At 65.8% G+C, this 115,343-nt stretch carries 85 protein-coding genes and 1 tRNA gene (2 of these 86 cut by a window edge); 27 read left to right on the forward strand and 59 right to left on the reverse strand.

Translation table 11 applies throughout. The features are described 5' to 3' along the window. The 4 genes from CHEID_RS06600 to CHEID_RS06615 form a co-directional block, all read left to right on the forward strand. Positions 1 to 2,393, forward strand: partial view of an Eco57I restriction-modification methylase domain-containing protein gene (locus CHEID_RS06600; protein ID WP_112769694.1) — the 3' portion only. It extends 2,188 nt beyond the left edge of the window; the window shows 2,393 of its 4,581 coding nt (coding positions 2,189-4,581); its start codon lies beyond the left edge, outside the window; the stop codon is at positions 2,391 to 2,393. A gap of 1 nt (position 2,394) precedes the next feature. After that, positions 2,395 to 8,946 (forward strand): DEAD/DEAH box helicase, encoded by a 6,552-nt coding sequence (locus tag CHEID_RS06605; protein WP_112769693.1) that lies wholly within the window; start codon positions 2,395 to 2,397, stop codon positions 8,944 to 8,946. Positions 8,947 to 8,995: 49 nt separating this feature from the next. Further along, positions 8,996 to 11,413 carry a 3'-5' exonuclease gene (locus tag CHEID_RS06610; protein WP_112769692.1) on the forward strand — a complete coding sequence of 806 codons (2,418 nt, stop codon included), beginning with the start codon at positions 8,996 to 8,998 and terminating at the stop codon, positions 11,411 to 11,413. 237 nt (positions 11,414 to 11,650) lie between these two features. Next, positions 11,651 to 12,514, forward strand: coding sequence for a hypothetical protein (locus CHEID_RS06615; RefSeq protein ID WP_146743861.1), 864 nt, complete (start codon positions 11,651 to 11,653; stop codon positions 12,512 to 12,514). Between the two features lie 1,886 nt (positions 12,515 to 14,400). On the opposite strand, the gene CHEID_RS06620 is transcribed toward CHEID_RS06615, so the two are convergent. From CHEID_RS06620 to CHEID_RS06630, 3 genes are all read right to left on the reverse strand, one after another. Beyond that, a complete protein-coding gene (locus CHEID_RS06620; protein ID WP_273661019.1) occupies positions 14,401 to 15,525 on the reverse strand; it encodes a hypothetical protein in 1,125 nt (374 codons plus the stop codon). Continuing rightward, on the reverse strand, positions 15,522 to 16,676 hold the full coding sequence (gene mnmA, locus CHEID_RS06625) for a tRNA 2-thiouridine(34) synthase MnmA (protein WP_112770362.1): 1,155 nt from the start codon (positions 16,674 to 16,676) through the stop codon (positions 15,522 to 15,524). The genes CHEID_RS06620 and mnmA overlap by 4 nt, the downstream gene beginning before the upstream one ends. Positions 16,677 to 16,742: 66 nt before the next feature. Next, positions 16,743 to 17,975: a cysteine desulfurase family protein gene (locus CHEID_RS06630; RefSeq protein WP_273661020.1), complete on the reverse strand. Its 1,233-nt coding sequence runs from the start codon at positions 17,973 to 17,975 to the stop codon at positions 16,743 to 16,745. Positions 17,976 to 18,173: 198 nt separating this feature from the next. On the opposite strand from CHEID_RS06630, the gene CHEID_RS06635 reads away from it, so the two are divergent. After that, complete coding sequence (locus tag CHEID_RS06635; RefSeq protein ID WP_112769200.1) at positions 18,174 to 19,307, forward strand: ATP-binding protein; 1,134 nt, start codon at positions 18,174 to 18,176, stop codon at positions 19,305 to 19,307. 113 nt (positions 19,308 to 19,420) lie between these two features. Here the strand turns inward: CHEID_RS06635 and CHEID_RS06640 are convergent, their stop codons facing one another. The 5 genes from CHEID_RS06640 to CHEID_RS06660 all read right to left on the reverse strand — a co-directional run bounded on the left by CHEID_RS06640 (position 19,421) and on the right by CHEID_RS06660 (position 24,414). Beyond that, positions 19,421 to 20,374, reverse strand: coding sequence for an electron transfer flavoprotein subunit alpha/FixB family protein (locus tag CHEID_RS06640; RefSeq protein WP_112769201.1), 954 nt, complete (start codon positions 20,372 to 20,374; stop codon positions 19,421 to 19,423). Between the two features lie 55 nt (positions 20,375 to 20,429). Continuing rightward, positions 20,430 to 21,218: an electron transfer flavoprotein subunit beta/FixA family protein gene (locus tag CHEID_RS06645; protein ID WP_112769202.1), complete on the reverse strand. Its 789-nt coding sequence runs from the start codon at positions 21,216 to 21,218 to the stop codon at positions 20,430 to 20,432. Positions 21,219 to 21,297: 79 nt separating this feature from the next. Beyond that, complete coding sequence (locus tag CHEID_RS06650; protein WP_238599281.1) at positions 21,298 to 22,521, reverse strand: THUMP-like domain-containing protein; 1,224 nt, start codon at positions 22,519 to 22,521, stop codon at positions 21,298 to 21,300. 59 nt (positions 22,522 to 22,580) lie between these two features. Beyond that, positions 22,581 to 23,501 (reverse strand): NUDIX hydrolase, encoded by a 921-nt coding sequence (locus CHEID_RS06655; protein ID WP_112769219.1) that lies wholly within the window; start codon positions 23,499 to 23,501, stop codon positions 22,581 to 22,583. 115 nt (positions 23,502 to 23,616) lie between these two features. Beyond that, positions 23,617 to 24,414, reverse strand: a complete 798-nt coding sequence (locus CHEID_RS06660; RefSeq protein WP_273661506.1) for an ABC transporter ATP-binding protein — start codon at positions 24,412 to 24,414, stop codon at positions 23,617 to 23,619. Positions 24,415 to 24,735: 321 nt separating this feature from the next. Here CHEID_RS06660 and CHEID_RS06665 point away from each other — a divergent pair, with 321 nt between their 5' ends. Continuing rightward, entirely contained in the window at positions 24,736 to 26,805 is a 2,070-nt protein-coding gene (locus tag CHEID_RS06665) for an alpha-1,4-glucan--maltose-1-phosphate maltosyltransferase (protein WP_112769204.1), read from the forward strand. 56 nt (positions 26,806 to 26,861) lie between these two features. Further along, positions 26,862 to 29,054 carry a 1,4-alpha-glucan branching protein GlgB gene (gene glgB, locus CHEID_RS06670; protein ID WP_238599282.1) on the forward strand — a complete coding sequence of 731 codons (2,193 nt, stop codon included), beginning with the start codon at positions 26,862 to 26,864 and terminating at the stop codon, positions 29,052 to 29,054. A gap of 73 nt (positions 29,055 to 29,127) precedes the next feature. On the opposite strand, the gene CHEID_RS06675 is transcribed toward glgB, so the two are convergent. The 17 genes from CHEID_RS06675 to rho all read right to left on the reverse strand — a co-directional run bounded on the left by CHEID_RS06675 (position 29,128) and on the right by rho (position 45,704). Beyond that, positions 29,128 to 30,126 (reverse strand): tetratricopeptide repeat protein, encoded by a 999-nt coding sequence (locus tag CHEID_RS06675; RefSeq protein WP_112769221.1) that lies wholly within the window; start codon positions 30,124 to 30,126, stop codon positions 29,128 to 29,130. 119 nt (positions 30,127 to 30,245) lie between these two features. Then, the gene (gene nucS / locus CHEID_RS06680) at positions 30,246 to 30,950 is read right to left on the reverse strand and encodes an endonuclease NucS (RefSeq protein ID WP_112769205.1); all 705 of its coding nucleotides are present in this window, start codon (positions 30,948 to 30,950) and stop codon (positions 30,246 to 30,248) included. A gap of 13 nt (positions 30,951 to 30,963) precedes the next feature. Continuing rightward, positions 30,964 to 31,380: a DUF2550 domain-containing protein gene (locus CHEID_RS06685; RefSeq protein ID WP_112769206.1), complete on the reverse strand. Its 417-nt coding sequence runs from the start codon at positions 31,378 to 31,380 to the stop codon at positions 30,964 to 30,966. A 147-nt stretch (positions 31,381 to 31,527) separates the two neighbouring features. Continuing rightward, a complete protein-coding gene (locus tag CHEID_RS06690; protein ID WP_112769207.1) occupies positions 31,528 to 31,899 on the reverse strand; it encodes a F0F1 ATP synthase subunit epsilon in 372 nt (123 codons plus the stop codon). Between the two features lie 14 nt (positions 31,900 to 31,913). Continuing rightward, entirely contained in the window at positions 31,914 to 33,362 is a 1,449-nt protein-coding gene (gene atpD / locus CHEID_RS06695) for a F0F1 ATP synthase subunit beta (RefSeq protein ID WP_112769208.1), read from the reverse strand. Positions 33,363 to 33,364: 2 nt separating this feature from the next. Beyond that, positions 33,365 to 34,345 (reverse strand): F0F1 ATP synthase subunit gamma, encoded by a 981-nt coding sequence (locus CHEID_RS06700; protein WP_112769209.1) that lies wholly within the window; start codon positions 34,343 to 34,345, stop codon positions 33,365 to 33,367. 64 nt (positions 34,346 to 34,409) lie between these two features. Next, positions 34,410 to 36,050 carry a F0F1 ATP synthase subunit alpha gene (gene atpA / locus CHEID_RS06705; RefSeq protein ID WP_112769210.1) on the reverse strand — a complete coding sequence of 547 codons (1,641 nt, stop codon included), beginning with the start codon at positions 36,048 to 36,050 and terminating at the stop codon, positions 34,410 to 34,412. Positions 36,051 to 36,110: 60 nt separating this feature from the next. Continuing rightward, complete coding sequence (locus CHEID_RS06710) at positions 36,111 to 36,929, reverse strand: F0F1 ATP synthase subunit delta (RefSeq protein ID WP_112769222.1); 819 nt, start codon at positions 36,927 to 36,929, stop codon at positions 36,111 to 36,113. Positions 36,930 to 36,934: 5 nt separating this feature from the next. Next, complete coding sequence (locus tag CHEID_RS06715) at positions 36,935 to 37,501, reverse strand: F0F1 ATP synthase subunit B (RefSeq protein WP_112769211.1); 567 nt, start codon at positions 37,499 to 37,501, stop codon at positions 36,935 to 36,937. A gap of 118 nt (positions 37,502 to 37,619) precedes the next feature. Next, positions 37,620 to 37,862 carry an ATP synthase F0 subunit C gene (locus CHEID_RS06720; protein ID WP_112769212.1) on the reverse strand — a complete coding sequence of 81 codons (243 nt, stop codon included), beginning with the start codon at positions 37,860 to 37,862 and terminating at the stop codon, positions 37,620 to 37,622. A 108-nt stretch (positions 37,863 to 37,970) separates the two neighbouring features. After that, positions 37,971 to 38,771 (reverse strand): F0F1 ATP synthase subunit A, encoded by an 801-nt coding sequence (gene atpB / locus CHEID_RS06725; protein ID WP_112769213.1) that lies wholly within the window; start codon positions 38,769 to 38,771, stop codon positions 37,971 to 37,973. A gap of 283 nt (positions 38,772 to 39,054) precedes the next feature. After that, on the reverse strand, positions 39,055 to 39,570 hold the full coding sequence (locus CHEID_RS06730; RefSeq protein ID WP_273661023.1) for a Cg1360 family ATP-synthase-associated protein: 516 nt from the start codon (positions 39,568 to 39,570) through the stop codon (positions 39,055 to 39,057). A gap of 109 nt (positions 39,571 to 39,679) precedes the next feature. Continuing rightward, positions 39,680 to 40,855, reverse strand: coding sequence for an MraY family glycosyltransferase (locus CHEID_RS06735; RefSeq protein ID WP_112769214.1), 1,176 nt, complete (start codon positions 40,853 to 40,855; stop codon positions 39,680 to 39,682). Between the two features lie 66 nt (positions 40,856 to 40,921). Next, positions 40,922 to 41,581 carry an L-threonylcarbamoyladenylate synthase gene (locus CHEID_RS06740; protein WP_112769215.1) on the reverse strand — a complete coding sequence of 220 codons (660 nt, stop codon included), beginning with the start codon at positions 41,579 to 41,581 and terminating at the stop codon, positions 40,922 to 40,924. A 78-nt stretch (positions 41,582 to 41,659) separates the two neighbouring features. Further along, positions 41,660 to 42,676: a N5-glutamine methyltransferase family protein gene (locus tag CHEID_RS06745; RefSeq protein WP_112769216.1), complete on the reverse strand. Its 1,017-nt coding sequence runs from the start codon at positions 42,674 to 42,676 to the stop codon at positions 41,660 to 41,662. A gap of 15 nt (positions 42,677 to 42,691) precedes the next feature. After that, positions 42,692 to 43,768 (reverse strand): peptide chain release factor 1, encoded by a 1,077-nt coding sequence (gene prfA, locus CHEID_RS06750; RefSeq protein ID WP_112769217.1) that lies wholly within the window; start codon positions 43,766 to 43,768, stop codon positions 42,692 to 42,694. Positions 43,769 to 43,811: 43 nt separating this feature from the next. Next, a complete protein-coding gene (rho, locus tag CHEID_RS06755; RefSeq protein WP_181645895.1) occupies positions 43,812 to 45,704 on the reverse strand; it encodes a transcription termination factor Rho in 1,893 nt (630 codons plus the stop codon). Positions 45,705 to 46,217: 513 nt separating this feature from the next. Between rho and CHEID_RS06760 the strand changes: the two genes are divergently transcribed. Next, positions 46,218 to 47,984, forward strand: a complete 1,767-nt coding sequence (locus tag CHEID_RS06760) for a long-chain fatty-acid--CoA ligase (protein WP_273661024.1) — start codon at positions 46,218 to 46,220, stop codon at positions 47,982 to 47,984. Here the strand turns inward: CHEID_RS06760 and thrB are convergent. The 5 genes from thrB to argS form a co-directional block, all read right to left on the reverse strand. Beyond that, positions 47,965 to 48,894, reverse strand: coding sequence for a homoserine kinase (thrB, locus tag CHEID_RS06765; RefSeq protein WP_112770257.1), 930 nt, complete (start codon positions 48,892 to 48,894; stop codon positions 47,965 to 47,967). The genes CHEID_RS06760 and thrB overlap by 20 nt on opposite strands. 77 nt (positions 48,895 to 48,971) lie before the next feature. Beyond that, positions 48,972 to 50,003 (reverse strand): threonine synthase, encoded by a 1,032-nt coding sequence (thrC, locus tag CHEID_RS06770; RefSeq protein ID WP_238597074.1) that lies wholly within the window; start codon positions 50,001 to 50,003, stop codon positions 48,972 to 48,974. Between the two features lie 239 nt (positions 50,004 to 50,242). Continuing rightward, positions 50,243 to 51,628: a homoserine dehydrogenase gene (locus tag CHEID_RS06775; RefSeq protein WP_112770258.1), complete on the reverse strand. Its 1,386-nt coding sequence runs from the start codon at positions 51,626 to 51,628 to the stop codon at positions 50,243 to 50,245. 235 nt (positions 51,629 to 51,863) lie between these two features. Next, positions 51,864 to 53,264 carry a diaminopimelate decarboxylase gene (lysA, locus tag CHEID_RS06780; protein WP_112770259.1) on the reverse strand — a complete coding sequence of 467 codons (1,401 nt, stop codon included), beginning with the start codon at positions 53,262 to 53,264 and terminating at the stop codon, positions 51,864 to 51,866. A gap of 62 nt (positions 53,265 to 53,326) precedes the next feature. Further along, entirely contained in the window at positions 53,327 to 54,991 is a 1,665-nt protein-coding gene (argS, locus tag CHEID_RS06785) for an arginine--tRNA ligase (protein WP_112768662.1), read from the reverse strand. Between the two features lie 130 nt (positions 54,992 to 55,121). Here argS and CHEID_RS06790 point away from each other — a divergent pair. Then, positions 55,122 to 55,194 (forward strand) — tRNA-Arg (locus tag CHEID_RS06790). A gap of 56 nt (positions 55,195 to 55,250) precedes the next feature. Here CHEID_RS06790 and CHEID_RS06795 read toward each other — a convergent pair. From CHEID_RS06795 to CHEID_RS06810, 4 genes are all read right to left on the reverse strand, one after another. Further along, complete coding sequence (locus tag CHEID_RS06795; RefSeq protein ID WP_112768663.1) at positions 55,251 to 58,031, reverse strand: AAA family ATPase; 2,781 nt, start codon at positions 58,029 to 58,031, stop codon at positions 55,251 to 55,253. A gap of 6 nt (positions 58,032 to 58,037) precedes the next feature. Beyond that, complete coding sequence (locus tag CHEID_RS06800) at positions 58,038 to 59,261, reverse strand: metallophosphoesterase family protein (RefSeq protein WP_273661026.1); 1,224 nt, start codon at positions 59,259 to 59,261, stop codon at positions 58,038 to 58,040. Between the two features lie 82 nt (positions 59,262 to 59,343). Next, a complete protein-coding gene (locus CHEID_RS06805) occupies positions 59,344 to 60,213 on the reverse strand; it encodes an SWIM zinc finger family protein (protein ID WP_112768665.1) in 870 nt (289 codons plus the stop codon). 92 nt (positions 60,214 to 60,305) lie between these two features. Next, complete coding sequence (locus CHEID_RS06810; RefSeq protein WP_273661027.1) at positions 60,306 to 63,677, reverse strand: DEAD/DEAH box helicase; 3,372 nt, start codon at positions 63,675 to 63,677, stop codon at positions 60,306 to 60,308. Positions 63,678 to 63,924: 247 nt separating this feature from the next. On the opposite strand from CHEID_RS06810, the gene putP reads away from it, so the two are divergent. The 3 genes from putP (at position 63,925) to CHEID_RS06825 (ending at position 66,835) form a co-directional block, all read left to right on the forward strand. After that, positions 63,925 to 65,535, forward strand: coding sequence for a sodium/proline symporter PutP (gene putP, locus CHEID_RS06815; RefSeq protein WP_112768667.1), 1,611 nt, complete (start codon positions 63,925 to 63,927; stop codon positions 65,533 to 65,535). A 249-nt stretch (positions 65,536 to 65,784) separates the two neighbouring features. Continuing rightward, positions 65,785 to 66,324, forward strand: a complete 540-nt coding sequence (locus CHEID_RS06820; RefSeq protein WP_181645844.1) for an HNH endonuclease family protein — start codon at positions 65,785 to 65,787, stop codon at positions 66,322 to 66,324. A gap of 28 nt (positions 66,325 to 66,352) precedes the next feature. Beyond that, a complete protein-coding gene (locus CHEID_RS06825) occupies positions 66,353 to 66,835 on the forward strand; it encodes a hypothetical protein (protein ID WP_112768669.1) in 483 nt (160 codons plus the stop codon). Positions 66,836 to 66,975: 140 nt separating this feature from the next. Here CHEID_RS06825 and CHEID_RS06830 read toward each other — a convergent pair whose 3' ends face one another. Further along, on the reverse strand, positions 66,976 to 69,306 hold the full coding sequence (locus tag CHEID_RS06830) for a DEAD/DEAH box helicase (protein ID WP_112768670.1): 2,331 nt from the start codon (positions 69,304 to 69,306) through the stop codon (positions 66,976 to 66,978). A 147-nt stretch (positions 69,307 to 69,453) separates the two neighbouring features. Here CHEID_RS06830 and CHEID_RS06835 point away from each other — a divergent pair, with 147 nt between their 5' ends. After that, entirely contained in the window at positions 69,454 to 70,887 is a 1,434-nt protein-coding gene (locus CHEID_RS06835) for an amino acid permease (RefSeq protein WP_112768671.1), read from the forward strand. Here the strand turns inward: CHEID_RS06835 and CHEID_RS06840 are convergent. Further along, positions 70,884 to 72,263, reverse strand: coding sequence for an FAD-dependent oxidoreductase (locus CHEID_RS06840; RefSeq protein ID WP_112768672.1), 1,380 nt, complete (start codon positions 72,261 to 72,263; stop codon positions 70,884 to 70,886). The genes CHEID_RS06835 and CHEID_RS06840 overlap by 4 nt on opposite strands. A 249-nt stretch (positions 72,264 to 72,512) precedes the next feature. Between CHEID_RS06840 and CHEID_RS06845 the strand changes: the two genes are divergently transcribed. Beyond that, positions 72,513 to 73,115, forward strand: a complete 603-nt coding sequence (locus tag CHEID_RS06845; RefSeq protein WP_146743811.1) for a hypothetical protein — start codon at positions 72,513 to 72,515, stop codon at positions 73,113 to 73,115. 19 nt (positions 73,116 to 73,134) lie between these two features. On the opposite strand, the gene CHEID_RS06850 is transcribed toward CHEID_RS06845, so the two are convergent. Further along, positions 73,135 to 74,241, reverse strand: a complete 1,107-nt coding sequence (locus CHEID_RS06850) for a hypothetical protein (protein WP_181645845.1) — start codon at positions 74,239 to 74,241, stop codon at positions 73,135 to 73,137. A 115-nt stretch (positions 74,242 to 74,356) separates the two neighbouring features. Then, positions 74,357 to 75,889 carry a carboxylesterase/lipase family protein gene (locus CHEID_RS06855; protein ID WP_112768674.1) on the reverse strand — a complete coding sequence of 511 codons (1,533 nt, stop codon included), beginning with the start codon at positions 75,887 to 75,889 and terminating at the stop codon, positions 74,357 to 74,359. Between the two features lie 293 nt (positions 75,890 to 76,182). Here CHEID_RS06855 and CHEID_RS06860 point away from each other — a divergent pair, with 293 nt between their 5' ends. From CHEID_RS06860 to CHEID_RS06870, 3 genes are all read left to right on the forward strand, one after another. Next, on the forward strand, positions 76,183 to 76,977 hold the full coding sequence (locus CHEID_RS06860) for a hypothetical protein (RefSeq protein WP_112768675.1): 795 nt from the start codon (positions 76,183 to 76,185) through the stop codon (positions 76,975 to 76,977). Beyond that, on the forward strand, positions 76,978 to 80,478 hold the full coding sequence (locus CHEID_RS06865) for an ABC transporter ATP-binding protein (protein WP_273661028.1): 3,501 nt from the start codon (positions 76,978 to 76,980) through the stop codon (positions 80,476 to 80,478). 122 nt (positions 80,479 to 80,600) lie between these two features. Continuing rightward, positions 80,601 to 84,521 carry a multifunctional oxoglutarate decarboxylase/oxoglutarate dehydrogenase thiamine pyrophosphate-binding subunit/dihydrolipoyllysine-residue succinyltransferase subunit gene (locus CHEID_RS06870; protein WP_273661029.1) on the forward strand — a complete coding sequence of 1,307 codons (3,921 nt, stop codon included), beginning with the start codon at positions 80,601 to 80,603 and terminating at the stop codon, positions 84,519 to 84,521. Positions 84,522 to 84,662: 141 nt separating this feature from the next. On the opposite strand, the gene CHEID_RS06875 is transcribed toward CHEID_RS06870, so the two are convergent. Continuing rightward, positions 84,663 to 85,274 (reverse strand): hypothetical protein, encoded by a 612-nt coding sequence (locus tag CHEID_RS06875; protein ID WP_146743812.1) that lies wholly within the window; start codon positions 85,272 to 85,274, stop codon positions 84,663 to 84,665. Continuing rightward, positions 85,271 to 85,477, reverse strand: coding sequence for a hypothetical protein (locus tag CHEID_RS06880; RefSeq protein ID WP_238596940.1), 207 nt, complete (start codon positions 85,475 to 85,477; stop codon positions 85,271 to 85,273). Before CHEID_RS06880 ends, CHEID_RS06875 begins: the two co-directional genes overlap by 4 nt. Before the next feature lie 261 nt (positions 85,478 to 85,738). Between CHEID_RS06880 and CHEID_RS06885 the strand changes: the two genes are divergently transcribed. The 3 genes from CHEID_RS06885 to CHEID_RS06895 all read left to right on the forward strand — a co-directional run bounded on the left by CHEID_RS06885 (position 85,739) and on the right by CHEID_RS06895 (position 88,860). Next, positions 85,739 to 87,007, forward strand: a complete 1,269-nt coding sequence (locus CHEID_RS06885; RefSeq protein ID WP_112768680.1) for a magnesium transporter MgtE N-terminal domain-containing protein — start codon at positions 85,739 to 85,741, stop codon at positions 87,005 to 87,007. 12 nt (positions 87,008 to 87,019) lie between these two features. Beyond that, entirely contained in the window at positions 87,020 to 87,571 is a 552-nt protein-coding gene (locus tag CHEID_RS06890) for a DUF1003 domain-containing protein (RefSeq protein WP_112768681.1), read from the forward strand. A 158-nt stretch (positions 87,572 to 87,729) separates the two neighbouring features. Continuing rightward, positions 87,730 to 88,860, forward strand: a complete 1,131-nt coding sequence (locus tag CHEID_RS06895) for an Mrp/NBP35 family ATP-binding protein (RefSeq protein WP_112768682.1) — start codon at positions 87,730 to 87,732, stop codon at positions 88,858 to 88,860. Between the two features lie 55 nt (positions 88,861 to 88,915). Here the strand turns inward: CHEID_RS06895 and CHEID_RS06900 are convergent, their stop codons facing one another. The 3 genes from CHEID_RS06900 to sigE all read right to left on the reverse strand — a co-directional run bounded on the left by CHEID_RS06900 (position 88,916) and on the right by sigE (position 90,857). Beyond that, positions 88,916 to 89,599: a twin-arginine translocase TatA/TatE family subunit gene (locus CHEID_RS06900; RefSeq protein ID WP_181645846.1), complete on the reverse strand. Its 684-nt coding sequence runs from the start codon at positions 89,597 to 89,599 to the stop codon at positions 88,916 to 88,918. 71 nt (positions 89,600 to 89,670) lie between these two features. After that, positions 89,671 to 90,081: a zf-HC2 domain-containing protein gene (locus CHEID_RS06905; protein ID WP_238599219.1), complete on the reverse strand. Its 411-nt coding sequence runs from the start codon at positions 90,079 to 90,081 to the stop codon at positions 89,671 to 89,673. Positions 90,082 to 90,224: 143 nt separating this feature from the next. Then, positions 90,225 to 90,857, reverse strand: coding sequence for an RNA polymerase sigma factor SigE (sigE, locus tag CHEID_RS06910; RefSeq protein ID WP_112768695.1), 633 nt, complete (start codon positions 90,855 to 90,857; stop codon positions 90,225 to 90,227). Between the two features lie 199 nt (positions 90,858 to 91,056). Here sigE and CHEID_RS06915 point away from each other — a divergent pair, with 199 nt between their 5' ends. Next, complete coding sequence (locus CHEID_RS06915; protein WP_238599220.1) at positions 91,057 to 91,893, forward strand: O-methyltransferase; 837 nt, start codon at positions 91,057 to 91,059, stop codon at positions 91,891 to 91,893. Positions 91,894 to 91,917: 24 nt separating this feature from the next. On the opposite strand, the gene glgC is transcribed toward CHEID_RS06915, so the two are convergent. Beyond that, on the reverse strand, positions 91,918 to 93,135 hold the full coding sequence (gene glgC / locus CHEID_RS06920; protein ID WP_112768684.1) for a glucose-1-phosphate adenylyltransferase: 1,218 nt from the start codon (positions 93,133 to 93,135) through the stop codon (positions 91,918 to 91,920). Between the two features lie 146 nt (positions 93,136 to 93,281). Here glgC and glgA point away from each other — a divergent pair, with 146 nt between their 5' ends. Then, positions 93,282 to 94,466, forward strand: a complete 1,185-nt coding sequence (glgA, locus tag CHEID_RS06925) for a glycogen synthase (RefSeq protein WP_273661031.1) — start codon at positions 93,282 to 93,284, stop codon at positions 94,464 to 94,466. Between the two features lie 77 nt (positions 94,467 to 94,543). After that, entirely contained in the window at positions 94,544 to 96,061 is a 1,518-nt protein-coding gene (locus CHEID_RS06930; protein ID WP_112768686.1) for a glycoside hydrolase family 32 protein, read from the forward strand. A 14-nt stretch (positions 96,062 to 96,075) separates the two neighbouring features. On the opposite strand, the gene CHEID_RS06935 is transcribed toward CHEID_RS06930, so the two are convergent. The 5 genes from CHEID_RS06935 to dapE form a co-directional block, all read right to left on the reverse strand. Beyond that, on the reverse strand, positions 96,076 to 96,948 hold the full coding sequence (locus CHEID_RS06935; RefSeq protein WP_112768697.1) for a methyltransferase domain-containing protein: 873 nt from the start codon (positions 96,946 to 96,948) through the stop codon (positions 96,076 to 96,078). 39 nt (positions 96,949 to 96,987) lie between these two features. Then, a complete protein-coding gene (locus CHEID_RS06940) occupies positions 96,988 to 98,466 on the reverse strand; it encodes a leucyl aminopeptidase family protein (RefSeq protein ID WP_112768687.1) in 1,479 nt (492 codons plus the stop codon). 5 nt (positions 98,467 to 98,471) lie between these two features. Further along, a complete protein-coding gene (locus CHEID_RS06945) occupies positions 98,472 to 98,825 on the reverse strand; it encodes a DivIVA domain-containing protein (RefSeq protein WP_112768688.1) in 354 nt (117 codons plus the stop codon). Between the two features lie 23 nt (positions 98,826 to 98,848). Next, positions 98,849 to 99,664: an LOG family protein gene (locus CHEID_RS06950; protein ID WP_112768698.1), complete on the reverse strand. Its 816-nt coding sequence runs from the start codon at positions 99,662 to 99,664 to the stop codon at positions 98,849 to 98,851. Positions 99,665 to 99,839: 175 nt separating this feature from the next. Next, positions 99,840 to 101,051, reverse strand: a complete 1,212-nt coding sequence (gene dapE / locus CHEID_RS06955) for a succinyl-diaminopimelate desuccinylase (RefSeq protein ID WP_112768689.1) — start codon at positions 101,049 to 101,051, stop codon at positions 99,840 to 99,842. A 105-nt stretch (positions 101,052 to 101,156) separates the two neighbouring features. Between dapE and CHEID_RS06960 the strand changes: the two genes are divergently transcribed. Together CHEID_RS06960 and dapD are read left to right on the forward strand one after the other, a co-directional pair. After that, on the forward strand, positions 101,157 to 102,677 hold the full coding sequence (locus tag CHEID_RS06960; protein WP_112768690.1) for an amino acid permease: 1,521 nt from the start codon (positions 101,157 to 101,159) through the stop codon (positions 102,675 to 102,677). Between the two features lie 73 nt (positions 102,678 to 102,750). Beyond that, a complete protein-coding gene (gene dapD / locus CHEID_RS06965; RefSeq protein ID WP_112768691.1) occupies positions 102,751 to 103,743 on the forward strand; it encodes a 2,3,4,5-tetrahydropyridine-2,6-dicarboxylate N-succinyltransferase in 993 nt (330 codons plus the stop codon). On the opposite strand, the gene dapC is transcribed toward dapD, so the two are convergent. The 6 genes from dapC to typA all read right to left on the reverse strand — a co-directional run bounded on the left by dapC (position 103,740) and on the right by typA (position 110,965). Next, positions 103,740 to 104,867 carry a succinyldiaminopimelate transaminase gene (gene dapC / locus CHEID_RS06970; protein WP_112768692.1) on the reverse strand — a complete coding sequence of 376 codons (1,128 nt, stop codon included), beginning with the start codon at positions 104,865 to 104,867 and terminating at the stop codon, positions 103,740 to 103,742. The genes dapD and dapC overlap by 4 nt on opposite strands. A 20-nt stretch (positions 104,868 to 104,887) precedes the next feature. Next, positions 104,888 to 105,208, reverse strand: a complete 321-nt coding sequence (gene fdxA / locus CHEID_RS06975; RefSeq protein WP_112768693.1) for a ferredoxin — start codon at positions 105,206 to 105,208, stop codon at positions 104,888 to 104,890. A gap of 133 nt (positions 105,209 to 105,341) precedes the next feature. Then, a complete protein-coding gene (locus tag CHEID_RS06980; protein WP_238599221.1) occupies positions 105,342 to 105,905 on the reverse strand; it encodes a hypothetical protein in 564 nt (187 codons plus the stop codon). Beyond that, positions 105,902 to 107,071 (reverse strand): N-acetyl-1-D-myo-inositol-2-amino-2-deoxy-alpha-D-glucopyranoside deacetylase, encoded by a 1,170-nt coding sequence (mshB, locus tag CHEID_RS06985; RefSeq protein WP_273661032.1) that lies wholly within the window; start codon positions 107,069 to 107,071, stop codon positions 105,902 to 105,904. The genes CHEID_RS06980 and mshB overlap by 4 nt, the downstream gene beginning before the upstream one ends. Further along, a complete protein-coding gene (locus CHEID_RS06990; protein WP_112769276.1) occupies positions 107,068 to 109,038 on the reverse strand; it encodes an ABC transporter family substrate-binding protein in 1,971 nt (656 codons plus the stop codon). Before CHEID_RS06990 ends, mshB begins: the two co-directional genes overlap by 4 nt. A 16-nt stretch (positions 109,039 to 109,054) precedes the next feature. Beyond that, on the reverse strand, positions 109,055 to 110,965 hold the full coding sequence (gene typA, locus CHEID_RS06995) for a translational GTPase TypA (RefSeq protein WP_112769275.1): 1,911 nt from the start codon (positions 110,963 to 110,965) through the stop codon (positions 109,055 to 109,057). A 201-nt stretch (positions 110,966 to 111,166) separates the two neighbouring features. Here typA and CHEID_RS07000 point away from each other — a divergent pair, with 201 nt between their 5' ends. Both CHEID_RS07000 and CHEID_RS07005 read left to right on the forward strand, forming a co-directional pair. Further along, complete coding sequence (locus CHEID_RS07000) at positions 111,167 to 111,763, forward strand: DUF402 domain-containing protein (protein WP_181645898.1); 597 nt, start codon at positions 111,167 to 111,169, stop codon at positions 111,761 to 111,763. 155 nt (positions 111,764 to 111,918) lie between these two features. Beyond that, a complete protein-coding gene (locus tag CHEID_RS07005; protein ID WP_146743845.1) occupies positions 111,919 to 112,161 on the forward strand; it encodes a cupredoxin domain-containing protein in 243 nt (80 codons plus the stop codon). Between the two features lie 626 nt (positions 112,162 to 112,787). Here the strand turns inward: CHEID_RS07005 and CHEID_RS07010 are convergent. The 4 genes in view from CHEID_RS07010 to CHEID_RS07025 are tightly spaced (at most 8 nt apart) and all read right to left on the reverse strand, a layout consistent with a single transcriptional unit that may run on beyond the window. After that, positions 112,788 to 113,240 carry a hypothetical protein gene (locus CHEID_RS07010; RefSeq protein WP_112769272.1) on the reverse strand — a complete coding sequence of 151 codons (453 nt, stop codon included), beginning with the start codon at positions 113,238 to 113,240 and terminating at the stop codon, positions 112,788 to 112,790. After that, positions 113,212 to 113,742, reverse strand: coding sequence for a hypothetical protein (locus tag CHEID_RS07015; protein WP_112769271.1), 531 nt, complete (start codon positions 113,740 to 113,742; stop codon positions 113,212 to 113,214). The genes CHEID_RS07010 and CHEID_RS07015 overlap by 29 nt, the downstream gene beginning before the upstream one ends. Beyond that, positions 113,742 to 114,107 carry a hypothetical protein gene (locus CHEID_RS07020; protein ID WP_112769270.1) on the reverse strand — a complete coding sequence of 122 codons (366 nt, stop codon included), beginning with the start codon at positions 114,105 to 114,107 and terminating at the stop codon, positions 113,742 to 113,744. Before CHEID_RS07020 ends, CHEID_RS07015 begins: the two co-directional genes overlap by 1 nt. An 8-nt stretch (positions 114,108 to 114,115) precedes the next feature. Further along, on the reverse strand, positions 114,116 to 115,343 hold the 3' portion of the coding sequence (locus CHEID_RS07025; RefSeq protein ID WP_112769269.1) for a GH25 family lysozyme. Its footprint extends 320 nt past the window's final position; only the last 1,228 of its 1,548 coding nucleotides appear in the window; the start codon falls outside the window, past its right edge — the gene reads right to left on this strand; its stop codon occupies positions 114,116 to 114,118.

The following is a 115,343-nucleotide window of genomic DNA, read 5'->3' on the forward strand; positions in this document are numbered from 1 at the left end:
ACGTGAAGGCCATGAAGGACTGGCGTAGATCCATCCAGCAACGGTTCGGCCCTAAACAGGCAACCGCGCTGGAAGCACTCTCCCAACGCGTGGAGGTGCTATGGCGGTTTGCGCTGGTGCGCCAGCAGATAGCGGAACGGCAGATCCGCCGCGGGGTGCAAGTATGGGGCCAGCCACCGGCAAGGGAGAAAGGCGCGGTTGCTCGCAAGGACATTGAAGAAGCGCTGTTCGTGGACCTCAACGGCTCTTACCAGCGCCTTCGGTTGGTCATGAATGCTTGGAACGCCCTGTGGTTCTGGCCGCTGAGCGAGGTTGCGTCGCTACCCAGCCAGGAGGAGTGGCTCGCAATGCTTGAGCATGCCCTAGGGAAAGCCAACGAGACCTTCACATCCGGCACGCGGCAGGCGGAGGGCTTTGGCTTCGGCATGGAATGGGAGGACCTGGACTACATCGAAAGCATCGAGTTCGAGGCCTCCGGTGCCTTGAAGCACAACGAGCTCCTCCAGGCCCACCCGTGGCTGCGCATTGCGGAGCGGGTGAGCGAGGAGCAGGCTTTCTTCCACTGGGACCTGGACTTCGCCCCAGTGATGGCGAAGGGCGGGTTCGACTTTCAGGTGGGAAACCCCCCATGGGTGCGGCCGCGAACGGACGTCGACGCGCTGCTGTCCGAACACGATCCTTGGTTCAAGCTTGCCCACAAGCCGACGCAGGCTGCCAAAAAAGCGCGTCGCTCGGCGCTGTCTGCACACCCCGCTGTGCTCGAGACGCTCTCGCGCGGGCTGGGCGAGACGGGCGTAACGGCCGAAGTTTTGGGCGATGCCACCAGGTACCCCCACCTTGTCGGCCAGCAGCCGGACCTCTACCGGGCCTTCATGGAACGGACGTGGATGAACGCGAGCGATAGCGGTGTGATCTCACTGATCCACCCGGAGTCGCACTTCACGGAGAAAAAAGCAGCGCCTCTTCGCGCGGGTACATACCGACGCCTTCGGCGGCATTGGCAGTTTGTGAACGAGCTATCTCTGTTCGATGTAGATCACCACGTTGCATACGGCGTCCATGTCTACTCGACAGCACGGGAAGAACCTGCTTTCCTCTCCGCAGCTTCTCTTTACCACCCACGAGTAGCTTTAGACTCTCTGCATCATGACGGGACTGGAACCCCTCCAGGCTTCAAGGACGACAATTACAACTGGGACCTGCGCCCGCACCGTGACCGCATTGCCACGGTCGACCGGGAAACGCTGGAAGTATGGAAGTCGATCCTGGAGAGCCCGGACACCCCCCTGCTGCAGACCCGAACTGTGTACACCGTGAACACCGAGGCGGCCGCCGTCTTGGAGAAACTCGCTGCGGCACCACGGATCAGAACTCTGGGGCTCCGGTTTTCCAATGGATGGCACGAATCGGGCGATAAGAAAAAGGGGTACTTCGACACCTCATGGCAGCACCCACAGTCCTGGTCGGACGTCATTCTGCAGGGGCCCCACCTGGGTGTATCCACGCCGATGATCAAGCAGCCGAACCCCACGATGAGGCACAACCAGGACTGGTCTGAGATTGATCTCGAAGGCATCCCGGAGGACTTCATCCCCGCCACGGCCTACCTGCCTAACCGAGGAAAAGACGATTACGACACCGCCTACGGCTACTGGGAGACAGCGGAGGGGCGAACCCCGGTTGCCAATCACTTCCGCGTTGCGTGGCGAAATATGGCGGCCACAACCGGATTTCGTACCGTCTACCCGGCGATAATCGCTCCCGGAACAAAGCATGTCCATACTGTGACGTCCGCTGGCCCGCTGAATTCGCTCCCGGCAGTAGCGGCTGCTTCGGTTGCTAGTGCTAGCCTTGCCGATTTTTTCTTTCGCTCTACGGGAATGGGCCACATTAGTGCGCCAGAGTTCACCAACCTTCCCCTCGGCACCGAGAACGCCCTCTGGCCCACCGCGGCCCGCAATTACCTCCGCCTCAACTGCCTCACCCGCGCCTACGCGCCCCTGTGGGAGCAGATCACCGGGGAACAGTGGACCCCCGAGACCCCGCTGCGCAACGCCCGGGAGCGCTGGCACGCCCAGAACGAGATAGACGCGATCGTGGCCCTCTCCCTCGGCGTGACCGCCGACGAGCTGTGCATGATCTACCGCACCCAATTCCCCGTCATGCGCCGCTACGACCAAGAAGACCTTTACGATGCCAATGGGCGAAAGGTGCCCAAGGCAATCGCTCGGGACCACACGAAGCTCGCCCCCGGCGAGGAACTCTCCGACCAGCAGCGCACCTGGACCCACCCCCAATCCGGCGTCACCTACACCTTCCACTACCCCTTCCAGCCACTGGACCGCGAAGCCGACCTGCGCGCAGCCTACGCGAGGTTCGCCAAGGAACTCTGAGATGTCCAACCTCATCCCCACCCATGCCAGCCAGCACGTCCTCAACGGCCTCAGCGAATACCTCGCGACCAGCTTCTCCCTGGCTGAACAATCCACTGCGAATAGCCTCAAGGCATTCCTCACGGACCCGGACACGGGCATGTTCCACGGCCCCTACGTGCGCACGCGCCTGCCCTACGAACCTGCCACCAACTGGGAAGGCTCCCTGCCCTGGCTGCCGGATAACTTCATCCCCTATAGGCACCAGGCAGAAGCGTTCCGGCGATTGGCGTCCCAAATAAACGGCCAACCCCGCACCCCACAGCCCACCCTTGTGGTCACCGGAACCGGATCGGGCAAAACGGAATCCTTCCTCTACCCCATCCTCAACCACTGCCTCAGCACCCCCGGCAACGGCATCAAGGCCCTCATCCTGTACCCCATGAACGCGCTGGCCAACGACCAAGCCGCGCGCCTGGCCGACCTCATCACAACCGACCCGCGTCTAAAGAACATCCGCGCGGGCCTGTACACCGGGGAGGCCACCAAAACACCGCGCCGCACCGTCACCGGGGACGGATTGATCACGGACCGGGAGACCATCCGCAAAGCCCCACCGGAAATCCTGCTGACGAACTACAAGATGCTGGACCAGTTGCTGCTGCGCGGCGCAGACCAGCCGCTGTGGGAAGCATCCGCAACCACACTGCAATACGTGGCTCTCGACGAATTCCACACCTACGACGGGGCCCAGGGCACCGATGTTGCTCTGTTGTTGCGGCGGATGGGGATGAAGCTGAAATCCCTGCAGCCGGCGGGTTTTCTTAACGACGCCGAGTCGGCGCGCCCCCTGGGCCGCATCACCCCCGTGGCCACCTCCGCCACGCTCGGCGATAACACCGGGGAGCCCGCGGAGATGCTTCGCTTCGCGCACACCATCTTCGGCGAGGAGCTATCGGCCGACGCTGTGGTGCGAGAGACCACGTTGAGCTACCCGCGGTGGCAAGAGATGATCACGGAATTCGTCGGCGGGGGTGCGGGCGCGGCGCCGACGAGGTCGGGTGTGCCGAGCGTGAGTGAGATCCAGGAGATCAACCGGAATATCGCTCGGCTGGCGGGTGATCGCGTGGGTGAATGGGCGGGTGAGTCGGCGGGTGACCGGGTGGGTGAGCAGACGGACTTTGCCGAGATCGTGCACCGGGAGTTCTGCGAGAGCGTCTTCAGGTGCGCTCACGACCTGAATTCGGCGGTGTTGGCGGCCGCCCACAGCGAGCTTTTCAGACGGATCTTGGAGCACACCACCCGACCGGTCGCGCTAATGGAACGGGCGGGTGATAGCACCCCGGACGTGGTCGGCGAAGCGGAAGAGGATGCGCTTACCCGGAACGTCTTCCCCACGGAGGATCTACGGCAGGTGGGCGACGGCGCCGGGGAATTCCTGGCCCACGCCCTGACCGAGCTGGCCTACCTGCGCGCCGAGTTCGGCAAACGCCACGGGTGGCACGGGAAGAAATTTCCCGGGGTGGAAACGCACCTGTGGGTCCGGGAGGTCTCCCGCATCGACCGCCGCGTGGAGCTGGATGCGACCGGTCCAGAGATGTTCCGCTGGTCCGACGATGGCGCCACCAGCGGCACCTGGCTGCCCGCCTGCTTCTGCCGCAACTGCGGGCGATCCGGGTGGATGGCCGCGGCCCAACCGGCCGACGAGTTTTTGGAGACCACCCCGCGCAAGATCCGCCGACTGGGGGTGAACCGGCCGACCTGCCGGCGCCCGCTCATCGATGCCAGCAGTGAAGCCAAGACTCAACACGCGCGCGGCAACGACGAGGGCACCGCCCTCCAATGGCTGAACCTGCCCAACGCCACGCTGAGCCCCACCACGCCCTCCGAAGGTGAGCTGGATACCGGCGGGATCGTCCCCGTCCTCACCTACGCGGGTGAGGACGCAGAAGCCCTCGCGGAGAAGGACGTTTGCCCCTCCTGCGGCGAGCCGGACGCCATCCGCTACCTCGGTTCCTCCGTAGCCACGCTGCTGTCGGTGGCCGTGTCCAACCTGTTTGGTATGGATGACCTGGCCAGTGACGAAAAGAAGTCCCTCGTCTTCGTCGATTCGGTTCAGGACGCCGCCCACCGGGCAGGCTTCATGCAGTCCCGCGCAAGGACCTTTGCTTTCCGTACCCGCACGGCCGCGGTGGTGACCGACCGCGGCGCTGGCACGGTAAGCCTGGCCGAGCTGCCGCAACTGCTGATCGACAGTGCCGATCGCAGCGCCGATAGGGACCGGGCCCGCTTCGAGCTGCTGCCGCCGTGGGTGACCGAAAACCCCGCATTCCGCCCCTTCTGGGACCCCACGGCCACCCCGCGGGCCAGGGCAGCATCGCAGCAGATGCTGCACGCCGTGCTGGCGCTGGACGTCGCCCTGGAGTTCGGCGATCGGGCGGACCTGGCCCGCTCCCTGGTGTCCACCGGGACGCTGTCGGTGGGCGTGGACGTGCCCACGGAAACGTTGCGGCGCGTGACGAGCCGAAGCGACATGCTGCCGCTGGGCGATTCCGAGCGGCTGGTCGCATGGGCCCGCGGCATTGTGGAATACATGCGCTTGACCGGCGGCGTGTACACCCCGTTACTCAAGGGGTACATCGAACATGACGGAAATACCTTCCTACTAAACCGTCGAGAATCCGGCCAACGGGGTATTCCGACTTTCCCGCTGGGCGGGGCGCCGCGATTCCCCCGCCAGGGGAAACCCCTATCCCGGGCAGGTCGGGAGGAGTCGACACTGCCGATTGCGTCGTCCCGGGGGTGGTTTGCCAGGTGGACGGCGAAACAACTGGGCATTTCCGTATCGGAGGCGGCACGGTGCTGCGGCGACCTGTTCGATCAGCTCGCTGAGGAAGGCGTTGTTCGGGCGCACAGCACCGCCAGCAATGCCACGATGTACTCCTTGGACCCCGCCACCATCCTGGTCGGGCCGGAGGCGGACCACCACATTCTGGAATGCTCCGTGTGCCACCGGAGATTCGGGGTGAATGCCGGCGGGCGGGAGATTTTGGCGGGAACGCCCTGCCACTCGATTGGGTGCGAGGGCAGTTTTCAGCCGGTGAAGAATGCGGACAACTATTACCGGCAGTTGTATAGCTCCCGCGATGTGCGCACCGTGATCAGCCGGGAGCACACCAGTTTGCTGCCCACCAAGGATCGACTGCGGGTGGAGGAGCAATTTAAGGCCAGCGGAGGGGATCAGGCGCCGGACGGCCCGAACGTTCTGGTGGCCACGCCCACCCTGGAGATGGGTATTGATATCGGCGACCTGTCCACGGTGATGCTGGCGAGCTTGCCAAATTCCGTCGCGTCCTATGTGCAGCGGGTGGGCCGGGCTGGGCGGCTTTCCGGTAACTCGCTGGTCATTGCCGTGATCCGCGGGCGCGGAAAGGCGCTGGCCCGCCTGGAGCGGCCGCTGGAGACGATTGCCGGAACGGTGCAGCCACCGGCGGCGTTTCTCTCCGCGCGGGAGATTCTGCAGCGGCAGTTCATCGCCTATCTGTTAGACACCATGGACCTGGAAGCCGCAGGTGTTCGCGGGCATAAGGCCACCAGCGTGTTCGACGGGTCGGGCGAGACCAGCGTGATTGATGCGCTGGTCGGCCGCATTAAAAACGGGATCGAGCGGCAGCTTGCGGAGTTTATTTCCTCCCTGGCGCTTCCCGCCGGAGCGCCGGTGATTGGGGAATTGCGCGAATGGGCGGACACAGAGCTCACGGCAGTACTGGAGCAGAAGCGGCAGGAATGGCTGGGTGGGCGCGCCCTGCTGCGGCAACGGCGCCAAGCCCTGTTGGAGGCCCGGGAAGAGCTGGTGCAACGGGAACGAACTGGCAGTGGTGATGATGAAACGATGGAGCGGCTACGGGCCACGAAATCGGCGCTAAAGTTCGTCCGCACGCAACTGGACGAGCAATACGATAACGAGCCGTGGATCTCGGCCCTGGAACGCTGCGGCCTGTTACCCAACTTCACCCTGCTGGACGATGCGGTGGAATTTCACGTGTCGGTTTCCCGATCTGGCACGGACGGTGAAGTGGAAACAACCACTCGCGAATACAGCCGCGGCATAGCGTCCGGGTTATTCGAGATGGCGCCGGGGGCGACCTTTTACGTGCAGGGAATTGCCGCGCGGGTGGATTCCGTGGAATTGGGCCCGAACAACGCAAACATTCAGCAGTGGCGCTTGTGCCCCCGGTGCTCCTACTCCCAGATCGAGCAGGTGGATAGCCAGGTTCGTAGTTGCCCGCGGTGCAACGATGCGGGTTTTGCCGATACCAGCCAGGTGCTCAATGTTGTGGAAATGTCCAAGGTTTATGCGTCAGTGGATTATGCCCGCTCTGCGATTACGGACGCCACCGACGACCGCGCGTCCCAACGCTTCGAGCGCACGGTGTCCATGATCGTCCCGCCCGGAGGGTATGGGCGGGGTTGGTACCTGGAGAACACCGGCTTTGGCGTGCAGTATTTGCCGAAAGTGGAGCTGCGGTGGCTCAATTTGGGCCGGCCCGTCGGCGGTGGGCGGCACACCCTGTGCGGTGAGGAGATCGAGGCCCCGCAGTTCCGCATGTGTCGGCAATGTGGTCACCTGGATTCGCGGGCCGGGAAAAACGACTGGCGGGACCATAAGCCCTGGTGCCCGAAGCGGCGGCGCGGCGAGGAGGAGGACGCGATTCTGCTGGCCCTGGGGCGCAGGATGAGCACCCAGGGCGTGTTGATGCACCTGCCCCCGGAGATCGCGGCGGCGGACAACAATGCCATGCCGAGCCTCATCGCGGCTTTGCGAATGGGGTTCAAGCTGGCGCTCGGCGGCAACCCGAACCACCTGGACGTCACCAGCGTGTTTGATAGCAGCGCGAAGGGGGTGAGCCAGAAGCTCCTGTTGCACGATTCGATTCCTGGCGGGACCGGATATCTGGAGCAATTCCAATCCCCGTTAGACATCCGGGTGCTGCTGATGAAGGTCTACGAGCAATTGGTGAACTGCGGCTGCCGGAACGACCAGCGGGCGGCCTGCCCCGATTGCCTGCTGCCGTACACCTACGAGGGCGAAGCCGACAAGACTTCCCGGGAGACAGCCCTGGGTGCGCTGACCAAGATCCTGCTGGACGAACCGCACCCGGAGGGCGGAGCTGCGGTGGATGTCGGCGACAGCGCGGACCTCGGCTTGTGGACGAACAAGATCACCGAGGAGGAGCCGGAGGCCAGCGCCCGTTCCAAGCTGGAGAGCCGCTTTTTGGAACAGCTCCGTGCGGACCTCAAGCATTGGGAGGCCACGGTGGTGGAAAAGACCGTGGGCAACAATGCTCGTTGGACCATCACTTTCCCTAAGTCCAAGATCCAGTGGGTGATGGAGGAGCAAAAAGACTTCGGTTTTACCCGGCCGGATTTTTACTTCTCCACAAGCGGCGCCGCCGTGGACGACATTGCGCTCTACCTCGACGGCGCGGAGTTCCACGCCAGCGCGACGCACTACTCCGTGGCGGAGGACATGACCAAGCGCCGACGGTTGGCCCGGCGTAGCATCCTGCCGTGGTCCATGACCATGCATGATCTGGATCTGCGTTACAACGCGGCACAGGGCATCTTCGCCGACACGCCGCCGTGGTTCGTCTCGGGGATCCGGGCGCACCTCAACACCGTTCTTTCGCTGCAGGATGATGTGCATAGCCTGCTGCTCCAGGATCCAATGACGCAGTTGCTGGAAATCCTGCGGGAACCGCTGAAGCCGTGGAAGAACCTGGGAGCCGCTGCCGTGGCTCACGCCCAGATCTCCACCGACTTGAACGCACGCGCCACGCAGCAGCCCCGTCCTGGCGGCGAGCCCCGTTTCCGCACCGGTACGCTATCGCCCCGGATCGACTTCATCAACAGGGGCCAGCACTCCCACCTCTCACTCATCGTCGTTGATCGGGAGCCTGACCAAGCGGAGTGGAACCGTTTCCTCACCCTCGGCAACCTGGTCTTTCTTGCGGACTTGGACTCGGATATCGATGTCCTGGATATCCCGGAACCGCAGTTGGTCGGGGCGGCCGCGGGCCAAGCGGCTACGGACAACACAGCCGCGGATGAGGCGGCCTCCAGCTCGGCGACGCGACCGACACCGGCTGCGGGTTCACCGACACCTGCTTTCGATGCACAGGTGCCCGAAGCACCGGACGCGAACAAGCCCGTCTTGTCTCCGGCCTGGCATTCTGCGGTCGAGGAGTGGGGAGAGGACGAGGGCGAGGGCTATGAAGCTCTGGTCTACTTGGCGCAGCACGGCGTGTCCGCACCGACCGATATAGGCGAGGAAATGCTGGGCAATCTGACCGTCGCCCGGTGGATTCGCGAGACGGACACCGGAACCACCCGGGTCGCGCTCGTGGAGGAGCTTTTCGCACTCAGCGGAGCCGAACATAACAAAACCAAGCACGATGAAACCGAGCACGACGGGGCCGAACGCGACCAAGGCTGGGTGCTCGTGGAGGCATCCGCAGTGCTGGGCCAATCGGGCAACGGGGTGCCGGAGGAATTCACCCGCTTGATGGACTGAACAGTTACCCGTGAGCGCCAGAAAACACTCGTGAAGGAGGACTAACGCAATGCCCGCATCTTTATCACTCGACAAGGATTTTGAGTTCCCCGAGGCCGTTCAAAAGCAAACTTTGGAGTTCATCCGCAAGCTGAAGGAAAACCCGGATAACTCTTCCCTGAAGATCAAGCCGCTGAACAATATGAAAGACAGGCGTGTGCGCACGGGCCGCGTCAACGATCAATTTCGGGCGGTGATGCTGGAGCTGGACGGCACCCGCGAGAAGCACTTCATGCTGTTCAAGGTGCTCAACCACGACGAGGCCATCCGGTGCGCACAAAACCTCAAGGTCCGAACGAACCCGACTAACGGCGTCATCGAAGTCACGGACACGCCGTCCGGCGGTGGCCAGGGGCTATCCCCCCAGGCTGTGGAGGCGGAGATCAAGAGCCGCCTGGAGCGGGCGGTGGCGGAAGCCCGCGCCGAAATGCTCGCTGAGCAGCAGCAGCGTGAAGCCGAAATGCAGGAGCACTTCGCAGAGCAGCTTTCCCAGCGGGCCGCGACCAGTGAGCAGCCCGCAAACGCGCACCAGCCCACCCCGGGCGACGCGACCACTCCGAGCCCCACGCCCACCACCAAGGCCCCCTCTCCTCCACCACGCGACATCTTCAACCGACCCGGGATTACGCCGGAAACCCTTTCCGACGAGTTGGGCCTGTCCCCCATCGCCATCGCCGCCATTCAACGCGCCGAGGACGTCGACAAGCTCCTCGCGATTTTGGCCCCGAATCCGTCGTGGGAATCGGACGCAGTCCAGGGCCTTATTGCTGGCTATTCCATCCCAGAGGTCATTGAGGATCTCGGCCTTAAGCGGCCGGAGTTCCCCGTTGACGATAGTGATGCCGACGCGATGATCAATGGCGTCCGAAAATCGACCACATGGGTGGAACCCACCGAGCTGGACCTGAAGAACATCCTGGAGAAAGGCAGCTTCGCCGATTGGCGCACATTCCTGCACCCCGCCCAGGCCAAGGCCGCGACGCTGGACCACAAGGGCTCCTCGCGCATCACCGGCGGGGCGGGAACAGGAAAAACGGTAGTCCTGCTGCACCGAGCAAAACACCTACTGGACAGCTCCGACGGCAAAGCCCGCATCCTCTTGACCACATTCACCAGGGACCTTGCCAATCAGCTAAAAAGCCAGATGAACGTGCTCGATCCGCAATTCCAGGAGGCCAGCGTTCCCGGTGCCCCCGGATTGCTGATCTTGGGGATCGATGCCCACGTCGCCCAATTCCTGCGCAAATGCCAGCCCTTCGAGCTTGAGGACGCCTACAACAAAGCGTTTGGTATCAGCGCTCAGCAACCACCCACGCCCCTATTCGACAGGGATGCGGACGAATTGTGGACTGAGGCTGCAGAACTGCGCGGAGAGGGGCTCGCCGATGAGAAGAAGCAACCGGCGTTCCTCAATGACGAGTTCAACGAAATCATCTTGACGAACTCCATCACCACGTTGCAGGGCTATCTCCGGGTGAGTCGATCTGGGCGGCGCACCACATTGAGCCGCAACGAACGCAAGATCGTGTGGGCCATCACCCAATCCTTTATCCACCAGTGCGCAACGGACAATCGCTTTACATTCCCCGCTATCGCGGTGCTTGCAGCGCAGGTGCTGGAGACGCGGAGGGCGCCGCACCTCGATCACATCCTCGTAGACGAGGCGCAGGACTTCCATGCGGGGCATTGGCGATTCATCCGCGCGTCAGTGGCACCTGGCCCCAATGACATTTGCCTGGCGGAGGATTCCCACCAGCGGATTTACGGCAAGCGGTTGGTGCTGTCCCGGTATGGGATTGAAACGCGCGGGCGGGCCACAACTCGATTGCGCCTGAATTACCGGACGACGGCACAGACGCTTTCCTATGCCTCGGCGATCCTGGAGGGCGAGAAGTGGGTGGATTCCACGGGGGAGGAAGACACCCTTGAGGGCTACCGCTCTGTGCGCCGGGGGCCCGACCCCGAGGTGCTGCAGGTCAATGATTCCGAAGAGGAGATCGCGCTCATTGCGGAGAAGGTGCGGGGTTGGCTGGAAGGCAACTCGCCATCGACGCACATTGGCGTGCTGGCGCGGAATAAGTACCGGGTTAAGGAGCTGACAGACCGGCTTTCGGAGGAGGGGATCAAGGTGCAGACGCGGCGGGTGGGCGCCAGTGTGTTTGACGATCCCGTGTCTGTGATGACGATGCACAACGCGAAGGGGATGGAGTTTTCGCACGTCATCCTGGCAAATGTGACGAAGAAGTCCATGCCGCAAACCTTCAAACTCGCGCATTACCCGGAGGCCGAGCGCGAGGACGCGCTGCAGCGGGAGCGGGCGTTGCTGTACGTGGCAGCTTCGCGTGCGCGCGACGAGCTGGTGATTACGGCGCCCGGGGAGCTTTCGCCGCTGCTGCCGACGAAGGTGGGCGACAAGGGCGGGCGATAAGGGGTAGCTGGCTCGGGTTGGACGGACCCGTGGGGTGAGCGGTGGCGAAAGTGTGTTCGGGATGGGCCCCGGTGTCCCGGCGGTTGCCTAGGGTGAAGCTCGCAACGACAGCCCTCACCGGAAGGTCAGCCCATGGTTTCATCCCATTCCTTTGTGAGCCTCGGAGATACCATTCCAGATTTTGATTCTCCGTCCGGAGCACAACAGGTGCGTGATTTCGTCTCCCACCTGTGCGTAATGAACACACAGAGCTTCTACAACGCGGCCATGGTGCTAGCCCAGGACCCGGAAGCAACCGCCGCACTCCCGCAGGGCGGGTGGAGGCGCCTGGGTTTCGAGCTCCTGCCCGGGGCTCGTCGGCTGGCGGTGATGTGTCGTTGTGGCCCAGCCGGCATCGTCTACGACGTCCGCCATACCCGCCCACGCGATGGGGAAGGCGGGGCACCCTGCTTGGACGACTTGCAGCAGTCCCGCTTCGATCTGGAACCCGGAAGAGCGGTCGAGAAGGTCGAACGTATGCTTCCCCGCCTGGGCGTTGTGGACGAAGACCACTCCCTTCTGTCACTCGGAGAGACCACGGCGGCAGTGAGTTCTCCGGAGGGCTTAGCCGTCCGCTGCTTTAAGCCAATTTACCCGCCCGAGGACTCGAAGGATGCGCCAATCGTCTACGCGTTCGCCAGTGATCCCATGTCTGCAGTACCTATGGGGCGTACCCCGGACGAATGTTATCTCGGCGACACGCTGTTCTCCATTGCACTGCTCATGTCGGTTTTTCGGGTTCCATGGTTGCAGTACGTCCGCGTCGACATCGGGGGATCTCCCCAGACATGGCGCGAGGAAACGCTGCGCCGAAGCTGCGAGCAGCTCGATCCCCATAAAAGTGCAGCCGCGTATTCCTTGGAGGCATCCCTCGCGGTGTTTATCCTCTCCGCCAGGTTTGGTTGGTCCCTTAAAGCGCCGCTCGCGCGTCGCTTCATGGCCGACGATTCATTCCCGGTGCCGAAATACACGGACTTTCGGAGGACCCTTGTCGCTTGCCATTTCCTGGAAAAGCAGCTCGCACATCCCATCAGCTTGTTCACGGACCTGGAACGGTTTTGAGCCGACTGCGGGTTCTTCCCTGCTCGCTGGCAGGGATCGCTCCCGACCGACGGGGTTGTGCCGCTGCCTGGCTTCGGCCCGCGAGCCGGCCCGAAGGGCCGCCGGAACTGCGCAAACGGCGCATAACCGCGTAACACACAACTCAACACACTCCTAACACACTCCAGTTGTGTGTTAGGAGTGTGTTTCCCGGTCGCTGCTCCCACGAGTCTCCAGATTCGAGCACCGTCTTTTGCACTAGCCCCACTAAAGAACCGTATTTGATAAATGAAGCCGGGAAGAAAATAAATGTTGTGAGTATTCCCTCAACACGGGAGGCCTCAGGCGGTACTGGTGAGAGCATGACGAAGCCGCAAAACGTTCGAGCGATGGCGATACATCCTCACGAGACCACTATTTTCGAAGATGGCTCAGAGCTAGCCTGGGATGGGACAAATCTGTATTGGGGTAGTCTCAGGACCTAAGGGCCAATTCAGGCGGTGACTCTCGCGAGCACACTGGCGGAGCCGAGTGAAGAGGACCGGCAGAAGAGCTCGCATGATACCGAACGCGATATGCAAAACAGATACCATCATCAATGAAAGATAAGCACACAGGTTGGTACCTGTGTGCTCCAGTGTATGGTTTACTGTGCGTGTTCTTTCCGGTACTGAACCCCTGCCCTGGCGAAGAAGACTACTGAGCAGAGTACGGAGATGACAGACACGGGGTTGAGAAAAGCATATTGACGACTTGTGGCCCCTAGCAGCAGGTAGAATACAACCATCACAAAAGCTGTGAAAAGCAGTCCCACTGCTATGAGAAGCAGTTTTTTAGTTGCAGCAGGATGCGGCTGCGCCTCTGAGTGCCCCACCAACATCACCTCCAAATGTTCCTACAGTTCCACCGGCTACCGTGCCTGCGATCGGCAAGGTTACCGTTCCCTCACCAGCACCCGCGAGGCCAGCTGCCGTTGCCCCGCCAACACCGGGGCATTGGTCATAATGCCCATTCGTACGAGGTCCCTTCCGAGGAGTGTGGGGAGAGTCTTAACTGAAGCACAAGGGATCAGTGCCATATATCCTAAAGCAATTGATACTTCTTTGCATTATGGAGAACGGCTTCTTCATGAATCGTTCATCTTTTGTTAACCGCACCCCCCCACCTACATTAGAACCCGATCATCCCCGATGACCCCCTGTGTTCCAGGGGGTTTCTTTTTGCCTTCTTCCGGCTATCCCCTCCGGTATTCCTACTGTTCACACCCGGTTTCCGCTCTGTACCTCTCGGTTTCCCCGTGTACTCCCCATGCTCCCCTCATGTATCCTCCATGCCTCCCAAGCATTCCCTTCATACCCCCTTCAGAGGTCCCTCTGAACTGCGGAAATGCTCTCTTTCGTGATGTAAGGCGATGAACCCTTCAGAGGATACAAACACCCTACAGGTGGTATGAAACTCGCTTAGAGGACGAGTGGACGAGCCGGCCGCAGTGAGCTTGTCAGCCTTTTCCAGCTTGGCCACGATCTGCTCAGGCGTGTGTTTCGAAAACTTCTTCATGAGTCGATCCTTCCAAAACCGCCGGTTCGACGGAGAAAAGGCGACTAGAAAGTCAGATGGTCCGATATTCCCAGCCCACACAACAAGCAACGCTTGGCAATTGCCGTGAAAGGTCCCTTCTAGGAAAAATCACCCAGAGCCCACCTGTAGAGGTGACGCTCCCCTCCCAGAACGCTTCCAAGCGAGCAACACACAACTCAACACACTCCTAACACACTCCAGTTGTGTGTTGAGTTGTGTGTTAGGAGTGTGTTTGGAGTGTGTTGCCGGTCCGGCCGCAGAGAGAGCCCCCGAACAGGCCGCCGAGGCACCCCTCCACCCTCACCCCTCCCACCCCTCCCGGGTTTCCCCTAGTTGCGCCACAACAGGGAGGCTGCCTGCCGCGCCCGTGCCGCAGCGATGCTGGCCCCCGCGATCGTTCTAGCCCCCTCGGGCACCACAACGTCCACAGCCCCCGGCAACTGATCGGCGGGAAAGGACCACTGATCCCACTGCCGCATCACCGTTTTCGCGATTGTCTCAGGGTCCCGTACAGCCGTCGGGCCCGTGCCAGCAGGGGTTGTTGCAGCACTGCGGTCAGGGGCAGTACCGTCTGCCCATCCGATACCCCGCCCCTGCGGCAGCAACTGCCCCAGCATCCCGCCAATCAGGTCCTTGCCCCCTACCCCGTCCAATTGCCAGGCGGGCACCACCACCCTGGCAAAACCAGCGGCCATCCCCGGCAGCACATCCACGACCTCCTCCGGCACGGCCCCCTCACAATCCAGAGTCGCCATGCGCTTCACCCCTCGGCCCGATCCGTCGGAGGACTGGCCGATCCCAACTTGCTCCAAAAACCGCTGCCACACCCCGGCGACGATCTCCCGATCCACCGCCCGCACCGGGTCGAAGTCGGTCGCCCCCTCCAATCCGCGGAGCACCTCCGCCACGCGCGGTTCATGGACGGCGAGCACCACTTGCGCTGCGATTCGCTCCCCCAGCCGCGCGAACTCGCCCACCCCCTCCCCGAGGTTCAGCGCCATGTCCCGGAAAGCCGGGCGATCCTCGATCAACGCATGCCCGCGATACTCGACGGAGGCACCGATGCTCCACGGTCCCTCCACGTGAATCATCAGCCGCTCCACCCGGCCAGGCAGCATCTCCTCGGCAACGTCCGAAACCTCCCGCAGCCATCCGGCAGTGCGCCGCGATTCCAAGCTGGGATGTGCGGTCAACTCCCACGCCCGCGCGTTTGCCCGCACCGGCACTTGCGCCATAGCCAAGGTGGTCGCCAGTTTCTCGCGGCCTAGTTCCTCCCGAATGCGGCTGCCGTTCATCCGCACCAGGCTCAGGTTCGGTGGCACCCCAATGTCTTCATCAACGTCTACCGTCCGGGTCAGCGCGGAGGCGAAGGCCGCCCGCACATCGCGGTGATTCGTCACCGAGTTCTCCCACCACCCCAGCCGTGTTGGGGAACCCTCGGTCGCGCCGCTCACCGCTTCTCCTCCGGTTCCGCCCGCTTGGCGGTGAACCGAATCGTCCCGGACCCCAGCACGATGTCACCCTCCGGGTCCGGCTGGTACACTACCGCGGCCTGCCCCCGGGCGACTCCCTCCAGCGGCTCCAGCAGCTCCAACTCCAGGCGCCACGGGGACTCGCCGACCTCTTTTACCCGCCCCGCCGGTGTCTGCGGCTCCGGGTCCTCCACCAGCATCGCCCGCGCGGGTACCACTCCGCCGTGCGCCCGCACCTGCACCTCGCAGTCGAACTCCCGGCCGTGCACCGCCGGATCTAACCGCTTTAACCGGTCGGCCACGATGAACCCGGTGCGCAGATCCTCCCGCGTCCCCACGGTCACCGTCCCGGAAGCAGCATCGATATCCGTGACATAGCGGGGGCTCCCATCCAGCACGGACCTCGGCAGCCCCAAACCCTTTCGCTGCCCAATAGTAAACCCGTACACGCCCTCGTGATCGGCGACCTTTTCCCCCTTCGTATTGGCCACGATTCCGGGGCGCAAGCCAATCTTGTTGCCCAGGAAGGCCTGCGTCCGCCCATCCGGGATGAAGCAGATATCGTGGCTATCCGGCTTGCTGGCCACCCCGAACCCCAGGGCCTTAGCCTCTCGCCTGATCAGCGGCTTTTCCGTGTCCCCTACGGGGAACATGCAGTGCCGAAGCTGCTCTTTTGTCAACACGCCCAGCACATAGGACTGGTCCTTAGAGTCGTCCACTCCCCGCCGCATCACCCCGTCGTGCAGCCGGGCGTAGTGGCCGGTGACCACCGCATCGAATCCCAGGGCAATGGATCGGTCCAGCAACGCCTCGAACTTAATCTTCTCGTTGCAGCGCAAACAGGGATTGGGGGTCTCCCCAATCGCGTAGGAATCCACGAAATTATCGATCACATCCGCAGCAAAGCGATCCGAAAAATCCCAAACATAAAATGGAATGCCCAGCTTGTCCGCCACGCGCCGCGCATCTGCCGAATCCTCCAGGCTGCAGCACCCCCGCGACCCGGCGCGCACTGCCTCCGGCGACCGGGCCAAGGCCAGGTGCACGCCGATGACCTCGTGCCCCTCCTTTAGCGCGCGGGCAGCCGCCACCGCCGAGTCCACTCCGCCGCTCATCGCCGCTACTACACGCATCGCCGCCGCGCACCGTCCTTCCCGCTCGTCCTGGCCGAAATACCCGCTAGACGTTACAAGCCGCCACTACCCAAAAGCCATTCCCGCCGCCCGCGCCTGCTCCACAACGCCCGGCAGCTCCCCCGCCACCCGCTGCGCATCCTCCAGTGTGACATCCGGACCGATCGTCAGCCGCAGCGCCCCCCGCGCGACCTGCGCATCCACGCCCATCGCCGCGAGCACGTGACTGGCCCGATTCACACCAGCGCTACACGCGGACCCCGTCGACGCGTCCACCCCACGCCCGTCCAGCAGCATGATGAGACTATCGCCCTCCGCACCCGGGAACCCCAGGTGCAGGTGCCCGGGCAGCGCCGGTTCCGTTGTCCACCGCCGCACCTCGGGGATGTTCCGCGCCGCCTCCCAGATGCGATCCCGAATGCTGCGGGCCCGTGCGGCTTCCTGTTCCATATCTCTTATGGACGCCCCCAACGCCCGCGCCGCCCCCATCGCCCCCACGACGTTCACAGTCCCCGACCTCAAGCCGCGCTCCTGCCCGCCGCCGCGGACGGGGCTGAGGATGGGGGCGTCCCTGCGGGCTAGCAGGAGCCCGACGGAGGTGGGCCCCCCGAACTTGTGGGCGCTGGCCGCCAGCGTCGCGGCCCCTAAGCTGCGGAAGTCCACCGGGACGTGCCCCACGGCCTGCACCGCATCGGTGTGGAACGGGATACCCTGCTCCCGCGCGAACTCCGCCAACGGCTCAATGGTCTGGATGGCCCCGGTCTCGTTGTTCGCCCACATGCAGGTGATCAGGGACAACGTTTCCGGATCGGCCCCCTCTGAGCTAGCCCCCGCCAACCACTCCTCGGCGCGGACCCGGCCCTGTTCATCCACGGGCAGCAGAATGCGCCGAAAGCCGAAACCGGGGTGCTTGGTAGTACCGGTCAACCACTGCACCGACTCGAGTACTGCGGGGTGCTCGATATCGGAGCTGGCGATGCCCCTAGCCCCATCGTTGGCCCCTCCAGTACGCGCCCGGCTACCGAAGGCGAGGCCCTGGATGGCGATGTTGTTGGCCTCAGTCCCAGACCCGGTAAACACAACCTCCACCGGATCCGCGCCCAGCAGCTCCGCGATCTGCTCGCGGGCCTCCTCCAGGTGGCGCCGGGCCGCGCGGCCGCTGGCGTACTGGCCCGCAGGGTTGAGTGCCCCCGCCACCTGCTCCATGGCCTCCCAGGCCTCCCGGCGCAGGCGCTGGGTGGCGGCATTGTCCAGGTAGAGGCGGTCGCAGCGGGTGGGGGTGCGTTCGAGCTGGCTCACCCCCTCCACCCTAGCGGCGGGGAAGCAAGCCACCGGGTTCGGCGCTGCTGCTCGCGCGGGGTGGGGTTGGCGTCCGGAAGAAATCACACAGATCTACCAAGCACGGGCGAATCTAACAGCTCTAACAGCCTTTCGAAGATCTAACATATCTCTCACACTGTCCCCTGGAGCAGGACCCCACACCTTAGGATCAAGACCATGCCCACCCCGCGCAATCCCTTCCGCCCCAGCTTCGGAACCTCCCCCTACTACCTGGCCGGCCGCAGCGACCTGCTGCAACACTTTCAACTGAGCCTGCTGGAAGGGCCCGGGTCCCCCTACCGCACCATCCTCATCAGCGGCCTGCGCGGCGTGGGGAAAACCGTGCTGCTCAACGAGGTCGAGGATATCGCCCGTAAACAGGGGTGGATCATCCTGCGGGCCTACCCCAACCAAGAGATGATCGCGGACCTCGTCAACACCACCGTGCCCCACGCCATCGCCACCATCGAACAACCCCCGCAACGCCGCCTCTCCGGCGGGTCCATCCCCGGGCTGGGCAGCATCAAGACAGAAACCCACGACCGGGCAGAAGAGCTGCGGCCTACCCCAACGCTCATCACCCGGCTGCGGGACCTATCCACCTCCATTACGGACGTGGGCATCCTCATCACCCTCGACGAGCTACAATCCGCCGACCTGGATCAGCTCCACCAACTCGCCACCGCCGTGCAGGACCTTATGCGCGACGAACGGGACATCGCCTTCGTCTGCGCGGGACTGCCCCGCGGCGTGGATGAGCTGCTTCAACACGAAGGGACCACCTTCCTGCGCCGGGCGCACCGGGTGGACCTGCACGCGGTCTCCCCGGAAGACGTTCGCGAGACGCTGGACATCACCGCCAAGGAATCCGGGGTGCCCTTCACTCCCCCGGCTCTGGACCTTGCCACTGACATTTGCCGCGGCTACCCCTACCTCATCCAGCTCGTCGGATCCCTGAGCTGGGCACAGGCCGCCCTGGAGGAAGCACCGCACATCGACGCCGCCCAGGTGGAGGCCATCAACCAGCCCGCCATCGACCGGATGACCCAGCAGGTCCACCGGCCCGCGCTGAGCCGGGTGCCCGATGGGGAGCTCAGCTTCCTGCGCGCCATGGCCGAACTCATGGCCGCCAGCGGGGAGAAGTCAGTGTCCACCGGGGAGATCGCCGCGGCGCTGGGGATGAAGAGCCCCAATGGGATCTCCACCCGGCGCAGTCGGCTGATTACGCGGGACCTCATCGCCCCCGCCGGGTTCGGAAAGGTGGCCTTCACGTTGCCCTACCTGGAGGAATACTTGCTCCGGGAGGGGTAGTGAGGCGCGCATAGAGACAACCCCCGGAGGGGATGAAGCCACCTCCGGGGGTTGGGGGAACTACCGGGCGCACCCGGCATGCGGGGAGGGCAGGGCAGAACCCTGCTCGGACCCTACTTGCGGGAGTTGATCTCCTCGGTAGCCTGCGGGGCCACCTCGAAGAGGTCGCCCACGATGCCGAAGTCCGTGATCTCGAAGAGGGGGGCCTCTTCGTCCTTGTTCACGGCGACGATCGTCTTGGAGGTCTGCATACCGGCCTTGTGCTGGATAGCGCCGGAGATGCCCAGGGCGATGTACAGGTTCGGGGAGACGGTCACGCCGGTCTGACCCACCTGGAACTTGCCCGGGTAGTACTCGGCATCCACGGCGGCGCGGGATGCACCCACGGCGGCACCCAGGGCATCCGCCAGAGGCTCCACCACATCGCCGAAGCCCTCGGCGGAACCAACACCGCGGCCACCGGAGACCACGATCTTTGCCTCAGCCAAGGCCGGACGATCGGCCTTCTCGGCCGGGGCGAAGGAGGTGATCTTCACGGCGGTGGGGCCAGCGCCGGGCAGCTCCACTTCCTGTATGGTGCCGGAGGCGGCCTGCGGCTCCGGGTCCACGGAACCGGGGTACAGGGTGTACACCGGGGAAGCGCCAGCAGCAGAGCTGGTTACGGTGAAGGCGCCACCGAAGATGGACACCTTCGCGCTGCGGTCAGCTTCGACCTCGCGCACGCCGTAGATGGCGCCGGAGGCCACGCGAGCGGACACGCGGCCGGCGATCTCGTTGCCGGTGGCAGTGGAGGAGATCATCACCGGTACCTGCAAGTGCGCGGCCAAGCCGGAGACGGCATCCACGGAGGGGGTGATCAGCAGGCTCTCGGCCTCGTCGCTCTCCGCGGCGTAGATGGTCTCCGCGCCGGCCTCGGCCAGCTTGGACTGCAGCTTATCGGCGGTGCCCGGGGCACCCACCACAACGGCACCCACGGTGCCGAAAACGCGGGCGGCGGTCAGGAGCTCGAGGGTGGTGTTCTTCAGCTCACCCTCACCGTGCTCAACCAAAACCAAAACGTCGGTCATGGAAAAATCCTTTTCTTGATTCTTAGGTGATTGCTTCTTTTGTGGTGAGCTGGGTTTAGACCAGCTTTTCCTTGACCAGGAACTCGACCAGCTGCTTGCCGCCGTTGCCCTCGTCGGTGACGATCTCGCCAGCGGACTTCGGGGGCTTCGGTGCCACGGCGGACACGGAGGTGGTGGCGCTGGCCAGGCCGACGTTGGCGGGATCCACGCCGATGTCTGCGAGGGAGAGTTCCTTGATCTCCTTCTTCTTGGCGGCCATGATCAGCTTGAACTTCGCGAAGCGCGGCTCGTTGGACTTCTCGGTCACGGACACGATCGCGGGGGTGGGGGCCTCCAGGCCGAACACGCCCTCTTCGGTGACGCGCTTGCCGGTGACGGTTCCGTTCTCCAGCGAGATCTCCTCCAGGTGGGTTAGGGCGGGGATCTGGCGGTACTCGGCGAGCAGGCCGGGGATGCAGCCCGCGCCGCCGTCGGTGGAGGAGTTGCCGCAGACAACCAGTTCGATGTCCTCGATCTGATTCAGGGCGTTGGAGAGGGTCCAGGCGGTGCCGAGGACGTCGGAGCCGGCCAGATCGTCATCGGTAACGAGGATGGCATCGTCGCAGCCCAGGGACAGAGCCTTGCGCAGAGCCTCGGTGGCGCGGGAGGGGCCAACGGACAGAACGATCACGTTGCGACTGCTATCGGCCTCCTTAAGCTGCAGGGCAGCCTCCACCGCGTTTTCGTTGATTTCGTCCAGCACTGCATCTGCGCTGTCGCGGTCGAGGGTGTAATCGTCCTCAGAGAGCTTGCGCTCCGACCAGGTGTCCGGCACCTGCTTTACCAGAACAACGATGTTCGACATACGTTGGCCTTTCGGGGTTGGGTCAAGTTTTTCCCCACTATCCTACGCGGGTCGGGTGACCCCGGCCACAAACGCCCAATCAACCCGTGACCGGCTGGCACAGGTAGGCCACGGCGCTCTTCCCCACCCTGGTGAGAACCACGCTCCAGGGCTGTGTTCCCCTCAATTTCAGCGACTTGCGGAGCTGGTCCGGGTTCACATCTACCCCGCGCACGAGGATCTCCACCGCCCCCGCCTGCCGGGCCTTGAGCGCTGCCTTAAGCTTCTTCATCGGCACCCATTCGTGCACCTCGAAACCCCGGTGCCCCTCCGGCACCCGCGGCCCGGTGAGGTAGGCGATGCGGGGATCTAGCTGCCACAGGCCATGCCGCGCCGCGTAGTGTCGCACCAGCCCCGCCCGAACGATGGCGCCGTCCGGGTCCACGATGAAGCGGCCGTGCTCCCCGGGGCCGCGGTCTTCCGGTTCGATCTGTTCGTCTTGGGACGTCAACAGCACCGGGCGCTGCCCCAGCACGACCGCCCGGCGCACGGGGGAGCCGGCCGGAGCGGTCCCGCCCAGCCCCGGGGCGCACAGACCGGGGGTGTACACGCAGGCCTCCTTCACCGCCCCGTCCACCGAGACCACGTCGATCTGCCCGGCCCACGCTTGTACCTGCGTGAAATCGAGGCCCGGCGCGCACTTCACCGCCAGTTCCACCCCTCGCTGCCGCCACGGGCCGACGAGATCCGGCAGCGGTGGTTGCAGGTTCTCCACGCGGCTGACCCGGCCGGAGGAGTTCCGCCGACCGGGGTCCGCGACCACCGCGTCCACGTCCCACACCGGGCAGGTCGCATCCGCCCGCGCCACGGGTACCCCCGGCACGTTCACCCGCGCCATGCGCAGGCGCACATCGTCCACATCGGAGCCCACCACGTCGGGCACGGCCGCCTGACCTGCGGCGAGCTCCGTTCCTACCGAACAGGTGACGTCCGCCATCGTGCGCACCCCCACCCGGTGTAGGTGGGCCGCGCGAAACTCGGCGACCGCCCAGGGCGTGGCCTGCTCCGCCGCGCTTTGATCGGCCAGCCACGCCTGCGCCATGGGTGCGGGCATTTTGCGGCCCAGCACCTCCCGGGCGCGCAGCAGCTCCACTATGGCGCGGCCCATCTGGCCGTATTCCTGCCGCAGCGTCGCCACGCTGGCCAGGGAATTGGACCCGCTGAACTGAAGCTCCCCGGCCCGCTGGCGGTCTTGAACCCGCTGCAGCGCTTGGGCGCCCGAGGCGCTGGTGAGGAAGCTCAACTCCTCGGCACTAAAAGACACGATGCCTTCCGATTGACCCGGTGGTGCACGGTGGACCCGCGAGGCGCAGGCCGGTCCCGCTACTGGATGTAGTACTGGAAATAGGAACCGGGCCGGTCCTCGAAGGGATGGGCGGGCAGATCCTCCGGATCCACGGCGAATTTCATGCCCGGCGCGAAATGCCGCTTGGGCCGACCGTACATCTGCGTTTCCATGAGGTAGTACTCCGCCATATAGGGCTCGTCCACCGGCTCCACCGTCACGGGGTCCACGGAGATCCCCGCGGAGAACTCCATGACCTCCGCCACGGTGCGGAATGTATCCAGCAGTTTGAGCTGGGCCCATGTGGGCGGCATGAGGCTAATCTTGCGGCTACGCCAGCCATCCAACAGAGTAGATGGCCGGAACCACCCGGTGGAGGTGGCCTCCCGGGTATCCCCCACCGTGTCCTGCCCCTCGGGCATCGCGGCGACGAAGAAGGCCGTGTCATAGCGAATGGGCTGCTCCACGGGGGTGACCCAGTTGGCCCATGGGCGCAGCAAGTCCGAGCGCAACACCAGGTGGTTATCACTCATGAAGTCCGTGAAGGCCAGCTCGTGGTTTTCCATCCGGGCCCGCTGGACCCGGTAGTCGGCGGTGTCCGCGACGATATCCCCGCCCATCTCACTGGCCAGCAGGGTGCCGGATTCCTCGAAGGTCTCCCGCACCGCAGCGCACACGAGGGCCCGCGCCATGGACGGCGGTTTCTGCAAACGCTCCGCCCACCAGGCCACATCCGGCCCGGACCAATTGATCTTCGGGCTGGGTCGGCCATCCCCGTTGACGTCCCCCGGCATGTCCCGCGAGTCCACGCCGCCGCCCGGGAAGACCGTCATCTCCGCGCAGAAGGCCATGGTAGACGCACGTTCCTGCACGTAAACCTCCGGGCCGCTGAGCGTATCCCGCAGCAGAATTACTGTGGAGGCATGGCGCGGCGCGACCGGGCCCAACCGGGCGGCCATGGCCTCCCTGGAACCTCCCGGCAATTCCCCGGCCGCTTGCTCGTCACTCATGGTCCTCACCTCCCATCGTCGCCGCGCTCAGTATCGCTGCGGACACCCACGACAGCCGGTAAGTCTACCCACCCGCGTGCCGGTGGCTGCCCCCACGGCGTGTTCGGCGGGCAAACCACCTCCCATCGGTGTGTGTCACGTCTATCGGTTGGTGGAAAGCCGCGGTGAGGTTAGGTGGCGTCATGATGTCCCCCAACACCCCCTGGGCAACCACCTGGCCCTCATCCAACAACAGCCCGTGGGTGAACCCCGGTGGGATTTCTTCCACGTGGTGGGTGATCATGACCGTGGCCGGGGAGTCCGGATCCAGGGCCAAGTCGCTGAGCAGCTCAATGAGATCCTCCCGGCCGCCCAAATCCAACCCCGCCCCGGGCTCATCCAGCAGCAGCAATTCGGGGTCGTTCATGAGGGCCCGGGCGATGAGCGTCCGCTTCCGCTCGCCCTCGGACAGCGTCGCCCACGTCTGATCCGCCAAGTGATAGGCGCCCACACTCTCCAGGATCTCGATGGCCCGGTCGTAGTCCTCCGGCTCGTACTCCTCGCGCCACCGCCCCAGCACGTCATAGCCCGCGGAGATCACCAGGTCCGCGACCTTCTCCTCCCCTGGAATCCGCTGCGCAAACGCGGAGGAGGACATCCCGATGGCCGTGCGCACTTCCCGCACGTCCACGCCACCCAAGCGCGCGCCGACCAGGGTCACCGTGCCCGTCGTGGGGAACATCTGGGCGCCAGCCAACCGCATCAGGGTGGTCTTGCCCGCCCCGTTGGGCCCGATGATGACCCACCGCTCATCCAGCTCCACCTGCCAGTCCAACGGCTGGAGGATCTCCCGGCCGCCGCGCACCACGGAGACCCCCCGCATGTCGATGACAAGGTCCTCCGGATTGGCCGGCGCCGAGGCCGGGGCAGAGACCAAACTGCGCGGCGGCGCGGCGCGCTTACCCGCAGGCTGACCGGAGCTGGCTGCGTTTGCTTCTGCGTTCACGCATTCCATCGTGCCCTAGGCCGTGGGCCAACACCACCACATCCCCACCGGCCAATCCCACTGCCGCCTCGGCGCCCCCCTTCCGGCAGCCGTCTCCCCTGCGGTTGTCCCATCGGCGGTTTAGGCTGAATATCGCCCTCACCGGGTGCGCTGGCACGCCCGCGCCGAACCACCAGCAACGTAGACCAGGAGTTTCCCATGACCGGCCGCCTTGGCATCGACAACGTCTCCCCCGTCATCTCCCTTGGCCAGTACCCCGCCAAGGGGGTCGTGGGCCAGGTCTTCCCGGTATCCGCCACCGTCTGGCGGGAGGGGCACGATGCCGTTTCCGCCACCCTCGTGGTCCGCCGCCCCGCGGGCAGCCGAGGGGGGCGCGCCAAGATCACCATGACCCCGGAGACGGGGGACAACGCCAACCCGGACCGCCGCCACGCCGTGTTCACCCCAGACGTGCCGGGGATCTGGACCTTCCGCGTGGATGCCTGGGCCGATCCCGCCGCTACCTGGTACGACGCGATCGCCAAGAAGGTCAACGCGGGCCAGAGCGCCGAAACCCTGGCCAACGACCTAGAGGTGGGCGCCCGCTTCTTCGAACGCGCCGAGCACAAGGCCGCCCGCGCGGACACCGCCGCCGTGCACGCCGCGGTCACCGCCCTAAGGGACGAGTCGCTGAGCATGGAGGACCGGCTGGCCCCGGCCTTCTCCGAGGAGGTACGCGAGGCTCTGCGCCGCCGCCCCGTGCGGGACTTGCATACCCGCGGCCTGGAGTTCCAGGTTCACGTGGAGCCGCTGAGCAGCGCCTATGGCGCGTGGTACGAGTTCTTCCCGCGTTCCACCGGCGGCCGGGCAGAGGACGGCACCCCCATCCACGGCACCTTCCGCACCGCGGAAAAGGAGCTACCACGTATCGCGGGCATGGGCTTTGACACGGTCTACCTCCCGCCCATTCACCCCATCGGGGAAGTGAACCGCAAGGGCAAGAACAACTCCTTGACCCCCACCAGCAAGGATGTGGGCTCTCCCTGGGCCATTGGCTCCGCAGCCGGCGGGCACGATGCGGTTCACCCCGAGCTGGGCACTGTCAAGGACTTCATCCACTTCCGTAAAGCCGCCGAGAAGCTGGGCCTGAAGGTGGCCCTGGACCTGGCCCTGCAGTGCGCCCCTGACCACCCCTGGGCCGCCGCCCACCCGGAGTGGTTCACCGTGCTGCCGGACGGCAGCATTGCCTACGCCGAAAATCCCCCAAAGAAGTACCAGGACATCTACCCGCTGAACTTCGACACGGATGCCCAGGGCCTCTACTCGGAGGTGCTGCGGGTCGTCCGCCTGTGGATCGAGCGGGGTGTGCGCATCTTCCGCGTGGATAACCCCCACACGAAACCCGCGAACTTCTGGGCGTGGCTCATCCACGAGGTCCACTCCACCGACCCGGACGTGGTTTTCCTCGCCGAGGCCTTCACCCGCCCGCCCCGGCTCTACGGCCTGGCCAAGCTGGGGTTCACGCAGTCCTACAGCTACTTCACCTGGAAGACGAACAAGGAGGAGCTCACCGAGTTCGCCGAGTCCATCGCCAGCGGCGCGGACGTCTTCCGCCCGAACCTCTTCGTCAACACCCCGGACATCCTGCACGAGTCGCTGCAGAAGGGCGGGCGGGCCATGTTCGCCCAGCGCGCGGCCCTGGCTGCGACGATGTCCCCGCTGTGGGGCGTGTACTCCGGCTATGAGCTCTACGAGCACGAGCCGGTCCGCGAGGGCAGCGAAGAGTACCTGGACTCTGAAAAGTACGAGCTGCGGCCGCGGGATTTCGACGCTGCGGAAGCAGCCGGGGAGTCTCTGGCGCCGTGGTTGCGGTTCCTCAATGATGTTCGACGCCAACACCCAGCGCTTCACCAGCAGCGCAACCTACACCTGCACGAGACCAGCAACGGCAGCCTGCTGGCGTACTCCCGCGTGGACCCCATCACCGGCGACGCGATCCTGGTGGTAGTGAATCTGGACTCCCGCTCCATCCAGGAGGGCTCCGTGACGGTGGACCTCCCCGCCGTTGGGCTAGCCCCGAAGCCCGGGTTCCCCGATGACCTCGACATCCAGGACAGCTTCCCGGTCACGGACCTGCCCACGGAGCAGACCTACACCTGGTCCACCGAAAACTACGTGCGGCTGGACCCAGATTTCCAGGTAGCCCACATCTTCCAGCTCCCCACTGTGCCGGAGGAGCGCCGCACTGCCCTGGCCTTCCGAGACGAGGACTACGACCCCCGGGGGTAACCCGATCGCAGCAGTTCACCGGTTCCCCACCCCAGATCTAGGACTAGATTGAAGTTATGGCCGATACCTATCACCCCACGTTGTCCGCCCACGATCGGGACCTACTGCTGGGCCGCAAGCACTACGCCCCGCACGACGTACTGGGGATGCACCCGGTCGCCTCGCCGAGCAGCGAGAAGGGCTCTGGGGGGAGCGTCGGCTTTGTCATTCGAACCGTGCAACTCAGCGCGCGGGGAGTGGACGTCCTCACCGGGGAACAACGGCTGCCCATGCACAACACCGGCGACGGCATCTTCGAGGTCCGCATCGCCGAGCCGCTGGAGGACTACGAACTGGAGGTGACCTGGGAAAGCGGCGCGACCACGCGCCTGCCGGACCCCTACCGGGCGCTGCCCACCATCGGGGAAATGGACCTCCACCTCATCGGGGAGGGTCGGCACGAACGGCTGTGGAACGTCCTTGGCGCCCAGGTCGGCGAGCACGGCACGAGCTTCACCGTCTGGGCCCCGCACGCCGCAGGAGTCGCGGTGGTTGGCACCTTCAACGGCTGGAACCCCCGCCAACACCCCATGCGCGCCCTGGGCTCTTCCGGGGTATGGGAGATCTACATCCCCCACGTGGGCCCCGGCGAGCTGTACAAGTTCGCAATCACCGCCGCCGACGGCCGCTTTTTGGAAAAAGCGGATCCCCTGGCCAAGCTGTGCGAGCAGGCCCCCGGCACTGCCTCCGTGACCGTCCGCCCCACCGAGTACTTCTGGGAAGACGGGGCCTGGTGCACCCACCGGGCCACGGTGGACTGGAACACCACCCCCATGAGCATCTACGAGGTCCACCTCGGCTCCTGGAAGCGCGGGCGCAGCTACCGCGAACTTGCCGAGGAGCTCGTGGACTACGTCACGGACAAGGGCTTCACCTTCGTGGAGTTCATGGGCATCTCCGAGCACCCCTTCGAACCCTCCTGGGGCTATCAGGTCACCGGATACTACGCCCCCAACAGCCGCTTTGGCGGCCCTGACGACCTGCGCTACCTCGTGGACCGGCTCCACCAGGCCGGCATCGGCGTGATCATGGACTGGGTGCCCGGGCACTTCCCCAAGGATGACTGGGCCCTGGGCCTCTTCGACGGCGAAGCCTGCTACGAACACCCGGACCCCCGCCGCGGTGAGCAGCCGGACTGGGGAACCTACGTCTTCGACTTCGGCCGCACGGAGGTGCGCAACTTCCTCGTGGCCAACGCCTTGTACTGGTGCAATGAGTTCCACATCGACGGGCTGAGAGTGGATGCCGTGGCCAGCATGCTCTACCTGGATTACAGCCGCAACGAGGGCGAATGGATTCCCAACGTCTACGGCGGCCGGGAGAACCTGGACGCAGTGAGCTTCCTTCAGGAGACGAACGCCACCCTGCAGCGGGACGTGCCGGGGACCCTCACCATCGCCGAGGAATCCACCTCCTGGCCGGGCGTGACCGCCCCCACCGAGGAGGGCGGCCTGGGCTTCAGCTTTAAGTGGAACATGGGGTGGATGCACGACACCCTGGAGTACATCAAGCGGGACCCCGCCTACCGCAGCTATCACCACAACGAGATCACCTTCGCCATGGTGTACGCCTACTCCGAGCGCTACGTGCTGCCCATCAGCCACGACGAAGTTGTTCATGGCAAGGGCACCCTGTGGTCCCGAATGCCCGCCGCCGCCAGTTGGGACAAGGCCGCGATGGTCCGCGGCTTCTTGGGCTTTATGTGGTCCCACCCCGGCAAGAAGCTGCTGTTCCAGGGCCAGGAGTGGGGCCAGACTCAGGAGTGGAACGAGCACCGGGGGCTGGACTGGGCGGACATGGAAGGCTGGGAGGGCGAATACCACCGGGGGCTGTCCAGCCTCACCAGTACCCTCAACGACCTGTACACTTCCCTGCCCGCACTGGGTACCGCCGATCACGATCCGGAGGGTTTCCGCTGGATCGCGGCCGACGACGATCACAACAACGTGCTCAGCTACATCCGCCGTGGCGGTGGCCAAACCATGGCGTGCGTGATCAACTTCTCCGGTCGTACCCACGAGAACTACCGGATTGGGCTACCGGAGGCCGCCCGCTGGCGGGAGGTACTCAACACCGACGACGTCCGCTGGGAGGGCGCGGGACGCGCCAGCGGAGACCTCCTGCCGGAGGCGCAGGCCTCCCACGGCTTTGGCCAATCCGCAACGCTGACGATCCCGGCGCACACCGCGCGGTGGTTCGTGGCGGAGTAGGTCCGGCGGCCCGTGTGAGCTAGAACGGCGCCGTGGGCTGAAACGGCGCCGTGGGCTGAAACGGCGCCGTGGGCTAGAACAGAGCGCTGGCCATCTTCGTGCGAGCCGCTGCCACCTCCGGGTCCGCGGCGTCGAAGAGCTCGAACAGCTCCAGCAACCGCGCGCGGGCCCGGGAACGCCGCTCCCCCGCGTCAGCCTGAATGACCCCAATGAGCGCGTCGAACGCCGCCGCCTTCTGCCCGCCGAGAAGCAGATGATCCGCTGCCACCTCCGCAGCTTGGGCATCCGCCGGGTTGTCCCGCAAGGCAGCTAGAGCCTCCTCCGCCGACGCGGTCCCCGGTTGTTCCACTCGCTGCAGCAGCAGGGCGTTCGCCCGGGCGGACCGAGCCGTGGCGGCAACCTCGGAGGCCCCTGGCTCCTCCTTCAGGATCGCGTCGTAAGCGCCCACCGCCCCGGCATAATCCCCGGCGGCGATCTTGGCCTCCGCATCCACCAGGCGGGGATCCTGCTGCTCCGGTTCCTCCGGCTGACCCTGCCCCGCCGGGATGCCACCCAGCTTCCCATCCGTGGCTTGCACGATCGCATCCACCCACCCAGAGAGCTGCTCGCTGGGCTGGGTGCCCTCGAAGGACGTCAGCGGCCGCCCCGCCGCCAGAGCCAACACCGTGGGCACGGCCTGCACCCCGAAAGCCTGGGCCACCTCCGGATCCGTGTCCACGTTGACGTGCCGGTACACCCAACGCCACTGGTCCTGGGCTTGGCCCTGCTGCTCGGCGAGGGCCGTGAAGGCCTCGCGCATCTCCTCACTGCCCGGAGAGCGGGGGGAGCCCAGGTGCACGATCACCGCCACCTGCGTGGAGCGCACCACAAGGTCCTGCTCGAAGGTCTCCGGGGTGATGTGCGCGGCCGCCTGCACCGCCTCCCCGCCGTCTTGGGTGGCGCCCCGTTCCGGCTGGGCGGGACCCGACTGCCCGGCCCGCTGGGACCGCTGTTTCAGTTCTCCCAGGTCCACGGCACCGGCTACGAATCGCGGGCCTGGCTGGGCCCCGGATGCTTGCTTCGGGTTAGTCATGGCCCCCACCATAGTGCTCGCGCTTCGGGCCTGCGCTAGGTAGGTGGCGTCCCCAAGAATTGACCGGGGCCCCGCACCTGCCTGCGGGCGCGGGACCACAGTGCCTGTGACAGCCCCGATCAGAACAGCCGGAACTCCGAGTCATCCGTACCGCGCATCGCGGCGTAATCCAGCGTCACGCACCGGATGCCTCGATCCTCCGCCAGCACACGCGCCTGGGGTTTGATCTCCTGCGCCGCGAAAACGCCCGTCACCGGCGCCAACAGCTCGTCGCGGTTCAGCAGCTCCACATAGCGCGAGAGCTGCTCCACGCCGTCGATGCCACCGCGGCGCTTAATCTCCACCGCCACCGTCGCCCCAGACCCATCCCGCGACAAGATATCCACCGGGCCAATGGGCGTGGGGTACTCCCGGCGGACCAGGGAGAACCCCTCCCCCAGCAGCTCGATCTGGTGCGCCAGGAGCTCCTGCAAATGCGCCTCCACCCCATCCTTGATCAACCCCGGATCCGCGCCCAGGTCGTAGAAGTGGTCCGCGCGGAGTGCAAACAGTTGGATCCGCAACTGCTCGCCCTTGGGGCTTTCCACCACCCACAGGGATTCCACGTCCCCGTTCTCCAGCTCCGGGGCCAGGGCGCCGGGCTGCGTGTATTCGGTGATGGAACACGGCGGGGTCATCCAGTTCAGCGGCTTGTAGGCGCGGTCATCGGCATGGATGGACACCGAACCATCGGCCTTGACCATGATCAACCGATCCGCCCGCGGCAGGTGGGCCTCTAACCGACCGACATAGTCCACCGCACATTCAGCAACTAGCAAACGCATGGCCAGTAGCCTACTAAGAGCGCACCCGGCGCTCGCTGGGCGCGGACTCCAACCACGAGACCAGGGCGGTGTCCCCCTGCCGGTCCACCGCGATTTCGTACTCCTGGGAGCGCAGGCGGACGTGCACGATATGCACATTCGGCTCCATGAATTGCCGTTCCCGGTCGGTGAGCTCCCGGCGGCCGACGATGGTGGTGCCGTAACGCGTGAGGACGACGTCCGATTCCGGGCGCAGGGAACGCAGCTTGTACAGCCGCGCGACGGTCTCCGAATAGACCAAAACCCCGTGCCGCCAGTGCCTTCCATCGTTTGCGGGAAGGCGCCGGACCAGCACGGGGTAGCTGCCGGAGCGAAGCGTGAAAAACCGCCACGCCACCGCCGCAAACAGGGCCGTGAACAGGGCCAGTAGAACGATGAAAGCCGTACCCATAGCGCCCGCTGCCACCCGCTCTCTTCTGCTGCCTACTTTGGAACAAATCTACTTGGGGCGCGGGCAAAGAGCCAAGAAACCCCTCGTCCCCACCCCTGTCGTGGCGACGGGGTGAAGGAGGAGGGGTCCCTTCGGGTTCTCGGACTGCTAGTGCTGGGAGCGCTTGACGGCTCGCAGCTCGGCCTCTGCCTTGAGGGCAGCGTCCGAATTGTCCGCGTCCCGGACGCGGGCTTCGGCATCCGCAGTGTCTACCTCATCGGCCCACACTGCGGAGTCGGCGAGGATGGTGATCTTGTCTCGCGCCACGGACAGGAAACCGCCCTGCACCGCAGCCACCAGCTTGTCACCATCGGTGGTCCGGATGGTCACCACCCCGTTTTCGACCAACTGGCCGAGCAGGGGCTCGTGACCGGGAAGCACGCCGATCTCGCCTTCGGTTGTCTGAGCGGTCACGGACGTGGCCTGACCAGACCACAGAGCCCGTTCGACCGCAACCAGTTGAGCGGCAATCTCAGCCATGGGCGCCTACGTCCTTACTTCTTCTCGTTCATCTTCTTGTATGCGGCTTCCACGTCGTCCAGGCCGCCGAGCCCGTTGAAGGCCTGCTCGGGGTAGGAATCGAAGTCACCGTTGCAGATGCGCTCGAAGGCATCGATGGTGTCCTTCAACGGGACGTAGGAGCCGGGGATGCCGGTGAACTTCTCCGCGACGAAGAAGTTCTGGCCCAGGAAGCGCTCGATGCGGCGGGCGCGCTGGACGGTGATCTTGTCCTCCTCGGACAGCTCGTCCATACCGAGGATGGCGATGATGTCCTGCAGCTCCTTGTTCTTCTGCAGGATGTGGATCACGCGCTGAGCAACGTCGTAGTGACGTTGCCCCACGATGCCCGGCTCCAGGATGCGGGAGGTGGAGGTCAGCGGGTCCACGGCCGGGTAAATACCCTTGGAGGCAATGGAGCGGTTGAGCTCCGTGGTGGCGTCCAGGTGGGCGAAGGTCGTCGCCGGGGCCGGGTCGGTGTAGTCGTCGGCCGGGACGTACACGGCCTGCAGGGAGGTAATGGACTTACCCTTCGTGGAGGTAATCCGCTCCTGCAGCACGCCCATCTCGTCGGCCAGGGTCGGCTGGTAACCCACTGCGGAGGGCATACGGCCCAGCAGCGTGGATACCTCAGAGCCGGCCTGGGTGAACCGGAAGATGTTGTCGATGAACAGCAGCACGTCCTGGTTCTGCACATCGCGGAAGTACTCCGCCATGGTCAGACCGGACAGGGCCACGCGCATACGGACTCCCGGCGGCTCGTCCATCTGGCCGAAGACAAGCGCAGTGTCTTGCAGCACGCCCATCTCCTCCATCTCGAGGAAGAGGTCCGTACCCTCACGGGTGCGCTCGCCCACACCGGCGAACACGGAGGTACCGGAGAACTCGCGGGCGATACGGGTGATCATCTCCTGGATGAGCACCGTCTTGCCCACACCGGCGCCGCCGAACAGGCCGATCTTGCCGCCCTTCACGTAGGGGGTCAGCAGGTCGATGACCTTGATGCCCGTCTCCAGGATCTCGGTCTTGCCCTCCAACTCGTCGAATGCCGGGGGCTCCCGGTGGATGCCCCACTGCTCGCCGTCGCGGCCGAGGCCGGGCTCGTCGATGCAGTCGCCGAGAGCGTTGAAGACGTGGCCCTTGACCACATCGCCGACGGGCACGGAAATGGGCTTGCCGGTGTCCTTAACCTCCGCACCGCGGACCAGGCCGTCGGTGGGGGCCATGGACACTGCGCGCACCAGGTTTTCGCCAAGGTGCTGTGCCACCTCCAGGGTGATGGTCTTTGCCACGGCCTCGAGGTCCACCTCGACCGTCAGGGCGTTGAACAGGGCCGGCTGCTGGCCGCGCGGGAACTCCACGTCCACCACCGGGCCGATCACTCGCACGACGCGGCCGGCAACAGTGGCGTCAGCCGGGGGCTGAGCCTTAATTGCTGTAGTCATATCTAGTCACTTTCTCCGCTATCGGCGAGCGCGGATGCGCCACCGACGATCTCTGTGATTTCCTGAGTAATCTGCGCCTGGCGGGCCTGGTTGGCAACGCGGGAGAGCTGCTTGACCAGGTCCGTTGCATTGTCCGTCGCAGCGCTCATGGCGGTGCGTCGGGCTGCGGACTCCGAGGCGGCTGCCTCCAGCATGGCCGCGAAGATGCCGCGGGAGACGTACTGCGGCAGCAGCTCCTCCAGCAGCCGGTCGGCGCTGGGCTCGAACTCCACCTCGGGCTGGATCTCTTTGGAACCGTTGGACAGCATGTCCTCGCCCTGGTGGATTTCTTCCTCCTCCACGACGGGCTCGATCGGCAGCAGCCGGTGGGCCCGCGGGATCTGGCTGAGCATGGATTCGAACTCGGTGAAGACCATGTGGACTTCGTCGAAGCCCTGAACGTCCTCGCCCTGGTGCCCCCGAACGCCATCGCGGTGCTTGGCCGTGCCCTCGGATCCGGCGATGAAGCCGTCGATGAGGTGGCGGCGCAGATCGTGGGTCTTGGAGTAGTCCGGGTCTTGAGAGAAGCCGGTCCATGCCCCACCGATGGGTTCGTTGCGGAAGTTGTAGTAGGACAGGCCCTTGTTGCCCGCCACGTACAGCACTACTTCCTTGCCGTCCTGCTCCAGCATCTTGCGCAACTCCGCCGTCTTCTTCAAGACGTTGTTGTTGTACCCGCCGCACATGCCGCGGTCGCTGGAGATCACCAGGATGGCCGCGCGGGAGGCGTTGGCACGCTCCTTGAGCATGGGGTGGTCCATCGAGCTGGCGGAGGCCAGGCGTTGGATAACCCGCTCGATCTCCTGGGCGTACGGCTGGGATGCGTCGACTCGGGATTGCGCCTTGGTGATCCTGGAGGTGGCGATGAGCTCCTGAGCCTTGGTGATCTTCTTGGTCGAATTCACGGACTTAATCCGGGTCCGCAGTTCGCGAAGACTGGCCATCTACTCTCGCCTCCTATCTTGTTCCGTTGGTGGTCATTGGTGCATTCGTCCGTTCTCGACGCCGCTACTTGCTGGTCTTGCGGGTCACGGTGATCTGGGACTTCTTCACTTCGTCCTGATCCAGCGCCTCGGCCTCGGGCTCGTTGACCACGGGCTTGCCGTCGGAGGTCTGGAAGGTCTGCTTGAAGTCCGCGACGGAGCGCTTGAGGGCTTCCTTAGAGTCGTCGTCCAGCGCCTTGCCGCCGTTGATCTGCTCGTACACCCCGCTGGCGTTGGAGTGCAGGTGCTCCCACAGCTCGGCTTCGAAGCGGCGGATATCCTCCACCGGCACGTCGTCGAACTCGCCCTCGCCGGCCAGGTAGATGGAGACCATCTGGTCCTCCACGGACTGGGGCTTGGTCTCGGTCTGCTTCAGCAGCTCAACGAGGCGCTTGCCGCGCTCCAACTGAGCCTTGGAAGCCGGGTCCAGGTCAGAGGCGAAGGCGGCGAAAGCCTCCAAGTCGCGGTATGCGGCCAGGTCAAGACGCAAGGAACCCGAAACCTTCTTCATGCCCTTCGTCTGTGCTGCGCCACCCACGCGGGACACGGAGACACCGACGTTGATGGCGGGGCGGACACCCTGGTTGAACAGGTCGGACTCGAGGAAAACCTGACCGTCCGTGATGGAGATGACGTTCGTCGGGATGAAGGCAGACACGTCGTTGGCCTTCGTCTCGATGATCGGCAGTGCGGTCAGGGAGCCGCCACCCAGGTCGTCGGAGAGCTTGGCGGCGCGCTCCAGCAGGCGGGAGTGCAGGTAGAAGACGTCGCCGGGGTATGCTTCGCGGCCCGGCGGGCGGCGCAGCAGCAGGGAGATGGCGCGGTAGGCCTCGGCCTGCTTGGTGAGGTCGTCGTAGATCACCAGCACGTGCTTGCCGCCGTACATCCAGTGCTGCCCGAGGGCGGCGCCGGCAAAGGGGGCCAGCCACTTGAAGCCAGCGGAGTCGGAGGCCGGGGCCGCGACGATGGTGGTGTAATCCAGGGCACCGTTGTCCTCCAGGGTCTTGCGGATAGCCGCAATGGTGGATCCCTTTTGGCCGATGGCGACGTAGATGCAGCGAACCTGCTTGCTCTCGTCGCCGGACTCCCAGTTGGCCCGCTGGTTCAGGATGGTGTCGATGCAGACCGAGGTCTTACCGGTCTTGCGGTCACCAATGATCAACTGGCGCTGGCCACGGCCGATGGGGGTCATGGCGTCAATCGCCTTGATGCCCGTCTGCATCGGCTCCTCCACTGGCTGACGCATCAGCACGGAGGGGGCTTGCAGCTCGAGGACGCGGTCCTCTTCGGACTCGATATCGCCCAGGCCGTCGATGGGCTGGCCCAGGGGGTTGATCACGCGGCCGAGGAAGTTATCCCCAACCGGGATGGACAGGACCTCGCCGGTCCGCTTAACCTCGTCGCCCTCCTTGAGGGACTCGTAGTTGCCCAGGACCACCACGCCGACCTTGTCGGTGTCGAGGTTCTGTGCGACGCCGATGACGCCGCCCGGGAACTCAAGCAGCTCGTTGGCCATCACGGACGGCATGCCGCTTACCTGGGCAATGCCGTCAGCGGCCGTCGTGACCACTCCGACCTCCTCGCGGGAGGCCTCCGGGGAGTAGCTCGAGGTGTAGTTCTCAATCGCGCTACGGATCTCGTCGGAGGAGATCGTCAGCTCCGCCATGTTCTTCCTGCTCTCGGTGTTGTCTTCCAGCAATGTGTTTCTCACCTGCGGTCTGCGTTGTTAGGCGATAGACCGGCGAAGGCGTTCCAGCTTGCCAGCTGTGCTGCCGTCGATAATCTCATCACCGACGCGGATGACGGCTCCACCGAGGAGGCTGGTGTCTACCTCAGAATGAACCGCAATCTTGCGACCGTAAATCTTCTCCAACTTGGCAGCCAGGGCGCTCTCCTGCTCATCGGTGAGCTCTGCTGCACTTCGGACGCGAGCAACCTCGCGCCCCTCGAGCGCGGCGACGTCGTCGCACAGGCCGTCGAGGACCTCTACCGGGCTGTCCTGCAGCCGGCCGATTGCCTGGAGGGCCAGGGCCTCGGTGACCGCGGTGACTTTCCCGTAGATGACCTTGGCCAGCAAGTCGCGGCGGTCGTTGGCCGACCGAGACTTATCCGCCAGCAGCATCTCCAGCTCTGGCTCGTTTTCCAGGATCCGGGCGAGGCGGAAGAGCTCGTCTTCCACCCGGTCCAACTGACCCTGCCCCTCGGCGGAACGCAGCAGCGCGCGGCGGCCAAGTTTCTCCAGGCCCGCGCGCAGGTCCCGCGTGTTCGACCAGGTCTGGGACACCGCAGCGGACACGATCTCCTCCGTGGCGGCGGATACCTTGCCGGAGAACAGCCGCTTGGCCAGGCCAGCGCGCTGCTCGGGTTTGGCGGCCGCATCCACGAGGGCCATCCGCAGGCTGCGGTCGCTGTCGAGGACGTCAACAACGTCCAGCAGCTCCGTGCCCGTCTGGGCTCCGGTGTTGACGGCGTCAGAGGTCTCCCCCAGCCCGGTGTCCAGGGTGTGGCTCAAACGCTCGTAGGCTTCTCGGCTAGCTGCGTGCATTCCCATCACTTCCTAGCGCTGCCGACGTTATCCAGGTCGGCAAGGAAGCTATCGATGGTGCCCGAACGCTTGACATCGTCGGACAACTGCTCGCCCAACAGACGCTCAGCCAGGTTGATCGAATTGTGGCCCATATCCTTGCGCAGGTCAGACACCACGGAGGTGCGCTGCGCTTCAAGCTGGCGGTGGCCAGCTTCGACGATACGGTTGGACTCGTCGGTCGCCTGCGCCTTCATGTCGGCGATGATCTTCTGGCCCTGGGACCGGGCATCATCGCGGATCTGGGCGGCCTCGGTGCGAGCCTCGGCCAGCTGGGCGTTGTACTTCTCCAGAGCAGCCTTGGCCTCAGACTGAGCGGCCTCGGCGCGCTGGATGCCACCCTCGATCTGATCCTCGCGTTGGTTCAGCACTTCCTGGAACTTCGGAAGCACGAACTTCCAGAACACGAACAGGATGACCAAGAACGGAATGATTGACCAGACGATGTCATACAGCGGCGGGAGAAGAGGGTTGATGCTCTCCTCCATCGGCAGCTTCTCGGATTCTGCTGCCAGGTAAAGAATGTTCGTCATAGTCTCCAGCTTTCGCTATCTATGCGGGTGTTGTTAACGGTGTGCGGTTGGATTTCGGGCGATACCGGCGCGTGGCGGGCGGTACGTGGCCAATCTCCCACCGCATCCTCATCCGCAACTAGAACAGGAAGGCGGCGACCAGGCCGATGAGGGCAAGGGCCTCGGTGAAGGCGATACCCAGGAACATGTTGGTACGCAGCTGGCCAGCCATCTCGGGCTGACGCGCCATAGCCTCGGCGGTCTTACCGGCGACCAGGCCCACGCCGATGCCCGGGCCGATTGCGCCGAGGCCGTAGCCGATAGCGCCGAGACCCTTCAGCTGAGTGGTGCCTTCTGCAGCCAATACGAGGATGTCGTTCATGAGAGTTCCAAAACCTTTCTGGTGACCGACCCGGCAGATGTCGTTTTTCGTGCTACCGAGTGCTGATGGTCGGGACGTGTCTTTTGCAGTTGTTGTGTTGTGCGGTGGTTAGTGCTCGTCGGCATGCAGCGACAGTTCGATGTACACGGCGGTGAGCAGGGCGAAGATGTACGCCTGCAGGAAGATCACCATGAGCTCGAAGAAGCTGAAGGCCACACCGAAAGCGATTGTGCCAGCAGACAACAGTGTCCAGCCGTTGAGCTGCCAGAAGAAGAAGTTCGTGGCGCTGAACAGCATGACGAGGATGATGTGTCCGGCCAACATGTTGGCCATAAGACGGATGGTCAGGGTAATCGGACGGAGGACGAAAGTGGAGAAGAATTCAATGGGTACCACGAGGAAGTGGAGGAAGAAGGGAAGCCCCGGGATCACCACAGACGACTTGAAGTACTTGCCGAAGCCGTACCGCTTGATACCCGCGTAGACGAACACCACATACGCCACAACGGCCAGCACGAGCGGCAGGCCGATGCGGGCGCTTGGGGAGATGTTCATAAACGGGATGACCGTCGGTAGGTTCACAGCGAGGACCGTAAAGAAGATGGCTGCGATGATCGGAAGGAAGCGGCGCCCCTCTTTTTTGCCCAAGATCTCTTCCGCAATGTGGATTCGCACGAAATCTAGTGCGAGCTCCGCGAAATTCTGCACGCCGTGCGGAATCAACTTTGGCTTGCGCATCGCGAAGAAGAAGAAGGCGGTAACCGCCAAAACCATTACGATGCGGATGACCATCAAGCGGTCGAGCGCGAAAGCTCCACCAGCAAAGTCGTTGAACCACAGACGGCTAGGATCCAACTGCCCCGGGAAGAATTCATGTTCCAATGAAGGTGAATGGAATTCACCCTTCATGGCCAAGGTTGTTACGCTCAGCGTTCTCTCCCGTGTTTGGGCCGCGTGCACTGAAGTGTCAGGCGGTGCGATGGAGGTCTTGATTGTCGAAACTTACCGACGTCCGAGGACTCCGTCGCTCGTCCCGGCGGGGTCGGCAGGTACCTGAGGCTGATCGCCGAAACTCCAGGTGAAAATGCTCACCGTTCCGGCCAGCCTGGCCCACGTTGACCTTACCAGGTTAGGAGCACCTGCCGCTAAGCGATGCCCCGCATGTTTTCGCGAGGTCCTGCCAGGTTCTGTACTAGCTGATGTACAGGGTCTTCGTACGCAGGATGGCCCAGGTTTCCGTGGCTAGGACAACAACCAGCGCGACGATAATCGTCACCCCCAAAGCCGGATGGCTGTAGAAGGTCATCCGCTTGAGAACCAACAGCACAATGAGCAGCACCACAGCCTTGACCAACCAGGAGCCCAGAACCACCGCCAGCGTGGTCGTGGGAGCCGTCCGCGCCGTCGCCAGCGCGGTAAACACCGTGGTCAGTAGGAAGATGCCGCCCACCACGGAACCGATGAGGGCCCCGTAGAACCCCGCCGATCCGGCGGCGATAGTCCAGGCCACGAGGGAGACCACCGCCACCGCGGCCAGCGCGAGGGACCCGGACCGGGCCGCCCGCCGCAGCGGGAGGGCCCCGTCTGCCGCGGCGGAGACGTCATTGAGCTCCGCTACCGGTCGGCTGGCCTCTTCCGGGGCTTCGGGCCGCTCCGCGCGCTCGGTCGGGTCGGTTTCGTTCACGTTCACGGGGTCCTTCTCAGTCACATCACCGAAGCGTACCGGCTTGCAGCGGGCACCTCCCAGCCGCGTTGGAGGTTAGGGGCGTCCCCAAGAATGACGAACCGAACCCGACCGCCACCGCCGGAATCTCGGGCTACGGCCGCTGGGTATCCTCCCGCCACAGCGGCACGACGGTAATCGCCACCACCGCCATGAGGGCCACCCCGAAGACCATCGCAGTAATCCCCGGCGGAAACACGGCGGCCCCCACCGCCCCGAACGCGGCCACCGCCACCCACGCGTACATCACCAGCACCACCCGCTTTTGCGTGTGGCCCAGGCGCAACAGGCGGTGGTGAAGGTGCTCCTTGTCCGGGGAAAAGGGGCTCTTACCCGCACTCACCCGCCGCACCACCGCGAGCACCAGGTCCAGTAGCGGGATGAACAGGGCGGCAAGCACCACGATCACGGGGGACAACAGCGCCACCGCATCCGCCGGCCCATACAGGGCCATGTTGATCCGCCCAGACGCCGACACGCACGCCGCGGACAGCAGCACCCCGATGAGCATGGACCCGGAATCGCCCATAAAAATCCGCGCCGGAGAAAAGTTGTGCGGCAAAAACCCCAGGCACACCCCGGCCAACGCCGCCGAAATCATGGCCGGCGGATACGCGGAAACGGTGCCGCCCTGGTCGTGAAGAATGGTCAGGGAGTACACGAGGATCGTGGCGGAGGCGATCAGCCCCAGCCCCGCGGCGAGGCCATCGAGTCCGTCCACGAAGTTCATCGCGTTGATGATCGTGACCGTCAACAACACCGTGATCACCGTGGACTGCACTTGATCCAGGATGAGCGTGGTCCCCCCGTCGGCCGGCCAATACAGCAGGTACCAGGACAGGCCCATGAGGCTCATGAGCACCGAGCCGCCCACCTGCCCCACCAGCTTGACTACCCAGCTTATGTCGTAGAGATCGTCCACCACCCCCACGGCCACGATGACGAAGGACGCCGCGAGCACAGCGTTCATGTCGGGCGTCACCGGTGGGAAACCCCGCGTGAGCGCCGGGAGCTGACCGGCCGTCACAACCGCCATCACCACCCCGCTGAACATAGCCACTCCCCCCAACCTCGGCGTGGGCACCGTGTGCACGTCCCGCTCCCTGGGCACCGCCAGGTGGCCCCGCCGCAGCATGAGGCTGCGAACCACCCCGGTGAGCAGGAAGGTGGTCCCGCAGCCCACCAGCAGCACGAGGGCCAGCTCGCGCAGCGGAACACCCGCGCCTGTGCTATACCCCTGCGCCAACACTTGGCTGCTGCCGAACTGCATCACTGCAACCCGCCATCCTTCCTGGTCTGCGTGCTTTGCCCCATGGGCCCTTAGGTTCGTGGTCCGCTAAATCTGACCGCGGAGCTGCGCCGGGCTCATCCCCAGCACCTCCCCCACCTCCTCGGCGCTCGTCGCACCCTCCCGCAGGATCCGCGGCCGACCGGAGGAGAGATCCACGATCGTGGAGGGGGAACCCACCGTGGCCGTGCCGCCGTCCATGTACACCCCGACCTCCCCGCCCAACTGCTCCTCGGCCTGCGCGACCGTCACGGCCGGGGGCTGGCCGGAGATGTTCGCGCTAGAGACCGCCATAGGCCCCGTGCGCTGCAGCAGCTCTAGGGCAACGGGGTGCAGCGGCATCCGGAGCATCACCGTGCCCCGCGTGTCCCCCAGATTCCACGGCAGCGAGGGGGCCTGGTGCACAACGACGGACAGGCCCCCCGGCCAGAACGCCTCCACCAGGCGACGCAGGTTGAAGCTGTATTCCCGGACCAGGCCCTCCACGGTGGACCAGCTACCGATGAGCACCGGCACGGGCATGTCCGGTCCGCGCCGCTTAGCACGCAGCAGGGCCTCTACGGCCTGGTTGTCGAAAGCGTCGCAGCCGATGCCATAGACCGTGTCCGTCGGCAGAACCACCAGACGGCCGCCCTTGACGGCGTTGACGGCGCGGATGAGGGCATCCTCGCGGTCGGTCGGGTCCGTGGCATCTACGCGCAATGACATCTCAGGTGATCCTTGGGTGTTTCGGCGGGGCTTGCGGTGTTCCGGGGCTTGCCGTGTTACGGGCAGCTACTAAGGCTCCTATCGTAGTGACCCACCAGAACCGCCGGGCACGTATGTCGGGGGCCGGTGCACTTCGGCGCTGACAAAGCGATCGCGCCCGGCGAGGTCCCGGTGGCCGCGCACGCCCCGTAATCCTCGGCTGCACAGGAGCTGCGCCATCGCCTCCCCGGTGGAGTCGTCGTGCTCGATGGCGAGAAGACAGCGGGGTGCGGCGGCCTGCAGCATGGCGCCGAGGAGTGGCTCCATCAGCGCCATTCCGTCTGCCCCGGCGAACACCGCCTCTGCCGGATCCGCGTGGACTTCCGGGCTCACCGGGCTCTCGCTGGGCACGTAGGGCGGGTTGCTCATCACCACGTCCCCCGCGGCTGTAAGACCCAGTCGCATAATTAGCCCGGGGTCTGCCACATCCCCGCTGAACCACTCCAGGTGAACGCGCTCGCCGATCTCCCCCCGGCGGCGCAACTGACGTTCGTTCGCGCGGGCCAGGTCCAGCGCCTTGGAGTTTGCGTCCACGCCGACGATGCGGGCGCGGTAACTGTGGCGCGTGAGACGTGCGGCCAGGGCCAGGGCGATGCTGCCAGGTCCGGTGCACAGGTCCACGATGGTGAGCTCGTCGGGCATGAGCGCGGCGGTCAGCGGTGCGGATTGCATGTTCTTCAGGACGCCCCCAACCTCGCGCCAGACCCAGTCCACCATGAGCTCGGTCTCTGGCCTGGGCAGAAAGGCCTCCGGCCCGGCCAGGAGATCCAGGCCGTCGAAGAACGCGGCCCCCACGATGTGTTGCAGCGGCTCCCGCCGGCTGCGGCGATCCACCCAGTCCGCGAAGGCCGCCGGGGCGGGATCCTCGCTGCGGGTAAACAGCTCTGTGGCGGACACGGGCCTGCGCGGGTGTTCGCGGTCCGGCGCTGGGGCCAGGGCATAGGCCATGAGGAGGCGGGCATCGGGCAGCGGGGACTCCACCCCCGCGTCCGCGAGGAGCCGGGCGGCGGCGCGAGTGGCACCGCCGACGGTGTCGGTTTCCTGCAGGTGTGGCACGGGGTCCGCGGGGCCCTAGCTCTCCGCCTCGAGGCGGCGGGCGCGCTCGGCTTCCTGCAGCGCGGCGAACAGGGCTTCCAGGTCCCCGCCCAGGACGGCGTCCAGGTTGTTCGCCTTGTATCCAATGCGGTGATCAGAGACGCGGGACTCCGGGAAGTTGTACGTGCGGATGCGCTCGGAGCGGTCCAGGGTGCGGATCTGCGCGGCGCGGCCCTCGGCGGCTTCGGCTTCCGCCTCCTCTTCCCGCAACTGCTGGAGGCGAGCGGCCAGCACCTGCATTGCCCGGGCCCGGTTTTGGATCTGCGAGCGTTCCTTCTGGCAGGTGACCACGATGTTGGTGGGCAGGTGGGTGATGCGCACGGCGGAGTCCGTCGTGTTCACGCCCTGCCCGCCCTTGCCGGAGGAGCGGTAGACATCCACGCGGATGTCCTTGTCGTCGATCTCCACGTCCTCGATCTCATCGGGCTCCGGGTAGACCAACACACCGGCGGCCGAGGTTTGAATGCGGCCCTGGGACTCGGTGACGGGAACGCGCTGCACGCGGTGGACGCCGCCTTCGAACTTGAACGCGGACCAGGCACCGTCCCGGGAGGGGTTCTTGGACTTGATGGACATGGTCATGTCCTTCACCCCGCCCAGATCCGTCTCGTTGAGGTCCAGAATCTCCGTGGCGAAGCCGTGGCGCTCAGCGAAGCGCTGGTACATGCGGGCCAACTCCCCGGCGAAGAGAGCGGCCTCCTCTCCCCCGGCGCCGGACTTGATCTCCATGACGATGTCGTCGCTGTCGTGGGGGTCCCGAGGGGCCAGCAGGTCCGTCAGTTGTTCGCGGAGGGTGGCAATCTCGCCATCCAGGCGGTCTGCCTCCGCGGCGAATTCCGCGTCCTCGCTGGCCATCTCCCGGGCTGCGGCGCAGTCCCCCTCCGCCTGGGTCAGGCGGGTGTGGACCTGGATGATGGGCTGTAGCTGGGAAAAGCGCTTGCCCACCCGCCGCGCGGCCGCGGGGTCGTTGTGCAGCTCCGGGTCCGATAGCTGCGCCTCTAGCCCCTGGTACTCAGCCAGGATGTCGTCCACCATCGACGGCGTGGTGTTCATGGGTTTCACGGGTCCTTTACTCCTTGTAGCGGACTAGGGAGAACTAGTCGGTTTCCTCATCCGCCAGCGGGGCGGAGCTGGCGATCTGCAGCATGAAGTCCCGGTTAGTCTTGTTCTTCCGCAGCTGCTTGATCAACAGGTCGATGGCGGCCTGGGGGTCCAGGGCGGAGAGAATGCGGCGCAGCTTGTGCATAATCCGCGCCTCGTCCGGGCCGAGCAGCAGCTCGTCCTTGCGCGTGCCGGAGGGGTTGACGTCCACCGCCGGGAATACCCGACGCTCGGAGATCTTGCGATCCAGCTTGAGCTCCGCGTTGCCGGTGCCCTTGAACTCCTCGAAGATGACCATGTCTCCTGCAGAGCCGGTCTCCACCATGGCGGTGGCGATGATGGTCAGGCTGCCGCCGTTTTCGATGTTGCGCGCGGCTCCCAGGAATCGCTTCGGCGGGTACAGGGCGTTGGAGTCCACACCGCCGGAGAGGATGCGGCCGGAGGCCGGGGAGGAGTTGTTGTAGGCGCGCCCGAGACGGGTGATGGAGTCCAGCAGCAGCACCACGTCCTTGCCCTGTTCCACCAGGCGCTTGGCTCGCTCCACGGCGAGCTCAGCCACGGCGGTGTGCTCTGACGGCGGGCGGTCGAAGGTTGAGGCGATGACCTCCCCCTTCACGCTGCGCTGCATGTCCGTCACTTCCTCCGGTCGCTCGTCGACGAGCACGACCATGAGGTAGCACTCCGGGTTGTTCGTGGAGATCGCGTTGGCGATGTCCTGGAGGATGGTCGTCTTACCGGCCTTCGGCGGGGAGACGATTAGCGCGCGCTGGCCCTTACCGATGGGCATGATGAGGTCGATCACGCGGGTGGTGAGGGTCTTCGGGTCCGTCTCTAGGCGCAAGCGCTGGTTGGGGTAGAGCGGGGTGAGCTTCGCGAAATCCGGGCGCTGGGACGCCTGCTCCGGGGAAAGGCCATTGACGGATTCCACGCTGTGGATCGGCGTGTACTTTTGCCGGTGCCGGCCGCGTCCACCGGATGCATTGCCCTGGTTGTTGTTGTTACTGCGCGGCTTGATCGCACCCACAATGGCATCGCCGTGGCGCATCCCGTATTTGCGGGCAGTATTTACCGGCACATAGACGTCCGTGGGTCCCGCGTGATATCCGGTGGTGCGGATGAAGGCGGTGTTGGCATCCGCGACGTCTAGAATTCCCGCGACCTGGGCCAGATTCTGCTCGCCACCGGACTGGGGGTTGTTGTCCTCAGCGTCATTGTCCGGGCGGTTATCGCGGTCATCCCGGTTGCGGCGGTTGTTGCGATCCCCACCGTTATTGCCGCCCCGGTCGTTGCGGTCGTTCCTGTTGTTGCGCTCGTTGCGATTGCGCCGGTTCCGCCGGTTGCGGCGGCTGCGCCTGCCCTCCCCGTCATGGTGGCGATTCCGATGCTCCCGGCCCGAACCATCGTGGCGCTTGCTGTCATCGTTATTGCCGCCATCGTTATTTCCGCTGTTGTTCGTGCCAGTGTCGCCTTTATCCGCGTGACGGTTATCCCCGCCGTTCTCGTTGCGGTCCACGGAGTCTCCTCCCCCATCCCGGCCGTTGGGTTCGTCTCGGTTCACTCGGTTCTCACGGTTGTTGCGCTGGTCCTCGGCCTCGTGCTTCGACTCAGGGTCCTGTTGCGGCGCCGAGGATTGCGCAGAAGTGGCGCGCGGTGGGGTGGCGTCCGAAAGAGAAGAATCGCCGGAATTACCGGCCTGCCCGCCACGGGCCCCACCGGATTGGATCACGCTGATTAATTCGCCCTTGCGCAGCGCAGAGGTGCCGCGCAACCCCTGAGCGGCCGCAATTTGGCGCAACTCGGGAAGCTTAAGGGAGGCAAGGCCATTGGCCTGAGCCCGGTTAAGAATGTCGGACAGGCTCACGAAGGTCCTTTCACTGTTACCAAACATGGCATATCGGTGCTTCTCCACATTCCCGCACACAGCCTGTGGGGGCCTCATGCCCCGATTGGCCGGGCAGAAAAAGGGGAAGAAGAAAAGCCGGTTAGCGGCACTGGGCAGCGCATTCGGAGGGAAGTTCTCCATCTCTTCGACGCCCCTAACCCTGCTCACTACGACCCTCGCGTGGAGCCGCAGCGAAGCGAGTTTCGGAGTGACCCCAAATGGAGACAACCCTCCTCGCCCGCAAAACGGAGATCCCATCGGGGGAAGAAGATAAGTGGGATGTGACAAAGTAAGAGGCAGGCAGTTCGCCCAACGCCCATCGCGGGCCCTCACCCTGAGTGGCGGAGGCCTGTCCCACCCGAGTCCCTCGGCGATCCCGGTCCAGTAATAGGCCAGGCACCGCCGGTGTGGGAGCCTCTCGCGCGGGCTCGGCCGCTAACTCATAAGACTCGACTGGCAGTCTAACATCCTGCGATCCACACAACCCTATCGCCACCCACAAAGGTATGCTCCATCTCTATGGAAGCCACGATGCAGGAGATCCCATTCTCAATAGCCCGCATCTTGGAATATGGGGCCACCGCCCACGGCAGCGCCACCATCACCACCTACGCCGAAGCCAGCCCCGAGGGACCGCTACCCAGCCCAGAATCAGAAAGCACCACCTTTGCCACCATCGGCGCCCGCTGCGCCGCACTGGCCCACGCCCTCCACGCGGAATTCGGCATCAACCCCGCCGACCGCGTCTCCACCCTTTTGGCGGAGGACACCGAGCACGTCGAATCACTACTGGCCGTGGCCTCCATGGGGGCCGTGTTCAACCCCCTCAATCGGCATCTCGCGGACGATCAGATCATCCACGTCATCAACCACACCCAGGCCCGGGTCATCATCTGCCACCCGGAGTACGCCGACCGGCTGGCCACTCTCCTGCCCTCCTGCCCCAACGTCACCGGGGCCCTCATCACTGGCAGCGACCCCAGCCACGTCCGCATGGCCCGCTCACTGATCCGCGTCGCCGGGCGGGAGGACATCCGCGTGCTCGGCTACGAGGAGAACCTCAACAACCGCGCCTCCACCTACCCCTGGCCCCGCCTGCCGGAAACCTCCCCCGCCGCCGTCTGCTATTCCACCGGGACCACCGGCGCACCCAAGGCCGTGGTCTACTCCCATCGCAGCCTGTGGCTGCACTCGCTAAACCTTCGCACCGCGGACTCCTTTGGTATCCGCAACGGCATCCCCTTCCTGTGCTGCGTGCCCATCTGCCACGTGTTGAGCTGGGGCGTGCCGCTGGCCGCCTTTATGACCGGGGCTCCGCTCATCCTGCCCGGCCGGACGATTGCCGCCGAGCACCTCGCCGCCGTCATCGAAAACGCCATGCCCCGTCAAGCCCACGGCTCCCCCGGGGTGTGGACCGCCCTGTACGTGCACTACACCGCCCACCCCCCGGCGAAGATGAGCCTGCGGGAGATCTACAGCGGCGGCTCCCCGGTCCCGCCCACCCTCATCGACTCCTGGGAGGAGACCTTCGGGGTGGACATGATCCACGCCTGGGGGATGACGGAAACCAGCCCCGTCGCCACCATCGCTCACCCCCCGGCCGGGGTGGGGGGCCCAGCCCGCGCGCGGTACCGCTACTCCCAGGGCCGCTTCCTGACCGGGGTGGAATACCGCGTGGTGGACGATTCGGGTGTGGTGCTGGAGCACAATGACCGCAACGTCGGCGAGATCCAGGTGCGCGGCAACACCGTGACAGGCAGCTACTACCACTCCCCCGCCCAGCAGGACGGCGCCCCAGCCGCGCTCTTCCGCGGGGAACCCACCGAGGACGCGACAGACCGCTTCACCGCCGATGGGTGGCTGCGCACGGGGGACGTGGGCACCATCACCCAGGACGGCTTCCTCACCATCCACGACCGCAAGGCGGACGTGATCCGCTCCGGGGGCGAGTGGATCTACTCCGCCGCGCTGGAGAACTACGTGATGGAATCACCCGCGGTGATCGAGGCGGCGGTCATCGGTATCCCGGACGCCACGTGGGGTCAGCGGCCCCTGGCCGTGGTGCAGCTAGCGTCGGGCATCGCCCCCAACGAGACGACCGCGCGCACGCTACGCCAGGAGGTCCTGGCCACCGTGCCGCGCTGGATGGCCCCGGAGAACTGGACCTTCGTGGCCAGCATCCCGAAGACCTCCGTGGACAAGTTCGATAAGAAGGACCTGCGCGCCCAGTTCCGGCGCGGCGAGTTTCACGTCATCATGCTCAGCACTAACGCTGACCAGCGGTGACCTCCACCCCGTCGGCGACGCGCAGCCGCTCTACCCGCAGCCCCTGATCCGCAGCCTCCTCCAGGATCTTCGGTTCCACGTCCTCGGTGGATAGCACGAGCACGGTGGGGCCGGCCCCGGAGAGGAAAGCCGGGTAGCCCTGGTTGCGGAGCCGATTGACCCATTCGGCAGTGACGGGCAGCGCCTCTGCTCGGTAGGGCTGATGCAGGCGGTCCCGGGTGCCCTCCCACAGCAGGGAGGGGTCACTGCGCAGGGCGATCGTCATCACGGCGGTGCGGGAGACGTTGAACCGCGCGTCCACGTGACTGACGTCCGTGGGTAGCACGCTGCGGACGGCCTGGGTAGAGGCGTGGAAGTTGGGGATGAGCGCCGTGACCTTGATATCCGGGTGCACCTCCATGCGGGAGGCGTAGTACTGCGGGGCGGTCCGGCCGTCCACGGGGGTGTTGGTCCAGGAGACCACGGCCCCGCCGAGGATGCTCGCGGCCGCGTTGTCCGGGTGCCCCTCGAAGGAAGCGGCGAGCTGGATCATCGTGGCGGGGGTGAAGACGTTGCCCACCAGCCCGTTGGCCGCCGCGATGCCGGCCACTGCGGCGGAGGCGGAAGAACCCATCCCCCGGGATTGCGGGATGGAGTTGTGGCAGTGCACCTTCAGCCCCCGCACGGATACGTCGGCCTTGGCCAGCCCGGCGCGTAGGGCCCGCACCACGAGGTGCCGTTCGTCGAGGGGCACCTCCCCCGCCCCCTCCCCGGTGACCTCCACCTCCAGGCCGGATCCGACGACCTCCACGTCCACGTGGTCGTAGACGCTAAGGGCCAGTCCGAGCGTGTCGAAGCCGGGTCCCAGGTTGGCGCTGGAGCCGGGCACTTTCACATGGACTCGGGTGCCGACGGGAACTTCGGTGCTCATGGTCTCCGCAGCCTTTCCTCACAGGGGTTATTCGGTTCTTGCTGTGGTCTTCGGTTTTGGAAACGCCAACAGTGGCCCTAGCGCAGGTTGAGCGCCTCCGCCACCGCGTGCGTATCCACGTCTGCGACGGTGGGTTCCGGCATCTCCGCCAGGGCGGTGGAGGGGTCCTTCAAGCCGTGGCCGGTGACGGTACACACGATGCGCTGGCCCGGCTCAATTTTCCCCTCGGCGTGCGCGTGGAGCAGGCCGGCGACGGAGGAGGCGGAGGCGGGTTCCACGAACACGCCCTCCTTGGCGGCGATGAGGTGGTAGGCGTCCAAGATCTGCTCGTCGGTCTGGGCCAGGAAGCGCCCGCCGGATTCCTCCTTCGCGGCGACGGCCTGGTGCCAGGAGGCGGGGTTGCCGATGCGGATGGCGGTGGCCACGGTCTCCGGGTCCAGCACCGGTTCCCCCTTGACCAGGGGCGCGGCACCGGCGGCCTGAACACCCAGCATGGTGGGCCGGTGGGTGGACAGACCCGCCTCGGCGTATTCGCTGTAACCCTTCCAGTAGGCGGTGATGTTGCCGGCGTTGCCGACGGGGAGGGCGTGGATATCCGGGGCATCCCCCAGCACGTCCACGATCTCGAAGGCGGCGGTCTTCTGGCCCTCGATGCGCATGGGATTGACGGAGTTGACCAGGGCGATCTCCGGAAACTCGGTGGTGGTCTTGCGCACCATCTCCAGGCAGTCGTCGAAGTTGCCGCGGATCTGGATGATCTGGGCGCCGTGCATGACGGCCTGGGCCAGCTTGCCCTGGGCGATCTTGCCCTCCGGGATGAGCACGGCGCAGGCGATGCCGGCGCGGGCGGCATAGGCCGCGGCGCTGGCCGAGGTGTTGCCCGTGGAGGCGCACATGAGCACCTTCTGGCCGTTGTTCACCGCGTCGGAAACGGCCACCGTCATGCCGCGGTCCTTAAACGAGCCGGTGGGGTTGGCACCCTCGATCTTGAGGAAGACCTCGCAGCGGGTGAGCTCGGAGAGGTGGTTTGCCCGCAGCAGGGGCGTGCCGCCCTCGTTGAGGGTCACGGGATCCCATCCCTCCGCAAAGGGCATCCAGTCCCGGTACATGTTGATCAATCCACTCCAACTGGACAGGATGACCTGCCGCTCCCGCTGGGTCGCGGGGGGACGGGAATCCTGCGTGGTGGGCTCCACCTGCAGGGGATCCGTGTGGCGGGTCTCGGAGTGCTGGTCGTAGGAGGAGGTGTGCTCGTCGCTCACGGGGATGGGTCCTTTGCTGGAGGTGAGGAGGGAGAGAAGACGGGGGTAGGTGCAGGGAACGGGCAGGTGCGGGAAGCGGCCGCGGCTTAACCCTCCATGCGGATGACGGAGCGCACCGATCGCACCTCGTCCAGGGTCTTGAGGGATTCCACGGTCGCCTTCAGTTCCGATTCCTTGGCTCGGTGGGTGATGACAACGAGTCGGGCGCCATCTTCGATGCCCTGCTGGCGCACCGTCTTCAGGGAGACGTTGTGGGCGGAGAAGGCGTTGGCCACCTCCGCGAGCACGCCCACGCGATCCACGACCTCCATGTCCACGTGATAGCGGGTTTGGATGTCCCCGAAATCGGCGATCGGCAGGGAAGCGTAGGTGGACTCCCCCGGGCCACGACCGCCGTGGACGATGTTGCGGGCCACGGCCACCACATCGCCCAACACGGCGGAGGCGGTGGGGCCACCGCCGGCGCCGTTGCCGTAGAACATCAACCGGCCCGCGGACTCCGCCTCCACGAACACTGCGTTGTAGGACTCGCTCACGCTCGCCAGTGGGTGGGTCGTGGGGATGAGTGCGGGGTACACCCGGGCGGACACCGACTCGGTGCCCGTGGACTCGTCCACCAGCCGCTCGCAGATCGCCAGCAGCTTGATCGTGGAACCGGCGGCCTTCGCCGCATCGATATCGTCCACGGAGATATCGCGGATCCCCTCCGTGTGGACATCATCCCCGGACACCCGCGTGTGGAACGCCAGCGAGGCCAGGATCGCCGCCTTGGAGGCAGCATCGTAGCCATCCACGTCGGCCGTCGGGTCCGCCTCCGCATAACCCAGCTCGGTGGCCTCCGCGAGCATCTCCGCATAGCTCGCGCCCCGGTGGTACATGGCGTCCAAAATGAAATTGGTGGTGCCGTTGACAATGCCCATGACGGCATTGACCTTGTCCCCCGCCAATGAACGGCGCAACGGGCCGACCACCGGAATGGCGGCTGCCACCGCCGCCTCGAAGAACAGATCCACACCGGATTCATCTGCGGCCTCCGACAGCTCGTCGGCGTGCGCCGCGATGAGGGCCTTGTTCGCGGTCACCACGGACTTCCCGCCGCGCAGGGCGGTGGTGACGATCTGCCGGGGAAAGTCGATGCCGCCGATGACCTCGATGACCAGGTCGATGTCGTCGCGTTTAACCAGGGAGAGCGCATCGTCGGTGAGCAGCTCGCGGTCCACCCCCGGGCGCGGCTTGCTGAGGTCCCCCACGGCCACGCCGCGCACCTCCAACCGCCCGCCGATGCGGGAGGCGAACTCCTCGGAACGCTCGTTGATCAGGCGCAGGACCTCAGAGCCCACCGTGCCCATCCCCAGCAGCGCAACGCCGACCGTTGCTCCGGCGCCCTTGCCGGGCTTGAACCCGGATGGTGCGGACGCCCCCGAAGACGACTCCGCGGGCTGTGGTGCTGTGCTCTGTGCTGCGTTCGTCATCGTTCTCCCGATAGTTCTCGTCGCCGGTTCTCTTCACCGTGACCCCAACCCCTTCCCAGCGCCGGTGCACCTCGGCCGGCCGGACCCCAAGGGGGCCACGCCGAGCGCGGAGGCCCAGGGGCCGCGACAGGGATCGTGGCAGGGGTCGGAAACAGGGGCGAGGTAAATCTGCTGATTGGGTGCCGGATCACGGCGTGTTTACATCGCGTTTACATCCTAGTCGAGGCCACCGCGGCTAGTGATCGGTGTCCAGCGCGAGGATGTCCTCCACCGTCTCCCGGCGCAGCATCGTGCACGAGCTGCCCTCGCTGACCACGACCACCGGCGGGCGCGTCATCATGTTGTAGCGCGAGCTCATCGCGTAGCAATAAGCACCCGTGGCCCCGAGCATCAGCAGGTCCCCAGGCCGAACATCCCCCGGAATCAGCGCGTCCGCGATGAGGATGTCCCCGGATTCGCAGTGGGACCCCACCACCCGGCTGGGCACGGGTTCAGCCTCTGTGAGCCGGTTGACGATCCGGCAGTCGTATTCGGCGTTGTACAGGCTGGGGCGAATGTTGTCGCTCATTCCGCCGTCCACGGAGATGTACCGACGCGTCGTGCGATCAGAGGTTTCCACGTCCTTCACCGTGCCCACCCGGTACACCGTGACGGTGGAGGGGCCCGCGATGGCCCGACCCGGTTCCACGTTCACGCTGGGGGCGGCGATCCCCATCCGGTCCGCCGCCGCCTCCACCTGCTCCAGCAGGTCCCGGGCCACGCCGTCGACATCCAAAGCCTCCTGGTCTGGCATGTACGCGATGCCGTAGCCGCCGCCTAGGTCCAGCGTGTCCAAGGTGGTGGAGCCTTCCGGGCCCTTCCCCTCGCGCACGGTCGGCCACAGGCTCAGCAGGCGTTGGGCGGCGAGGACGAAACCGTCGGCCTCGAACACCTGCGAGCCGACGTGGCAGTGCAGGCCCCGCAGCCTCAGGTGCTCCGCTTTGGCGCAGGCCAGCGTGGCCTTTTCCGCTGCCCCGGAGGCCAGAGAGAAGCCGAACTTCTGGTCCTCGTGAGAGGTAGCGATGAACTCGTGCGTTTCCACGTGCACGCCGGGGGTCACCCGCACCAGCACGTTTTGTACCTGCCCCAGCTTCGCGGCGACCTGCTCCAGCAGCTCGATTTCCTGGGGGGAATCGACCACGACGAACTCCACCCCCGCGGTCACGGCGCGGGTGAGGAAGCCTTCGGACTTGTTGTTGCCATGAACGGTGATGCGCTCGGCCGGGAAGTCTGCGGCGAGCGCGACGGCCAGCTCGTTTTCGCTGGCCACGTCCAGAGCTAGCCCCTCCTGTTCGATCCAGCGGCACAGGGAGACGGTGAGGAAGGCCTTGGACGCGTAATGGACGTGGTGGCCGCCCCGGAAGGCGGTGGCCAGTTGGCGGCAGCGGGTGCGAAAGTCCGTCTCGTTAAGCACGAAGACGGGGGTGCCGTATTCCTCTGCCACGTCGGTGAGGCGCACGCCCTCGATGCTCACCACGCCATCGTCCTCGCGGCGGGTGTTGAGGGGGTACACGTGGTGCGGAATTCGGTTGAACTCCTCCGTGGAGGTGGTTCGCACGCGCAGGGGCGTAACGGGCTGTTGGGTGAGTGGGTCCATGGGTGCGGCGGGCTCTCCGAGGTGGATGTGGGGGTACAGGCGGGCGGGGTTGGGGCGGGCCGCTACATGCGCTCGGGCGCGGAGACCCCCAGCAGGTGCAACGCATTGGCCAGGGTCTGCTTTGTTGCGGCGGCCAGCGCGAGGCGGGCGGTGAATACCGGTGCGGCGTCCGCGCCGGTGGGCTCGTCACCCTTGGGCAGAATCTGGCAGGTGTCGTAGAACCGGTGGAAGGCCCCGGCGAGCTGCTCGGCGTAGCGGGCCACGCGGTGCGTTTCCCGCAGTTCGGCGGCCGTTTTGACCACGGCAGGGAACTCGCCGAGGGTGCGGATCAGGTCACCCTCTCGTTCTTCGGTGAGCAGACTGTAATCCGGATTGTCACTGTGGACGCCAGCCTCCGCAGCCTTGCGCGCCAGGGAGGAGAGCCGGGCGTGGGCATATTGCACGTAGAACACGGGGTTTTCGTTCGAACGCGAAGCCCACAGGTTCATATCAATATCCAGGGTGGAGTCCACCGAGGAGCGGATCAGCGCGTAGCGGGCAGCGTCCACGCCAATGGCTTCCACCAGGTCCTCCAGGGTGACAACGGTTCCCGCCCGCTTGGACATGCGCACGGCGCGGCCATCTCGAACCAGGTTCACCATCTGCCCGATGAGGACCTCCACCTGCTCGGGGCGGTAACCCAGCGCAGCGACAGCGGCTTTGAGGCGGGCAATGTAGCCATGGTGGTCCGCGCCCAGCATGTAGATGCAGAGGTCGTGACCGCGCTCGATCTTGTCGGCGATGTACGCGATATCCCCCGCGATGTAGGCGGCGTCCCCATCCGATTTGATGACCACCCGGTCCTTATCGTCCCCAAAATCGGTCGACCGCAACCACCAGGCACCGTCTGACTCGTACAGGTTCCCGTTGGCCTTGAGCGTGTCCACGGCCCGGTCCACGGCACCCGATTCGAACAGGGATTGCTCGTGGAAGTACACGTCGAACTCGGTGCCGAACTCGGCGAGGCTGCGCTTGATGTGGGCGAACATGAGCTCCACGCCTTCGGCGCGGAAGAGCTCCTGGGCCTCGGAGTCCGCGAGCTCGGACCACTCCGGGTGAAGGGAGGTCACCTGCTGGGCGATGTCGTGGATGTACTCCCCGCCGTAACCATCCTCTGGGGTGGGCTGCCGACGGGCGGCGGCGAGCAAGGAGCGGGAGAAACGATCGATCTGGCGGCCGTGATCGTTGAAGTAGTACTCGCGGGTGACCGTGGCGCCCTGGGCGGACAGGATGCGCCCGAGGGTATCGCCGAAGGCGGCCCAGCGGGTTCCGCCGAGGTGCACCGGGCCCGTGGGGTTCGCCGAGACGAACTCCAGGTTGATCTGCTGGCCCGCGCAGAGATCGCCGTGGCCGTAGTGGGTCCCGGCGGCGAGGATGTCTGCGACGACCTTGCCCTGGGCGGCGGCGGCCAACCGGATGTTGATGAACCCGGGGCCGGCCACAGTGGCCTCCTCGATGCCCTCCTGCTGGGACAGGCGCTCGGCCAGCCACGTGCCCAGTTGGCGGGGGTTGGTACCGGCCCGCTTGGCGGTTTGCATGGCCACGTTGGTTGCGTAATCCCCGTGCTCGGGGTTGCGCGGGCGCTCCACGGTTGGGGTGGCGGGCACCACGGAGGCGTCCAGGTCGTGTTGCGCTAAAACGTCGCGGGCCGCGGCGCCGATCAGGGTCGATAGTTCTGCAGGAGTCACGGGTTACCAGGGTAGCAAGGAGGCAAAAGGGCCTCTGGGGTGGTGGTTACTAAGTTCGTTTCGGGCGGTGCTACAGTATGACCTCGAATCGCACCCGCGGGATTTGCCCCGTGGGAAGAGGTTTGATGTTGCCCTCGTAGCTCAGGGGATAGAGCACTGGTTTCCGGTACCAGGGGTCACAGGTTCGATTCCTGTCGGGGGCACTCCTTTTTTTATTTCACCAGTCGGTCCTGCGGGACCGGCTGGCGCTCCGGGGAAACTAGCTGGCGTTGCCCAACTGGGTGAACTGGGCCCCGCTGATCCGGTCGAAGCGGCCGACATCGCAGGTGAACACCACAATCTGGTGCTGCTTGCCCAGTTGGCCGAGAACGGTGTTCATCGCCCGGATCCGGCGGGGGTCCGAGAACCCCAGGGCGTCGTCGAGGAAGATGGGCACGCTGCCCTCCCGCCCGGCAAGCGTTGCCACCGCCAGACGCGCGAGCAACAGGAGCTGCTCTTGTGCACCGCCGGAGAGCAATTCGGTGTCCAGCCGCAAGCCCTGGTGAACCCGGGCCTCGATGCCCAGGTCCTCCCCGAGGACAAACTCCGCATCTGGGCCGAACACCACCCGGGCCAGTTCCTGGAACCGGCGCTTGAAGGGCTCCTCGTAGGCGGCGCGCAGTTCCGCGCGGGCCCGGTTGAGCGTCTCCCACAGCAGGCTGGCCGCGGCGGCGGCGCGCTTCACCCGGTCGAGGCCGCGCTGAGCGGTCGTCGCGGCCCGTTCGGCGTCCGCCAGGCGTTCGGCGACCCCCGCCCGGGTTCCCAGAGCCCCCTCTGCGCGAGTAATCGCCGTCTCCAGCTCCCGCTTGCGATCTTCCAGGCGCTGGAGGCGCACCTTGGCTCCATCCATCTCGGCCTGCGCCGATGCCGGGTCCAGGCGCCCGCATTCCTCCCGCTGCTCGGCCAGGGCTGCCTCGGCCCGTTGGAGGTGGGAGGCAGCCTCCGCTGCGGCGTTGGACAGCTCCTCGTCGCTGTGCGATTCTCGCTGCTCGGACAGCGCCCACACGGCAGCATCTGCAGTCGCCCGTTTCTCGGTGAGTGCCTGCTCGGCGGCCTGCAGCCGGAAGATAGCCCCGGTCGTCGTCGCCTCCAGCCGAGAGCGCAGGTCCGCCAGGCCGTTTTCGCAGGCCTGTTCCCAGCCCCGGGCTAGCTCGGCGGCTGCTGCCTCGTGCTCCTCGCGCTCGGGACCGGCCGGGGCATCACTTCGGAGATCGGCCAGGTTTAGTCCGGCGGGCACCTGCCGAAACTCGACCGCCGCGGGCTGTGGAACGAGTTGGGACCAACGCTCGAATTCGGCGTCCCGGGTGGCCTCGGCCCGGTCGGACTCGGCCTGGGCATCGTGGAGGCGGCGCTCCAGCTCATCCATGGGTGTGCCCGACGTTATCGTGGCGAGCTCGAGGCGCAGTTCCGCCACGTTTCGTTCGAGGGCTTCACGCTCCTCGTTCTGTTTCCGGGCCGCAGGTAGATCCCCCGTTTCCACGTGCAGTTGCCGGGAGGCCGCCTCGACGGCCTCCTCGGCCCGGTGAACCGCCTGCTCGGGTTCGTGGAGCTCCTGGGAGGGGGTTAAGACCACCCGGAAGTCGCCGAGTCCGTACTCGCGTTGCTGTGTGGCCTTGGTGGTGAAGGGGGTCCCGGTGGAAGCCAGGGTGTGCTCCTCACCATCCTCGGTGAATACCGCCCCGGCGGGCCCGTGAATCTCCACGCTGGTGGAGCTGGCCTCCAGCACTTGTCGGGCGGTGTTCAGCTCTGCCAGGGCATCTCTTAGTGCGGCCACCCGCTGCGGGGTGGCCGCGTTGGTCCGCAGCTTCTCGGCGGCGGTGTCCAAACGGGCGTTGACCCCCCGGGCTTGCTTCAGCACGGAGGCTGTGCGTTCCCGCTCCGCCGTTGCGCGCCCGGCCGCGCCCGCCTGGGTGAGGGTGGCGACCAGCTGCTTGGCTGCACGGTGTTCCTCGGTCAGGGCGCTCAGGGCCGTCTTCGCGGCGGTAAGTGCTTCTGCCTCCGCGTCGGCTTCTGCCTGCAATCGACTGTAATCCTGCGAGCCGCTGTCTACCGCCTGGCGCGCTTCGCGTACACGCTGAGCTGCGGCGTTCCGCTCGTCCACCTTCATCTGGGCCAACTGCGCGGCACTGCGGGCGCTATCCACCCGCTGCTGCTGTGCGGCCAGCCGCTCTTGGGCCTTGTTCACCTGGGCGAGTTTCTGCTCTGCAGCGGCAAGCTCTTCCCGCGCCGTCGGCAGTCCTCGCCGCACCTCTACTTGCTCGGCGAGTCCGTCCTCGATGTGGCGGATGAGCTCCCGGGCCTCTCCGTAATCCTCGCGCACCTGTGCGAGATCCTCCTGCGCTGCCTCGCTGGCTCTCTGGGCTGCGGCGAGCGGACCCTTGGCGGCAGGTTTGCCCTTGGCGGTGTAGTAACGCAGGTACTCGGCCTCGGCTCGCGCGAGCAGCGCCGAGGTATCCGCATCCTCCCAGGCGGCGGGAGGGCGGTGGCCGTCGTCTGGTTCCTCCTCCTCGTCGGACGTGCTGTGCAACATAGCGGGCAGGGATTGGACGTCCCCCGCCCGGAACTCTCCCAAGCTGGAGCCCTGATGAACAGTGAGCGCTGCCAGAAGAGACTCGTCGACCCCCTCCGCCAGGATTTCCGCAAAGCGATCCTCAGCCTGCCGCCCCGTGAGGGACTCGGGCCGCGGCCGTTCCACACTCAGCTCCGCTTTCCCACTGCCCGGGCGGAAAACTTTCCGGATGTGCAGCTTCTTATCCCCCACGGTCATCCGTGCGGAGATGGCCGTGTCCTCATCCTTGCCGCGCTGGCGTAACGCCCGGACCGGCTTGGAGCGGGAGTTGACTCCCACATCGGAGAGGAGCAGCTCGAAGGCGCTGAGGAAGGTCGACTTGCCCACCTCGTTGGGACCGTGGACCACGACCACCCCCGTCTCGGGGAACCTCAACTCGGCGTGGTCCACACCGGCGACGTTGTCCAGAACCAATTCATGCAGCTTCAACATGTCTGTCTACTTCCCGTCTTGGGTGTGGCTGAGGCGATACAGGAGCTTCAGGGCATCCTCGGCTTCCGGGGTGGTCTGGGCCAGCAAGCTGAGTTCCTCGGCGACGCGACCCACCACTCCAGCGGTGGGGAAAGCCTCGGCGATCTCGCTCTCCCCCGGCACGACGTGAACCCGATCCCGGCTGTGCCTGGGATACAGAGCCGCGAACTTCGGCCGCAGCTCATCCAACTGGCGTTCCAATTTTCCGGAGGTAGCCAAGTCGATCGTCCCCTCCAACCCGTACTTGACCACGGTGGTGCGCGGGTGAGGAAAGCGATCGAGCCGTTCCACCAGGGCCTGGACGTCCTCCGGCCCATCCATCCGCCCGTCCACGGCTGCAAACGTCCACTGGCCCACAGGGACCTGCTCCACGGCCACCTTCGCGGGGCTATCACCTCCCAGTGGATCCGCAGCGATGTCCACGATCAGGGCAAACCCAGAGGCCGCTTCCCCGGTTCCATCCTCCTCCCGGTAGTCCGTGACCTCCGGGGACCCGGAGTACCACGCCCGCCCACTGTCGTGGAGCCGCATCGCGGAGTGGGTATCGCCCAGCGCGATGTAGTCCACAAGCCGCTGCTCACATGCAGCCACGGCCCCGTCGACATCGATAACGTCCAGAGCCATCTCGCTACCCCACGATTGCACCCGTCCATGCCCGACCAACACCCTCGCCTCCCCCGGCGGGGCCGCGCCGCAATCCTCCCGCACGGCGCTCAGGGCCCGGCCCACCACATCTTCGGCACCGTATCGGCTCAGCAGCGGCGCGCCGATTATCACCAGGCCGGGACGCACTTCCTGGGCCTCGGAGTTCCGCAAGACCCGCACCCCCGCCGAGCCCCCCTGTTCCAGTCCCTCGAACTCCGGCTGGCGATACACGCTGGAGGGATCCAGCGAATCGTGGTTGCCCGGCAGCAGGTACAGGGGCACCGGCGTTCGCCGCAGCACATCCAGCGCCCGGCGCCAGGTTCTGGGTTCCAGGAAGTTCGAGTCGAACACATCCCCGGCCACCACGATGGCCTCGCAATCGCGGCTGCGGGCAATGTCGAACAGGCGCTCCACTGCCGCCAATCGGGCCTCGTCGAAACGCGGTTGGGCATCGGCGTCCAAAAACCACCGGCTCATGCCCAGGTGCCAGTCGGAAGTATGCAGGATACGAGCCGTCCCCTCGGGCCGGCGTTGCGGTAGCGACATGGTGGGTCCTCTCTGTACCCCGAGCGCCCCGATGGCGCTGGCGTTCCTCATTCCCCTCGATTAGTAGCAAGCGGTCGGGACATCAGTGCCGCCACGGGCGTTCCTCCAGCTCCGGGTCCTGGTCCGTGAGCGCTTCGTAGCACACCTCCAGGTCGTGCCACACCCGCAACTGATCCACATGGGACCAGCTCACCGTGCGCAACGCCCGCATGAGCATGTCCCGATCCCCCAGCTCCAAGCCCTCCTCCACCGGCATGTCCGGGGTTTCCACCCGGGTCAACCCACCGCCCCAAAACTTGGCTGGGTCCACCCGCTTCACCTTGTCCAGGTGCACCCTGTCCCCGCCATCGGATTGCGGTACCCCTGCGGGACCGCTCCAGGAGCGCTGGGTAGCGGCCAGCGCATCGCTGGCGTCCACACCCCGAAATCGAAACACCTGGAAGGGCTCCCGGTTGAACAGAGCCGCCGCCGCGTACCCCACCGCCACCGCATGCTTGCACACCGCCGCCTTATCCGGACAGGTACACGTCACCGAACGCAGATGATCCGGTCGCAGCAGAACCGTCGCGATCTCCAGTGGGGGTGCCGACCCGGCCAGGACGGAGCGCACGATGCTCGGATCTGCTGTGACCTCCTCCGTCACATAGGTTCGCTGCCGCGGGCTGAGCGGCCGAAACCGCAACTGCACCTCGAACGGAACTAGCTGGGTTCCCGCAACCACCGCCGTAATGAGGTTCGTATCCAAGTCCACCGACAGCACCTGCTTGCCCCGGTAATACTCCCGGCCCCTGGCCAACCGGCCCGAATCCGCGCCCTCCGATAGCGCCTCCATCACCTGCCGCGGGACCCAGCCCTCCGCCTCGATGAAGGGCAGTCTTCCGCTGGAACTGCCCGGGCCGTGCCGCTGTTCCAGCTCGGCGCGGCGCTGGGCGCCGAAATCGGCGACCACCACGTTTTCACCCCAGGCGGAGAAGCGTGGGCTACCTCGTCGAGCACCGGGGCGGTTCGAGCTCCGCCGTGGGTGGTCGGAATTGTGCCGGTCCATTAGTCCTGCCCTTCCGAATACGGCGGTTGTGCTGATGGCGACGGGGTTGGCGCTTTGTCCCCGGCTTTCGCCCCAGTTTTGCCCCCGGTGTCCTTCCCGGTGTAATCCCCGGCCTCCCGCCAGGTGGCCACCTCCTCGCTCGCCGAGCGCAGGTGCCACAGCTCCGCCAGATCAGCGTCGTCCAAGTTCGCGATCCATCCTTCCCCGGCCCCGATGATGTCGCCGGCCAGCTCCCGCTTCGCGGCGATGATGTCATGGATGCGCTCGTCAATGGTTCCCTTCGTGACCAACTTGTACACATCCACATTCTTGTCCTGCCCAATGCGGTAAGCCCGATCCGTCGCCTGGTCCTCCACGGCCGGGTTCCACCACCGGTCCACGTGAATGACCACGGAGGCCTGCGTCAACGTGATCCCCGTGCCCCCGGCGCGCACGCTAACCACCATGATCTGCGGGGAGGGCACATCCAGCCCGCTGATCGCGCCCTCCCCCGCGCCGCCGCTAAGGGGCCGCTGAAATTCCGCAACCAGCTTGGCCCGCTCCTTCCGGGACACCCCACCGTGGAGCATCGGCACCACCCCGCCGCTGCGCCGTTGTAGTTCGGGCACGAGCATGTTGCCGAAGGAGGGGAATTGGGTGAAGATGATGACTTTCTTCCGCTCGCGCACGGCCGCTTCCACGAGCTGAAACAGGCGGCGGACTTTCTCCGAGCGGTGGTGGCCGTTGCGCAGCAGCCCGGAGCCGTCACCGCTGTAGTGGGCGGGATGGTTGCAGATCTGCTTGATGCGTACCAGCGCGCCGAGGATGATGCCGCGCCGGCCGCTTTCCTCGTCCCGAATGCGCCGCTCGATGTCGGCGATGTAGGCGGTGTAAAGCGCCGCCTGTTCGTCGCTGAGCGAGACCAGTTCGATGTGTTCGCGTTTGTCCGGGAGGTTGAGGTCGATGCTGGGGTCCGTTTTCACGCGGCGCAGGATGAAGGGTTCCACGATGCGCCGGAGCCTGCGGGTCGCGGCTTCGTCCTGGTAACGCTCGATGGGGATGGCGAGGCGGTCTTGAAAGGCGGCGGCGCTGCCGAGGATGCCGGGGTTGGCGAAATCCATGATCGCGTAGAGGTCCGAGAGCCGGTTTTCCACGGGGGTGCCGGTCAGCGCGATGTGGTGGGCCGCGGGAATGCTGCGGACCATGCGGAACTGCCGGGTTTGGGGGTTCTTGATGTTCTGGGCTTCATCCGCAACCACGCGACGCCAGGACACCGCACGGTAGCGCTCGGGGTTGCGGGAGAGGGTGCCGTAGGTGGTGATCACAAGAGCCGCCGCGGCCGCCGCCTGCTGGAATTCGTCGGCGGGTTTCTTGCTAGGCCCGTGGTCCACAAGCACGGTTAGGTCGGGGGTGTGGGTGGCGGACTGGGCCTCCCAGGCGTCCACGACAGAGGTAGGGGCGACCACGAGGGTGGGTTGGGTGGTAGCTCCGCCCTGTCGTTCCCAGGCCACGAGGGCCAGAACTTGGAGGGTCTTGCCCAGGCCCATGTCATCGGCGAGGATCGCGCCGATATTGTGCCGGGACATCCACGCCAGCCAATTGAGGCCGCGGCGCTGGTGATCGCGCATGGGCGTGCGGACGGTCGGGGGCACCGGGACCATCTCCGGCGGGTCGATGGCGGGACCCGTCGGCCCGTCCCCCGTCCCCGCTGGGTCCCCGTTCCCGTCCAACCCCGGGAAAAGGCGCGCCGCCCAGCCGTCGACGTTGATCTCGAAGTTGTGCTCGTTGTCCTCCGCGCCGCTGTATTCAGCGGCAGAGAGCTGGGCCTCGAGGACGTCCCGGGTGCTCACCAGAACGTCCGCAGCCTCCTCGCCCTGGGGGTTGTCACCGTTGTCATTGCTTAAGGACGCCACCCCGGCGCGTTCCGATAGCTCCTGCAGCGTGCTGAACCACTTCCGGGCCCGCTGGAGCACGCCGGCTTCCAGGTAGACGTATTCCCCGTTGACCTGAACGACTGTCTCCGCACTGCGCAACAGCGCGTCCCGTTCACTGTCCTCTACCGGCTGGCCATTGACGCTGACATCCCAGTTGAAGGCCAGGACCTGATCTAGGCCGAGCTTGCCGCTGCCGGGCCCCTGTCCCACGGGGGTGCCTTTGAGGTTGACCTTGGGGTTGACCGGGGACCACCCCCGCGGGATAAGCACGCTGATGCCCGCGCCGCGCAGGGCCGGGGCACCCTGGCCCAGCAGCTCCCCCACGCCGGCGGCGTCGAGGGTGATCGCTAGCTGCCGATCCGCGGCCATGTTGCCGGTGAGCTGCGCGGAATCCGGCATCCACACACCGGTGTTGAGCCAGGCGTCCACGGCCTGGAGCTGCTCGGCCAGCGGGGGCCACGCGGTGCGCGCGATTTTGAGGCTGCGGGTGAGCAGAGCCCGCACATCCTCCGGGGCGTCCGCAGTATTCACCGTGGTGGCCGGGCCATCATCCACGCTGAGCCCGATTTCTACCCGCCACCGGGCCTCCTCCACTGCCCCGGCGGACTGATCCTCCGGTGGCCTAGAAACATCGATGAGCTGCGGCGGGAGCGGGCGGGGTTCCCTTTCTTCGGCTTCCTCCTCGCGCTGGGCCGCGTCTGGTTCGGAGAGCTTGAGCACCAGCTTGGTCGCCGCCATGCGCGCGGACCGGCGCCACTCGTTGAGCAGGATGACCGTCTCCCCGGTCACTTTCGGCGCCGGTTGGGCGGAGACGAGGGCGGTAGCAAAAGGGGTCGTCGTCACCTCCCCCAGCTTCCCGCCCTCACCGAGACGATCGGCAAGCAGTGCGGTGGCGATCCAGTGGACCATGTCGTTCACCGCATCCTCGACCACCTCCGGCCCGCCATTGGCCCGCAGCACCCCTGGGGTTTGATTGGTGAACTCGGCCAGCACCCCGGCGTGCCCGCCTCCGGTGGACAGTGTCCACATCGGGTACCAGCGCCCCTCCACGTGCCGCAGTTGCACCATGACCCGCCCCGCCCGGACAGCGGTAACGGCGAAGGTAAACAGGTCCGCGACGAACACCGCCTCCGGGCTCATCCCGGGGATCTGCGAAGCCCCCACATGCCGGGCGCAGTAATCGGCGAGCACCTGCAGCGCCCACACGCTATCCCCCGCCGCCCACGCCGCCGTGGGAACGGCCAGTTGTTGCACGCGCCCCTTCGGCGTGGCCACGACCACCTTGCTGCGGGCACGCAGAGGCCGACAGCGGGCCAGCTCCAACAGCTCGTCGGGGAGGTCCCCCTCCCCCAACTGGTCCGTGCTACCCACCACGCGGTGGCCCTCGACCAACTCCAGCCACAGGTGCACGCCCCCGTCGTTGGGTAGCACGGCGTGCAGCAGGCAGGGATAGCTCATAGCTACCCGGTCTACCATGCTGCCTGATCGGGACCGGGGTTGGACCGTTCCGGTCGGGCCCATCGGGCTTGTCTTCCGCTGGGAAATTTCTGTGTTTTCGCGCCCTGATCTTTTGACAGGCGCGGTTATTCTCGGTTTCCTAGTCTGTGGTCCATTTTGCTTTTGCCCCCTGCCACCACCGCTGGGCGCAGGGGTGAATGTCCATGTCATTGTCAACTGTCGCAACTGCACGAGGGAGGATCCTGCGATGAGCGACCACGCGTGGTTCATCACAGCAATGGTGATTTATTTGATCGCCATGCTGCTTATTGGCCTCTACGGCTACAAACAGACCGATCAATACGAGGACTATATGCTGGGCGGGCGCCAGCTACACCCGTTCGTCGCCGCCCTGTCCGCCGGGGCTTCAGATATGTCTGGCTGGCTGCTCATGGGCTTGCCCGCCGCTATTTTTGTCTCCGGTTTTTCCAAACTGTGGGTGGCTATCGGCCTCCTCATCGGAGCAGCCCTGAACTGGTGGTTTACCGCTCCCAGGTTGCGCACATACACGGAGGTGGCAAACAACTCGATCACCCTACCGACCTTCTTGGAACACCGGCTGGAGGACCGCAAGCACGTCCTGCGCGTTGTCGCTGGCCTCGTTATTCTGGTCTTCTTCACCTTCTATGTGGCCTCGGGAATGGTGGCCGGCGGGCGCTACTTCGAATCTACTTTCGGCGCCAGCTACCTGTGGGGCATGATCATCATCGCCGGTGTCACGGTGGTGTACACCTTCATCGGCGGATTCCTGGCCGTCTCCTATACCGATGCGGTGCAGGGCACGATCATGTTTTTCGCCCTGCTCATGGTGCCGGTCATGGCGTTTATCACCGTTGGGGATTCCAGCTCGCTGTTCGACTGGCAGCTTAACAATGGCTACGGCAATGACCAACTAGCGGCTAATCCGGACTGGTTCTCCCTGTTCTCTGGGGTCTCTGCCATCACCGTGATTTCCGGCCTGGCATGGGGATTGGGCTACTTCGGGCAGCCGCACATCATCGTGCGCTTCATGGCCCTGCGCAAGCCCTCGGACGCCAAGCAGGGCCTGGCCTACGGGGTCTCCTGGATGGCCCTGTCCATGGTCGGCGCGGTCTTCGTGGCCGTCATGGCCCCCGGTTTCTTCGCCATGGATCCCTCAATCTCCATCGTGGACCAGGTGAACTTCGAGACGATCTTCCTGGACATGGGCCGCATCCTGTTCCATCCGCTCATCGCGGGACTGGTGCTCACGGCCGTGCTCGCCGCCATCATGTCCACGATCTCCTCCCAGTTGCTGGTGGTCTCCTCGGCTCTCGTGGAGGACATGTACAAGGGCCTGTTCAACAAGAAGGCCAGCGATAACCAGCTCAAGCTGCTCTCCCGCATCGCCGTGGTCCTCGTGGCTGTCATGGCATTCTTCATCGCGCGCAATCCCGACTCTGCCGTGTTGAAGCTCGTGGAGTTCGCCTGGGCCGGCTTCGGCTCCGCCTTCGGCCCGGTGGTCATCGCTTCCCTGTACTGGCGTCGCCTTAATGTGCCCGGCGCGGTCGCGGGTGTCCTCGCCGGCGCTCTGGTCGCCTTCGTTTGGGGTGGCCTGCCCACCCTCGGGGTATGGGTGACGGAGAAGCCCTTCGGCCTGTACGAGATGGTGCCTGGTGTGCTCGCCAGCATCGTGGCCATGGTTGTTGTCAGCCTGGCCACCAAGCCCCCGGCTCCGCATGTGGTGGAGATGTTCGACGAAGTCCAGGAGATCTCGAAGACCATGAAGGGCCACCCGGAGGCCGATCTGCGGGCCACGAAGGAGGGCGTGGAGGCCCACCACGCCCAGCCCACCTCCTAACACTCAGCCGACCCTGGGGATCGGGGGGATTCCCCTCCAGGGGTGGTGAACCATTTACCGCTGCACGGCGTCTAATACTCCGTGCGGCGGTTTTCTCTATCCCGATATTTTCCGATCCTCGATCACCCGGGGTGGTGGGGTGTGGTGGCGGTGGTCTGTGCGCTCATCCTGTTTTTTCCGGTGAGGACGCCACCTCCCCCGCGCACCCTGCAGCACCACACCGCGCAAGCCCTCGCGACCGTCACGGTCGTGCCCACCAGGGTCCACGTCATCGGCTATTCCCGCCAGCAGTTCGGCGCGGGCTGGGCCAGCTCCGCCACCCCGGACGGGTGGATCTGCACAACGCGAGAACTCTCCCTGTTGCGCGTATTCGGGGGTGCGGAGTCCTCCGGCTCACCCCCGATCCGCGCCGCGTCGGCCGGGACGGAGGCCACTTGCCCGCGCCCGGGTGGCGTTGGCGTCGACGAGTACACGGGCTCCCCCATCCACCCCAACAACGTGGATGTTGACCACATCTTTCCCCTGGCCGCAGCGTGGGATATGGGTGCCCACGCCTGGAGTGCCGAACGGCGCCGCGAGTTTGCCAACGACACCGGGCGCAATCTCGCCGTGACGGCCTCGGCGGTCAATCGGGATAAGGGGGATGCCATGCCCAACCGGTGGTTGCCGCCGGCGCCTACCGCGCACTGTGCCTACGTCGCCCGTTTCCTCGATGTTGCGGTGGCTTACGACCTGGCGGTTACTGCAGCGGATGTGCGCACCGCGCGCAAGGCGTGTGATCTGACATAAGGGCGGAGAATGTGGAAAAGTAGCAGCTATGTCACACCTTTTCGTGTTCCTCCACGTCGTCACGGCCATCCTATTTATTGGCCCAGTCGCCGTCACCACGTCGATGTTCGCCCCCACCTACCGCAAGGCCAAGGGAGGGGACGCCGGAGCGGCGGGCCAGCTCCGCCTGCTCCACCGCATCTCCCGGCTCTACTCCATGATCTCTCTCGTTGTCCCGGTCCTCGGCCTGATCCTGCTATTCGGCTTCGGCGAGGGCAAGGGCGAGTACGGCTTCCACATCGCCACCCTGTTGTCCATCATCGCCTGGGCTGTGCTGCTGTTCCTGGTGATCCCCAGCCAGCGCCGCGGCCTAGTTGCCGCCGACGCCCTGGAGGCGGGCGATACCCCAGCCAGCGAGGACGAAGCCGCCAAGGCCCGGACGAACACCACGAAGCTGCCGGGTCAGCTAGCTATGTTCGCCGGCATCTTTAACCTGCTGTGGTTCGTCACGGCCATCCTGATGTTCGTCTAGAACACGGGCGACAGCCAGCAGCACGATAAAAGCGGGCTCCCACCGTGTGGGGCCCGCTTTGTTGCGCAATGCTTCTCTGTTTCCTGCCTGGAGGAACTGCGCAGGTGGGAGGGATGACCCTGCCCGACCGCTAGTCGCTCCTAGCGGTCCCCGCCGCGGTAACCATCCCGGTTGCCGCCGCGGCGGTTGAATCCGCCACCACGGTTATCCCGGTCGTTTCGACGGAAGCCACCGCGATCCCCGCGGTCGTAGCCGCCGCGCTCGAAACCTTCGCGATCGTCCCGGTGACCCCGGCGGAAGTCCCCGCCGCCACGGTGCTGTCCACCGCGGTCATCCCGGTCATAGCGTCCTCCACCGGCACCGCGGCGGTCCCCACCACGGTCGCCGCCTCGGCCCCCGCGGCGATCATCGCGGTCCTTGCGGTAGTGGGCGGGGCGCCCGGCCGGGGCACCCGGATCCGGCTCGATATTGATCAATTGACCGGAGACTCGGGTCTGGTCCAGCGCGCGGAAAACCTCTTCTGGCAGATCCGCGGGCAGCTCCACGAGGGAGTGATCGGCGAAGATGCTGATCCGGCCGAAATCTCGGGAGTTCAGGCCGCCCTCGTTGGCCAGGGCGCCCACGATGGCACCCGGCCGGACGCGCTGCCGGTGGCCAACCGCAAGACGGTAGACCTCCAGCTCCTTGCCACCGCGATCCGTGACGCGCGGCGCACGGCGGTTACCGAAGCGCTCCTCGTGGGAACGGTAGGCGCCGCCCCCGCTACGGTTGTTATCCCCGTACCGGTCATCCCGGTTCCGGCGCTCCCGGCGTTCCTGGCGCGGGGGCTCCTTCATGAGGAAATCCTCGCCGGACTGGAGTTGGGCAGCCAGGGCCGCGGCCACGTCCTCCAGGGGTACCTCGTTGCTCTGGGCGTACTCCTTGACCAGCGAGCGGAACACGGAGATCTGGGGGTCACTCAGGCTTTCGGTCAGCGCCTCCCGAAACTTGTCCTTGCGGGCCTCGTTGACCGAGTCCACGGTGGGCAGCTCGATCTCGTTCAAGCGCGACCGGGTGGCGCGTTCGATGGCCTTGAGCAGTCGACGTTCCCGGGGGGTGACGAACAGGATCGCCCTGCCGGAGCGCCCGGCGCGCCCCGTTCGCCCGATACGGTGCACGTAGCTTTCCGTGTCGTGCGGAATGTCGTAGTTGAACACGTGGGTGATGCGATCCACATCCAACCCGCGCGCCGCCACATCCGTGGCGACCAAAATGTCCAACCGGCCATCCTTGAGCTGGTCCACTGTCCGCTCACGCTGGGCCTGGGCGATGTCGCCGTTGATGGCCGCGGCATTGAATCCGCGGGCACGCAGGCGTTCGGCCAGCTCCTCGGTCTCGTTCTTCGTCCGAACGAACATGATCATCGCCTCGAACTCCGTGACCTCCAGGATCCGGGTAAGGGCGTCCAACTTGTTGCGGTGGTTGACCAGCAGGTAATCCTGCTCGATGTTCTCGCTGGTCCGCTGGGTCGCCTTGACCGTGATTTCCTGCGGATCGTTGAGGTACTGCTTGGACAGCCGCCGGATGGTGGCGGGCATCGTCGCGGAGAAGAGGGCCACCTGCTTGGTGTCCGGGGTGTCGGCGAGGATGCGTTCCACATCCTCTTGGAAGCCCATGTTGAGCATCTCGTCGGCCTCGTCCAGCACCATGAAGCGCAGCTCGGAGATGTCCAGGCTGCCCTTCTCCAGGTGGTCGATGACGCGGCCGGGGGTGCCCACCACGACGTGGGCACCGCGGCGCAGCCCGGCGAGCTGGACCCCATAGGCCTGACCGCCGTAGATCGGCAGCACGTGGATGCCGCCCAGGTGCTCCGAGAAGGACTGGAAGGCCTCGGCCACCTGCAGCGCGAGCTCGCGGGTGGGGGCTAGCACCAGGGCCTGGGGGTGGCGGCGGGACGGATCGATCTGGGAAAGAACTGGCAGCGCGAATGCGGCCGTCTTACCGGTACCCGTCTGGGCGAGGCCCACGACATCCTGGCCCTCCATGAGGACGGGGATAGTCGCTGCCTGGATGGGGGAAGGCTGCTCGTAGCCGACCTTCTTCACCGCCGCGAGCACGCGCTCGGGCAGGCCCAGGCCGTCGAAGCCGTGGCTTTCGGGCTTGTCCTCCCCCTGCTCCGAGCCCTTCGACACGGAGTCGGCGTTTTCGGCCGCCTCAGCACCGGCGGTGCCGGTCTCCTCGGAGTCGGCGGGTTCGGCCTGCGGCTGGGAGTCGGTGGACTCCGCCTGCGGGCCGTGTTGTTGGTTGTCTTCTTGCTTTTCTTCGGCGGTCTTCTCAGACTGTTCTGCCGCACTCGGGCCCTGGCCCAACACATCGGACACGCTCAGCGCATCGCTGGCGTTGTTGTCCCCTTGCAGATTTTCCTGAGATACCACGGTTTCGTCGTTGACCGGCTTATTGACGTCTCCGGCGACGTTGTCAGTATCACTCATTACCCCCGAGCCTACGCACCCCAGTGCCGAAAAGCGATTTCCCAACCGTGGGTGCACCCCATGAATTGCGGGGAGCGAACCATCCTCCCTTAATGTTGAGCACGGTTTACACCACGACGTTTCAACAGCTCGTAGAGGAGCTCCCCCGTGACCACAACCCCCTCCGTCCACGCCGACGGCGGCCCGCCGGTGGCTGCCCCGCGCACACTCGCGCGGGCCCTATCGCATCGCCACATCCACTTCATCGCCCTGGGTTCCGCCATCGGCACAGGCCTGTTCTACGGGTCGGCGGGTGCTATCGGGGCCGCTGGTCCGGGCGTGTTGTTCGTCTACCTGTTGGGCGGAATCGTCGTGTACTTCATGCTGCGAGCCCTCGGCGAGATGGCGGTGGCCAACCCCGTCGCCGGATCCTTCGCCGAGTACTGCCGCGAGTACCTGGGCCCGTGGGCTGGGTATATCACCGGGTGGATGTACGCCTTCGAGATGGTGATCGTCGCTCTCGCGGACCTCACCGCCGTGGCCGTGTACATGCAGTTTTGGTTCCCCAACACCAGCTCGTGGGTGTGGGTTTCCGTCGCCCTGCTCATCGTGGGTGCCACCAACCTCACCAGTGCCCGGTGGTTTGGGGAATTGGAATTCTGGTTCACCCTCATCAAAGTTCTTGCGGTGGTAGCGATGATTCTCGGCGGGGCGGCCATACTCGTCTTCCACGTCCACACCGACAGCGCAGTGGGGATCGCGAACCTCTGGAACGACGGCGGGCTGTTCCCCCACGGCTTCAGTGGGGTGCTCTCCGCCCTCATCCTTGTGCTGTTCGCTTTCGGCGGCACCGAGATCATTGGTGTCACCGCCGGTGAAGCGCAGGATCCCGGCAAGACCATTCCGAAGGCGATCAACACCGTGCCCTTCCGGATCCTGCTGTTCTACATCCTCGCCATCTTCGTCATTGTCGCGGTCATCCCCTGGCGCAACATCACGGGCGATGAATCCCCCTTCGTCCAGATCTTCGGCACGCTCGGAGTGTCTTGGGCCGCCGCCCTGCTCAACGTCGTCGTCCTCACTGCGGCGCTCTCCGCCATCAACTCGGACCTCTACGGGGCCGGCCGCGTCATCCACGGCATGGCTCGCCAGCATTTAGCCCCGCGGGCCTTCGCCAGCCTTAACCGGCGCAGCGGGGTACCCACCTCCACGATCGGCGCGATCCTTCTGGTCCTTCTCGTCGGCGTGGCGCTACAACTCCTCGTGCCCCGAGCCAAGGACCTGTTCGAAGTCATCGCGGCCCTGGCCACGTTCGCCACAGTCTTCGTGTGGCTCATGATTCTGCTCGCTCATCTGGCTTCCCGCCGGATTCGGCGCGGGGCCGAGGCTGGGTCTGAGGATCACGGTGCCAAGCCGGCCTTTCCCGTGCCGCTGTGGCCCGTCGGCCAGTGGTTCGCAGTGGCGATGATCGGGGTAACGTTCGCCACGATGGTGTGGCTGCCGGAGTACCACTCCGCGCTGCTTGCGGGGATCGTCTTCGTTGCGGTGATGTCCGGCCTGTACTTCTGCGTGGCTCGGCGCGGCACGAAAGCCTGCGGTTAGTGGGCGCCTTCCCCGGTCTCGCTCGCAGCATTCGGACCCGCATCCGGACCCGCAGCCTCTGCTGCGGCGATGATTTGCTTGGCCGCCCGCTGACCGCTGCGCATGGCCCCGTCCACGGTGGGGGTCGCGTGGTATTCCCCGGCCAGTCCCAGCCGACCGTCGACTAGCTGCAGCTCCTCCTTCGACCTCATGGCCATCCCGGGGGCCACGATCGGGCTGGCGTCCGCAATATCCTGGCGCGTCACATCCTCCCACCGGGAGGCATCCACGCCCCACAGCAACCCCAGGAACTGTCGCATTTCCGCCACGCTGGGCAGCTCCGGGTCCCGCGCCCCCCGGCCCGCGCCGGACAACGGCCGTTCGTGCACCACCGTCGCCGCCACGAGCTTGCGCCCGGGGGCATAGGCGGGGGCCACGGCCGTAACCTCTGTGGCGGAGGCGATGGGGGTCATTCCCGTGCCGTCCACCGTGATGAACGGCATGGGCGGCAGGTTCTCATCGGCAGCAAACCACCAGGTGCTTACGGACCGGGTGGGCACCATCGTCGTGTTCAACAGCGTCGCCTGGGCCCTCTGGGGGATGGCCACCACCGCGTAGTCGAAGTGACGGGTACGCCCGGCCACGGTGATGTCCACACCGGCGCGCGGCCCACTCGGGCGGGTGTAAATCCGCTCCACGGGGGAGTTCAATTCGAACGTGGCCCCCGGAATGCGGCTCATCATGTCCGCCAGATCCCCCATCCCGTGTTCGGGCACCCCCAGCGTGCCCCGCATGAGGGTGACGAAGAGCCATTTGGCGAACTGGGCGGAGCTCTGGCCGTCGGTGTCGTAAAGGAATGCCCGGAGCATTGGGTCCACGGCCACGCGGCGCAGGGAATTGGTCACCCTGGACCGGTCGAGGGATTGGCTGACCGGGACGTCCTTGGCCCGACGGCGTTTGCGCACGCTGCGACGTTCCAAGCTGGAGCGGTGGGAATACTCTGAACGCAGCCAAGCCTGCAGGGCAAAGGAGTCACGCACGGAGAGCGCCGAGATAATCTGCGAGCGCAATAGTTGGGGGATCATGTGGGGTGCCCGGATTGGGTCCACAATGAGGGCGAGACCGTCGGGGGTGAGCGTCTGGATGGCGGGCTTGAAACTCTTGATGCCCAGGCTGGCATATTCGCCCGGCTTGAGAGCCTCCTTGATGGCGGGGTACCACGAGTTGAAGGCCTGGAAGCCGTAGTCGACCGTGATGTCATCGATGCGAGTGGAGCCGACCTTGCCGCCGAGGCTATTGCTCGATTCGAAGACGGTGCAGTTAAGCCCCGCGCCGCACAGGCTTCGAGCTGCGGCGAGGCCTGCCATCCCCCCACCGACAACCGCCACGTCGCTCATGCGCTCTCCCCTATCGTCGGTGCTGTCATCTGCCGTTATCCGGGCGTCGGATGCCGGTCTTCGTTCTGGCAGTCATGGTATCGCACGGGTGGGTAGGCGCCGTGCTGTGGCCGCGAACGTGGTCTCTGGGGCAGCTCACTGTTTCGAACACGTGTTCTATTTTTCTTTGGGACGCCAACTCTTACTATCCCAACCTCCCCCTAGGGTGAGCACACACAACCGATACGGACCCACCAGGAGGTGCTAGCCATGACCGCCCCAGATCACCACAGCCCCCGGACCCGACAGCCGGCACCCGCGTCAAACGACGCGGACGCGCGCGGATCGGCTCCAGCAACGCCGCTGCTCTTCGCTGATCCCTCCCCCACTGGCCGGGCCAATCGCCTGCCCAGTTCACCCGTGGCCCCGGCTGACTCCGTTCTTGTGGCCGGGCAACACGTTCGCGGGATGCTGCGTCATCCGCGCAGCCGGATGCGCCCCAGCGCGGACTGGGTGGCCCCGCAGCTTGACTTCGCCTGCGGTGGGGTGAGCTTCAGCGTGCTGGTCTCCCGGCACCGCATCCCCCCGACGGCGTGGCAGCGGCTGACGGGACAGGTCGCCCCCACCGGGGACGCACTGTTCCTGGCCACGGTCTCCATTAGCTGCTCGGAGGAGGCTTACCGGCGTCAGCCCGGTACGGCGGCGCTCGTCGCAGAATCCCTTCTGCGCTGCGTCAGCGATGGCTGCTGGCACACCTCGGCCGACACGGAACTGCATCCGGTGGAGGATGCGCGGATGTGGACCTGGCACTTCGCCGCCGCCCAGGGGCAACTGTGCGCGCCCGTCCCCGGGCGCGATGGTCAGGCCGCGTAAGACGTCGCCGGAGGAGGTGCTAGACGCGCCCGTGGGCCGCTGGGGCCTCGTCGCCGGCTTCCCCTCCTTCGGGGTCCTCATTGTCCAGGTCGTCGCCGTCCGAGTCCTCGTCGATCAGCTCGTCGTCGGCGTATAAGTCCTCGTCCAGATCGTCGTCCAAGTCCTCGTAGTCCCCTTCGACGTCCTCATCCTCGTCGTCGAGCGGGTACTCTTCTACGTCGTCCTCGTCCCCGTCATCGTCGTCATCCAGAAAACCCGCCCGCGCCGCCGCGATCCGGGCGGACATGCCCGTGGACAGTGAGGCCGTCGATCGCACCAGGCCCAGCGGCACCACCGGAGCGTCCGCGCCCTCCCCTGCCTCGGTACCGTCTTCATCCCAGACGTCCGCCAGCGGCACCAGTAGCTCTTCCCACGTGCGCGCCTGATCCTGCGCGATGGCGAGGACGTCGAAGAGCTTGTCGAAGTCCGTGTAGGTCCCCAGCTCCAGAACTTCTTGGGTGGCCTCACTCACATCGGCGACGATATCGCTGAACATCGCAAGGCGCTCCTGCTCCGTCACCTGCAGATCCGTCTCCCAGAACTCCTCGGTGACCTGCTCCAGCAGCTCCTCGAACTCCTCTCCATAGGTGATGAAGCGGACAACCGCCTGCGGTTGATTCTCCCCATCATCAGGGACCTCCAACAACACTGTGACGTGCGAATCATCCCCAATCTCCGCCCGCACCTGCTCGAAGATCAAGGGATCTCGCTCGAACTCCAACCCCTGGATCCGGTCATCGGTGCCCTCCACCAGATCCTCTAAGACGGTGCACACCTGGTCCTGCGCGATGGCCTCCGCCACCTTGCTCACCGCATCCTCTACAGAGAAGACCACGCCCAGCAGGTGGGCCCCCAGCTCCTCGTCCTCCGCCGCGGCGTTGACCGTCACCACGAAGGCATTTGCCGCTCGCGTGTTAAGCACCGCCCCCGACGGCTCGATCTCTGCGAACTGGATCTCCAAAAATGGCGTGATAGGAACAAATAGGATCCCGTCATTGACGCGAGACTCGATCCCAACCCGGTCCAGGGCTTCGGCAATTTCCTCGTAGAAACTCAACGGAAGTTCCTCCTCAACAGGGGTGTACACCCCCGCTGCTCGTGTCGCTGGGACCGGCGGGCGCGCCGGTGTGGCCCCCATCGTAGCCACCCAAGACCACCGGGCGCGCTGGGAAGCAAACCACCCCCACTCCCCAGCCGCCCATTCACCGGCCGGGGCGGGGCAACGCTACCGACTCCGCCGTCCCAGTCCACCCCTCCATGCGGAAGTGCTCCCAGGCTCGCCGGTACTCGGACCGGGGATCGAATTCCGTGCGGGGATGTACCTCCAAGATCCGTGTCGCCCGCGTGGCGCGGGTGTAGCGCAACCAGCCCGGATCCCTCCCCCACACGAAGGCCCCCCACGCCGCCTGCATATGCTGCGTCACCGCATCCATCTCCGCTCCCAGCAGCAACCGCGCCTTGGAGGCACGCGCGTCCCCGAACAGCGCAGCCAACTCCATGGCATGCATAGCCCCCACACCCAACCGGCGCAGGGCCTGCGGCGCGTAGTCAAAGCGGTACATCCACGTCGGCGCCACCGCCGTGTGCAGCTCCGCCAAGCGCACGGACTGCGCCCAGAAGATCGCATCCGCCAGCATCCGGGCGAAGGCGTCCCGGCGCCCCACATCCCCGTAGGCCCGCTCCACCGCATCCGCGCCCTCCGGATCATGTAGCCGCAGCGCCGTCCGGGCCACCCGCGCCCGCTCCCGCCGGGAGACGAACAACACCTGCGCGGCGGAGAGCTCATCGGAATTCGTGCCGATGAGTAGCGGAACGGGGGCCTGCGCCCCCTCGCTGAACAGCCGCAGCGGGTGGCTGGGCAACGTCACCCCATCCACGGCATGGCCAAAGCACGGGTTGAGCTCCCGCAGACCCCGCCCCCGCCACAGCATCTGCTGGCCGGCCCGGATCACATCCGCCGCGGGCAACCCCGTCATGTCCCGGGGCCGTACCGTGCGCGGGGTGAACCCGGAATACTGCACCAACCTGCGCGCCCACAGCCGAGATTGCTCCGGCGAATGCGCCGCCATCACCGGCGCGGATTGAATGATGGCGCGGTGAAACAATCCGTGCGCCGCCGGAGCCGCCAGTAGCGCCGCCACCGCCGCCCCGCCCGCGGATTCCCCCATGACACAGACCTGGTTGGGGTCCCCGCCGAACGCGTGGATGTGATCCCGTACCCACTTCAGCGCGCGAATCTGATCCCGCAACGCGGGGTTGGCGTCCAACTGAGAAAAACCGCCGTGCACAGAACCGAGCGCCGACATATCCACATACCCCAGGGCCCCCAGCCGAAAATTCACCGCTACGTACACCACCCCCAGCTCGCGGGCCAGGCCGAAACCCCGCAACACCGCTGTGTGGCTCGCGCCGGAGAAGAACCCCCCACCGTGCAGGTACACCACCACCGGTAACTGCCGATCGTCCGCCGGGCGCACCACATCCAGATTCAGGCAGCTCTCCTGCCCAATTACCTCGTCCTTCAGCGAATACGTGGTCTGCGGGGCCACCGGCCCGAATTCCTCGGCTGGCCACTCCCCTTCCCACTCCACCCGGTGCGGCCGCTCCCACCGCCCGGCCGCGCCATAGGGCACGCCGCGCCACGTACGGATCCCGTCCACCTCCACACCGCGCACCGCGCCGGCCCCAGTGTGCACCAGCAGCGGATCCCCGCATCCCTGCCCAGCACAACTCATGAAATTCACCCTAACCAAGAATGAAGTACCCTTGTAACCCGGCAACGCACCTCGAGTGCGCCTGCCATCCGGTACCCGGCGTTGACGCGCCTATCCCCTCCAGGGCACCCCGCCGTGCCCCGGCACGCGGACCTTCCGTCCCCCTGTGCCCTCTGCCGAATTCAGCAGGCACGGTCGGCGGGCGGCTCCCCTTCCGACGGCGCCGGTGCGCACAGCATCACCCGCACCGCGCCAGCCAACATGCGGCCGGTACCGCGATCGACGACAGCTTTTCTCAAGGAGACCCCCACACCATGTTCGGACTTTTCGGCAAGAAGAATCGCGCCACCGCCGCGCAGCAGGACCAGAACTCCATCGACCTCGACGGAGACAACCGCTACGCCGACGGCATGCTCTCCCGCCGCTTCTTCGCCGCCGTGGACCGCGCGGTGCGGGCGCAGGATTCCAGCATCGACAAGTACGTGGCCGGCCTGCGCAAAAAGAACCCCTCGGCCACTAACGCCGAGCTACAGGCGAAACTGGACAAGCACTTCCGCAACCTCGCCACCGCCTCCGGGGCCGGTAACGGAGGGATCGCCGCACTGCCGGGGCTGGGTACCGCCGTCTCCCTGGTCACCATCAGCGGCGAGGGGATCCTCATCGTGGAGGTCTGCGCGCTCTACGCCCTGGCCAGCGCGAAGCTGCGCAACATCGATACCACGCAGGAGGAAGTGCGCCGCGCACTCGTCCTGCTGGCAGTTGCCGGCGGGTCCGGCAACGATGTGCTGCGCGCCGTCGCCGAGCAAAACGGGATCAAGTCCATCGTCGGCCTGCGCAGCCTGAAGAACCTGCCGAAGGGCGAGCTGATCAAGGTCAACTCCGCCCTGGGCAAGCTGGCCATGCGCACCCTGCGCCGCCGCTTCGGGGGCGCCATGTTCAAGAAGCTCATGCCCTTCGGCATCGGTGCGGTCCTGGGCGCCAAGGCCAACCGCAAGATCGCCGACCGCATGATCGGCCAGGTCCAGCAGACCCTGGGCCCGGTGGACGCGTCGGCGGGTAGCTCGGAAGCCACGAACGGCACGGACTACGCAGCGGGCTCCGAGCAGTAATTGCGCCACCCCATCTGGCACCTCGCCGCCCAGCGCCCCGCCCTGCTGGGCACCGTTGCGCTGCTCGCGGTCATCGTCCCGGTTTTCGCCGTGGCCCTGCCCGCGTTCGCCGGCGGGGCGGTGGACGGGCAGCGGGGCGCCATTGCGGGGCTCATCATTGCCGCCAGCGCGCGCTTTCTCACGCACGGCCTGCGGCGCTACCTAGCTGGCACCCTCTCCCTGCACATTCAGCACGACCTGCGGATGCGCGTCCTCCAGGCCCTCCAGCGGCTGGACGCGGCCGCGGCGAACCGGGTGCGGGTGGGGCAGGTGGTCTCCCGGACCATCTCGGACCTCAGCAGCATCCAGTCGATGGTGGCCCTTGTGCCCCTCCTGGCCAGTTCCGCCGTGGAGATCGCGCTGATCTTCGCTGCTCTCGTGTGGATCTCCGTGCCAATCGCGGTGATCGTCGCGGTGCAGGTGCCCATCGTTGCGGCGGTGGCGGTGATCTCCCGCCGTAAGCTGTATGCAGCCACGTGGTTCGCCCAGCAGGCCAGCGCGGACATCGCCAGCCAGGTGGAGGAGACGGTCACGGGCGTGCGGGTGGTGAAGGCCTTTGCCCAGGAACGCCGGGAGATCGCCACGTTCACGCAACGGGCCCGGGCCCTCTTCGCCGAGCGTATGCGGGTGGGCCGGCTGACCGCCCATTCGCAACCCTCCCTGGGGGCGATTCCCAATGTGGCGCTAGTGGTCACCATCGTGGTCGGCGGGTGGTTGGCCACGCAGGGGGTCATCACGATTGGCGAGTTCCTGGCCACCAGCACGTACATCGCCCTACTCGCCCGATTAACGCGGATGACCTCCCGCATGCTGGTCTCGGTGTACCTATCCCGCTCGGCGGTGGACCGGGTGGTGGAGCTGATGACCACCGCCCCGAGGCCCGAGGGGACGGTGCGCCTCGATGGGGCGGCCTATGGGGTTCGGGGAACGGTCGGGGATCGCCTGGAAGTGGATATCCGCCCCGGGGAGACGGTGGCCTTCACCGGCCCGGCCGGTAGCGGGAAGACATACCTCGCCCAGGCGCTGGCTGGTGTGGATGTGGCGGCAGCCCGGGATCTTAGGGTGGTGCCCGGGCAGGGGGCCGGTGTGGCCTCGAGCGCGCCAGGGATCACCGCAGCCGAAGCGACCGCGCCCGGGATCGCGCTGCTGGACGTCGTCCAGGAGAACCGCCCCACCGTTGTGCTGGACGAGGCCTTCCTCTACTCCACCTCCATCGCCGAGAACATCCGCTGCGGATACCCCGCCACCGACGCCCAAGTGCGCCACGCTGCCCAGATCGCCTGCGCCGTGGACTTCATCGAGCAGCTCGGGGGCTTCGACACGGTGGTCGGGGAACGCGGCCTCACCCTGTCCGGTGGGCAGCGTCAGCGCATTGCCATTGCCCGTGCGGTGGTGCGCAATCCCTGTTTTCTCATTCTGGACGACGCCACCTCCGCCATCGATGCCGCCACGGAAGCCCGGATCGTCGCGAATCTGCGGGCGGAACGGGGCAAGGGTGACCTCACCACGGTGATCTTCAGCCACCGGCCCTCCACGCTGGCGCTGGCCGAGAGGGTGATCACCCTGCCAGCCCCACCGACGGCGGAGTTGTGGCCAGATGTCGCACCGGAGGCCCCGGCGACCGGTGCCAATCCCCCGCCGAAAGCCCTGACCCTCACGCTCCCCCCGGCTGCGGAACCTCCTCGGATCAGCCAGTACACCGCGCCATTTGGCCTGGCCTCCCTCATGCGAATGATCCCCGGACTGCTGGCGGCGGTGGTCGTCACACTGCTGCTGACGGTGCTGGCCGATGTGGGGTTGCCCAGTTTCGTGCGTCACGCCATCGACGCGGGCGTGGCCCACGGGGACATGACCATCGTGTGGTGGACCGCGGCCGCGGCGCTGGTTGTCGTCGTCGTGTCCTGGGGCGCGCAGGTGGCAAACACAATCCTGACCACACGGGCGGGTGAGCGCTTGCTCTACGCGCTGCGGGTGCGCACCTACCGGCACTTGAATTCGCTGGGGATGGACTGGTTCGAGGCCAACGCCTCCGGGCGCATCATGACCCGGATGACGACCGACATCGACACCCTGTCCAGCTTCCTGCAGACGGGGTTATCCCAGGCCATCGTGTCCTTCAGCGTGCTGGTGGGGGTGCTGGCCATGCTGGTGGTGACCGACCTGCGCCTAACCGCCGTGGTCGCGGTGTTCGTGCCCCTCATCGCCGTGGCCTCCTGGCAATTCCGGCGAGTCTCCGCCCGGCTCTACCGGGCGGCGCGGGCCCAGGTTTCCACGGTGAACGCAAGCTTCCAGGAAGCCATGACGGGGTTGGTCACCGGGCAGGCCTATGGCTACGCCCCGGCCGTGGAGCAGCGCATCCGCCGCGATTCCGCCGAATACCGGCGGCTGCGATGCCGCGCGCAGGCAGCGGTCAGCGTGTTCTTCCCAGGGATCAGTTGGCTAACGGAACTAGCGCAAGCTGCCGTATTGGCGACGGGCACCGACATGATCGCCCACGGGCAAGTCAGCCAGGGCGCGGTCGTCGCCTTCAGCTTGTACCTCACGCAGTTCTTCGGGCCGGTGCAGCAGCTTTCGCAGATCTACGACAGCTTCCAGCAGGCCAACGTTAGCCTGGGGCGGATCGGGGAGCTCCTTGGGGAGCGCCCCAGCATTACCTCCCCACCCACCGCGACCAACGCCCCTGGATCTGTAGTTCCACCACTGACGGGTTCGGCAGGGCCCGTCCGCCTGGACGCGGTGAGCTTCGCCTATGGCCGGGGGAACCGCGGACCGGTGGACTCCGCCGAACACGACCTTCGGGCGGTCTCCGTGAACTTCACCGGCACCACCGCTGTCGTCGGGCATACCGGTGCGGGCAAGAGCACGCTACTCAAGCTCATCGACCGTTGGTACGACCCCACTGCCGGGGAGATCCGCTACCGGGACCAGCCCATCACGGCAATCCCCGTACAAACGTGGCGACGCTCCATCGGCTACGTTCCCCAGGAGGCCCACCTCTTCCGCGGAGACGTGGCCAGCAACATCGCCTATGGCCTCCCCGAGGCGACGCCGGAACAGATCGAGGATGCTGTCCGCCGGATTGGGGGCATTGGCGTCCTATCTTCCATTCCCGGCGGATTTAGGGCACCCGTCACTGAGCGCGGGACCGAGCTTTCCGCTGGACAGCGCCAAATCATTGCCCTGGCCCGGGCGGAACTTCTCGATCCTCAGGTCCTCCTTCTCGACGAAGCCACCGCCACTCTTTCCGAAGAGGTTGAGCACACCGTCGTGGCCGCCACCAAAGCCACCGCAGCCGGGCGCACCGCCATCATCGTGGCTCACCGGTTGACCACGGCCCAGTCGGCCGACCGGATTGTCGTCATGAAACACGGGGAAATAGTGGAAATAGGTAGCCACTGCGAACTGTTGGAGCAAGGTGGGCCATACGCCGAGCTGTGGGCCGCAGCACACCCCGGGAAATAGGCTCCTATCTGCATTTTTATAAGCTTCTGTGGGGCCCCACTGACCCCGATCTGGCCGACACAGGTCGTGTAGGGTTGATCGGCGAGACTAAAGCGAAGGAAGAAAAGAGGCGAGGACCTGCCGTGAGCAGCGCGAATTTCGGCCAAAACGAGTGGCTGGTGGACCAGATGTACCAGCAGTACACGTCCAACCCCCAGTCCGTGGACGCGGAGTGGCGCAAATACTTCGAAAGCAGTGACTTCAAGCCCGAGGCAGCCGCATCGTCTAGCGCGGACGCAGCACCCGCTGCTGCATCCACCGGGAACAAGGGGCAATCCCGCACCTCCGCGCCCACCAGCGGGGCCAGCGCTCAGCAAACCGACAACAGCTCGTCGAACAAGGACGCTGTGAGCACGGGGGCCGGGGACAAGACTTCCGCGCCCTCGCAGACGGGGGATACGGAAAACCAGGGCCCCTCCCGCCCGGTAGAGGACGCCCGCACCCAGCAGGCCACCCATACCTCCAAGACCTCCGTCAACGCCGCGGGCAAGGGTGCCTCCGACGACACGACATCCAACCAGATTCGCATCAAGCAGGGGCGTATCGGACAGCCGGACACGGTGCTCGACGACGACACCCACCACGGCAGCCTGCTGCCCGAGCGGATCGCGCCGCCGGCGCCCAAGGCTCCCGTGGGCCTGCCGGACGCTGGGCAGAACCCGCTGCGCGGCCCCGCCAAGGCCGTAGCCAAGAACATGGACCTCTCCCTGCAAATCCCCACGGCGACCTCCGTGCGGGACATGCCGGCCAAGCTCATGTTCGAAAACCGCGCGATGGTCAATGACCAGCTACGCGCCCGCGGCTCCGGGAAGATCAGCTTTACCCACATCATCGGCTGGGCCCTAGTGAAGGCCGTGCTGGCTCACCCGGACATGAACAACAGCTACGACGTCATCGACGGCAAGCCGACGCTGGTCATCCCGGAGAACATCAACCTCGGCCTGGCCATCGATATGACCGCCAAGAACGGCAACCGCTCCCTGGTGGTCGCGGCCATCAAGGAAACGGAGAAGATGAACTTTGCGGAGTTCGTCTCCAGCTACGAGGACATCGTTAAGCGGGCCCGCGACGGCAAGCTCACGATGGAGGACTTCTCCGGCGTCACCATCTCTCTGACGAACCCCGGCGGCATCGGTACCCGCCACTCCGTGCCTCGCCTGACGAAGGGCCAGGGCGCCATCATCGGCGTGGGTTCCATGGATTACCCCGCCGAATTCGCGGGCGCCTCCGAGGACCGCCTCGGCGAAATGGGCGTGGGCAAGCTGGTGACCATCACCTCCACCTACGACCACCGGATCATCCAGGGCGCGGAGTCCGGCGAGTTCCTGCGGACGATGAGCCGTCTGCTCATCGACGACAACTTCTGGGACGAGATCTTCACCGCCATGCGGGTGCCCTACTCCCCCGTGCGCTGGAGCCAGGACCTGCCCAACACCGGTGTGGACAAGTCCACCCGCGTCATGCAGCTCATCGAGGCGTACCGCTCCCGCGGCCACCTCATTGCGGACATCAACCCCCTGCACTGGACACAGCCCGGCCTTCCCGTGCCCGATCACGCCGACCTCAACATCGAAACCCACGGGCTGACCCTCTGGGACTTCGACCGCACCTTCCACGTCGGCGGTTTCATGGGCCACGAGACCATGACGCTGCGCCAGGTGCTTGCCGCGCTGCGCCGCGCCTACACCCTCAAGGTGGGCTCCGAATACACCCACGTCATGGATGCCGAGGAGCGCAACTGGCTCCAACGGCGCATCGAGGCCGGGCAGCCCAAGTTCACCCCGGCTGAGCAGAAGTACATTCTGCAGAAGCTCAACTCTGCCGAGGCCTTCGAGAACTTCCTGCAGACCAAGTACGTCGGGCAGAAGCGGTTCTCCCTGGAAGGCGCCGAAACGCTCATTCCGATGATGGATGCGGCCATTGACCGCGCCGCCGGTGCCGGCCAGAGCGAAGTGGTGATCGGCATGCCCCACCGCGGTCGGCTCAACGTCCTGACCAACGTCGTGGGTAAGCCCTTTGCCAAGGTCTTCACCGAATTTGAGGGCAACATTGACCCGGCCGCCGCCGGCGGTTCCGGTGACGTGAAGTACCACCTCGGGGCCACCGGGCACTACATGCAGATGTTCGGCGACGGTGAAATCGACGTGACCCTCACCGCCAACCCCTCCCACCTGGAGGCCGTGAACCCGGTCATGGAGGGCATCGCCCGCGCCAAGCAGGACCTCATCGACCAGGGTCCGGGCACCGTCATGCCCCTGCTGCTCCACGGCGACGCGGCCTTCGCTGGCCTTGGCGTGGTGCAGGAGACGATCAACATGTTCAAGCTGGACGCCTACGAGGTGGGCGGAACGATCCACATCGTCGTGAACAACCAGATCGGTTTCACCACCACCCCGGACGCCGGACGCTCCACCTACTACGCCACGGATCTGGCCAAGGGCTTCGACTGCCCGGTCTTCCACGTCAACGGGGACGACCCGGAGGCTGTGGTGTGGGTGGCTCAGCTAGCCGTGGACTACCGCAACCAGTTCGGCAAGGACGTCTTCATCGACCTGGTCACCTACCGCCGCCGCGGTCACAACGAGGCCGACGACCCCTCCATGACCCAGCCGGGGATGTACGACATCATCACCAAGATGCCGACCTCCCGCGAGCAGTACACCGAAGCCCTCATCGGCCGCGGGGACCTGTCCACCGAGGACGCGGAGCGGGTGGCACGCGACTTCCACGACCAGCTAGAGATCGTGTTCAACGACGTGCGCGAGGCCGAGAAAGGCTCCTCCCCCAAGGAACAGTCCGGCATCACTGCTTCCCAGCAGTTGCCCCACGGGCTAGACACTTCCATCAGCCGGGAGACGGTGGAACTCATCGGGGACAAGTTCGCCAATACCCCCGACTACCTCACCCCGCATCCCCGTGTGAAGCCCGTACTCAAGCGCCGCCAGTCCATGTCCCGCAAGGGCAACATCGACTGGGGATTCGCGGAGCTGCTGGCGTTCGGCTCCCTCGTGCAGGAGGGCAAGCTGGTCCGCCTCGTCGGCGAAGATTCCCTGCGCGGAACCTTTACGCAGCGGCACGCAGTCCTCTTCGACCGTGAGGACTTTGACAAGTACAGCCCCCTGCAGGTTATCGGCGAGGAGTCCGGCAACGGCGGCCGGTTCGAGGCCTACAACTCCTCCCTCACCGAGTTCGCCGGAATCGGCTTCGAGTACGGCTACTCCGTGGGCAACACCGATGCCGTTACCGTGTGGGAAGCCCAATTCGGGGACTTTGCTAACGGTGGTCAGACGATCATCGACCAGTACGTTTCCAGCGGTGAGGCGAAGTGGGGTCAGCTCTCCAACCTCGTGCTGCTTCTCCCGCACGGCTACGAGGGCCAGGGGCCGGACCACTCCTCCGCCCGGATCGAGCGCTTCCTCCAGATGTCCGCCGAAGGCTCCTGGACCATCGCGCAACCATCCACTCCGGCCAGCTTCTTCCACCTGCTGCGCCGCCACGCGCTAGGGACCTTGAAGCGCCCGCTCGTCGTATTCACGCCGAAGTCTATGCTGCGTAACAAGCAGGCAGTGTCCTCCGTGGAGGACTTCGTGGACCTCAAGAAGTTCCAGGCCGTGATCGACGACCCCAACCAGGACGGCGTGAACGAGAACATCAAGTACGTTCTGCTGTGCTCTGGCAAGGTGTACTGGGATCTGGAGAAAAAGCGTGAGCAGGACGGCCGCGACGATGTGGCCATCGTCCGCCTGGAGATGCTGCACCCGGTTCCCCACAACCGGCTGCGGGAGGCGCTGAAGAACTACCCCAACGCCGAGCTGCGGTGGGTGCAGGACGAGCCTGCCAACCAGGGCCCGTGGCCCTTCATGGCACTGCAGTTGCCGGAGTACTTCCCCGGCATCAAGCTGACCCGGGTCTCCCGGCGCGCCCAGTCCTCCACGGCCACCGGTGTGACGAAGGTTCACCAGTTAGAGCAGAAGCAATTGCTGGAGGAGGCCTTCGGCGAGTAGGGCGGAGCGGTGGAGCCTCGGCGGGCCTTAGGGGGTAACGTCCCGGCGGGATCGGCGGGTGGAGCCCTGGCGGGGTTAGGGAGGCGGGGTTTGGGCCCGCAGGGGCCCTTACTTTGTGCAGCTCGAACCCGACAGCTCCGCCTAGCCCTCGCTCGCCTTATCCTCCAGATCCTGGGTGGAGATGCCCCCGGCGACGTTGTTCAGGGCCCGCCGATCCTCCCGATTGATCCGGGGCTTGTCGTACAGCGCCACCGTGTTCTGCGGGATCGTCGGGTCCGGGCACGGCGTGGCCAGCCCCGGATCGGATACCCCCACGTCTGAGGGAGTCGCCGAAAGCAGCGTGGAGTGGGTGACATCCCGCCAGCGTGGAGTGTCCGGCGAGCCGGACGTGGAAAATCGGCCACGCACTTGCTTTGCGGTGTTGTGATCCATCTGGTCCAACATCTCGCCCACGCAGCCGAAGACGAGCTCTACCTTCTTCTCCCGCAACGCATCGAGGCGCTGGGAGGGCCGCAGCGGCACCAGCGTGACGTGCCGACCCGGGCGGCTGAGCGCGGACTGGTACTCCTTGGCCAGCGGGGTGATGAGATTGGGGCGCATCCGCATATCCGAGGCCGCCCCGCTGCTCTGGTCGGGCACCCCGATCCGGAATTCCTCCGGCGGCGGAACGGAGCAGCTTTGCACACCACTCACGCCCGCGTAGCCGATAGCCAGCGCCACGAGGCTAAGCCCTAACTTCCGAGCGCCATTCACGAATACCACTCCACGAAAAACAACGTAACCACCACGATATAGGGCACCACCGCCCACCACCTGGAGCGCACGCTGGCGAAGCAAGCGAGCACCGCAATAGCCGCGCCGACAGCATGTCCCACCCACATGGGGTTTCCGATTACCCCGAGGATGAGGGCAAAGCCGACGAGTCCCCCGGTGAGTAATCGGCTGAGGGTGATCAAACTCGACATTCCTCTCGTATGGGCGGGAACATGGTGAGGGTTCGACGCGCCGGATTAGGCGCTCCTGAATGGGTACGCACTGGGTCAGGCGCCCCCGGATGGAACGGTACCCTAGGCGGTCCCCTCCGCGGGCAGCTACCCGCAGAGGCGGGGTGCAGCGGGTGGGTACCCTCCGCCTGGCCACCCGCACGCTTCCAGCTCGCCCACCCCCACGCTTCCAGGCAGCGGGTTTGCGCCAGTCGTGCAGTACCCTAGGAACCCATGAGTGAAACCCGCGTGTACGCCGGTCGCCTCGCCGGGATGGTGGTGCTAGGGCCCGATGGCGATTCCGTCGGCCGCGTCCGCGACGTGGTGGTCCACATCCAGCGCACCTCCGCAGAGGCCCTTGGTCTGGTCGTGGAGCTACCCAGCAAGCGCCAGATCTTCCTGCCGATGCTGCGGATTGCCACGATCGATCCACGGGAGGTCACGATGGTCTCCAGTTCGGTGAACCTGCGCCCCTTTAGGTCCCGGTCCGGGGAGCTGACCATCATGGATGATTTGGTCGGCGCGAAGGTGCACACCGACGATCCAGAGCATGATCATCTACACGGCAAGGTGGTCGAGATTCTGGACGTCGAGCTCAACCAAGCGCGCACCCGCGATTGGATGGTTTCCCGCGTGGCCGTGGCCGAACGCACCCGGCTCGGTCGGCGGGGTGGGGTCGTCTCCATCCCCTTCGCGCACATTCAAGGTGTCCATGCCTCGGGAACGGGAGTGTCGGACCCGGATGCGGAACTGATCTCCTCATTCCATGAAATGCGCCTGGCCGATATCGCGGCGGCCCTGGCGGATCTGCCGGAGGATCGTCGCCACAAAGTCGCCGCGGAGCTGGACGACGAGATGCTCGCCGGCGTTCTGCCGGAAATGTCCGAGGAGCTGCAGACCGGCATCCTCAACCACGTCGATATCGAGCGCGCCGCCGATGTGCTGGAGGCAATGGACCCCGACGATGCCGCGGACGTTCTCGCGGAGATGCCGGATGACACGTCCCGCGTGCTCCTGGACCTCATGCACCCGGAAGATTCGGAGCCGGTCCGCCGCCTGCTGAACTTCTCCCCGGACACGGTGGGTGCCCTCATGACCCCGGAGCCCATCATCCTCACTCCGCAGACAACGGTGGCGGAGGCGTTGGCCCACGCGCGCAACCCGGAGGTGCCGATGTCGCTGAGCTGCCTGATTTTCGTGGTCCGCCCACCTCAGGCCACGCCGACCGGCAAGTACCTGGGGTGCGTCCACCTGCAGAAGCTGCTGCGGGAGCCTCCCAGCACGCTCATCGGCGGCATTCTGGACCTCGACCTTCCCGCCCTGTATGCGGAGGATTCCCACGAAACCGCGGCCCGGTACTTCGCGACGTACAACCTGGTCTGCGGCCCGGTCTTGGACCGGGATAAACACTTGCTCGGGGCGGTGGCGGTGGACGATCTCATCGACCACATGCTGCCGGAGGATTGGCGCGAAGAGGACTGGCGAACGGAAGAAGGGGCTTAGGGCTACAGGGCCATGCCGGATAATTACAAGCACGTACAGCTAGACCAGCCGACCGACGCCACCCGGCGCAAGCGCTTCAACCTCAACGGGGATTCGGTGGGCAAGACCGCCGAGCGTATCGCGCGGTTCTTGGGCACGGGCCAGTACCTGGCCTATCAGACGATTTTCGTCATCGTGTGGGTCGCCCTGAATATCGGCGCCTTTGCCTGGAGCTGGGATCCCTATCCCTTCATCCTGCTCAACCTCGCCTTCTCTACCCAGGCCGCGTATGCCGCCCCGTTGATTTTGTTGGCGCAGAACCGCCAGGACGACCGGGACCGCGTGGCCCTGTCCGAGGATCGTCGACGCGCCGCCGAAACGAAGGCGGACACCGAGTTTCTCGCCCGCGAGCTGGCCGGCGTCCGCATCGCAGTGGGCGAAACCGTCACGCGCGATTACCTACGCCGCGAACTGGAGGATCTCACCGAGCTCATCAAGCGGATTGAGGACAAGCTGGAGGATCGCCAGTACGACGAGGAGCTGGCCCATCCCGCCGAGGACAATCCGGGGCCATCCCACACCTAGCCGCCGTCTTTCATTGTTCTAGCAAACGTCTTCCCCGGATAAGGTCCGTAGGCATGGTCCGGCAGTACGGGGGGTGGGGTCCTTTCTGGTTGGGGACGCCACCAACCGGGGCACCGGGATAAGGGTCCCCGCCAGCCAAAGGGATACACTGGTTTGCGATGCATGCAGTAACCGAATCCGCTGTCCGCAGCGCGCTCTCCCGCGTAGAGGACCCTGAACTCAACCGCCCCATCACAGAGCTGGGCATGGTGAAATCCATCGAGATTGATGGCTCCCGCGTGGCGGTCACCATCTACCTGACTATCGCGGGCTGCCCGATGAAGTCCACGCTCACGCAGCGTACGCAGCAAGCGGTGGAAGGCGTGCCGGGCGTGGAGCGCGTCACCGTCACCACGGATGTGATGAGCGACGATCAGCGCCGGGAGGTCCGCAAGATCGTGCGAGGGGATGCCGCTGATCCAGTGATTCCCTTCGCTCAGGCGAATTCCACGACGCGCGTGTTCGCCGTGGCCTCCGGCAAGGGCGGGGTGGGCAAATCCTCCGTCACCGTCAACGTCGCGGTGGCTCTGGCCAAGCGGGGCCTGAAGGTGGGGGTGATCGACGCCGACATCTACGGCCACAGCATCCCCCACATGATGGGTTCCACGGATCGTCCCCACCAGGTGGACGAGATGATCATGCCCCTGCAGGCACACGGCGTGAAGCTCATCAGTATCGGGCATTTCATCGGCGATAACTCCCCCGTGGTCTGGCGCGGCCCCATGCTGCACCGGGCCATCCAGCAGTTCCTTGGAGATGTCTTTTGGGGCGATCTAGACATCCTCCTGCTGGACCTGCCCCCGGGCACCGGGGATGTCGCTATCTCCGTGGCACAGCTCGTACCAAACGCGGAGCTACTCATCGTGACCACCCCCCAAGCGGCGGCCGCGGAGGTCGCGGAGCGGGCCGGAACCATCGCGCAGCAGACGCGTCAGCGCATCGGCGGGGTCATCGAGAATATGAGCTGGATGGATATGCCCGATGGCTCCCGGATGGAGGTGTTCGGATCCGGTGGCGGGCAACTCGTCGCAGATCGGCTCCGCCAGATCGCCGGGTCCGAGGTCAAGCTGCTGGGGCAGATCCCCCTGGATCCGCAGCTGCGGATCGGTGGGGACCTGGGTAACCCCATCGCGATCTCCGAGCCGAACAGCGCGGCCGCCGTGGCCTTCGGCGGCATCGCCGATCACCTCGCCCTGCGTCGCCAGTCCCTCGCTGGGCGCCCGCTCAACCTGGGCGTGACCCGAAAGTAACCACCGGCGCCAGCGATGGAAGGGGCGGGGCGCCGTCCCAGCCCCGGCCGGGGCTCTAGAGCACGTCGTCGAACTCGGTGCCGGGGTGTTGCTGCCCGCGCCGGTCCGGCCCGCCACCCGGCTGACCCGCGCCCGGTTGTCCCCTCTGCGGCTCCCCCGCGCCCGCCTGCCCCTGGTCACGAGGGCTATCCCGCTGCGCGGCCGCCGAGTCGTCGAGGACCTGTTGACCCACGGTCTCCATCATCTGGGGATCCTCCTTCGATTCCCCCGCCGCAGCCTGTTGCTGCACCTCTACCCGACCCTGCGACTCAGCCTGCGATGACCCCTCGCTGGCCGAACTCGAACTCGGCGCCGATCCGTGAGTGGGTCCTGCCGCCGAGCCTGCGGCCGATCCTCCCCGAGCGCCCCGTAGATCCTGGACGGTATTCTTCACGTCTTCTTTGGCCTCCGTAAACGGAGTGAGGAAAGAATCGTCCCCATCGAGCAGCGTGCGTGTAATCAGGCCCTTGGCCCCCATCTGGCGTACCGCCCCGAGTTGCTGCAGGGGCTTGCGGATCTCTTCGATCTCGTCGCCGAAGTCCTCCCCCAACTGCTGGCGGGCCTCCGCAACAGCGTTGCGAGCGGCCAGCAGCACGGCGCGGGCCTCCTTGATGAGCCCGGGCAGCCGCTCCGGGCCGATGACGACCAAGCCCATCACGAGGATGATGGCGATCTCTACCCAGCCCACATTGGAAAACACGTGCTAACCCTACTCGACCGAAGTCAACCCCGCTGGGCGTGGGCATCCGCCTCCGGTTGTCCGGGGGAGGATCACTTCTGCCTCCGCTGCAGCTTCCGAAGCGCGAGGTCCACGGCGTCCACAATCGATTCCGGTCGCCGGCACCCATCCACACCGAAGTGGGCGGCGGGGCGAGCCTCCTCCACCATCTGGGGAATCGCCGCGAGCTTCTGCTTCAACCGCCCGGAGCACCGCACGTCTGCGTCCATGGCTCGGACGAGGGCCGCAGCCTTGCGCTGTAGCTGCACCTCGGCCCGGCACTCACCGCAATGCACCAGGTGAACCTTCGCGCGGTGCTCCGCCCGGCTGGACAGCTCCCCGTCGACAAGCGCGGCCATGGCCTCCGGGGACAGGTGCTCGACGGACAACCCCCGGTCCTCTTCACTCCTGGCCTGCGCACCGTGGGAGGACGCTGGCACGGCGGCTGACGAAGCTCGATGCATGTCTAGCGTTTCCTTTCCCGGTCAACTCGGCGGGTCAGTATGGCGTGGAACAAGTGGAGCTCGGGGGTTTCCCGGCAGATGCCCGGTAGCCGCGTTGGGGGGTTTAAAGCTCTGTGCCCCCGGGTGGGCATGGGGCGGGTCGATCAGGACCCAATGTAGTGCAGTTCCCCTTCGGCGCGCTGGAGGCTGCTGCGCATCTGGGCCCGGGCGCGGTGAATCCGGGAGCGCACCGTGCCCATCTTCAACCCGAGGGTACGGGCGATTTCGTCGTAGGTCATGTCCAGCCCGTCGCACAGGATGACGGCCACCCGGAACTCGGGCGTCAGTTCGTCGAGGGCCCGCTCCAGCGCGGGGTCCAGGTTGTGCATTTCGAAGGCCCGCTCGGGACCGACGTGGCTACCCTCCGCCAGCTCGTAGTCCTCCGGCAGTTCCTCCATGCGGATCGTCGAACGACGGCGAACCATGTCCAGGAATAGGTTCGTGGTGATGCGGTGCAGCCACCCTTCGAAGGTCCCCGGCTTGTAGTTTTTCAGGCTGCGGAACACGCGCATGAAGGTGTCCTGCGTAAGGTCTTCGGCGTCCTGCTGGTTTCCGGAGAGCCGGAACGCCAACCGGTAGACGCTATCGGCGTGCTCCGCGACCAAATCGGACCAACTGGGCATGGCCCCTTCCCCCCGGTCGAAGTCCTCTGTGCTGCGCGGGCGGTCCTGCTTCCCCGTGCCGGGCCTGGGTGCCTGCGATTCGGCCTCGGCGGGTCGGGGGGTTTCGGAGGTCATGCTCATCATTGTGGCTCACCAGTGTGTCAGGACAGTTTCAGGCCCCTTAGAGTTTACTGTGAGCCCCGCCCGCTCACCCAACAGCGCAATCCCTCCAGTCAACAGTTGTTAACTCCTTTTTCTTTTTGGACGCCACCTCACCCAACGCGCCGCCAACCTCCGCCAGACCAGTAGGGGTCCTGCCCTAACCTCTACAACCGTGAACTCCGCTCTGAGCAACCCCCTGGACCTGTTCCGCTCCCTGGCCTCCACCCACGCCGAGGAGGACCCAGCCCTGACCTCCGCCGAGACCGCCGCCGAGGAATTCGGCCTGGCCGTGCCGGATGCGATGACCGGTGATTTCCTCCGCTTCCTGGCAGCCCGCACCGCCGCGGCGGCCCGGGCGCACGCCCGGGGGGAGGCCGGCGGCAACGGGGGCACCACTCCCACCGCCATTGTCATGAGCCCCGCGTGTGGGACAGTGGGCCTGCACATCTACCGCGGCTTCCACGCGGCCCACGCGGCAGCCCAGCCGGACGAGCAGACGCGCGGAGCAGTCGGCGGGAACGCCACTGGAAGGCACACGATCGGCGGCGCTGTGGTTGGCAGCTACGTGGTGGGAGCAACCGGATCCGGTGCCAGCTACTCCGCCCACGAGGGCCATCTCACCTGCATCGAGCCGGAGGTCCAGCACCAGCAGTTGGCGAAGGCGGCGTTTGGTGAGGCTGGCGTCCCCAATAATTGCTATCGATTCCTGCCCAGCGCACCACTGGACGTCGTCGGTCGCCTGGCTTCGGATTCCTATGACTTAGCCGTCGCGGAATGCGATGTGCGCGACCTTGCGGCCCTGTGCGCGGCAACTCTGCCCGCGCTGCGGCCTGGCGGGACGCTGGTGCTGCTGGACAGCCTCATGGATGGGGCGATCGCCGACGAGGACGATCGCGACCGCATGGTGGTGGCGGCCCGGGAGGCGGACGCCGCCATCGCCGAGATGGGGAATGTGGTGGTTACGCGGTTGCCGCTGGGGGCTGGGGCCACGGTAATCACCAAGCTCTAGGGGTTAGGGCCTCGGTGCGCGGGGCTACACCACCGCGTTTTTGCCGATGCAGACCACTCCCCCGGCAGAAACCGTGAACAGTTGCTCGTCGCGATTGCGATCCACACCGACGATCGAGTGGTCCGAAATGCGCACATTCTTATCCACAATGGCGTGGCGCACCACCGCGCCCTTGCCCACGTGAACTCCCGGCATGAGCACGCAGCCCTCCACGGTGGCGCCCTCATCCACATAAACATTCTCCGAGAGCACGGAATTGCGCACCGTTCCCGCGGAAATGATGCACCCGGCGGCCACCATCGAGGCCTGGGCGATACCTCCCTTGACGAACTTCGCCGGGGGAAGGTTGCCATTTTCCGCAGTGTGGATGGGCCACTGCTGGTTGTACAGGTTGAACACCGGATGCACGCTGATCAAGTCCATATGCGCCTCGTAAAAGGCGTCCACCGTGCCCACGTCCCGCCAGTAACCACGATCGCGCTCCGTCTCCCCCGGCACGCTATTGGCAGAGAAATCGTAGACATAAGCCCGATCCCGGCCAACCAACAGCGGGATGATGTCCCCGCCCATGTCGTGGTTGGAATCCTCGTGCTCCGCATCCTCGATCAGAGCCTGGATAAGGGTGTCCGCCGTGAACACGTAATTGCCCATGGAGGCGAAGGCGACATTCGGATCATCCGGCACACTCGGCGGATCCGCCGGCTTCTCCAAGAATTCCTGAATCCGGTTGTCCTCCCCGGCCTGAATGACGCCGAAGGCCGTGGCCTCCTCCCGCGGGACTCGCAGACCGGCGACGGTCACACCCGCACCAGAGGCAATATGAGCCTCCACCATCTGCTTGGGATCCATCCGATAAACGTGGTCCGCGCCGAAGACGATGATGTAATCCGGGCGTTCGTCGTAAACGAGGTTGAGCGATTGCAGAATGGCATCCGCAGAACCGGTAAACCACCGCTTGCCCAATCGCTGCTGCGCGGGCACGGGGGTGATGTACTGCCCGGCCAGACCGGATAACTGCCAGGATTGGGAGATGTGGCGGTCGAGGGAATGCGATTTGTACTGCGTGAGCACGCAGATTTTGTAATACCCGGCATTGACCAGGTTAGACAGCACAAAATCGATGAGCCGGTAATTGCCGCCAAAGGGGACAGCGGGCTTGGCTCGGTCTGCGGTGAACGGATAGAGCCGCTTACCCTCGCCGCCGGCTAGAACAATGGACAGGACATTCGGTGTGCTCTTCACACACTCAAAGCTAATGGGCTTCGGGCCCGCGCGCTGGACAAGTGACCCCCGCCACCCCGTTTTGGGCACCGGCGCTACCCTGTTTCGGGTGCCCGGCGTGGCAAACTTCCCCGGCGGATGGGCCCCGGGCCAATTAGGGTGAGGTCATGCGTATTGCGATGCTCACCAAGGAATATCCTCCGGAGATCTACGGCGGGGCCGGGGTTCACGTCACCGAGCTCACCCGGTACATGCGGCAACTCGAGCACGTGGACGTCCACTGCATGGGCGGTCCCCGCGATGAGGCCGATGTTTATGTCCACGGCGTGGACCCGAAACTCACCGGGGCCAACGCATCTATTCAGACGCTGTCCACTGGTTTGCGAATGGCTAATGCCATCGAGGGCGCGGACGTCGTCCACTCCCACACGTGGTATGCCGGGCTGGGCGGCCACGTGGGCGGACTGCTGCACGGGATCCCCCACATCGCCACCGCCCACTCCCTGGAACCGCACCGCCCCTGGAAGCGGGAGCAGTTGGGCGGGGGCTATGACGTCTCCTCCTGGTCCGAACGCAATGCCATGACCAACGCCGATGCCGTCATCGCCGTCTCCGCCAAGATGAAAGACACCATCTTGGACGCCTACCCCACGATCGACCCGGACCGGGTGCACATCGTCCTCAACGGCATCGATTCCGAGCTGTGGCGGCCCCGCCCCACCTACGCGGAGGCACTGGAGGCCACCGGCCGGTCCGTGCTGGAGGAGTTGGGGGTGGACCCGCAGCGCCCCATGATCTGCTTCGTCGGTCGCATTACCCGCCAGAAGGGGGTGCCTCACCTACTGAAGGCCATCGCGCACATGAACCCGGAGATCCAGATCGTGTTGTGCGCCGGAGCTCCCGACACGCCGGAGATCGAGGCGGAGGTGACCGGCCTCGTGCAGGACCTGCAGGCAGAGCGCGACGGGGTCTACTGGGTCAAGGAGATGCTGCCGAAGGAAAACCTGCAGGAGGTCCTCACGGCCGCCGATGCCTTCATCTGCCCGTCTATCTACGAGCCGCTGGGCATCGTCAACCTGGAGGCAATGGCCTGCGGTACTGCGGTGATCGCCTCGGATGTCGGTGGAATCCCCGAGGTCGTTGTGGACGGCATGACCGGCACCCTCGTGCACTACGACGAAAGTGCGACCGAGGACTTCGAGCGCGGCCTGGCGGAGGCGACGAACGAGCTGTTGGCGGACCCGAACCGGGCTCATTCCTTCGGCACGGCGGGCCGCAACCGCGCGGTGACGACGTTTAGCTGGGCCACCATCGCCGAGCAGACCGTGAACGTGTACAAGTCCCTGTTGTAGCCGGCCCGGTCTGTTCCCCCTTCAACTCCCCGCCGTAACGCAAAAGTGCAGCACTAGGCGCTGGTATACAGGAGGACATGGCACAGACCGCGTCTCAGGAACCAACGGAACCCAGAAGTTTTCGCCCGGAGCTCCACCTCACGGCGGAGACTGGCGTACTCGAGGCCCCCGCGGGCGCGATCGTGGCGGGCGGGGCCATGCACGTTTTCCAGCAGTTCCGGCCCACCGCCCACGAGGGTTCGCGGTGGGGGCACCAGGTGGCCTCGGGCGCTCCCTACGACTGGGACATCCGCGACGACGTGCTAGCCCCGCGCACGCAGGACGGGGAGGTGGATGTGCTCGCGGGGTCCGCGATTGAGGTGGGGCCGAGCGCCGCCGAGCTCTTCTTCGTCGTCGCCACCGGTGCCCGCAGGGGGGCCGAGCACAGTGAGGAACACGGGCAGCGCCACTTTCATATCCACCGGGCCCGCATGGCCGATGTGGACGCCCACTGCGAGATCTCCGACGATCCCAAGCAGGTGGACCCCACGGTGGAACGCCTGGGGCCCATCGATATCGAGGATTCTGCGCATCCCATCCGCAACCTGGTCACCCCCAGCGTGATCCCGGCGTCGGAGGGGTGGATCATGATGGCCCTGAACCTCCTGGCGGACGACGACGCTGAAATCGTCTTGCTCCATTCCGCCGACCGTCAGCACTGGGTGCTCTCGGGGGTCCTGGACCTGCCCCCGGAGGCCGGGCTCCCTACCGCGCGGCGCCCCTATGCCCCCCGCCTAGCCCGCATCGAAGATCAGGCCGATGGGGAGGTGTACGACGTCGTCTTCCTCACTTTTCCCGGCGAGGCGGGCGAACCCGAGGAGATCGCCGGGTACGTCGTGGGCCATGTAGAGGGCACGCACTTTTCCGTACGCACCCCGTTTACCGTCTTGGATTACGGGCACGATTTCACCCGACCCCGGATCATCCCGGCCCCCTCCCCCCTCATGCTGGGGCTCGTCGGCGCGCGCCCCTCCGGTTCCGGGCAGTGGGCCAATTGCCTCTCCGCACCGCGATTCCTGTCACTCGTGGATGGCGCCATCTACCAGGACATCATCGGTACCCCTTCGGCCATCACCGGTTACTCCGATCACGCGTTGCTGTGGACCGGCCAGTTGGACGCCAATGGGGGGCGCGTGGACGTCACCATCCGCGACGCCGCCGGTGGCCAACTGGTGGAGGTCGGGTATGCCGCCGGGGAAGTCAGCGTGACCCGCGGCAACGGGGATAGCCGCACGGCCCCGCTGGCGGAGGCGGATTCCGACACGCTCGCGGTGTTCGTGGATGGCCCGGTCTGCGAGGTCTTCGCAGACGGCGGGGCGGTGAGCCTGACCAGCGCGATTCCCAGCGGGACCCACCCCGCCGCCGTGGTGGTCAACACCTACGGCGATGCGGAGGTGCGTACGGCGATGGTTACTGCGGGCCAGCAGATCCAGCGGGCCCAGGCGGGCTTGGGTTCCCCGGACGAACATGATGCTTTCCTGGCGGCCGCTCTCCAGGCGGATCGTGAACTCAGCTCTGAGTGGCTCGAGGAAAACGGGGGCGGCGCCGACGAGTAGGCCGAAGCCGATAACTAGTGGGCCTGGCCCAGCCGGGTCACCACGGCGCGGGCTGTCACCGCCATGGTGGACGGTAGCTGCGCGATTCGCTCTTGCAGCACCTGGGGGTGGATGTGCCGGGCGGAGGGGCTCATCCCGATCTGTGCAGAGATGCTGGCCTGGTCCAGGTTCATCTCGAACTCCACCGTTTCGGGCTCGCCGACGACCTTGAGGTGACCGCTGGCCTGCTTGATCATCCGGTCCACCTTGCCCTCCTCCACATCGAGGATGCCCAGCGGCTCGCGCAGTTCCACGAGGTGGCCCACCTCCGGGGTGAGCACCACAACCTGCCCCGCAGGCTTGAGGATGCGGGCGAACTCCGCAGCGTTGCGCGGCGCGAAGACGACCATGATGGCGTCCACGCTCCCCTCCCGAAGGGGCAGAGTGGACCAGGCATCCGCGACGACCGCTCCGATACGCGGATGAGCATTTGCCAACCGCTTCGCGGCAGCCGTGGACACGTCGATGCCGACCCCGCGAGAATTCTGGATCGTGTCGAGAGCGTGAGAGAGGTAGTACCCCGTGCCCGCGCCGATCTCCACAATGGCGGGGTGAGCCTCCTCGGCCACGTGGGCCTCGTCCAGTACCAACTCGACGTGGTGGGTCACGGCCTCCACGAAGGGCGCGAAGTGCCCGCCGGAGAGGAAGGTTTCCCGGGCGTCGATCATGGAGGCGTCGTCCCCGGAGTAGCGCAACCCCGCCCCGCCGCACAACGTCACATAACCCTGCCGCGCCACCTCGTAGGTGTGTCCCGTGTCGGACACGACAGTTTGCCACCGGTCTTCTCCCGGGGTAAGTCGGGACCCGTCGACGGGATCGGCAAGCAGGTCTATGACGTCTGACAGCACGGGGTCCTTGTCCTCCACATTCGTCTTAACAGGTGAGACTCAGCGTCCCAACCACTGTACAAGAGTACGGGCTGCAAATCCCGTGCCCAGCGGGGATACCTCGTTGTACTCGCTTTCCGCCCGGCCCGGACCCGCGATGTCCAGGTGGATCAGGGGAATGCCGCGGGTGAACTCGCGCAAGAACATCGCAGCGGTGATGGCTCCCGGCCCCTTCGGAGTCTGGGATACGTCGGCCAGTGCGGACTTCACCTCCGCCCGCAGGTACACAGGCTGCGGCATCGGCCACCAGTTCTCCCCCACTGCGGCACCCCGGCGCGCCAGCTTCACCGCGGTGTTCCAGTCCTCGCTGAACACCGCCCCCGTGCGCAATCCCAAGGCAACCTTCGCCGCGCCCGTGAGGGTAGCCAGGCTCACCAGGGTGGTCGGCCGGTACTTCTTGGCCCCATAGCTCAGCGCGTCCGCGAGTAACATGCGGCCCTCGGCGTCGGTGTTCGTCACCTCCGTGGTGATGCCGCCGTAGTGTTCCACCACATCCCCGGGCCGGTAGGCACCACCGGAGATCATGTTCTCCGCCGTGGGAACCAGGGCCACAATCTTCCGGGGAACCTGGGCCGTTGCCAACTCCCGGAATGCGGCGATGACGGAGGCCCCACCCGTCATATCCGTTCGCATCGTCTGCATTCCCGCGGAGGGTTTGAGGCTGTAGCCGCCGGTATCGAAGGTCACCCCCTTGCCCACGAGCACCACGGTGCCACCACGTCGCTTGATGCCCACCCGCTCCGGGTCCCACACCAGCTCGATAAGCATAGGCGGATGCTCGGATCCCCGGCCCACGGCGAGGATTCCGCCGAAGCCCTTGTCCTCCAGCCATTGCTGGTCGCGGAGCTTGACCTTGACCCCGTCGATCCCCTCGATCACGGACTTGGCTTGGCGGGCCAACCATTGGGGGCTCTTGACGTTGCTGGGGGTATTGGCCAGGTCCCGCGACAGGCACGTGGCCGCCCCCAACCGCACACCGGCGCTCACCGCCTTGTCCAGCACGCGGGACCGGGAGGCCTTCGCCGCGCCCGCGAGCGATCCGGCCAAGGTGAAGTGCACGTTGCGCACCCGCGGTTGGCTGCGTTCGTTGCTGATTCTATAGGTGTGCCCCCCCACAATCACACCGATGACGAAGCTGCGAACCTGCGCCGCGACGGCGCCCGACGGTACCTCCACCTGCACGAGGTGCTTCTTGGCGCGCACGGGGTGCCCAGCGATGACGGTGTTCAACCTCCGGATGAGCTGGGCACCGGCGCCCCGCCACCCGGCGTCGTTGAATTCCGCCCCCTCCGTCAAATCCAACACCTGGCGCGGCTCGCCGGGGACGAACACATCCCACACCCCATCGGCTGCCAGCTCGACCCCCGGTCCGCCCTGGCTGCGCTCGCAAATTCTCACGTCGAGGACTTCGCTGCCACTGGCGCGTTCCCCGAAGGTGACCTGGGGAATGGTCTGAGGAATGACGGGGACCGGCACCATGGGGGTTACTCCTTGTTCTCCGGCACGAGGCCGCGTGCGTTGTTAGGTTCGGCATCGGCTGCTGCGTTCGGACTGTTGACTCCGGTGGTAGCCTCCAGCTCCGCGAGCCGTGCAGAAACACGCCTCAGGTAGGCGTCCACCTCCGCCATTCGATAGCCACGAAGGGCGACGGAAAAACGGATGCCGCTGATCCGATCGGCGGTGATCGGGGATTCCATAATGGACGCCAGGTGCGCGGCGCGCTGCGGACCACTGGAGACATCCGGCAGGCGCTCACCGCGGCCGAAGACCTGCGCCAGCAGCAGGGCCAGCACGCAGCCCACCAGCAGCGCCCCGGCCAGCGACAGCAACCAATACATAGTGCCCTAGAGTACCCAGGCCACTAGGAGGAGTTGGAATCGCGGAACTGATCGATCTGTTGGTTGAGGATCTCCGTTTCCTCAATCAGTGTTTCGCGGCGCGCCTCCAGATCCTCCACAAAGCCGCGGTGGGCCCGCACACAGAAGTCCACGGCCTCTTGCGGCGAATCGGTGACCAGGAAGAGGTCTGGGTCGGACGCGGAGATCATTTCCTCCTCCACCAAGCGGGTGCGGATCCACTCCACCAGGCCACCCCAGAACTCGGTGCCCATGAGGATGATGGGGAAGCGCTGAATTTTCTCCGTCTGCGTCATGACCAGCGCCTCGAATAGCTCATCCAACGTGCCGAAGCCGCCGGGAAGGCAGATGAAAGCCTGGGAGTATTTCAGAAACATCGTCTTGCGCACGAAGAAGTAGCGGAAGTGCAACCCCAGGTCCACCCACTCGTTGAGGCCCTGCTCCATGGGCAGCTCGATGCCCAGGCCGATGGACAGGCCCCCGGCCTCGTGGGCCCCCCGGTTGGGTGCCTCCATGAGGCCCGGACCGCCGCCGGTGATGACGGCGTATCCGGCCTCGTGGATGCAACGGCCCAGCTCCCGCCCCTTGGCGTAGTAGGGGTGGTCCGGCTTTACCCGGGCGGAGCCGAACACGGTGATGGCCTTCGGAATCTTGGCCAGGGCCCCGAACCCGTCGACGAACTCGGACTGAATGCGCATCACCCGCCAGGGGTCCGTGTGCAGCCAGTCGGTGCTCGTCTGCTCCCCCAGCAGGCGCTGATCCGTGGTGCTGGCCTGCTTGCTACGCAACTGGCTGCCGCGCAGCACCACCGGGCCACGCAGTCCGAAATCCTGGCGCCGGGGATGGGTGTTGACGTCCGGGCCGTCGTGGGGCTGTGCGGTAGCGCCGGAGCCAGCAGGGGAAGAGTTGTGTTCAGTCACGGGATAATCGGTTCCAATTCTGGGTTGTGGGATGTCGGTGCGGTAGTCACTGCGCTTGGCGGTGGTCGAAGCGTGGCTAGGTGGTGAGGAACTCCAACAGCTGAGCGCTGACCTCCTCGATCTGAGCGACGGGGCAGCGCTCCTCCCGGGTGTGGCACAGGCTCGGGTCCCCGGGGCCAAAGTTCACCGCCGGGATGCCCAGGCCGGAGAACCGCGCCACGTCAGTCCACCCGAACTTGGGCCCCACCTTCCCGCCCGTCGCGGCCACGAGGCGCGCCGCCGCCGGCTGGTGCAGTCCGGGAAGCGCGCCGGGGGCGGCGTCGTCAATATGCAGACTGAACCCCTCCGCAGGGTCATCGGGCGTGCCCACCGCCAGCACCTCCCAGGTGTGCTGAAGAGCTTGCTCCACGGACCGGTTCGGGGCGAAGCGGAAGTTGATGAAGGCCCAGGCCTCGTCGGGAATAGTGTTCGTGGCCACCCCGCACTCGGTGGTCACGACGTTCAGGCCCTCCCGGTAAGTCAGCCCATCGATTTCGACGCTGCGGGGGGCATAGTCGGCGACCCGCAATAGCACGCGAGCCAGCCGGTGCATCGCGTTGTCCCCCAGCCAGGAACGCGCGGAGTGGGCGCGCTGGCCGTGGGCAGTGACGCGGACCCGGACCGTTCCCTGGCACCCGGCCTCGATAAGCCCGGCGGAGGGCTCCCCCAGCAGGGCCAAGCTACCCTCCAGCACCTCCGGGGATCTCTGCACGAGGTGATTGAGGCCGTTATACGTGGTGGCTACTTCCTCTCCCTCGTAGAGCACCAGGGTGAGGTCCCGCGTGAGCCGAGGGGAGCCCGCGAGGCTGACAAAGGCGTGGATGTAACAGGCATCCCCGGACTTCATATCCACGCTGCCCAAGCCGTAGATGGTCTGCTGCCCGGGCGGCTCGCTATGGGGATCTGCGGCCACGCGCGAGGGCAAGTTGTCGGCGGGAGGGACCGTGTCGATGTGCCCGGCGAGCACCACCCGGTCCCCCAGCCCGCGTTGGGTGCGGGCGACGATGGTGTTACCGCTGCGGTGCAGGTCGAAGGCGGGCTGATTGGCAGCCAGCAGTTGTTCCCTCGCGCGCTGCAGGGCGTGGTGCAGGGCATCGGCCAGTTGGGCCTCGTGGTGCGATTCGCTGTACACGTCCACGAGCTGCCGGGTGAGCGCGACCGGGCCTGCTGTGAGGTCCAGGTCCGGCGCATCGATACGGGCCCGGCTGCCGGGGTCCGCAATCTCGGGGTTAGGAGTGTCGTCGGTCATCGCCCGCCATCCTAGGGCGCACCAAACCAAAGCGCTGTGATTGTCTCACACTCAATGCGCTCTGGGGGGTGCTAAATAGCTGGTCGATTGTGGTTGAATCTCTCTATGTCAACACCAGCCAGCCCCTCACCCCATTCCCCCGGCGCGCCCGCGTCCTCAGGCGCAAACGGCACCCCGGCGGCGACCCCCGGCACCCGCGCCACCGACACGCCCACGGTTGACACGGCGGGGGCACCCGACCGCTCCACCGCAGACAGCGGCGGCCTCGGCCACGGACTGAAAACACGGCACCTCACGATGATGGGCCTGGGGTCCGCCATCGGTGCCGGGCTGTTCCTGGGTACCGGCGTAGGCATCAGGGCTGCGGGTCCGGCCGTTTTGCTCTCCTATGTCGTCGCCGGGATCCTCGTGATCTTCGTCATGCGCATGCTCGGTGAGATGGCGGCGGCCCGTCCGGCCTCCGGCTCCTTCGCCACCTATGGGCGACAAGCTTTCGGTCACTGGGCCGGTTTCTCCATGGGTTGGTTGTACTGGTTCATGCTCATCATGGTGATGGGTGCGGAGATCACCGGCGCGGGCAACATTATGGGCCGCTGGTTCGGCGTGGAAGGGTGGATTCCCGGGCTCGTGGCCGTGGTCTTCTTTACAATCGTCAACCTGGCCGCCGTGCGAGGCTTCGGGGAGTTCGAGTACTGGTTCGCCTTCATCAAGATTGCGGTCATCGTCGCCTTCTTGCTGATCGCAGCGGGCCTGCTGCTGGGGCTGTTCCCCAACTACTCCTCACCGGGTCTGTCCAACTTCCACCCCTTCGCACCGAAGGGATTGAGCGGCATTGCCACGGGCCTGCTCGCGGTGGCATTCGCGTTCGGCGGTATTGAGATCATCACCATCGCCGCCGCCGAGTCGGAGCATCCCAGCGAATCCATCACCACGGCGGTACGCGCGGTGGTCTGGCGTATCTCGGTGTTCTACCTGGGGGCGGTGTTCTTCATCGCCGCCCTGCTGCCTTTCGAGACCCTGGGTAAGGCGGAATCCGCAGCCGAGTCGCCATTCACCCGAGTTCTGCAGCTCGCCAACGTTCCGGGGGTGGTCATGGGGATGGAGATCATCATTGTCCTCGCCCTGCTGTCCGCCTTCAACGCCCAGATCTACGCGACCTCCCGCCTGACATACAGCTTCGCCAAGACGGGGTACGCCCCCAAGATCTTCCGCCGCGTCAATTCCCAGCAGGTGCCGGTGTACGCCGTGCTGGGTTCGCTCGTCTTCGCCTTCCTGTCCGTGGCTTTGCAGGTGTGGGGGCCGGCGAACCTCATCACGATCTTGTTCAATGCTGTGGGCGGCACGTTGTTGCTCATCTGGGCGGTCATCACGCTGTCCGCCATCCGGTTGCGCCCGCACCTGGTTGCCGAGGGCTCCCTCAAGGTCCGGATGTGGGGCTACCCCTGGTTGCCGTGGATCACCTTGGCCATGATCGGTGGGTTGGCCGCTCTCATGCTCTGGGATCCGGAGGCCCGAATGCAGGTCGTGACCGTAGCCGTCGTCGCGGTGGTTTTGTCTGCCATCGGTGTGGTGGTGGGCAACCGTAAGGGTGTGGGTGAGGACGCTACCCTCGGCGCGCGGGTCTAACCCGCGCTCGCAAAGGGGGGGGAAGGGAACACACGGGGGCCAGAAGAACCGTGGGCACTACAATCGGGAAACTATGACTGGAGCTCAAGGTTTAGGAATTGCAACGCTCACGACCGACGGTACCGTTTTGGACACGTGGTACCCCTCCCCCGAACTCACCGAGGACTCGGCGCAGGCGAAAAACGCCTCCCCCGGAACCCACCCCGTGGATGCTGCCGAGCTGGAGCAGTGGGTCGCCGACCTCGTCGGGGAGGATGACCTGCGCGGTGTTCGTCGCACGGCGGTGCGCACCACCATCCCAGACCTAGATACTCCCCCGGCTGATGCCTACGACGCGTACTTGCGACTACACCTCATTTCCACCCGTCAGCTCGAGCCCCACGGCTGCAACCTGGACGGGATCTTCGGCGTTCTCAACAACGTAGTCTGGACCAACCACGGGCCCTGTGCGGTGCAGAACTTCGAGGAGACCCGCGGTCGGCTGAGCGCCCAGCGGGGCCCGGTGGAGGTCTTGAGCGTGGACAAGTTCCCCCGGATGGTGGACTACGTGCTGCCCTCCGGTGTTCGCATTGGGGATGCGGATCGGGTCCGTCTGGGCGCCCACCTCGCGGAGGGGACCACCGTCATGCACGAGGGCTTCGTAAACTTCAACGCCGGCACGCTGGGCTCCAGCATGGTGGAGGGCCGCATTTCCGGGGGTGTCGTGGTGGGCAACAACTCCGACATCGGGGGCGGGGCCTCCATCATGGGCACGCTCTCCGGCGGTGGCAAAGAAGTCATCCGGATCGGTGAGCGTTGCCTGGTGGGGGCCAACGCCGGTGTGGGCATTTCCCTGGGGGATGACTGCATCGTGGAGGCCGGCCTCTACATCACCTTCGGTACCAAGGTGACGGTTTCCGGGGCCGTCGCTGAGGCCGCAGGCGTGTCTGCGGGCGAGGCCGTGAAGGCCTCTCAGCTCAGCGGAGCCTCCGGCGTGCTGTTCCGCCGCAACTCCGTCAGCGGCGCCGTGGAGGCAATCCCCAACGGCACGGCGGTGACCCTCAACGAGGCCCTGCACCAGAACTAGCGGCCGTAGTCCTCGCGGAGACGGCGGGCGGCCTGCTCGATCTTCTCGTCGGTAGCGGTCAGGCCGATCCGCACGAACTGCTGCCCGGTGGGACCGTAGAACTCCCCGGGGGCCACGAGAATGCCGATGCGCGCCAACCGTTCCACGGTGTCTCGCCCGTCCCGGCCCTCGGTGGCCCACAAGTAGAGCCCTGCCTCGGAGTTCTCGATGCGGAACCCTGCCTCCTGCAACGCGGCGCTCAGCACGGCTCGACGGTGGCTGTAGACGCTCTTCTGCAGCGTCTCGTGGTCGTCATTCTCCAAGGCCGCAACCATGGCGGCCTGGATGGGGCCAGGCACGATGAGCCCCGCGTGACGGCGCACGTCCAGCAACTCGGCGATAAGACCGGTGTCCCCCGCGTACCACCCGGCGCGATAGCCGGCGAGGTTGGACGTTTTCGACAGGGAATGGGTGGCCAACAGGTTGCGGTGGTCCTGTCCACACACTTCGGGGTGGAGGATGGACACCGGCTTCGGCCCTTCCCATCCCAAGCCCAGGTAGCACTCGTCGGAGACGATGATGCTGCCCCGCTCCCTGGCGAAGTCCACCACCTTGCGCAGGTGGTCCACTCCCAGAACCCGGCCGTGGGGGTTGGCAGGGGAGTTGATGAATACCAGTGCGGGGGTTTGCGGCCCCAGCTTGAGGAAGGAATCGCTGCGGATAACCTGGGCCCCGGCCAAACGCGCTGCAACCTCGTAGGTGGGGTAGGCCAACTCGGGGATGACGACGGTATGCTCCGCCCCGATCCCCAGCAAAGTGGGCAGCCAGGCGATTGCTTCCTTGGTGCCCACGACGGGCAGCACCCCGGTCTCGGAATCCAGTCCGCGTACCCCAAAGCGGCGCTCCATGGCTCCCACGATGGCGGCTCGAAGCTGTGCCGTCCCCTTGGTCTGGGGATAGCCCGGCTCCCCTGCGGCCTCGGCGAGAGCTAGCTGGATGGTTGGGGATACCGGGTCCACCGGGGTTCCCACGGACAGGTTGACGATCCCCTCCGGGTGGGATCGGGCGGTGGCGGTAGCCTCCACCAGGGAATCCCAGGGGAAATCGGGTAGTCGTCCGCCCACGGGTTTGCGATCGATACTCATGCGGGTCAGGCCTCGGGGGGTTACTCTCCCTGGGGCGGCAGGGCCGCTACCAGGGGAGCGTCGAAGTCTTGCGGGCCTGTCTTCGCGGCACCTCCCGGGGAGCCGAGATCGTCGAAGAACGCCGCGTTGGCCTCGTTGTAGGCCTCCCACTCGTCCGGCACGTCATCCTCGTAGAAGATGGCCTCGACCGGGCAGACGGGTTCGCAGGCTCCGCAGTCCACGCACTCGTCCGGGTGGATGTAGAGCATGCGCTTGCCTTCGTAGATGCAATCCACGGGGCACTCTTCCACACAGGCTCGATCGAGCACGTCCACACACGGCTGCGCGATGGTGTAGGTCATTGTTGTTTAATCCATCCTTCTTGACTGTTCATGGACATCTCGGGCGGGGGTGGGCGCCTTTCCGCCCCCGGCCCCTCCCCCGTGAGGAGGCTGCCCGGACGTGGACTGGGGCCTCGAGAAAGTCATGTAGCGCCTATTTTGTCACTGTCGGGGAGTCCACGGGAAACCGGGGGCGCAGTGGCCAGGCTCCCCCGGCCAGCCCAGCGGTGAGGAGCAGGATGGTCCACGGGGTGGAGGGCAGTAGCGTGTCCCCGCCCAGCGGCAGGGTTGGCAGCGCGGCGATGAGGATGAACCCGAGGAACCACACGGTTACAGGGATTGCCGCGATGACCTGGTTGGGCGTCCACAACAGGGCAGTCTTGGTCAGGGCGGCGTTGAATAGCGCGGCGAAGACGATAGGCCAGGGGAAGGGAATGCTGGTGCCCCCCACGCCGATGCGCGTCCCGATGTATAGCACGCAAATAAACAGGCAAAAGATTGCACCGATGGTGAGCCAGACCAGCCCTGCAATACGCTCCGCCCGGGTGGTATCCCGCCGCACCTGAGACTTGGCGGGATTCCCCCAATCCGGCTCCGATACGTCCCGCGCCGGGGCTTGGCTCTGAGCCCCGGCGCGGCCATCCCGTCCGGACCCGGTGTGGCTGTCCTGCGTGCGCCCAGCTCGGGCTGCACGCGCATTGGCCTTCTTCTTACTCACTGCCTTACCTCCCTGTCCCGGAGCCCTTTGCACCCGTCGGCCCCGGAACACTCCGCGCGCGTCTCGGTTTCCTGTAGCCACCGCTGCAACATGCTGGCACCCGCGCGCTCCGGGTGCGCTCGCCACCCAATTGTCCAACTCTCGCTGGACATGAGGGGCTGGGCGATGAGGTTGGACAAGCAAAACAGGACAGGCCCCTGGGGTGGTGAGACCCGCGCGCGGGGGTTGGCGTCTGACATCGAACCATCGGCGACCCACAATTGCGTGGCGTGGGCGGACATGGCCCAGCGTTTGGCAGCTACATCCTCCGCAGAGCCGCGCACGCGGAAGTCCACTTGATCTGCGGGGACACTGGCAATGTCCCCGAGTTGTGGGTAGCGCCACCCCTCCGGAACGGCCTTGGGGTCCACGCGCTCGAGCTCGCTGGCCAGCACCTCCCGCTCGGTGACCATCCACAGGATCTCTTGGGGCCCCGCATAGGCCGGGTCGGCGGACTCGGCGCGGTCGTGGGGCCTGCGGGCATGCCACTGGCGGGCCGCAGCGTGAGTGATGTCGTGGGCTCGGATGTGATCGGGGTGGCCATAACCGCCATCGGGCCCATAGGTCAGCAACACGTCCGGTTGATGCTGGTCCAGCAGCTCCAGGAGCTGGCCGACCTGCTGTTGCAGGCGCTGATCCCACTCGCTGGGCTGCTGTTTTTTGCCCGGATGCTCTCCCTCGCCGGCGAAAGCGCGGGGGTGGTGAATGGAGGGCATATCCGCCATCCCCGAATCCCGCCAACCCCCAACGCCACCCAGGAACGTCGGCTCGGCCGCCAGCCCCAACTGCGCCAGGGCCCGCTGCAGCTCGGCGATGCGGTAGCCGCCGAGCATGCCGTTGCCTCCCGCCACGGCAAGGGGTTGATACTTTTCGCCGATGACCTCCCCCTCCTCCCCAAGGGTGCACGTGACCACCTGCACCTCGGCCCCCAGCCGGGCGAGCTTCGCCAGAGTCAGACCGGTCCACAGGGATTCGTCATCCGGGTGGGCGTGAACGGCTAAAACGCGCAGGCGCTCGGCCGGGCCGCTGGGGCCGTCGTGATCGGTGCTACCGGCGGAGCGTCCTGGGCCGGTGGCATGGTCAACGTCTGCGGGCTGATGTCGTTGGGGTTTGGTCACTGCTGTCATCGCTTTTCGTTGTCGCGCCCGGCACGGGCAGACGCGGTGGAACTCGGGGGGGCACCGGAGCTGCGGGCCTCACTGGAGCTGGAAGCCGCCGTGGTCTGCGTCGTTTGGCTCGGTTCCGCGTCGTTGGACCCCTGGGGGGGTTCATCGGTCGGCGGTGACTCCTGCTTCTGCCAGCTCGTGGCCGCGGCGAAGACGCCACTGTATCCGCTGTCGGCGCTGCTAGGCTGCTCGTCCACGGGCTTGCTGAGCTGTTTGTTCCCCGCGATGAGCTGGCTGTCCCGCACGATCGGAACCATCACACCCAGTTGCTTGACCCGGCCCACGATGGCCTCGCGGGTCTGCTCCAGGGGCTCTTCGCCACGGTTCATTTTGTCCAGGGCGTCCGTGATGTCCGGATCGCACGTCCCCGTGAGGTTGGCGCCGTACACCGGCGGCAGTTCTGCGGCGCGGTCGTCGGATTCGCTCGCTGGTCTTGGTTCCGGGGTTGCCGGTGGGGTGTCTTTGCTCATTGTGGACGCCACCTCCCGCCGGCCCTGGCCGCCGCGTGAGGCCGAAACCATCTGCGAGACGCAGGCAAACTGCCCTGACAGGTCCTGCTCGCTCTGCGGGAGCATGCCCCACTGGACCAGGATGTCCACCCCGCCCTGGGGTAGCGTCGTGCCCAGCAGCTCCGCCGGTTCCGCACTGATCGCACGGGCGGGCAGCCCCGATGTGGTCAACTGGTCAGCGATGGTCCGGGAGGCGGCGACGGCCGCCGGATCTGCGGCGGGGGCCCCAACGATGAGGGGTTCCTGGGATGTGGGCCCTGCCACCGAGCGGATCCCATCGAACCGGGGCACCGACCACTCTGGGACGTCCACATCGGGCCGACCGGTGGCAACCTGCGCGACCTCCTTCCGGTCGATCGCCTTGAGCACCTGCTGGCGCAGCACGCGATCGGCCATGCGCCCGGACCGGGCGTTGACCGTCGCGTTTAGCTGCACATCCCGGGTGCTCGTCTTGTGGCTAACCCCGGGGATTCGGCCATAGGTCGTCTCGCTGACCGCCGTCGGGCGGGCCGCAACCATCTGGATCTGCCCGCTGCGCAGCATCTGGGCGCCGGTCTGATCCCCCGGCACGGCGGTGAGGATGATCTTGTCCAACTTCGCGGGGTTCGGCCCCCAGTAGCGGTCGTTGCGCTGGAGCTGAAGCACCCCCCGACCGCTGTCCACGGAGGCGACGGAGAAGGGCCCCCCGGACGCGGCCGAGCGCCCGTCCATCATCGTGGCGAACTCCTGCCCCTCGGCCCGGTAGATGTGGCTGGGCAGCAGATGGTGGAACAACTGCCGCCACGGGGCGTAGGGGCGGGTGAAAGTCACTTCCACTTGCAGGCCACCACGGTCCACCGTGAGCTGCCGGATGTGCGAGTAGGCCTCCGCCTCACGGGACAACGGCTGGTCCGTGCTTACGTCCCGCAAGTACTCGAAGTCCGCGCCCGTGATGGGGGTGCCGTCCGACCACTGGGATTGAGGGGTGAGCTTGTACACCACCCTGGTGGGCGCTGCGGGGTTATCCGCATCTACGGACGCGATGAGGTCCCGGTTCTGATCCCACTGCTGGCCATCGAAGGTAAACGCGCTGGGCAGGGTCAGGTCCGCAACCGCCGCCGTGGCAAGCTCCACGTTCCCCACAAGGTGGGGGTTGAGGTTGCCGCCGAACTCATCCACCCCCACGGATAACTCCCGCAGCTCACGGGCCTTTTCCTTGGGCTGCAGCGTGGGCGTGGTGGTCGTGGCAGGGGTCCCGTCCTCCACGGTCGGGGCATCTCCGGGATTCGCCTGGCAACCCGTCAGCACCGCGGACACCACCATGCCCGCAACCAGCAGCCCCACAATCGGCCGCCGCGCGCCCGCTGCGCGCCGCGCCGGGTGGGGGTGGCGTCCACAATCAGGTGCATCCCGCAGGGGCACGGGCCTATCGGTGACCATGGCAGTCTACCGCCTCCTACTTATTACGTGCCTTCTCACGGGAACGGGCCCGGGCGCGCTCGGTGGCGTTCAGCAGAACCTTGCGCACGCGCACCACGTCCGGCGCGACCTCCACGCACTCGTCGTTGCCGCAGAACTCCATGGCTTCCTCAAGGGTGAGGTTGCGAGCCTTCGCCAGAGTGACCGTTGCGTCCGCCGTCGCGGAGCGCATGTTGGTCAGCTTTTTTTCCTTCGTGATGTTGATGTCCATATCTTCATCACGGTTGTTGGCGCCCACGACCATACCCTCGTAGGCCTCCGCGCCGGGCTCCACGAAGAAGGTGCCGCGATCAGCCAACTGCATGAGGGCGTAGGCGGTGATCTGCCCGGTGCGGTCGGCGACCAGCGAGCCGGAGGCGCGGTCCTTGATCTCCCCGGCCCAGGGTTCGTACCCGGCGGAGTAGCTGTTGGCGATGCCGGTGCCGCGCGTCTCGGTCATGAACACCGTGCGGAAGCCGATGAGGCCGCGGGCAGGGATGACGAAGCGCATCCGCACCCACCCGGAACCGGAGTTGTCCATCCCCTCCATGCGGCCCTTACGGGCGGCCATGAGCTGCGTGATGGCGCCCAGGTGCTCCTCGGGAACGTCGATGATGAGGTGCTCGAAGGGCTCGTGCAGGGTGCCGTCGATGGTGCGGGTCACCACCTGCGGCTTGCCCACGGTCAGCTCGAACCCTTCTCGGCGCATCGTCTCCACTAGCACGGACAGGGCCATTTCGCCGCGGCCCTGCACCTCCCAGGCATCGGGACGCTCGGTGGGCAACACGCGCAGGGAGACGTTACCGATCAGCTCCTGGTCCAGGCGGGCCTTCACCACCCTGGCGGTGAGCTTGTCGCCGCCGCCCTTGCCCGCCATCGGGGAGGTGTTCACCCCGATCGTCATGGAGATCGCGGGTTCGTCCACGGTGATCCGCGGCAGGGGCCGGGGGTCCTCCGGATCCGCGAGGGTATCGCCGATCATCACATCGTCGATGCCGGAGATCGCGGCGATGTCACCCGCAATGATCTCGTCGGCGGGGACGCGAGTGACACCGACCGTGCGCAACAGCTCGGCGATCTTCGCGGTCTTGGTGTGCTGATTGCCCTCGTCGTCGTAGTGAATCCAGGCGACCTGCTGGCCCTTGCGGAGCTTGCCCGCGAAGATGCGGACCAGGCCGATGCGGCCCAGGAAGGAGGAGGAGTCCAGGTTGGTGACGTGTGCCTGAAGGGGGCCATCGACGTCCGCAGAGGGTTCCGGCAGGGTTTCGTACAGGACGTCGAACAGGGGCTGCAGGTCTTCGGAATTGGGGACGCAACCGTTGCCCGGATTCTCGGTTGAGGCCTTCCCTTCACGGCCGGAGGTGTACAGCACCGGCAGGTCCAGCAGGGATTCGGCGGCGAGAGCAGCCTCCTCGTCCTCCAGGGTGGAGGCCAGCTCCAACAGCAGGTCCTGGCTCTCCTCCACGACCTCGTCGATGCGGGCGTCCGGACGGTCAGTTTTGTTCACGCAGATGATGACGGGCATCTTGGCCGCCAGGGCCTTGCCCAGCACGAAGCGAGTCTGCGGCAGGGGGCCCTCGGAGGCGTCCACCAGCAGAACCACCCCATCCACCATGGACAGCGCCCGCTCCACCTCGCCACCGAAGTCGGCGTGCCCGGGAGTGTCGATAACGTTGATGATGAGGTCGGTTCCATCCTTGCCGGCACCCTTGCGGCGGATGGCGGTGTTCTTCGCCAGGATAGTGATGCCCTTTTCCTTTTCCAGGTCACCGGAGTCCATCACGCGCTCCTCGATCTCCGAGTGGGAGTCGAATGCGCCGGACTGGTGAAGCATCGCGTCCACCAGGGTGGTTTTGCCGTGGTCAACGTGGGCGACGATGGCGACGTTCCGGAATTCAGTATGGGTCACGAGAACCTGGGCTTCCTGTGGGTAGTGCAGCAGTTTTCAAGAGCACAATGAGTTTACGCTGTCTGGCGGAACCGGGCATGTGCGGGCTGTTGAGACACCTTCCCGGTGAGGTCCGCCCGGGCCGTAGCGGAGCCGGGCATGCGCGGGCTATCAGGCGCAGAGGGACAGCACCGGTGGCTTCGCCGAATTAGGGTTGGAGAGATGCCGCCTGAACTACACCCGGTCAAGACCGAGACCTTGGACCTGGACCACATGATCAACGTGGATCCCAAGGGCTTTCTGCGGAAAGTCGATAGCTTCGAGGTGAGTACAACGCCGGCGGGGCCCGCGCTCTTCATGGCCCGCGGCGCGGACCACCCGAAGTTCAACTACCTACAGAGTTGGTTCATCCCCCACCTCGATGTTCGGGTCACCGACTTTCACATGCGACGAGGGTACGAGACCAACCAGCAGCTCTACGTCGATGTTGCCGTGACCACGCCGCCAGCCGGGTTCGATGGTGCTTCTCGGGAGGATGCGGCCGAAGAAAGAGAAGATGTATGGCGGTACCGGGATCTCTACGTGGACGTGGTCACCTTTCGCGGGGGCCATCCGCAGGTTCTGGATCTCGACGAGCTGGCCCTCGCCCTCGAAGTTGACTACGTGGACGCGGCTGAAGTCAGTCGAGCCCTCACCGCTACCCAACGCGTTCTGGACGGATGGCACACTTTTGGCTCAGTGGAGGGTTGGATAGAACACGAGGGGCTGCGGTTGACGTGGATTACCCCCCGGCTTGAGGAAGACAGCGGGCAGAGATAGGACGACGGAACGTGGGCAGAAGAAGACAATTGTGGGCGGCGATGTTCACCACCGGCGTAACGGGGATGGCTCTGATTGGCTGCGCCAACTCTGAGGCCCCAAAAGCGCCCCCGGCCCCGCAAACCACGACAGTGACCGCGTCGAGTAGCGTCACCATGGGTTCGGCTGCAGCTGGTGAACCCGCGCCAACCCTCGGCCAGGAGGATGCTGCCGAGCCGCCAAAGGAACCGGAGGGGCCAATTGGCTTCACCGAAGCACCGGGCCAGGCGCAGCCGAGTGCGATGAACAAGACAATCGCTCGATGCGGGGAACCGGGCATGTACCAGCGCGGCACAACCTTCTTCACAGACGGCACCTCCGGCTGGACGGTTCAGTGCGCCAACCAACCAGGGTCTTAGCTGGTCCGCACATTAACCGACCAGGGGCTTAGCTGGTCAGCGCGCCAACCAAACGGTCTTAGTCGCAAGAAATGATGCAGGGTCCCCGCAGTATCGCGGACGATGCGGGCCCGAGCCCGCCCCGACCGCACCCGCAGTCGCGTTTTTACCGCTCCCGTGACGAAAAACCCCGAAACCGCACCATAAAACCGGTGAAAACAGGGCCCGCCGGGCCGCCGGAGCACAGGGCCACCGGAGCGCAAGAGCTGCCCCGGGCGAGGGGCAGAAAGTCGGTTTCGGCCAACTACCCGAGGATCTGGCGGCCCATCACCAGGCGGCAGATCTGGTTCGTCCCCTCGTAGATCTGCGTGATCTTTTGTCCAGGTGCGTTCTATCTCGACGCTTGTAAACTACCTGGTCGCAGGGAGTGCATAGCGTGCAGCGTGTGCATGGTGTGCGTACCGAGCGGGTCTGGCGCGGGATTTTTGCGGGATGGAGGAGGCTGGCTGCGGGACGGAGAAGGCCCCGCCGGGAGCTGTGCTCGACCATGCGGGGCCTCGGGGGGTTGCCCCGCCCAGGGATAGGGGGTTGGCGGGGCAGAAACAGAATGACACAGAGCGGGTTAGGTCGCGACCGATCAGTTAAGTTCAGTCGCTGCCGCCCGGTAGATGCCGCCGCTTCCTCCATTGGTCCGGCGTGAGCCACTCCGGCAGTGGGGGTCGCCACCCGTGTTCCGCGCTCATCTGCAGAACCGTCCGCGACCAGTCCGTGGCGTAGCGGACGTAGCCCCATGCATCATCGAGATCAACCCGTAGCTCCTCTTCGGCTGCTCGCGATCGATCTCGTTCGGCATCCAGATCACGGCGCATGTCCTGCACCATCGTCATCAGGTAGTCGACGCGGGCCTGCTGGACAGTCGCTTCCCGCGCGATGGACCGCTCCTTCCGGTGCTCGATACGGTCAGCCAGCCGACCGAACAGCCAGAATCGGCTGGCACCTTCCTTCGAGAAGATCTGCTGCGACCCGAATACAAGCATCAGGAGTACGGCGACGACGGACCAACCGCCGCCCTTAGGTAGTAGTGCGACGACCTGGTCCACGTGTCACCTCCCATGCCCTCGCGCTGATCTGCGTGCCCCAGCCGATGGCGGCCCACATCACCATCGCCGCGAAGAAACTAGACGGTACGCGCCACCCATCGAGGGGGAAATCCACAGCCAGCTGATGGACCCATGACAGTGACCAGTGGGGGTTGACCAGTGTGTCCACGAAGCGGCTTACGGGGGTCGCCCTCTCGAGGATGCGCAGCACGAGGCTCCATCCAACCGCCCCGTAGGCTGCGAACAGCCAGATCGCCCCGGACATGATGAACCGGGCGCGCCGCCGCCTCAGCCCCAGCAAAACGAGTGTGCCGCCGACCATGAAGATGACGCCCCAAAGAGGTAGCGGTAGCGCCTGCTCGGCGATCGCCAGGGTCTGGGTCGTGGCGTCTCGATCTCCGAGGAGGTAATCGGCACCCCGGATGACTGCCTGGACCGCGAGGGCGTACACGAGCAGCCGGGTAGCGTGCGCTGGCAGAGTGAGCTGCCACCTGGTGCCCATTACTGCCCCCGGACGCGGTCCACGTAGGCCTGCACCGCCCCCTGCGCCTCACCAAGGGCGTGCTGCCCAGTCTGGTCAATGTTGTGGAGCTGCTGCACGACCGCGCTTGCCAGCTGGTCTGGGGTGGGTTGCTGGTGGGCGTTGGCCGTGATGATCGCGAGGTCCTCATCGGTAGCGGTGGAGTCGGACCCCCGGTGCGTATTCGCGGCCGCGAACAGGGTCACGACAGCACCGATGAATGGAACTGCCTGGGCGAGTAGGCCGTCTATCTGGTCTTGGGTAATGATTCCGGTGGCGGCGGCTGCGGTGAGGCCTGCGGCGGTCGCTAGGTAGATGATGCGGCGCCACAGCCACGGCTGGCTCATCGTGTGTTTCACTTCTTGGTTCCCTTCAGTTCGGAGCGGAGCTGGGCGACCTCGTCGCGGAGCAGTTGGACCGCTTCGACGAGGGTCAGCCCTTGACCTGCTGCGGTCTTGGCTTGGGCGGATTGGCGGAGGTCTTCGGGCTTCCAGCCGGTGAATTTGGGGCCGCGCTCGTCGCGTTCGTAGCCGAAGAGTTGGTCTCCGACGAGTCGTAGGTCTCGGCGGTCTTCATCGCTGAACATGTCATCCTCCTCGTGAGGGGGTTGTGGTGGGTGTGGTGGGGCGAATGCCGCCACGTAGCCCTTCGGGGGTAGTAGCGTGGCGAGCTGGTCGAAGCCGATCCAGTAGCCGTAGGGGTAGAACCCAGAGTCGGCGACCCAGACGCGGCGGGGGCCGTCCTCGCTGTACCCCATCAGCGCGATGTAGTGGTACACCGTGCCGCCGCCGTAGCGGGGGTTTACGTCGGATGGCGGTACGGCGCGCGGGTAGTTCGACGGTGGTGCGACGACGTTGCCAATCACGCCGAAGCCCGCGTCGATGGAGTTGGTCAGGTCCCGCCAGAGGCGCTCCTTCTGATCCCCGGTTGGAGGATCATTCGGCATCCACACGCTGCGGTAATCCGCGCCCGGCACGAGGCTGTTCAGCACGCGGGGGAAAGCGTCGACGCTGGATGTGCCATCCGTCGTGGTACCTAGCCGTCCGGCCAGATCAGACTCCGCGATGAGATTGTCGGTAGCGGCCCACACGATCGTCTGCGTGGATGCAGGGCCGCACCAGTAGCCGGTGTCTTGGGTGACCTGGTCGCGGCTGTAGTCGAGTACCCGCTCCCGGGCGCGCGGCGCTGGAGCAGATTTAGCCTCGATCTTCGGCCCCGGCTGGGGTGCTGTCGGCGTGGGTGGGTATAGCAGCGCCTGCAGATCATCGTGGGTGCCCCGGAAGGCCGACATGTCAGTGCGTTTCCCGGCGCAGTCTGCGGCGTCGGTGAACTGCCACAGGGCGGTGGGCGGACCTGGGCGCCATTCCCACCAGCTCGCACCATCGCCGCCGACGGAGTTGTAGGCGTCCTGCGGATGCCCGGTTGCTGTGTGCTGCGTGCCCGCAGCGTAGGGGTATGCGGCTTGCCACAGGACGGTGCCGAACTCCGGCCGCCACCCGTAGCCACCCCACCAACTCTTCGAGGTGTAGATGCCACGGACGGTGATGCCCCGCGCGGTCAGCTCCCGACTGAATGCGGCGATC

The organism is Corynebacterium heidelbergense, assembly GCF_028609845.1.
Lineage (GTDB): Bacteria > Actinomycetota > Actinomycetes > Mycobacteriales > Mycobacteriaceae > Corynebacterium > Corynebacterium heidelbergense.

Coding starts and splice junctions, on each gene's coding strand:
- CHEID_RS06800 (WP_273661026.1), bottom strand. CDS start 59,261: ATGTCGCTACCGCAACGCCGGCCCGAGGGGACGGCTCGTATCCTGCAT.
- dapE (WP_112768689.1), bottom strand. CDS start 101,051: ATGACCGACGACACTCCTAACCCCGAGATTGCGGACCCCGGCAGCCGG.
- CHEID_RS07005 (WP_146743845.1), top strand. CDS start 111,919: ATGGGTTCGGCTGCAGCTGGTGAACCCGCGCCAACCCTCGGCCAGGAG.
- mshB (WP_273661032.1), bottom strand. CDS start 107,071: ATGACAGCAGTGACCAAACCCCAACGACATCAGCCCGCAGACGTTGAC.
- CHEID_RS06655 (WP_112769219.1), bottom strand. CDS start 23,501: ATGGCCGCCCGGTTGGGCCCGGTCGCGCCGCGCCATGCCTCCACAGTA.
- CHEID_RS06740 (WP_112769215.1), bottom strand. CDS start 41,581: ATGTCATTGCGCGTAGATGCCACGGACCCGACCGACCGCGAGGATGCC.
- CHEID_RS06945 (WP_112768688.1), bottom strand. CDS start 98,825: ATGTATTGGTTGCTGTCGCTGGCCGGGGCGCTGCTGGTGGGCTGCGTG.
- CHEID_RS06605 (WP_112769693.1), top strand. CDS start 2,395: ATGTCCAACCTCATCCCCACCCATGCCAGCCAGCACGTCCTCAACGGC.
- mnmA (WP_112770362.1), bottom strand. CDS start 16,676: ATGCGTGTAGTAGCGGCGATGAGCGGCGGAGTGGACTCGGCGGTGGCG.
- CHEID_RS06885 (WP_112768680.1), top strand. CDS start 85,739: ATGAGTGAAACCCGCGTGTACGCCGGTCGCCTCGCCGGGATGGTGGTG.
- CHEID_RS06720 (WP_112769212.1), bottom strand. CDS start 37,862: ATGAACGACATCCTCGTATTGGCTGCAGAAGGCACCACTCAGCTGAAG.
- CHEID_RS06895 (WP_112768682.1), top strand. CDS start 87,730: ATGCATGCAGTAACCGAATCCGCTGTCCGCAGCGCGCTCTCCCGCGTA.
- fdxA (WP_112768693.1), bottom strand. CDS start 105,208: ATGACCTACACCATCGCGCAGCCGTGTGTGGACGTGCTCGATCGAGCC.
- CHEID_RS06640 (WP_112769201.1), bottom strand. CDS start 20,374: ATGACCGACGTTTTGGTTTTGGTTGAGCACGGTGAGGGTGAGCTGAAG.
- dapC (WP_112768692.1), bottom strand. CDS start 104,867: ATGAGTATCGATCGCAAACCCGTGGGCGGACGACTACCCGATTTCCCC.
- glgA (WP_273661031.1), top strand. CDS start 93,282: ATGCGTATTGCGATGCTCACCAAGGAATATCCTCCGGAGATCTACGGC.
- atpA (WP_112769210.1), bottom strand. CDS start 36,050: ATGGCGGAGCTGACGATCTCCTCCGACGAGATCCGTAGCGCGATTGAG.
- CHEID_RS07015 (WP_112769271.1), bottom strand. CDS start 113,742: ATGGGCACCAGGTGGCAGCTCACTCTGCCAGCGCACGCTACCCGGCTG.
- lysA (WP_112770259.1), bottom strand. CDS start 53,264: ATGGACCCACTCACCCAACAGCCCGTTACGCCCCTGCGCGTGCGAACC.
- CHEID_RS06890 (WP_112768681.1), top strand. CDS start 87,020: ATGCCGGATAATTACAAGCACGTACAGCTAGACCAGCCGACCGACGCC.
- CHEID_RS06840 (WP_112768672.1), bottom strand. CDS start 72,263: ATGAGCGACGTGGCGGTTGTCGGTGGGGGGATGGCAGGCCTCGCCGCA.
- CHEID_RS06905 (WP_238599219.1), bottom strand. CDS start 90,081: ATGCATCGAGCTTCGTCAGCCGCCGTGCCAGCGTCCTCCCACGGTGCG.
- atpB (WP_112769213.1), bottom strand. CDS start 38,771: ATGAAGGGTGAATTCCATTCACCTTCATTGGAACATGAATTCTTCCCG.
- sigE (WP_112768695.1), bottom strand. CDS start 90,857: ATGACCTCCGAAACCCCCCGACCCGCCGAGGCCGAATCGCAGGCACCC.
- putP (WP_112768667.1), top strand. CDS start 63,925: ATGAGCGACCACGCGTGGTTCATCACAGCAATGGTGATTTATTTGATC.
- CHEID_RS06645 (WP_112769202.1), bottom strand. CDS start 21,218: ATGTCGAACATCGTTGTTCTGGTAAAGCAGGTGCCGGACACCTGGTCG.
- CHEID_RS06760 (WP_273661024.1), top strand. CDS start 46,218: ATGGAAGCCACGATGCAGGAGATCCCATTCTCAATAGCCCGCATCTTG.
- nucS (WP_112769205.1), bottom strand. CDS start 30,950: ATGCGTTTGCTAGTTGCTGAATGTGCGGTGGACTATGTCGGTCGGTTA.
- CHEID_RS06810 (WP_273661027.1), bottom strand. CDS start 63,677: ATGAGCTATCCCTGCCTGCTGCACGCCGTGCTACCCAACGACGGGGGC.
- prfA (WP_112769217.1), bottom strand. CDS start 43,768: ATGAACACCACGCCGTCGATGGTGGACGACATCCTGGCTGAGTACCAG.
- CHEID_RS06690 (WP_112769207.1), bottom strand. CDS start 31,899: ATGGCTGAGATTGCCGCTCAACTGGTTGCGGTCGAACGGGCTCTGTGG.
- dapD (WP_112768691.1), top strand. CDS start 102,751: ATGACTGGAGCTCAAGGTTTAGGAATTGCAACGCTCACGACCGACGGT.
- CHEID_RS06845 (WP_146743811.1), top strand. CDS start 72,513: ATGACCGCCCCAGATCACCACAGCCCCCGGACCCGACAGCCGGCACCC.
- CHEID_RS06795 (WP_112768663.1), bottom strand. CDS start 58,031: ATGTTGAAGCTGCATGAATTGGTTCTGGACAACGTCGCCGGTGTGGAC.
- CHEID_RS06940 (WP_112768687.1), bottom strand. CDS start 98,466: ATGGTGCCGGTCCCCGTCATTCCTCAGACCATTCCCCAGGTCACCTTC.
- CHEID_RS06855 (WP_112768674.1), bottom strand. CDS start 75,889: ATGAGTTGTGCTGGGCAGGGATGCGGGGATCCGCTGCTGGTGCACACT.
- CHEID_RS07000 (WP_181645898.1), top strand. CDS start 111,167: ATGCCGCCTGAACTACACCCGGTCAAGACCGAGACCTTGGACCTGGAC.
- CHEID_RS06775 (WP_112770258.1), bottom strand. CDS start 51,628: ATGACGAACGCAGCACAGAGCACAGCACCACAGCCCGCGGAGTCGTCT.
- CHEID_RS06710 (WP_112769222.1), bottom strand. CDS start 36,929: ATGCACGCAGCTAGCCGAGAAGCCTACGAGCGTTTGAGCCACACCCTG.
- CHEID_RS06610 (WP_112769692.1), top strand. CDS start 8,996: ATGCCCGCATCTTTATCACTCGACAAGGATTTTGAGTTCCCCGAGGCC.
- atpD (WP_112769208.1), bottom strand. CDS start 33,362: ATGACTACAGCAATTAAGGCTCAGCCCCCGGCTGACGCCACTGTTGCC.
- CHEID_RS06615 (WP_146743861.1), top strand. CDS start 11,651: ATGAACACACAGAGCTTCTACAACGCGGCCATGGTGCTAGCCCAGGAC.
- CHEID_RS06685 (WP_112769206.1), bottom strand. CDS start 31,380: ATGGGTACGGCTTTCATCGTTCTACTGGCCCTGTTCACGGCCCTGTTT.
- CHEID_RS06635 (WP_112769200.1), top strand. CDS start 18,174: ATGCCCACCCCGCGCAATCCCTTCCGCCCCAGCTTCGGAACCTCCCCC.
- CHEID_RS07020 (WP_112769270.1), bottom strand. CDS start 114,107: ATGAGCCAGCCGTGGCTGTGGCGCCGCATCATCTACCTAGCGACCGCC.
- CHEID_RS06660 (WP_273661506.1), bottom strand. CDS start 24,414: ATGCGGGGGGTCTCCGTGGTGCGCGGCGGCCGGGAGATCCTCCAGCCG.
- CHEID_RS06665 (WP_112769204.1), top strand. CDS start 24,736: ATGACCGGCCGCCTTGGCATCGACAACGTCTCCCCCGTCATCTCCCTT.
- CHEID_RS06825 (WP_112768669.1), top strand. CDS start 66,353: ATGTCACACCTTTTCGTGTTCCTCCACGTCGTCACGGCCATCCTATTT.
- CHEID_RS06830 (WP_112768670.1), bottom strand. CDS start 69,306: ATGAGTGATACTGACAACGTCGCCGGAGACGTCAATAAGCCGGTCAAC.
- CHEID_RS06860 (WP_112768675.1), top strand. CDS start 76,183: ATGTTCGGACTTTTCGGCAAGAAGAATCGCGCCACCGCCGCGCAGCAG.
- thrB (WP_112770257.1), bottom strand. CDS start 48,894: ATGAGCACCGAAGTTCCCGTCGGCACCCGAGTCCATGTGAAAGTGCCC.
- CHEID_RS06715 (WP_112769211.1), bottom strand. CDS start 37,501: ATGACGAACATTCTTTACCTGGCAGCAGAATCCGAGAAGCTGCCGATG.
- CHEID_RS06700 (WP_112769209.1), bottom strand. CDS start 34,345: ATGGCCAGTCTTCGCGAACTGCGGACCCGGATTAAGTCCGTGAATTCG.
- CHEID_RS06930 (WP_112768686.1), top strand. CDS start 94,544: ATGGCACAGACCGCGTCTCAGGAACCAACGGAACCCAGAAGTTTTCGC.
- thrC (WP_238597074.1), bottom strand. CDS start 50,003: ATGTACCGGGACTGGATGCCCTTTGCGGAGGGATGGGATCCCGTGACC.
- CHEID_RS06990 (WP_112769276.1), bottom strand. CDS start 109,038: ATGGTCACCGATAGGCCCGTGCCCCTGCGGGATGCACCTGATTGTGGA.
- glgB (WP_238599282.1), top strand. CDS start 26,862: ATGGCCGATACCTATCACCCCACGTTGTCCGCCCACGATCGGGACCTA.
- CHEID_RS06960 (WP_112768690.1), top strand. CDS start 101,157: ATGTCAACACCAGCCAGCCCCTCACCCCATTCCCCCGGCGCGCCCGCG.
- CHEID_RS06735 (WP_112769214.1), bottom strand. CDS start 40,855: ATGCAGTTCGGCAGCAGCCAAGTGTTGGCGCAGGGGTATAGCACAGGC.
- CHEID_RS06675 (WP_112769221.1), bottom strand. CDS start 30,126: ATGACTAACCCGAAGCAAGCATCCGGGGCCCAGCCAGGCCCGCGATTC.
- rho (WP_181645895.1), bottom strand. CDS start 45,704: ATGTTTGGTAACAGTGAAAGGACCTTCGTGAGCCTGTCCGACATTCTT.